This is a genomic window from Ochrobactrum sp. 19YEA23 (assembly GCF_029909865.1).
GTDB lineage: Bacteria > Pseudomonadota > Alphaproteobacteria > Rhizobiales > Rhizobiaceae > Brucella > Brucella gambitense.
Genome location: NZ_JASAMQ010000001.1, coordinates 1,261,720 through 1,375,480, shown reverse-complemented (window position 1 = coordinate 1,375,480; position 113,761 = coordinate 1,261,720). Strand labels below are relative to the sequence as shown.

Here is a 113,761-nt window from a genome sequence, read left to right as displayed (position 1 = left end):
AAGTAGTTCTTGCGATCGAAAACCGACTTCAGATTGATCTGGGCATTGAGGCCAATGCCTGTGCGGACAGCCTGCTTGACGCATTCCAGATTGATGACCGGCAGCATGCCCGGCATGGCGGCATCCACCAGAGACACATTGGCGTTCGGATCGGCGCCGAACGAAGTGGAAGCGCCCGAGAACAGCTTCGACTCGGACGTGACCTGCGCATGGACTTCCATGCCGATGACAACTTCCCAATCGCCAGTGGCGCCGGAGATGAAGCGTTTCGGTTCCGGTATGCGCGTATCAATAAGGGACATGCTGGCTCGCAAATATTCTGATTGAGCTAAAAACGGATTGATTACTGGCTAGAGCAAAGCCCCCATGGATGCAAGCTTTTCAGCCGTTTATCCGTGGGTTGAAACGGAAAAGGCCGCGCAATGCGCGGCCAGTTCCAAATTCGCTAGAGCGGTTCCGTTTAATATGGAATCGTGGAACCGCTCTATCTATTTATTGTTAAGCATTATCCTACGCAAAACCGCTACGCACTTTTGCTGGAAATGCTCTAGACAGAGAAGATTAAGCCTCTTCCGACTTGTCTTCGTCGGCCTTCTTCTTCGGAGCGGCCTTCTTCTTCGGCGCAGCCTTCTTTGCAGGCTTTGCTTCCAAACCGTCTTCGTCTTCAGCCGTCAGCTCTTCCTTCGAGACCTTCTTGTCGGTCACGTTGATGTTGGCGAGCAGATGGTCAACGACCTTTTCTTCGAAGATCGGGGCGCGGAGGTTAGCAACGGCATCCGGCGTCTTGCGCAGGAAGTCGTAGATTTCCTTTTCCTGGCCCGGATAACGGCGAACCTGGTCGTAAACAGCGCGCTGCAGTTCTTCTTCAGAAACTTCAACGCCAGCCTTCTCACCGATTTCGGAGAGAACGAGGCCGAGACGCACGCGGCGTTCTGCGAGCTTGCGATATTCTTCGCGAGCAGCTTCTTCAGTGGTTTCTTCGTCTTCGAAGGTACGGCCAGCCTGCTGCAGGTCGAAGTTGATCTGCTGCCAGATGTTGTTGAATTCAGCGTCGACCAGCTTCTGCGGGGTTTCGAACTGATAATCGCCATCCAGAGCGTCGAGAATCTGACGCTTTACCTTCTGACGGGTGATCTGGCCATACTGGCTTTCGATCTGTTCGCGAACAACCTGACGCAGACGCTCAAGCGACTCGATGCCGAGCTTCGTAGCGGTTTCGTCGTTGAGTTCCAGTTCGTTCGGCTTGGCAACTTCCTTGACCTTGATGTCGAAGGTAGCTTCCTTACCGGCGAGGTGCGCTGCGCCATATTCGGCCGGGAAGGTCACATTGATGACCTTTTCGTCGCCAGCCTTGACGCCAACGAGCTGCTCTTCAAAGCCCGGAATGAACTGGCCCGAACCGAGAACCAGCTGTGCGTCGTTGTCTGCACCGCCGTCGAACGGCTCGCCGTCGAGCTTGCCGAGATAGTCGATCGTGACGCGATCTTCGTTTTCGGCCTTGCCCTTCTTGGTTTCGAAGGTGCGGGTCGAGGAAGCGATGCGCTTGACCTGTTCGTCAACTTCTTCTTCCGAGATTTCGACGACTTCACGGGTCACGGCGATCTTGGAGAAATCCTTGACGTCGATAGCCGGCAGAACTTCGTAGTTCAGCGAGAAAACGAAATCGGCTTTGCCGTCGAGAACCTTTTCGGCCTCTTTTTCGTCTTCCGACATGATGACTTCAGGCTGGGTAGCCGACTTTTCGTTACGGTCTGCGAGAACCGAACGCGACGAATCGCTCAGGATTTCATTGACGATCTCGGCCATGAACGAACGGCCATACATCTTGCGCAGGTGACCGGCAGGCACCTTGCCCGGACGGAAACCATTGATCTTGGCGCGGCCGCGCGCGGTATCGAGCCGCTCAGCGAGCTTGGCTTCGAGATCTCCGGCCGGAACCACGACTTTAATCTCGCGCTTCAGCCCTTCATTGAGCGTTTCGGTAACCTGCATGTTCAAACCTTCACTTCTTGTCATTATCCCGCCGTTTCCGGCACCTTGCTCTAGACGCTGGGCCTCTAGACGCGGGAGAGAAATTCTTTGGCCTTATAGGCAGTTGGTGCGGATAGAGGGACTCGAACCCCCACGGTCTCCCGCCAGAACCTAAATCTGGTGCGTCTACCAATTTCGCCATATCCGCTTCTGAACCGAAGCGCATTCTTTAGAACGCACCAAATTCGTCTCAGATCTTGAACTGCCCTCGAAAGCGCGCGTCTCTATATCATCCAATTTTCCCGGTTCAAAGGAAAAAAGCCGCCTTCCCGGTATAGATTTTCCGGGTTTGGCACGACGAAACACTTCCGGCACTCTGCCCCTCTATATAGCGATCATTCCCCACATGCCAAGCCTGAGAAAAACTTCAGCTTGATGCGGCAGTATAAGATTGCCGAAACCGCCGGAAAACCGGATCAATAGAGCGGTTCTTCATAGAGTTGCCGCCCCTCGTCCCGCAAAGCCTTGATGACTGCGGTGCCGCTATCATCGACAGCAACGACAACAGAAATCCGGCTTTCACGTTGCCCGATTTCGATATCGCGACCCTGCCCCTCAGGAACATAATAGCGTTCAATGCCGAAATTGAGGCGGATGGTCTGATCCGGATCGTCTGTGACCCGATAGGTGGACTGGCCGCGAATCTGCACCTCATCCGGCGCGAGGTCGGTGAACGGGCTGAGCGCCGCCCGCGAGAAATGCCACAGCTTTTCCGCATCCGGCTTCACGGCGACATAGACAGTTCGCGCCTCGCCCGAAGGTTTGCCCTGCACGTCCTTGCCCATGACACTGGAAATCCCGTAGCCAAGGATAACGTAATCGCCGCGCATCAGATCGCGCGGATCGACAGGCTCGGTCTGCAATACGATTTCATGGCCTGAGCGCAATATGGATGCGCGCTGTTCAATCCCCGCATAAAGAATGCCGCTTTGCAGCAAAGCGGAAACGGCAGCACCTATATAAAGCCACTTTCTGGTCATGACTGGCTCCCCGCTTCGCGCTTTTTACCGAACCGTCGTTCCATCCGGCGGACGAAGGCCGCCAGAAGCAGCACAAGAACACCTGCCGTCAGGAAGAATCCCGACGTGCCGATCATCGTGCCCACGGTCGTGAATGCCAGATAAAGCACCTGAAATGAAAACGCCGCATAGGCAATGGAGCGCAATCCGCCATTGTCGCGACCGCACAATGCAATGGCGCCAATCGATAGGCCGAGGATCAGCATACTATAAAGAACGTCCTGATCGAGGGAGGCAGAGCCGCCCGAAGACGAGAACATATGATTGAGCTGCAGAATGCCGAGCGAGAGCAGCGCCAGCATCAGACCATAGGAAGCCAGCGGCTGCGCGAAGCGTGTGAGGCGTTCCATCGTGTCATGCGCAAAAGCGTCCGCCAGCATGAATGCGATGCCGACTGCGATCATCAGGCACAGGACCACATCGTTTTCATTCTTGGCATAGACCAGCAAGGCCCAGCCAATCGCGAACAGCGCCCAGAGATGAGCCGCATGACGCGAGCGCGTGAAAAGCGCAGCACCGACGCCAACCAGCAGCAACAGCGGACCAATCCAGCGATAGGCGAGATCGGCGCTATCCGCCGGTGTGCCGTCGAACACGAATGTCGAAAGATAGAAACACGCAACACCCGCGCCAAACGCCGCCAGAACCGGCGCGCGCAGCAGGAAGGCTGATGCAAGCACACCTAAGGTCCAGTAGACGGCGGCAGAATGAACATCGCCGGACACGTGATACATCTGCCCGACAAGCGCGATGCCTGCGCCGAAGGATGCAGCACCGACGACATAAAGAGCGGACGAGAACACCCTGTCGCCCTTTGCCTGTCGCCATGCACCGCCAAGATAGCCGATCCAGATGAGTGCAAGCACGAGCCCGATCCGCATCAGGCGCGGCATATCCTGCCAATTGGCGGCAACCAGCATGATGATGGCGGCACCCAGAAGCAGGCCGCCAAGCGTGGCGAGCACTGCACCAAGGCTGAAACCCGTGGCTCGCTTTTCAAGATCTGCATTCAGGCGCGAAGCGGTAACCGCATCTATCAGGCCTTCCTGCTGCCAGCGCTCAATCAGGCGCTCCACTGAGATTGAAAAAGACAAAATGACTCCCGGGTCAACGAACTGAGATGGCGGTCACAACCGCAACAGGTTGAGAACATATAAGAAACTTCGCAACCAGCAAACCATGCGATCAAATCGCATTGCGGCAATTTTGTGCCGGAACAGTCCAATCGATTTAAACCGTCTTGCAGCATCCGCAGAGCAGCTATGCAAAGTCGGCTCTGCAACTTGCAAAAACAATAGCTTATATCATGGGCAACAAAAGAGATGAATTGAACCCAAGCGATACCATCGCACACTGAAGGATTAAGACCATGAACCTGTTTCGCTCTTACAACAACTGGCGTCGTTACCGTGAAACCGTCAGCGAACTGAACCAGCTTTCGACTCGCGAACTGAACGATCTCGGCATCTCCCGCGCCGACATTCCTTACGTCGCTCGTCAGAGCAAGGCTCGCTAAGCATCAAGCTGAAGACCGAGAAGCTGTTCGCGACGATTGCATTACGCTGAACGCCTTTCGATGAAAATTTCAGATTGAAGTTTCGAGTTGTGAATACCACCAGGACTGGATCCTCCTCCCACCAGCCCTGGCTTGTCGCCAAGCCATCCTCCTCCCAGGCTTAGTGGCAACGAGACCGGTTTCCTCCCAATCCGGTCTTTCCATATGGCATCCGTTGCACCTCCTCCCGCGACGGATGCCATTTGTTTTTTGGGATACTGCTCGCCCATTGATGGCCGCCCGCAAAGGCGATATGGGAAGGGCCATGACAAACACATCCGATCTCACCCCCATTCACGTCGTTGGCGGCGGTCTCGCTGGCTCTGAAGCCGCCTGGCAGATTGCGCAGGCAGGCATTCCTGTCGTGCTGCATGAAATGCGCCCCGTGCGCGGCACCGATGCGCACAAGACCGAGCAGCTGGCAGAACTCGTCTGCTCCAATTCGTTCCGCTCCGACGATGCCGAAACCAACGCAGTTGGTGTCCTCCACGCCGAAATGCGCCTTGCGGGTTCACTCATCATGGCCTGCGCCGACGCGCATCAGGTTCCGGCCGGCGGCGCGCTTGCCGTGGACCGCGAGGGATTTGCGCAAGCCGTCACCGAAAAGCTCGAAGCTCATCCGCTGATCACCATCCAGCGTGAGGAAGTTACTGGCCTGCCGCCAGCAGAATGGGGCACGACAATCGTTGCCACCGGTCCGCTGACGGCGCCGTCGCTAGCCGAAGCCATTGCTGCGGAAACGGATGCCGATGCGCTCGCCTTCTTCGACGCGATTGCACCCATCGTGCATTTCGATTCGATCAATATGGACGTCTGCTGGTTCCAGTCGCGCTATGACAAGGTCGGTCCGGGCGGCACCGGCAAGGACTACATCAACTGCCCGATGGACAAGGAGCAGTATGAGGCGTTCGTGGCTGCACTTGTCGAAGGCGACAAGACGGAATTCAAGGAATGGGAAGGCACGCCTTATTTCGACGGCTGCCTGCCGATCGAAGTCATGGCGGAACGCGGACCCGAAACGCTGCGCCACGGCCCGATGAAGCCGATGGGCCTGACCAATGCGCATAACCCGACGGTGAAAGCCTATGCGGTTGTGCAGCTGCGTCAGGACAATGCGCTTGGCACGCTCTACAACATGGTCGGTTTCCAGACGAAGCTGAAATACGGCTCGCAGACGGGCATCTTCAAGATGATTCCCGGACTGGAAAATGCCGAATTCGCGCGCCTCGGCGGTTTGCATCGCAACACTTACCTCAATTCGCCCGTGCTGCTCGATAGCGTATTGCGCCTGAAGTCGCGTCCGACGCTGCGCTTTGCCGGTCAGGTGACAGGTTGTGAGGGCTATGTCGAATCGTCGGCCATCGGCCTTCTTGCCGGTCGCTTCACCGCAGCAGAACGACTGGGCAATCCCGCTGTGCCGCCACCGCCGACAACTGCCTTTGGCGCTTTGCTCGGCCACATTACCGGTGGCCACATCGTCGCCGACGATGCCGAACCCGGCAAACGGTCGTTCCAGCCGATGAATGTCAATTTCGGCCTGTTTCCGCCGATCGAGGTTCCGAAGGAAGAAGGCAAGCGCCTGCGCGGTAAGGAAAAGACCATCGCGAAAAAGCGTGCGCTTTCCGCCCGCGCTCTTGCAGATTTCCGCCAATGGCTGGAACAACTGGCCTGACGGTCAGAAATTGGCGCGAAACATCAGCCACTGCTTGCGGATAGCCGAGATATCGGCTGTCCGTTCTGCTGCCTTGCCGCCAAGGCGTTCAATCGCTTTCAGATAAGCGGGCACGATGGCCATCGGCAAAAAGGCCGGTGCAAGGCTTTTAGGCAAAGTCCCCTTCGCCTTATCGAAAATCGCCAGATGTTCACGCGCCAGCGCCAGCATGACGCTGACCACGCGCTCGCAGGCCGACGGATCGTCGCTGCCTAAAAATGCCTCCCGCGTCACACCTACCGAAGCCAGCATGTCAGCCGGGACATAAAGCTGGCTGCGACGGCGATGGGTCGGCAGAAGACGCAGCAGGCCGGTTATTGCCTGCGCAACGCCTGCATGACCGGCGGTTTCGCTATGCGCCTGCGCGGCATCCCGATCCAGTATGAAACCGGCTAACTGAATGATTGCCGATGCGGTTTCACCGCAATAACCCTCAAGATCGTTACGGCTCGGCATCGGATCGTCATAAAGATCGAAAATGCGTGCTTCGCAATAATTGTCGAAAGCGGTGCGCGGAAGCTCATACTTGTTGATCGTTTCGACCAGAGCAGCGGCAACGGGATGCGCCTCGGCATTGCCCCTCGCCTCGCCATTGATCAGGTCGCGCCACCATTGCAGACGCACTTCGCCCGGCAATGGCTCGTGAACGAGATCGCGAATGCGCGCCACTTCCGCATTGAAGGCATAAAGTGCCGCCAGACCGCCGCGTTTATCCTCCGGCGCATAGAGCACCGACAGGTAACGGTCCCGGTCAGCCTCACGAAGAAGGGCCAGGCAATGTGCCTCATTCTGGTTCATGATCGTTATTCTACTGCAATAAGCGCCGCCGCGACCGCACGATCTTCCGCGAGGAGCACATTATAGGTCCGCACGGCAGCACCTGTGCTCATCGGATCGGACGAAATGCGGTGTTCCCGCAATACGGCGCGCACATCTTCCGGAATACGCCGCAGATCCATACCGGTCCCAACCAGCAGAATCTCGATATCCGAAGCCTGCTCCAGAATAAGCTCCAGATCAGCACGCGACAGCACAGGCGGCGTTGCAGGCTGCCAGCCGTGAATACCGGACGGCAGACAGAGGATCGAACCGCGATGCGACATTTCGGCAAAGCGAAAACCGCCATCGCCGTAAGCATCAATCGGGGCGCGCCCCGGAAAATGCGCTTCGCGTATTTCTATTCCCTTGGCCATTCTCAGCTTTCCAGATTCAGCGACTGCGCCAGTTCGTCGCCCATTTCCTCATCCTGCTCAGGACCACGCGGCTTCAGTCCGAACTGAACCAGCAGCGGTGCGGCGATGAAGATCGACGAATAGCTCGCCACGACAATGCCCACGCTCAGCGCCAGCGCAAACATGCGGATATCGGCACCACCGAAGGCGTAAAGCGGAATATGCGCAAGGAACGTGACAAAGGACGTCAGCAAGGTACGCGACAGGGTCTGGTTGATCGAAGCATCAATGATCGCAGGCAGCGGCGCACTGCTATAGCGGCGTAGATTCTCGCGAACGCGGTCATAGATCACGACCGTATCGTTCAGCGAATAGCCGATGATCGTCAGAATGGCCGCAACGCTCCAGAGATTGAATTCCATGCGGAAGACGATGAACATGCCCGCAAGAATAACCACGTCATGCAATGTCGAAAGCACCGCGCCAAGCGCCAGCTGCCAGCGGAAGCGAACCCAAACATAGATGAAAATGCCGATCAGCGACAGGACAACGGCCAGAATTCCGGCACGCGACAGCTGTTCGGAAACGGTCGGGCCGACCACCTCGACACGCTGGAACGAATAATCCTGTTCGAACTCACCGCGCAGCTTCACAGCAACCGTCTGTTCGGCATCGTCGCCCACTTCCTGGCTGCCGATGATCACAAGCGCAGAGCGCGGCGATTTGGCAGGCAGAACACGGGCGCTATCGATATTCAGTTCGGAGAGACGGTCCTGAATGTCTTCAAGATTGGCGTCGCCACTACGTGCCTGAAGCTCGACCATCGAACCACCACGGAAGTCGATACCGTAGTTGAAGCCGATATTCACAAACAGCGCCACCACGATCGCACAGGCCAGCACCGAAATGCCGAGCGTAATGAACTGCAGGCGCATGAACGGAATATGCGTCACCGTCGGCACAAGCTTGAGACGGCGCTTCGGCACTTCCTTCGGCTTCGCCGTCCGCACCCATTGGGCGATCAGCAAACGGGTAAAGGTGAGCGTGGTGAACAGCGTCGTGCCGATACCGACCGCAACGGTCAGGGCAAAGCCATGCACCGTGCCAGAGCCCAGCAGGAAGAGAACCAGTGCGGCAATCAATGTCGTCAGATTGGCGTCAACGATGGTCGACAGCGCACGGTAGAAACCCGATTCCATCGCCTGCACGACCGAATAGCCCTTGCGGCGATCTTCACGCACGCGTTCGTAGATCAGGATATTCGCATCGACCGCCATGCCGATGATCAGCACCAGACCTGCAACGCTCGCCAGACTGATCGAAGCCCCGATCAGCGACATGACCGCAGTCAGGATGATGATGTTGACCACAAGCGCCACCATCGCGATGACGCCCAGAATACCGTAGGACAGCACCATGAACAGGCCGACGAGAAGTGCGGCCAGAAGTGCAGCCGTCACAGCGGCGCTGGCATAATCCTCGCCAAGCGCTGATGCGATAGTGCGTTCTTCCAGCACGGTCACAGCTTGCGGCAATGTGCCGGAGCGCAGAACAACGGCCATATTATTGGCGGCCTGCAAATCAAAGGCGCCAGAAATCTGCAATTCGTTTGTGTCGAGCGGCTCGCTGATGACCGGCGCAGACACGACCTGATTATCGACCACGATGGCAAAGCTCTTGCCCGTCGCATTGGCGGTCAGGGCGGCCAGACCTTTGCGGCCTGCATCGTCGAGGGTCAAGGTGATAACCGGCTCATTATCATCGGAAGAAAGCGTTGCCTTCGCGTCGGTGATATTTGCGCCGGTGAGAACTGGTTGTTTCTTGACGAGATAGCCAACTGGCGGATCGTCATAGGAATAGACGATTTCACTATCCGCGGGCGGCGTGCCACGAATGGCGTCGTCCGGCGAAACGGAATCATCCACAGCGTGGAACGAAAGATCGCCGCGAATGCTCAGAATATCTTTCAGAAGCTGCGCATCGTAAAGGCCCGGCACTTCAACGCGAATCTGGTTGCGCGCTTCGGTTTCCACAACGGGATGACCGTAACCCAGCTCTTCCAGACGCTGACGCATGATTTCGGCGGAGCGTTCCAGATCATTCTTGCCCGCATTTTGAACTTGCAGAACAAGCCGGGAGCCACCGGAAAGATCAAGGCCGAGTGCGACCTGTTTCTTCGGCAGGAAACCGGGCAGATTTGCCAGCGTTTCACGCGAGAAAAAATTAGGGGAAGCAATGACGAAGCTGACGAGTACCGCCAACCAGATCAGGGCCGATTTCCAGCGTGAAAAATAGAGCATAGAGCAGCAATTCCGTTTCAGCTTGGATAGAGCATGCCGGGGTGCGAATGCGCACCGCTCTCCGGCCTTGGGTCAAGCGCTCTTATGAAGGTCGCGCCGACCGAATATTGCACGGGCTCCGGTTAGTGAAAGCTTACCGGAGCCCGTTTCATCTCAAAAAGAGATTATTTGTTCTTATTATCGGCGACAGGTTCGCCCTTGACGCGCACATCCATCAGCGTGCTGCGCAGAACCTTGATGCGAACGCCTTCGGCGATTTCGACTTCGACTTCATTGTCGTCGACGACTTTCTGCACCTTGCCGACGATGCCCCCGCCGGTCACAACCGTATCGCCACGGCGAACTGCGGTCAGCATTTCCTGACGCTTCTTCATCTGGGTCCGCTGTGGGCGGATGATGAGGAAGTACATGATGACGAAGATCAGGATGAACGGCAGAATGCTCATCAGCATGTCTGGGCCAAAAGCGCCGCCGCCAGGTGCTTGAGCGAAAGCCGGTGTTACGAACATTAGGAACTCCTCTGAAGTCTCGAAGACAATTTGTTAAGGGCATTACAATGGTTGGCGCGCCAATTGCAACCGACGATCACCCCGCCTGCGCCAAGGTCGCACACTTTTCGCCTCCGCTGTGGCATGTTAAGCCGTTCGCCGACGACGAGTGGATTGAATCTGACCTTTGAATTCCGTTTGTCACAAACGCTTGTTCAAACGTCAAACTGGAAAAAACCACTCGTGTCTTACAGCATCTGGTGATCTTTTCGATTCTGACATTCGCTGGGACCGATTGTAACACTGGGAAGCAAATGTCGGAATAAGACCACTAGGGGCATGAAATGACGACCGAAAACATACTCAGCCAGAAACTGGACCGTTTGATCGCCGCGCTCGAACGTATCGCGCCACCAGAAGCCAAAACGCCAGACCTCGACGCCGCAGACTGTTTTGTCTGGGCGCCGGAACGACTGACGCTTGATCCGGTGAAGCGGGTGAACCGCGTGGATATCTCCCTGATCCGTGGCGTAGATTTGGTGCGTGACCAGCTCGTAGACAATACCCGTCGCTTCGCAAATGGCTATCCGGCAAACAATGTTCTGCTGTGGGGCGCTCGCGGCATGGGTAAATCCTCGCTGGTGAAGGCCGCACAGGCCAGCGTCAACGCCGAACTGGCCTCCCAGAAGCCGCTCAAACTGATCGAAATCCACCGCGAGGATATCGACAGCCTCCCGACCCTGATGAACATGATCAAGGATACGGAATACCGCTTTATCCTGTTCTGCGACGACCTTTCCTTCGACCATGACGACACGTCATATAAATCGCTGAAGGCAGCGCTTGAAGGCGGCGTCGAGGGCCGCCCCGGCAATGTGATTTTCTATGCGACGTCGAATCGCCGTCATCTCATGCCGCGCGACATGATTGATAATGAGCGCTCTACAGCGATCAACCCTTCTGAAGCCATCGAGGAAAAAGTATCGCTGTCGGACCGCTTTGGTCTGTGGCTCGGCTTCCACAAATGCAGCCAGGACGATTATCTCGCCATGGTCGACGGCTATGCGGCTCATTTCAAGCTCAGCTACGACAAGGTCAAGCTTCACGCAGAAGCTCTGGAATGGTCGACCACACGCGGCAACCGCTCCGGGCGTGTGGCGTGGCAGTATGTTCAGGATCTCGCAGGACGCCTTGGCGTGGCCATGTAAAAAACACGCATCAACAAAAAGGCGGGCTTATCAGCCCGCCTTTTTGTTTGCCTTGTCCTTTCCGGATCAGCTTTCCAGATATTTGGAAGGATTGACCGGTGAGGAATTCTTGCGCACTTCGAAATGCAGCTTCGGCGACTTCGCGTTGCCGCTCATGCCCGACTTGGCGATATCTTCGCCACGGCGAACTTTCTGGCCGCGCTGTACCAGTATCTGGCTGTTATGGCCGTAGACCGTGACAAGCCCGTTATCGTGGCGGATCAGAACCGTCTGGCCGAATTCCTTCAGGCCATCACCAGCATAGATGACGACGCCGTTTTCAGCGGCCTTAACCGACGTTCCTTCCGGAACCATGATGTCGATGCCGTCGCTGACTGCAGTGCCATCACGCTGACCGAAGCTGGCCAGAATGCGACCGCGAACCGGCCAGCGCATCTGGGAGATGCCGGTGGAGGAAGGCGCTGCGGCCTGATCCTTCTCGGCGTCTTCGATCACCTTGTTGCTTGCCTGCGGCGGCGTATAAGGCTTCACACTTCCGGCGTCCGCATCGTTTGCAGCAGCTGCGGCCTTGGCCGGGCTTACTGGCTGCGGCGTGACAGCGGCAACTTGCGTTACAGCAGCAGCACCTGCGGCAGGGATCACCAGTGTCTGACCGACGCGGATTGCGCCGTTGGAGAGGCCGTTAGCCCGCTTCAGATCTTCAACCGGGACGTTATGCTTCTGTGCGATCGAGAACAGCGAATCGCCGCTCTGAACCGTATAGCCGCCCTTCGGTGCAGGCGGTGTTGCGGTGTTCGCGCCTGCCGAAGCCATATCGGTCGTGGCGGAAGACTTCTTGCCGTTGACCGAAGGGGCTGCCGGGACAACAGCGATGTTGTTGTCCATCGGGCGGGGTGCACCCTGCCCCGGCGTAGCCGGAAGCTGACCCAGAACCTTTTCCTTGGCACCGTTGACGGTGTTGTGGGTCGTTGTCGCGGCGCTTGCCACGCGGGTCTCTGCGCCATTGACCTGATTGGCTGCCATATCGCGGGCCTGACCAACCTGATTCTGCATCTGCGTCGAGGCTGCTGCGACAGGAGCCTGAACCGACTGACGTGCTGCTGCGACCGGTGCCGCCATCGGGGCGGAAGAAACGGCAGATGGTGCTGGCAGCGAATTACGCTGTACCGTTCCGCTGGAAACCCGCGGAGCCGGCGCTATTGGGGCGGACGCATAAACATCGCCTGTGGGCTGTTGCGCAACGCGCTGATTGGACGTCGAACCGGTAAAGATGCCGTCGGTGAAACGCATCGTATCGGAACTGCACCCGGCTCCAAAGCCGGCAATCAGAACGATTGCGACATTCCGCAGGAGACGTTCGGACGTATGCTGCAAAATTGGGAAACGCATGTTCAACTCGTCCATACTCGAAACTCAGTACGACGATTAAAGCGCGTTAATGTTACTCGCTGGTTAAGAACGACCCAACTTTGAAAAAAGATTCACCAATTAAACACCATAAGCGAACATTGGCGCGCAGCCACCCTTCCGATGAAAACCGGAATGGATGGCATGGTAAGATTAGAAAATGGCAATTTAGAGCGCCGATCTGATTCAATCAGATCGGCGCTCTAGATATTTATTCTAACGCACATCTCATCCGAAAACCGTTTCACACTTTTCGGAATGCGCTCTAAAGAACCGAAGAAACGCCTTCAATGAAGGGCTGATAGCGGACAACCATGAGGTTTTCCTGCTCGAAGCGGCTACCGACCTTCGAGATACGCGTCATGATCTGTTCACCGTCACCGGGGCCGATCGGCGTAATGAGAACACCGTGCGTTGCGAGTAGCTCCACAAAATGGCGCGGCACTTCTTCGCAAGCCAGCCAGAGAATGATTCGGTCGAACGGCCCGCCCGGCATGCCATGACGACCGTCGGCATGCTTGACCATAATGTTCTCTCGCTTGAGCGAGACGAACTGCTGCAAGGCGTGGTCGCAAAGTTTGCGATAACGTTCCACCGTCGTAACACGGCCGGATAGCGACGACATGACGGCGGCGGTAAAGCCTGAACCGGTGCCGATTTCCAGCACGCGATGGCCCGGCTCCAGCTTGAGTGCAGCCAGCACACGCGCCTGATCGTCAATGCCTTCGATATATTCACCGCAATCGAGCGGCGCCGTACGGGTGCTATAGGCAAGATGTGACCACGCCGAAGCAAGAAAGCTCTGGCGTGGCGTTGCTTCAATGGCTGCAAAGAGGCGCGGATCATCAATGCCGCGCGCGCGCATGCGCAAGACGAAGGATGCAAATCCTTCCCGGTCCGAAAGCCTTGGCCGCTCAGACGTTGCCTGCCTCATGCTTTCCCCCGCTTCAAGCTTCAAGACCAAGCGCTGTGCTCAGTTCTGCACGAACCTTATGCGCGGTGAGATCGAGGTGCAACGGTGTCACCGAAATGCAATCCGAACGGATAGCTGCCAGATCACTGTCATCCGCGACCGGAGCCTTGCCGCGACCGAAACGCAGCCAGAAATACGGGAAGCCGCGACCGTCGCGGCGCTCATCGAGACGCGCATCATGGCTGAGCTTGCCCTGTGCCGTCACGCGGGTGCCCTGCACTTCATCAGCACCACAATTCGGGAAATTGAGGTTCAGCAAAACGCCTTCCGGCCAACCGGCATCGACCAGTTTACGGATAAGGTCCGGTGCATGGGTTTCAGCCGTTTCCCACGGAACGATCCGGCGGTCGCCTTCGTAATCATATTCCTGCGACAGAGCGATGGAGCGGATGCCGAGCAGCGTGCCTTCCATTGCACCGGCCACGGTGCCGGAATAGGTCACGTCGTCTGCGATATTCGCACCGGAGTTTACACCGGACAGGATGAGATCAGGCGCGCCAGGGAGAACGTGACGGACACCCATGATGACACAATCGGTCGGCGTACCGCGCAGTGCGAAATGGGTGTCATCGATCTGGCGCAGACGCAGCGGCTCCGACAGGGTCAGCGAATGCGCAAGACCGCTTTGGTCGGTTTCCGGCGCAACAACCCAGACATCGTCCGAGAGCTGTCGTGCGATTCGCTCCAGAACTGCGAGGCCTTCAGCGTGGATACCATCATCGTTCGTCAGCAAAATTCGCACGTCTTCACTCCTGTCCTAATTATTGAAATCCTGAATCACGCAGCTTTTTCAATGCGCGTGAGGCCGCCCATGTATGGCTGCAATACTTCAGGAATATGAATGCTGCCATCTTCCTGCTGGTAGTTTTCCATGACGGCGATGAGCGCGCGACCGACTGCAACGCCAGACCCGTTGAGGGTGTGAACGAAGCGCGTCGACTTCTCGCCTTCCGGACGATAGCGCGAGTTCATGCGGCGGCCCTGGAAATCACCGCAGACCGAACAGCTGGAGATTTCGCGATAGGTCTTCTGACCCGGCAGCCAGACTTCGATGTCGTAGGTCTTCTGCGCGCCGAAGCCCATATCGCCGGTGCACAGCACAACGGTACGGAACGGCAGCTCAAGACGCTTCAGCACTTCTTCGGCGCAAGCCGTCATGCGCTCATGTTCGGCAACCGAGCTTTCTGCATCGGTGATCGATACCATTTCCACTTTCAGGAACTGGTGCTGGCGCAGCATGCCGCGCGTATCGCGACCGGCAGAACCCGCTTCCGAACGGAAGCAAGGCGTCAGCGCGGTGTAGCGCTGCGGCAGGGTCTTCACATCAACGATTTCGTCCGCAACCAGATTCGTCAGTGGCACTTCCGCCGTCGGAATCAGCCAACGACCATCGGTGGTGCGGAAAAGGTCTTCCGAAAATTTCGGCAATTGGCCGGTGCCATAAACAGCCTCGTCGCGCACCATCAGCGGCGGCATGGTTTCGGTATAGCCATGCTGGGTCGTATGCAGATCGAGCATGAACTGGCCGAGCGCACGTTCCAGACGCGCCAGACCGCCCTTCAGGATCGTGAAGCGCGCACCGGCGATTTTCGCCGCACGCTCGAAATCCATCAGACCAAGCGCTTCGCCCAGCTCATAATGCTCTTTCGGCTGGAAAGAGAAATTGCGCTGATTACCAACACGACGAACCTCGACATTGTCGGCCTCGTCCTTGCCAAGCGGCACATCGCCAAGCGGAACATTCGGGATCGTTGACAGCGCGTCGTTCAATTCCTTGACCAGACGGCGCTCTTCTTCCTCCGCCTCAGCAAGAAAATTCTTGAGTTCGCTGACTTCCGCTTTCAGCTTGTCGGCAGTGGCGGCATCTTTTTCAGCCATCGCTTTGCCGATTTCCTTCGAAGCGGCATTGCGGCGCTCCTGTGCGGCCTGAACCTTACCGACATTTTCGCGACGCTTTTCGTCGAGCGCGATCAATTCGGACGAGAGCGGCCCTGCCCCGCGCTTTGCAAGCGCCTTGTCGAGGTCTTCAGGGTTTTCGCGAATCCATTTGATGTCGAGCATGGGAAAAGCCGTTTCGTGAAATTGAACAGAAGCGGGCCGCAAAGACTGCGGCCAGCGGAAATCGTAGTCTACGATCAGGAGGAAGAAGCGTCGTTTTCAGCTTCTTTTGCGTTCTCTGCTTCGTCGCGCTTCTTCTCGATCATACGAGCCACGATAATGGAAATCTCGTAGAGAAGGATCGTCGGCAAGGCAAGACCGATCTGGCTCGCCGGATCGGGCGGCGTCAGAACGGCGGCCACGATGAAGGCGATCACAATCGCATATTTACGCTTTTCCTTAAGGCCCGCCGAAGTCACGAGACCAACACGCGCCATGAGGCTTGTGATGACCGGCAACTGGAAAACCAGACCGAAAGCGAAAATGAGCGTCATGATGAGGCTCAGATATTCCGAAACCTTCGGCAAAAGCGAAATCTGCACTTCGCCAGCGCCACCCGTCTGCTGCATGGCCAGGAAGAACCACATCACCATCGGGGTGAAGAAGAAATAGACGAGCGCGCCGCCCAGCAGAAACAGTATCGGCGATGCAATGAGGAACGGCAGGAACGCCATGCGTTCATGCTTATAGAGCCCCGGCGCGACAAATTTGTAGATCTGCGCCGCGATGATCGGGAAAGCGAGTACGATACCGCCGAACATCGCCACCTTCACCTGCGTGAAGAAAAACTCCTGCGGGGCGGTATAGATCAGCTCCGCCTTGGACCGATCCATGCCTGCCCAGTCGATCGCCCACTGATAGGGCACGACAAGCAAATTAAAGAGGTGCTTTGCGAATGCGAAGCAGACTGCGAAAGCCACGAAAAATGCCAGGATTGCCCAGATGAGGCGGCGGCGCAGTTCGATCAGGTGTTCAAGCAAGGGCGCTGCGCTCTGCTCGATTTCATCCTCGTCACGGGTCACGCTTTGGTTCCTGTCTTCTTGGTGGTCTTTTTGGCAGGAGCAATCGCCTTATCGGCAACCGGCTTGACGGCTTCCGCTGTTTTGACCGGTGCAGCTTTTTTCGGTGCAGGTTTTGCTGCAGTCGATTTGGGAGCAGCCGTTTTCGCGACAGCAGGCTTGGAAGCCGCTGGCTTTGCTGGCGCAGCTTTGGCCTTTGCAGCCTTCGGCGCGGCCGGTTCAGTTTTTGCCAAAGCGGCTTTAGGCGCTGCTTTTGCAGTCGTCTTGCGTGGAGCGCGCGGCGCCTTTGCAGGCTTTTCCGCGACAGCTTCTGCCTTCGCAGGCGCTGCCACAGGAACGGGTGCTCCGCTCGCATCGACCGGCGTAGTCACTTCCGCTACCGTATCCGGTGTCGCCGGAGACATTGAGGTCGAGGATTTGATGCTCGATTTCAGGTCTTCGCCTGCACTGCGAATCGGATCGAAAACCTGCGTCAGCTTGGAGCGCGGATCAAGCTTGCGCGTTTCGTCGATGATGTTCTTGACGTCTTCCAGCTCAGCCTCTTTCAAGGCTTCGTTGAACTGGTTGCGAAACTCATTGGCTGTCGCGCGCATACGTGCGGTCGCCTTACCGAAGGCTCTAAGCATCTTCGGCAAATCTTTGGGGCCTACAACAACGATCATCACGATCGCAATGACCAGTATTTCAGACCAACCGACATCGAGCATTTTATACCCCGCGCACTGCGCGCGCGTCCCGTCTTTCGGCGGAAAACCGCACTATTACAGATGACAAACATGCTGCGTATCTATTCCGACACGCAGCATTCTTGATCCGATAGATCAGGACTTGGTGGTTTTCTTGACGTCGTTGACGGTTTCTTCCGCCTTGGCGTCGATCGTGCGACCATCGTCCCGGGCATCCTTGGCGGCGTCTTCGTCGTTCATGCCCTGCTTGAAGTTTTTGATGCCCTTGGCAACGTCGCCCATCAGCTCGGGAATCTTGCCGCGGCCAAAAAGAAGCAGCACAACCGCTAGAACGATCAGCCAGTGCCAGATGGAAAAGCTACCCATTTCATTCCTCTCATCGCCGCTTAAACGCAGCCTGTTCCTGCAATGTCGATAGTGATTTAAGCGCTTTCAAGCAATCTTTCAAACGGAAGTATAGCTGTGAAGGCAGATGTGACGATTTTATTCGTCGCATGTGTCCTCTTTATGTGCAGCGCTTGTGGATCATAAGGAAGTCAGACGCTGACCTACCCCTTGGGGGCAAGCAAACCAAGATCTTCGAGATCGATATCCTCGAGCGGCTCTTCCTCATCCGTCAGTTCATCCGGGTCGATATTCGGTACCGGAACAGCAAAGCTCGAAGGCATACGGGCAGACAGAAGCCCTGCCCCGCGCAACTCTTCCAGCCCAGGAAGATCGCGGATTTCCGGCAGTCCGAAATGGTCGAGAAACGATTCCGTCGTGCCGTATGTCACCGGACGGCCCGGTGTGCGGCGACGTCCGCGCAGCTTGATCCAGCCCGTTTCCATCAGCACGTCCAGCGTGCCTTTCGACGTTTCGACGCCACGAATATCTTCCAGTTCAGCGCGGGTGACTGGCTGGTGATAGGCAATGATCGCCAGTACTTCCATTGCGGCGCGCGACAGCTTGCGCTGCTGCACCGCCTCGCGGCTCATCAGGAAGGCCAGATCCGGCGCGGTGCGGAACGCCCAGGCCGCACCAACCTGCACAAGATGCACGCCGCGCGACTCATAGACCTTCTGGAGATGCTGCAAAATCGGGGCAAGCTCGGCATTTGGCGGCAAGCGCTCCTGAAGCGCCCGCTCCGACACCGGTTCGGCAGAAGCAAAAATGATCGCTTCGACAATGCGGGCCAGATCAGTCAGTCCACGTGCCGGAAGCTGTGCTTCCTCAAATTCATCATCCATTTCGAATTCCGCCAGCTGGCGTTCAGCCTCAGACATCCTCGTCCTCGTCAAATTCGCTTAAACCGGGCTTGGCCCGCATATAAATTGGTTCGAAGGGCGCATTCTGGCGAACTTCCAGCTTGCCCTCACGCACCAGTTCCAGACTGGCGGCAAAGGAGCTTGCCAGCGCCGACGCCCTCTCCTGCGGCGACAGCGCATAGTCGATCAGAAAACGATCAAGCGAAAACCAGTCTTCGATATCGCCGCCCATCAGACGCACCAATGCGACCCGCGCCTCCTTCAAAGACCAAACAGCACGTCTGGTAATCTGGACATGAGACACAGCCTGCCGCTGGCGCTGCGAGGCATAAGCCGTCAGCAGATCGTATAGCGTCGCGGAGAACTGGCTGGCACGATCCACCATCACCACTTCCGGCATACCGCGTGCGAAGACATCGCGCCCCAGCCGATTGCGGTTGACCAGAGCGGCAGCGGCATCACGCATTGCTTCCAGCCTTTTCAGGCGGAATTGCAGGGATGCCGCAAGCTCCTCGCCGGTCTCGCCATCGTCACCCTGCTGCTTGGGAATAAGCAGCTTGGATTTGAGATAAGCGAGCCACGCCGCCATAACCAGATAATCGGCGGCAAGCTCAAGCCGGACTGCCCGGGCTCGCTCGACAAATTCGAGATATTGCTCAGCTAGCGCCAGAACGGAAATGCGCGCCAGATCGACACGCTGGTTGCGCGCCAGATGCAGAAGAAGATCGAGCGGGCCTTCAAAGCCCTGCACGTCAATCAGCAATGACGGTTCGCTTAAAGCCCGTTCGGCATCGCTTTGCCACAGCGAATCCATCGGCACCAGCGTACCGTCTTTTCCGTCTGTGTTGGTTCCTGATGCCGCCAAGCCGCTTAGCCTCTCGATGCGCAGTCGTCACTCACGCGGCCCGGCCATGCCGGGCAACGCATAACTCTAGTTTACCAAGTTTTAACGATTACGCTATCGCTTCGAACATGCCATTGAATTCGGCGCGCAGTTCGTCCTCATCCGAAAGGTCAGGATCGCCTGCATAGACTTCGGCCAGATCGGCGCGCCGCTTCGATTTGCCTTCGAGCACCGGCACGCGAGCGGCAACCTGCACCAGTTCTTCCATCACGCCTGCACAATAAAGAACGATATCGCAGCCTGCACCGATGATGCCCTCGGCAATCTCGCCCAGTTCACCCGAAAGCGCCTTCATCGAAATATCGTCGCTCATGATCAGACCGTCGAACTGAATCACTTCGCGAATGATCGTGTTGATCACGGTCGGTGACAAAGTGGATGGACGCTTTGGGTCGAGCGCATCGAACACGACATGCGCCGTCATGGCCATAGGCAGGTCATTCAGCGCCTTGAACGGCACGAAATCATGCGCCAGCAATTCGCTCAGCGGGGCGTTCACACGGGCCAGTTCCTTATGCGTATCCGCGAAGGCACGGCCATGGCCCGGCATGTGTTTCATCACAGGCAAGACGCCGCCAGCCAGCAGGCCCTCGGCAGCGGCGCGGCCCATCTCGGCCACCGCATGCGGATTTTTGGAATAAGCGCGCGCGCCAATCACATCATGCGCGCCCTCGACGGGCACATCGAGAACCGGCAAGCAGTCGGAAGTCACGCCAACCTTCAACAAATCGAAGGCATGCAGACGCGCATGCAGCCAAGCGGCGCGCAAACCCGCTTCACGGTCGCGCGCAAAGATCGCGCCAATCTCTCCAGCGGATGGATAATTCGGCACCAGCGGTGGACGCAGGCGTTGCACGCGCCCGCCTTCCTGGTCGATGAAAACCGGCGTCTGATCGCGGCCCGTCACATCGCGCATATGCGCGGTCAGCTCGGCAACCTGTTCAAGACTTTCGACATTGCGGGCGAACAGAATGAAGCCCCACGGCCTCTCATCGCGGAAAAAGGCAACCTCATCCGGCGTAAGCTTCGTACCCGACACACCGGCAATCCATGCCTTGCACTGTTTCATGCGAATATCCCTCGTCTTTTCCGCAACTTAGATAGTTGTTCTAACTAAAATTCCATGCACTCGATAGTGCATATGAAAAGGGCGGCTCATGCCGCCCTGTTCTCATTGGTTACCGTGGCTTAGCGCGTCACGAGACAGCTGCCGCCAGCCGACTTCAAGCGACCGCAAAGCGCGTTGGCATCGTCACGCGAACCAGCCTGAACGCGGACACGGTAGTAAGTGCCCTTGCCCGGAATGTCGGCGCGCTTGATATCAACGCTGCGACCACCGATCACATTGGCGTATTTCTGCGCCATGTTGGCATAGGACTTCTGTGCCAGTTCAGCGGAAGGCTGGGATGCGATCTGGATGAAATATCCACCAGCACCTGCAGCGCCACCGGCAGCCGATGCAACCTGCTGATTAGCAACCGGAGCGGCAGCAGCAGGCGCTTGCGTCTGGGTGCGCTGCGGAACATTGCCAACGATATTGACCGGCTGTTCAGCTGGACGCGACGGGACAACCGGAGCACGCGCCGGGAGGCGTGGTGTTTCGGCAGCCGGCGCCTGAGCGACCGGTGCCTGTGCGGCTGGCTGCTGGGCCTGCGGTGCGTTTGCGGAAGGTTCCGGCAAGGCACTGCCCGAAGCGATTGCCGCGATCTCGTCACCACCAGCCGGAACGGATGGCTGTGCCGAAGGCTGCGCACCGTTGTTGGCCGTCTGCTGTGCTGCCGGTTCTGGAGCGCGTTCCGGCTGCATGATCGTGCCATCCGGGCGAACGATCATGGTTTCAACTTCGCGCGGCTGGATCAAAGGCGCATTTTCCTGCGCGTTTTGTCCATTTGGTGCACCCGCATTGGCCTGACCGTTTTCAGCCGACGAATCCGGCGTATCGGTCATGGCTTCATTATCGTCGGTGCCGGAAATATCGACTGGCTCTTCACCCGAGTTAATCAGCGACTTTTGTTCCGGATTGTTCGGCAATGTGCCGGCAACGCGATCATAGACCGCCTTGTCCTGATTCGGCACCGTCGCGCCGCCGGGGTTTTCCGGCTGCATCTTGATTGGCTGATTGTCGGCATGGATGACGACCGGCTCCTGCGAACTGCCGCCCATGAAGTGATATCCGATACCGCCGAGCAATACGGCAGCACCGGCAACACTTGCCAGAATTAGGCCGCGACGACCGCGAACCGGGCGATTGCGATAGGCTTCCGATGCTTTGCCGAGATCGTCTTCGGGCTGCATGGCAGCACGCGCGCCATAGTCACCGCCTTCGACGGTCTGCGCGCCCTGGGCTGCCCAATGATTGTAGAAGTCGTCTTCGCTGCCAGCCTGCTCGCCTGCGTTATATTCGCCAGTCTGGCGCGGCTGCGAGCGGCCATATGAGCTTGCAGCGGCGGCAACGGCGGCACCAAGGCCTGCTGCCGTGGCACCTGCAGCAACACCGGCATTCGGCAGATAGCTGGATGCGCTTTCGCGGAAAATATCCTCAAATGCCTTGTCGGCTTCGCTCTGCGCTTCGGTAGGTGTGTTCAGCTCATCAACGCCAACCGTGTTGAAGACCTCGGCAAATTCAGCTTCGAGATCGCCAAGACCGGCAGCAGTTTCCTCTTCACCGTAATTGACTTCCGGCAGATCGAGGGAATGGGTCTGTTCAACCTTGTTCTCGGCAACGCTCAGCGTTTCGACGTCCGGTGCGGGTGCACTGGCGGCCTGCTGTGCGCTGGCAAAATGCGGCATCGATGTCGTCGGACGATAATCCTCATCCGAAAGCACCGCGTGGGCATAGGCAGGCGCGGCTGCGGTCGCGCCGTTATCGTCATGCAGGTCGAGATCGTCTTCGTTGAAGAAATCATCGCCACCAAGCAATTCTTCGTCGGTCGGCTTCAGCACTTCCGATTCGGAGTAATCACCGGAAGGCTCGAAACCGAAATCGTCGTCGCTCAGGCTCAGTTCATCGAGATCCGACAGATCGTCGTCAGTGCCTTCCGCTGCAGTCGTTGCGGAGAATGCTGCGGTATCGAAGGAGAAATCATTGTCGAACGAAAAGTCATCGTCCTGCGCTGCGACTTCGTTAGAAGCCTGCTCCGGAGTGGCGAAGGCGTTGGAAGCAGCGTAAGGCGCTTCCGCCTCACCCGCATGCGCGGTTACCGTCGGCATTTGTGCGGCAACGCCCGAAGCAAAATTGCCACGGGTGTAATAGGGATAACCAGACGGCTCCGTGCGGGCGACCGCTTCCTCCGCAGGTGCGGCGGCTACCGGCTGATGCGGCTGTTCAAAAGCCTGCTCGTCCAGATGCAGTTCATCCAGCTGGAAATCGTCAAATGCAGGCTCAGCCTCTTCCTCTGCCGCATAGGCATGGTCCGATGCAGCCGCATAGGACACAGCCTGTTCGGGTTCATATGCAGCGGCCTGCGGAGCATAGGATACTGGCTCTTGCTGATAGCCATAGGCGCTGTCGTTCGCGGAGGCTGGCTGCGGCTCGTCGCCGAAAAGCAGATTTTCCAGCTCGTCCTCAAGCGACATGGACTGATGCGCAGACTCAGCGCCATAGGACGGCGTGGCAGGCTCAACGGCCTGTACATCCCAGTCACGGCTTTGCGCGGTCTGCGTCAGATAGGATTCTTCGTGGGGTTCAATAGCCGGCTGATAGATCGTCGGATCATATGCGCCATGGTCGGCTGCATGAACTCCCTGCGCATCATCCAGCGATTCGCGATTATCATAGGCCGAGCTTTGCGCCGCCGCATAAGGATCGCCAAACGAATCGCGGGCGCTCGAATAGTCGGCATAATCGAACTGCTGAACAGGTTCAGTGCGCTCGACGTCTTCGAAGTCGCCCAGCTCGGGCGCCGGAACGGATGTTCCATTGTCCAGATGCAGATCGAGTTCTTCTTCCAGCGCGGAAGCAAGATCTTCTTCATGCACCAGCGGTTCCGCGCCACGATAATACTGTTCGCTATAGCGCTGATCCTGAGCGGCTTCCGGCTCAGGTTCCACGGGCTGGTTGTGACTTGCCGGCTGCGCGTAATCGTCGAAATCGCCGAGAAGCTCGCGTTCAAGGTCAAGCGCCGGATCGAAGTCTGGCTCGGGCCGGTCATGAGATTGGCGCTCGTTCCAAGCGGAATGATCACCTTGAGGCGTGCCAAAGTCCACGATTCGCGACAGTTCCATCAGCGGATCGTCTTCGTGCAGCGGACGCTCGCCGTAATTACGGGGATTTGCACTGCTGTCCGTCATGGTGTGTTCCTAACTCAAACCCTGGACGCCGCAAGACGTCACTTTACATTGCTTATTAGCGAGGCAATGTGGGCAAAAGTTGACGGTAGTTTCCTACGCCTAAAGACCAGAACGGGATAAACCAACACCTTCAGTTCATCCCGGTCTTCTCTTTTTAGACTTGATCTACCGCATTCAAGAGCTTCGTTTGACTTAACGAGCTCCCGGTCAGTCGATCAATCCTAGCGCATTTCCGTCGGGGCGTCAGCCCCGATGATCGTCAATCCGGACGTCAGAACATCGGAAACAACCTGTACCAGCCCTAGCCTGGCTAGTGACAAGTCTGGATCGTTAACCTTAATAAAACGTAAGTCCGGGTTCTCTGTGCCCTTATTCCATTGCGAATGGAACGCGCTGGCAAGGTCAAACAGGTAAAAAGCAAGACGATGCGGCTCCTGATGGATCGCCGCTGCTTCGATCAGACGCGGATATTCTGCAAGCTTGCGAACCAGTGCAATTTCGCTCTCGTCGGTCAGCTTGTCGAACTGTGCGGCCATGGCAACACGATCCAGATCGGCAAGGCCCAGCTGGTCGGCAGCCTGACGGAAAACCGAGTGCGAGCGCGCAGAAGCATACTGCACGTAGAACACCGGATTGTCCTTGGACTGTTCGGTGACTTTCGCAAAATCGAAATCGAGCGGCGCGTCGTTTTTCCGGTAAAGCATCATGAAACGCACCGGATCGCGGCCCACTTCGTCGACCACATCACGCAAGGTGATGAATTCACCCGAGCGCTTCGACATGCGCACCGGCTCGCCGTCGCGGAAGAGCTTTACCAGCTGGCAGAGCAGTACGGTAAGCTTGGCCTTGCCATCGGAAACGCCACGCGCAACGGCTTCAAGACGCTTCACATAGCCGCCATGATCGGCGCCCAGCACGTAAATCATCTCGTTGAAGCCGCGGTCGTATTTGTCCTTGAAATAGGCAACGTCGGCCGCAAAATAGGTGAATGTGCCGTCAGACTTCATCAGCGGACGGTCGATATCGTCACCCACTTCGGTCGAGCGGAACAGGGTCTGTTCGCGATCTTCCCAATCTTCCGGCAGCTGGCCCTTCGGGGGCGGAATCTTGCCCTTATAGACATGGCCCTTCAGCGTCAGATCGTTGATTGCATTGCGAATCGCACGGGCATGGTCGGCATGCAGCTGACGTTCGGAATAGAACACATCGTGGTGGACGTTCAGCGCTTCCAGATCGGCGCGGATCATCGCCATCATGGCATTGATGGTGGTTTCCTTGACGATAGCCATCGCTTCAGCTTCCGGCATTTCCAGAAGCTTCGTGCCATATTCCTTTGCGAGCGTCTGCCCCACCGGCACGAGATAATCGCCCGGATATAGGCCAGCCGGAATTTCACCGATGATTTCGCCCAGCGCTTCACGATAACGCAGCATCACGGAGCTTGCGAGCACGTCGATCTGCGAGCCGGCATCGTTGATGTAATATTCCTTGACGACGTCATAGCCTGCGAATTTCAGCAGGTTGGCCAGCACGTCGCCGACAACGGCGCCGCGGCAGTGGCCGACATGCATCGGGCCGGTCGGGTTGGCCGAAACATATTCGACATTGACCTTGTTGCCCGCGCCCAGCTTGGAGCGACCGAAATCCGTGCCTTCATTGAGCATCGCGGCAAGCTCACGCTGCCAGTAAGTTGCCTTCAGACGCAGATTGATGAAGCCCGGACCGGCGACATCGACCGTTTCGACATCGTCGTCGTTCTTCAAGGCTTCGGCGATACGCACCGCAAGTTCGCGCGGGTTCTGGCCAACAGCCTTGGAAAGAACCATGGCCGCATTGGTCGCGATATCGCCATGGGTCGCGTCGCGCGGCGGTTCGACACCAACGCGCGAAAGATCGAGTTCACCACCATCTTTCGGTTTCAGATCAATATCTTGCAACGTCTTTTTGATACGTGCGTCGAAATCTGCGAAGATATTCATGGTCCGTCCTGTCAGGCTGTCATCTGGAATTATGACTGCGTATTCCAGAGTCGGCTCGTTCTATTAGATAGTTGTGATGCAGACGGCTTTTCGACCTCGCAATCACTTCGTTGGCCCCGATTAAGCTAAATCGGGGGTATGGTCAAACAATCGTCGGTGTTCGCGCACGGCAAAATTGTCAGTCATACCCGCCAGATAGTCGGCAACACGGCGCGCGCGCGACGGGATATCGAGCGTTTCACAGCCCGACTGCCACTCGGGCGGCATGATCATTGGGTCGGCAAAACAGGCATCGAACAGGTCTTGCACAATTTTGTCCGCCGCCTGTCGGCGCACCACGACGCTGTTATGAAAATAGAGGTTCTTGAACAGGAACCGTTTCAGCACCTTTTCCTCGTCACGCATCGTTGGTGAAAACGCCACCAGCGACTGCGACTGGTTATGGATATCGGCAATGCTCTGCGGCTGCGCCTCGGCCAGACGGCGCTGGGCTTCGGCAATCACATCCTCGACCATGATGGTGATCTGCCTGCGAACCAGTTCATGTCCCGTGCGCACGGCATCGAGATTGGGATAGCGCCCACGCACCACATCAAGCAGCCGCTTCGTCAGGGGCACTTCATCCAGCGCCTCAAGCGTCAGCAGGCCCGCACGCAGGCCGTCATCGATATCATGGGCGTTATAGGCGATGTCGTCGGCGATCGCGGCGCATTGCGCCTCCAGACTGGCGAAGCGTCCCAGTTCCAGATCGTAGCGCTCGTTGAAGTCAAGAATGGGCTGCGGCACCGGCTCATCCGAATGCACGGCATATGGACCCACCAGCGGGCCATTGTGCTTGACCAGCCCTTCCAGCGTTTCCCAGGACAGATTGAGACCGTCAAAATCTGCATAACGATGCTCGAGCTTGGTGACGATGCGAAGCGACTGGGCGTTGTGATCGAAGCCGCCGTAATCCTTCATGCGTTCGTTGAGCGCATCCTCGCCGGTATGGCCAAAAGGCGTGTGACCAAAATCATGCACCAGCGCGACGGCTTCGGCGAGATCTTCATCCAGCCGCAGCGCACGGGCCAGCGCGCGTGCAATCTGCGCCACTTCAATCGTGTGCGTCAGCCGCGTGCGGTAATGGTCGCCTTCATGCGCGATGAAAACCTGTGTCTTGTGCTTCAGGCGGCGAAAGGCTGTGGAATGGATGATACGGTCGCGATCACGCTGAAACGGGGTGCGCGTCGGGCTTTCCGGTTCCGGCACCAAACGTCCACGGCTTGAGATCGGATCGCAGGCATAGGGCGCGCGCTCACGATAACCAAAGCCTATTCCTTCCAGCGACATTGCGATGCATCCTTCACTGTAATATGATTACACTATGTTTATGCTGACATTGACTTCTATCGGTAGCGTTCATAGCTATCAGAGGAATATGAAGGCAAGTCTGCGATAACGGGCAATCGGGGAAAATCCCGCTCTGGCCCAGCAACTGCAAACGGACGAGACCGATGACAGGCATTACCGTTTCCGATTCCGCCGCAAAGCGGATCGCTAAAATTCTCAATTCCGAACCGGACAAGACCGCGCTGCGCGTTTCTGTCGAAGGTGGCGGCTGCTCCGGTTTTTCCTACAAGTACGATCTGGTCGATGAACAGACCGAGGACGACATCGTCATCGAAAAGCTCGGGGCGAAAGTTCTGATCGATTCGATTTCGGTTCCCTATATGGATGGTTCGGAAATCGATTTCGTCGACGATCTGATGGGGCAATCGTTCCAGATCCGCAACCCGAACGCGACGGCGTCTTGCGGCTGCGGCACGAGCTTCGCGATTTAAGCGCACCGAAATGCGCGACGAGGAATTAAACCGGCTGCCTCATGGCAGCCGGTTTTGTTTTGTCAGACTTTGACTGAAGCGACCGTGGTATCGATATGGTCCACCAGCGCGTCCGGCAGGCCGAGACGACCGGCCAGCATATCGAGATAACCGCGCTCCGCCCGGGTGTCAGGATCAATGGCCAAACGCGAGGCGGTATAAAGCTCGACCTTCTGCTCTTCCGTCTGCGCGGCAGCGACCAGCGCGTCGAGATCGACCGGATCTGCCAGTTCTTTCTGGAAGAAAGCTTCTGCCTCGTCATCAAGACCAGAAATCTGGAGCTTCTCCATGATGCGCGCACGTTCCGCATCGTCGATATGGCCGTCCGCCTTGGCTGCGGCGATCATCGCCTGGATCAGCGTGAGGGCGAAACTGTTACTCATAGCGGGCGACTGCGGATGAAACGGCGAATCGGCAGGTGGAGGCGGAAGAAGCTCCTGCTCCTTGGCAACAGGCTGTTCCGCCGTTTGCGGCGATTGGCCGGACTTGTAATTCTTATAGGCCAGATAGCCGAGACCGGCGATGGCTGCGATGCCGCCAACGGTGGCGACGTTACCCGCCAGCTTGCGGCCTGTCTTGGTGCCAAGAACTGCGGCAGCGATAGCGCCGCTGGCAAGCGGATTTTTCTTGGCGAGATCACCGACCTGTCCGGCTTTATCCTTCACACTCCCCGACATGCCCGGTATCTGCGAACCTAAAAACTGATCGAGAAGTTTCTTGGCGTCGAACATTGTTATCTCCTGTCTGGCTCCAATAAGTCCGAGATAGGAACGCAATGGTGACAATACAAATGCATCAGGCATTGAAAAATGCGCCAAGCTGCAATTTCTGTGATGAGGCCTGCGCCGTGCTTGCCCTCACCCGCCCAAGCGCCTAATCATTGCTCCATGAAGATCGCTACGTGGAACATCAACGGCGTCAAGGCACGCATCGAGAACCTTCAACATTGGTTGAAGGAGTCTTCGCCCGATATCGCCTGCCTGCAGGAAATCAAGTCGGTGGACGAACTGTTTCCCCGGCTTGAGATCGAAGCGCTTGGCTATCACGTCGAGACCCATGGCCAGAAAGGCTTCAACGGCGTCGCGCTTCTTTCCAAGAAGTCACCCGACGAGATCAATCGTGGCCTGCCCGGCGATGACAGCGACGAACAGGCTCGCTTCATAGAGGGCGTTTATTCGACTGATAAAGGCGTCATCCGCGTCGTGTCGCTCTATCTGCCGAACGGCAACCCGATCGATACAGAGAAATTTCCTTATAAGCTTTCCTGGATGCAGCGCCTGGAAGCCTGGGCGAAAGATCGTCTGGCGCTTGAGGAGCCCCTTGTGCTGGCTGGCGACTATAACGTCATTCCCGAGCCGCAGGACGCGAAGAACCCGCAGGCATGGCTTGGCGATGCATTGTTCCAGCCGCAATCCCGGCAGGCATTCCGCAAGCTCGAAAATCTCGGTTTCACCGACGCTATTCGCGCGGCGACCGACGATGACGGTATCTATTCATTCTGGGATTATCAGGCAGGCGCCTGGCAGAAAAACAATGGCATTCGCATCGATCATCTGATGCTGTCGCCAGAAGCGGCCAATCGTTTCGTATCGACCGATATTGAAAAGCACGTCCGCGCCTGGGAGAAGCCGTCTGACCACGTACCGGTTACGGTCACGCTGTCGGTTTAAGACACTGGAAGCTTAAAACGAGCCCTTAGTGGTCATATCGCTGGCAAGAGCCACAGCGTTACGGCGATCCGCCTCACCGACAATCGAGAAAGCCTGCTCCTGCATTTCGCGTATCCAGGTGCAATCCTCGGCTGCGCAACGTTCAGAGGCGGCCGTCATGAAGGCCAGCCCGCGCACGGTCTTGCCAGCCTGAAACAGCATATTTCCAAGCATGGCCTGAGCGCTGACATTGCCCTTGTTGGCAGCCAGCTGGAACCAGCGTGCAGCCTGAACCGAATTGCGCTCTCCGCCCTCACCGGACAGAAGCATCTTGCCCAGCTCAAACTGGGCAGCAGAATCACCGAAATTCGATGCGGCCTGCACATAAAGATCGCGGGCGACCCCCAGATCGGCGCGCACCGGCGTACCCGGAATACCGCGCTTCACATATCCAGCGAGCGCAACCAGCGCGTCAGCCACATAGGAATCGTTCTCCGAGCCGGGTTCGGAGCCTTCACGCACGATCTTTTCGAAAATCTTGTAGGCTTCGTAGTCATTTTCGGCCACGCCGTCGCCATCGGCATACATACGGGCCAGTTTCCACTTTGCACCCTGATGACCGCGCTCGGCGGCATAACGCAACGCCTTGATCGCCTCGTCCTTGTGACCGTTCTTGTAAGCGGAGAAGCCGAACTTGAAGAGTTCGAACGGGCTGCGCGACTTTTCGGAATCGTCGTTCAGATCAAAAGCAAAGGCACTGTTGCAGGCGATGGCCAAACCGACAGCCATGGCAAGAACAGGATATGAAAAACTGCGACTACGCATCACAACGCCGGTCTTTCACAATAGTTGGCACAAATCGTGGAGAAAGAATTCATTGAGGGCAGAATAGCCACGCTTTTCGTCAAGAGTGAGACCCGATCTTGGCCGAAAAAAGCCTTACCACCATTGGAAGGAATCGGAGCAGCGTCGGCAAGGTTTCCCCTGCTTGCAATCTGTTTGCTCTGCAACAACGCGCTCTTGCTCATTCCTGCCTAATCCTGCGGGAGCCATTCGCTCCTGATTGTTTGACGGCTTTTGCCTTTCCTTGACGGATGATGTCCTTTTGTGGCGGGAAATAGGCAAAAATGACCGTAGTTCTTTGTAGCCTAAAGTAACGGTAAAGACTGTTGCCGTTTGACAACAAACCGACTGTTGTTGCGCGCCGAAACGTGTACCCCCATCGAACAAAGCGATGGTGATTGTTTCCGTCTGGCGGACACATAGAATAGAACGCCTATGACACAGACGATTGGAACCAACCGGATCACATGCGTAATTACAGACGCCCTTATAGGCGCCCGCAGAGGCGATATACCTCCAGCTCCCGGCGAAGCGGAATTGGAGGAATTCGTAGCATCATACTGACTTTATTGTTCTTTTCCGCGATTGTAGTCGGTATTTCATACCTGCCGGATGAAAAGCGTCCGACCGAAACGCGGGACGGCCCCGTCTACGTGATAGATGGGGATACGGTGATCATAAACAAGGTGCATATCCGCCTGAAGGGCATCGATGCCCCAGAGATGGCGCAGACCTGCGAGCGAAACAGCATCAGTTACAATTGCGGTCAGGAGGCTCGCAATTTCTTGCGGGCAAGAATCGGAAGGACGCCGATTCGGTGCGAGACTGAAGGCTTCGACCGCTATGGCCGCGATCTGGCGCGTTGTTATCTCGGCGAAACCGATCTGAATAGCTGGATGGTCCAACAGGGTTGGGCGATTGCCTATGGCGATTATGAGCGCGAGGAAGCGGACGCCCGCAAAAATGGCCGTGGCATCTGGGCTGGCCGCTTTGAAAAGCCCTCGTCATGGCGAAAGGAAAATCCGCGCGAAGGTGAGAACGCGCAAACGAACCATGGGATCACTCAGACGATTGGGCGCAATAGCATCGGCGCGTTCACTCACTATATTAAAGAGCGTATCGCCGCCTTCATCAATTACTTCCGATGACGACATCCCAAAATCCGGAGCGAAGCTTCATGGAAGACCTGAACACGCTCAGTCAGTCGATCAAAGCGTGTCGCATCTGCCGCGATGAGCCGCTGTTTCAGCCGCCGCTGCCGCATGAGCCCAATCCCGTCTGTATTGTCTCCAATACAGCGCGCATCGCCATATGCGGACAGGCGCCCGGTATCCGCGTGCATAATACGTCCCTGCCGTTCAACGATCCCTCTGGCGACCGCCTGCGACAATGGCTTGGAACCACCCGCGAGGAGTTCTACGATCCAGCCCGGTTTGCTATCGTTCCCATGGGCTTCTGCTTTCCCGGTTATGACAAACATGGCGGCGACCTGCCCCCGCGCCGCGAATGCCGTATGACATGGCATGACCGCGTCTTTGCGGCCATGCCGCAACTGGAGTTCGTGCTGGTGGTGGGGCAATATGCGCTGGCTTACCATCTTCCCGACTATCGCGGACGCAATCTGACCGAAACGGTGAAAAACTGGCGGCACTTTATTGAAACGCCCAACAAGGCGGGCCGTATCGTGCTTCCACTCCCTCATCCTTCATGGCGCAACAGTGGTTGGCTGAAACGCAATCCATGGTTTGATGAAGAGGTTGTGCCTATTGTTCAGGCAAAAGTCCGAAGCCTCATCAACGACGATAAATAAATTTTACTAGATCGGTTCTCATAAGAATATTTTTCCTGTAACTTCTGCCGATAGCACATCATAAGGTATGACGTTTCGCACACTCGCAAAGTTCGGGAAACGATTTCTAAAACCGGGAACGGAAACGCATGGACAGGCTCGACAGAAAAATACTGCGCTTATTGCAGGAAGACGCAACATTGGCAGTGGCAGACGTTGCCAAGAAGGTTGGCCTTTCCACAACGCCTTGCTGGCGTCGTATCCAGAAGCTTGAAGAAGATGGTGTCATCAAGCGCCGCGTGGCGATCCTCGACCCGATCCGCGTTAATGCGCGTGTGACGGTGTTCGTATCGGTGCGCACCAGCTCGCACAGCCATGAATGGCTCAAGCGCTTCTCGGAAGTGGTGCAGGAATTCCCCGAAGTTATCGAATTCTACCGCATGAGCGGCGATGTCGATTATCTGCTGCGCGTCGCAGTGCCGGACATTGCAGCCTATGACGCCTTCTACAAGCGGCTGATCAGCAAGATCGAAATCCGCGACGTCTCGTCATCCTTCGCGATGGAGCAGATCAAGTACACGACTGAACTACCGCTCGACTACATGGTGCTGGACAAGGAAAATAACTGACCTCCCAGACTTTGAAAGTCATGACCTCCACCAGAGGTGGAGGTTTGGGACGCTACGCTTGAACCACTAGAAGTGGTTTTGTTATGTGCTAGTAGGAGCCTTTAAAAAGGTCGGCATGGTCTGAAGCCTTGTCGGCCTTTTCCTGATTTCGGATATAACGTCTAACGACCTGTTCATCGTAACCGATGGTCGAAACGAAGTATCCTCGCGCCCAAAAGTGATAGCCGCGATATTTGCGCTTCTTTGCATATTTGTTGGCAACGTAAAGCGCCGTCTTGCCCTTCAAAAACCCGACTATGTGCGCCACCAAATATTTCGGTGGGATCGATATCAACATATGCACATGGTCCGGCATCAGGTGTCCTTCTTCTATCCGGCACCCCTTTTGCAAGCTTAATCTGACAAACAGATCCCGTAACTCAAGGCGAAGGTCGCCATATAGCCGCTTCGTGCGGTATTTGCTGCCAAAAACCACATGATATTGGCAGACCCAAGTCGCATGTGTAAGATGGTTATCGTCCATTATAACCTCCGGTTTCGATCACTTCGTGATCCAAGCCGGAGGTTTCTTTCATACCGCGTAGAACTCTTCCAATCCTCCGCCACAGGCGAAGGTTTTCTTCTCATGAAATGAAAAAGCCCGGCAATGCCGGGCTTTTTTGTGCTTGGCTTTTTATCAGTGCTTCGCTGAAGCCACACCAGCCTGTTCAAAGGTGGCCATGCCGCTGTGGCACTGCGCGGCTGCCTTGACGATGCTGGCAGCGAGAGCAGCGCCGGTTCCTTCGCCAAGACGCATGCCGAGATCGAGAAGCGGCTCTTTGCCGAGCTTGGCCAGCAGCAGACGATGGCCCGGTTCAGCCGAGACATGGCCAAACAGGCAATGATCGATCGCTTCCGGATTTGCGGCATAGAGTATGGCCGCAGCCGAAGACGCCACAAAACCGTCGATAATCACCGGGATTTTTTCCATGCGGGCGGCCAGAATGGCGCCAGCCATGGCTGCGATTTCACGGCCACCGAGGCGGCGCAGCACTTCAAGCGGGTCTTTCAGATGCGCCTGATGCAAGGCAACCGCCTGACGGACCGCTGCAAGCTTGCGCTGCAACAGATCGCCCGTCGAGCCCGTGCCCGGTCCAACCCAGTCTTCCGCCGTACCACCAAACAATGCGAGTGCAATCGCCGCCGCAATGGTCGTGTTACCGATACCCATTTCACCAATGCAGAGAAGATCGGTGCCACCGGCAATCGCTTCCATGCCAAATGCCATAGTCGCCGCGCAGGTGCGCTCATCCATGGCCGGTTCTTCGGTGATGTCGGCTGTCGGATGTTCCAGCGCCAGATCGAAAACCTTCAGTCCCAGATCATTGGCAATGCAGATCTGGTTGATCGCCGCACCGCCTGCCGCAAAATTCTCAACCATCTGCGCCGTAACGCTGGACGGGAACGGCGTAATGTTCTTTGCCGTGACGCCGTGATTGCCTGCAAAGACTGCGACCAGCGGGCGATTGATCTGCGGCGTGCGCTTGCCCGTCCAGGCGGCAAGCCAGGCGGCGATGTCTTCAAGGCGTCCCAGCGAACCGGCAGGCTTGGTCAAAGTTACCTCGCGCTCGCGCACTGCCCTTTCCGCACCCAGATCGGGACCGGGCAGATTGCGGATCAGTTCACGAAAATCGTCAAAGGGAAGGCCACTGGCGCTCATATCGTTCAGTCCAATCGATCATGGGAGATGCAAATCTGTTTGGCACGTCCTATAAGCACTCACACAATTTTTCAAATCACCTCTTCGAGCCGATGGCCCTTGAGGCGAAATATCGCGAGCCCTAAAACAGTCCTGTGGGCGATAAAGTGTTGCGGAGCAGTCATTTGCAGCGAAATGGTTTCATAGGCGATACAATCCGGTCGCTCGGCTTTCTGAGCCGCCTTCCGCTTCCGCAAAGCTGGTTCGAGAACACGGACGATTCGCTGCTGCGCAATGCACGCGCCTTCCCGCTTGCCGGTGCTGTTCTGGGCCTGATTACAGGCATCGCGCTGATGATCGCCAATTCCCTGCATCTGCCTGCCCTCGCCTGCGGATTTATCGCAGTCGGCGCGCTGGCAGCCATGACCGGCGCATTGCATGAAGACGGGCTTGGCGACACGGCAGATGGCTTCTTCGGCGGAGCAACGCCGGAGCGTCGCCTCGACATCATGAAAGATTCCCGCATCGGCACCTTTGCCGCGCTCACACTCATCATTTGGGTCGGTATCAAGGTTTCTCTGCTGACAGCCATTATTGAGCGCGCTGGCCCCGGCTATGCGCTGCTTGCGCTGATCGCGAGCGAAGCCTCAAGCCGTTCTGCCATGCTCGCCTTCTGGCATAGCCTGCCATCCGCCCGTCCCGGCGGGCTTGCCGATAGCGTTGGTGCGCCAAATTGGGAAACCGTGGTTTGCGGCGCGGCACTCGGCTTCGTGATCATGGCGGTCGGACTGATCCCTTCAGGCGGCGTTCTGTCCGTCATCAACGCGCTTGTTCTTGTGACGCTGCTGCTCGTCGGCTTTGCCCGGCTTTGCATGTCGAAAATCGGCGGCCAGACGGGCGACACCTTGGGCGCGGCCCAACAAATCGCTTCCCTTGCGGTGTTAATCGGGCTTGTCATGGCCCTGTAATGCAACCACATTTCACTCATGAACACGGCGACAATCAAATCACCCTGCATATTGATATGCACGATGGACGCTGAAACCGGCTTTTGCCTTGGTTGCGCACGCACGCTTGATGAAATTACACGCTGGTCGCACATGACCGCCGAAGAGCAAATTACGGTACTATCGCTTCTGCCCGACCGTCATGAAATTCTCATTGAAAAGAAAGTAGGCTGATGGGGCGTTTTTTCTGGCTCGTTATTGCCGCTGTCGCAATCGTCGCTTTGTTGCTGATGTCCAACAATGACAGCGGCACCACGATGGGGCTCGACAATGATGTCTTCGCTCGCGCAGCCTATCTCGGCATATGGGGCGTGGTGCTCGCCGCGGGTTTGCTCGGCTCCGGCATCAAGCTTTCGGATTTCGCGCGCAATATGGCCGTCTGGGCGGTGATTATTCTCGGCCTCGTCGCGGGCTATCAGTATCGCTACGATCTTCAGGAGGCGGCGAGCCGCATCACTGCGGGCCTTATTCCCGGCAGTCCGATTTCCGGACGAAACGCCGAAGGCGCTGTGACGGTCACGCTTGCCAAGTCTTCCAACGGACATTTCGAAGTGAATGGCCGCGTCAACGGCGCGCGCGTGCATTTTCTGGTCGATACAGGCGCTTCTTCGGTCGTCCTTTCACAGGAGGACGCAGAGCGCGCTGGCCTCGATACGGCGTCGCTGAACTATAACGTGCCGGTGATGACAGCCAATGGCACGGCTTCTGCGGCGAGCATAACGATTGCCAACCTGCAGATCGGCGACATTGAGCGCCACGATGTTCGCGCCATGGTCACCAAGGAAGGCCTGATGACCGGTAGTCTGCTCGGCATGAATTTCCTGCAAACGCTGGGCGGCTTTACGGTGCGCGGCGACCAGTTGATCCTGATCGATTAAGCTGCTTCGGCGTTAGCTTCGGTTACTTCCGCATAGGCTTCACGCAGCACGTCGCTGGTAGCACCCGGCTTTGTCGCGTCGGTGGACAGCATCTGACGCCAGCGGCGAGCCCCCGGCAGGCCGCTGAACAGACCCACCATATGGCGGCTCACATGCGAAAGCCTGCCGCCCGACGCAATATGCCTGTCGGTATATTCGCACATGGCCTCAATAATATCCGCCATATCAACCGAAACGGGTTCATCGCCAAACAGACGGGCATCCACGTCCGCCAGCAAGGCTGGATTGTGATAGGCAGCGCGCCCGAGCATCACCCCGTCCATATGTTCCAGATGGGTTTTTGCTTCATCAAGCGTGGTAATACCGCCATTAATGCCGATGAAAACATTACCGAGACGCGCCTTCAACCGATAGGCGCGATCATAATCGAGCGGCGGGATTTCGCGGTTTTCCTTCGGCGACAGACCTTTCAGCCATGCCTTGCGCGCATGCACCCACAGGGCGTCGGCTCCGGCGGCAAGCGCCAGATCAGCGAGCGCATCCAACGCCACTTCCGGGTCCTGATCGTCGACGCCAATACGGCACTTGACCGTGACCGGGACAGAAACAACGCTTTTCATCGCTTCGACACAGCGCGCCACGATTTCGGGCGTCTGCATCAGGCAAGCGCCAAATGTACCCGACTGCACGCGGTCCGATGGGCAGCCGACATTCAGGTTGATCTCATCATAACCGAAGCCGATCCCGATTTTCGCCGCTTCCGCCAGCTTGGCTGGGTCAGACCCGCCCAACTGCAAGGCGATTGGGTGTTCTGCCGCATCGAAACCGAGCAAACGTTCGCGCGGACCATGGATCGCCGCATTCGCCACAACCATTTCCGTATAAAGCAAAGCGCGCTTCGAAAAGAGCCTGTGAAGATACCGGCAATGTCTGTCTGACCAATCGATCATCGGCGCAACGGCGAAGCGATAGTCCCGGTAGTTGCGATTTTTCGATGTTACATCAGACATTTAGACATAAATCCTAAGAAGGCGATTCATGGAGCGTTTCAGACTAATCGGCCCGATTGCAAGCAATCGGGTATCGGAACGGCGCAAAAAGCCACACTTGCGCGAAATGTTCAAGTTTTGCGGCTTGGGTTTCTCGATGCTTCTATATAGGACTTTATCGTGCTCAGCGCCAACCAGTGCCGTTATATGTCGAGAGGCTGTGACTTTCGACGCATTTGCGCATTATGATCGCGTTCTAAAGCGTTCCTTCCGATTCTTTTCTCATTCATTCAAGGAAATCCGGCGTGACCTCCCTTTCTCCCTTCGGCAAAACCTTCGATGCCTTCCTGTTCGACATGGATGGCACGATCCTCAGCTCCATCGCGGCGACAGAACGCGTCTGGGGAGAATGGGCCAAGCGTCACGGGATCGATCCGGTCACATTTTTGCCGACCATTCACGGCGTGCGCGCGGTCGACACGGTTCGTCGTCTCGATATTGGTCTCGACCCTGATCAGGAAGCTGCAATCCTGCTGGAAGCAGAAATGGCCGATCTGGATGGCATCGTCCCAATCGACGGTGTCTGCGATTTCCTGAACACGCTGCCGGAAGACCGCTGGGCGATTGTGACATCTGCTCCACTCGAGCTGGCCCGTCGTCGCATCAAGGCAGCAGGATTGCCGCTGCCGAAGACCATCGTTTCGGCGGAAGATGTTGAACGCGGCAAGCCGAGCCCTGAATGCTTCGAGCTTGGCGCGAAGAAGCTCGGCTTTGATCCGCACCGTTGTCTGGTGTTCGAAGACGCGCCAGCTGGCATCGTTGCAGGCGAATCGGCTGGCGCTTGCGTGATTGTCGTCACAGCGACCCACCCACATTCGCCAAAAACCTCGCATCGAAGCATCGACAGCTATCGCGAGCTGGAACTGAGCGTAGCCGATAACGGCAAGCTTAGCCTTGCCGTCGGTGAGACCATTTCGGTCGGATAAGCGCGACGAAATTCTGGTTATGACGAGCCGAAAATGGTGGAGTTCGAGAACCGGAGCGCAGTGTGCTTAAGCACATGAGCACTGGAAGCGCAGAACAACGCCATTTGCAGGCCGTCAGAGCCGGAATCAAATGACCCGCCGCCCCTCGCGCCAAACTGTCTTGATAATCGGCACATGTTCGGCCACCTGAACACGCACCAGATCGGCGCGCTTGCCTTCAGCTATTTCGCCACGATCATCAAAGCCCACAGCCTGCGCAGGGTTCTTCGAAACCAGACGAATAGCCTGTGGCAATGAAACCGCATTGGGAGCATGGGCCAGCACATCGGCCAGAAAAAATGCCGACTGCATCATGCTCGCCGGGATATAATCCGACGAGATAATGTCGAGATGCCCGGCCTCGACCAGCTCTCGTGCCGAAACATTGCCCGAATGCGAGCCACCGCGAACCACATTCGGCGCGCCCATCAACACCGACATGCCGGATTCCTTCGAGGCTTTGGCCGCCGTGTGCGTGGTCGGAAACTCGGCAACGCGAATGCCCTGTTCACGCGCTTCGGCAACATGATCGAGCGTCGCATCGTCGTGGCTTGCCAGGATCACGCCGCGTTCGTGGCACAGATCGGCAATCGCCTTGCGCGTCTTGGCGGAATAAATCTGCGACTGGCCAACGCGGCGCTCGCAATAAATCCGGAACTCTTCTTCCGACAGCTTGTTCTTGCCCAGAAAGTAAGCCTTGTAGGCATCTAGATTGGTGAATTGCCGCTGTCCCGGCGCATGGTCCATCAGTGAGACCAGTCTGATCAGCGGATGACTGCCGAAACGTTCAAAGGCCGAAAGACAATCCGGCGCGGAAACCTCGCAGCGCATATGCAGGAAATGGTCGGCACGCAACCGACCCGCCGCACGGCCTTCCGCTATTGCCGTGGAAAGCTTCAGCATGTCGTCGATGCCGGTCTGCGCATCGTCATCCAGACCGATGCGCAAGGCGTCGAATACGGTGGTGATGCCGGAAGCGGCAATCTGCGCATCATGCGCCTGCACGGCGGCAATCGGGTTCCAGCGCACTTTGGGACGCGGCGCATAATGCCCTTCGAGATGGTCGGTGTGCAGTTCGATCAGACCCGGCGTCAGGAAGTCGCCTTCCATGTCTTCGCCGACTGATGACGGCCCGCTGGCAATATCGGCAATCTGACCGTCAACGAGCTTGATCGAACCTTCGATGACATCGTCTGCGCGAACGATACGCGCGTTACGCAGGATAGTTTCACTGGTCATCGCTCAAGGCCTCCCCACTGCCCGCTGGGTCCGCGTCTTCGTGGCTCCACCCGTCAGCGGATGCAGCGAATGAATCTCGAAGGGCGCGCCCTTCTCAGGTTCCACGAACAAAGCGAGATTCGCAACCTCGACCGGATCGTTGAGAAGCGGCGCGAAGAATTCTTCCAGCCGACGCTCAATCCGTGCGCGGTCGCCTTCCGCAACCGGACCAGTCAGGGTCATGTGGAAGCGGAACTCTTCAAAAACATATGGATAGCCCCAGCGTTCCAGATTGTGGCGCTGTGCTTCGCTCAGGCGTTCGGGACGGCGCTTGGCAATTTCCGCTTCATTGAGCGGCGCGCGGAAACGATCCAGCGCAACGACAACATCATTGGCGAGCTGGTTCAAGGCCGTGACCGGTTCATGCGGCACCAGCGCAAAGAACGGCCCGATGGCCCGAAGCTTCAGACGTGGAATGATGACGGGTTCAACCGACGATGCGAAATGCATCAATGCCGACAGGAGTTCGCTTTCAGTCTGATTGTCATTCAGCCGAAACGGCGCTTTCATCGTGGCATGAAAACCATAACGACGCGGTTCATCGGTCAGCGATGCAATCTCTTCCGTGCCAAGCGAGCGAATCGCCGGCAGCTTGACCGGCTCACCGCTAAAGGCGTTCCGCCCCAGCCAGTTGGCCGCAACCTTCAGAAGCGCATCGCTGGAAGGCGGCGTGAAGTAGATCGCATAACGCATTTCAAATCCTTGGTCTGGAACGTGTCTCGCCGTAGCGCGGCGCGGGATCGTTACACAACGAATGTGGCAAGTCGATAAAGCCTGTATGACAATGATGGAAGACAACTGACAAAGCGATTTTACATCACAGAAAATTGGTATAGGCGTCTGTAATCGATTTGAGGAGAAAAAGATGAGCGGTTTCGCGTCTATCGGCGAGTGCATGATTGAGCTTTCGGGCGGCGAAGGCGACCAGTGGCGCATGGGTTTTGCTGGCGATACGCTGAACACCGCCTGGTATGTTCGCGCACTGACCGACAGATCGTTTCCGGTCGATTATGTGAGCGCTTTCGGCGAAGACAATTTCTCGCAGAAACAGCGCGTTTTCTTCTCATCCAATGGCATCGGCATTGCGCATAGCCCTGTGATCGCCGGTGTGCATCCGGGCCTTTATGCCATCACGCTGAACGGTGCGGAACGCTCCTTCACCTATTGGCGCAGCGATGCCGCCGCGCGCCGTCTTGCCAGTGATCGGGCTGCGCTTGAACAGAGCCTTTCCGGGCGCGACATCATCTATTTTTCGGGGATTTCCATCGCAATCGTCCTGCCGGAACATCGCGAAACATTCTTCGACGTGCTGCGGCAATGCCGCGCTGCGGGATCGCGGATCGCTTTCGATCCCAATTTCCGCTACCAGCTCTGGCCGGACCGCAAGGCCGCGCAGGACATCATCAGCGAAGCAATGCGCCTTGCCGATATCGCCCTGCCGACTTTCCCTGATGAACAGGCGCTTTTCGGCGACACCAATGCCGAGGCCTGTGCTGGACGCCTTATCGGCCTTGGTGTGAAGGAAGTTGTCGTCAAGGACGGCACGGAACCGGCCCTGGTCGCGGCCAACGGCGAACAGACGCTGGTTCCCTCCGTTTTCGCCAATGCCGTGGATACCACAGGTGCCGGTGACAGCTTCAACGGCGCTTATCTTGTTGCGCGAATGGATGGACTTTCGCCGGTCGAAGCCGCACACAAGGCCCATGCCGTTGCAGCCCGTGTCGTAGAAACACGCGGCGCGCTCACGCCCATGGAGACGGCGCGCGCCGCTTATACCGGGTGATGCTAACTAATCCCGCGTGAAGGCGAAACGACTTTCCTGCGCGTAGATTTCGCCCGGGCGCAGAATCGCCTGCGGGAAATAAGGATATTCAAGCGAACCCGGCCAGATTTGCGGCTCCAGACAGAAGCCCGCATGTTTCCCGTAAGGCTTACCCGTCAGGCCGATGCAATCATTAGCCATCGTATTGCCCGCATAGAACTGGACACCCGGCTCTGTTGTCAGCACGTCCATACGAACACCCGACTTCGCGCCCTTGACGGAAGCGCAAAGACGCAACGGCACACGTGTAGCCGAAAGACAGAAATTGCTGTCATATTCGACCTGCTTGCCGTTTTCAGCATGGCGGATCGGGCGATAATCGCGGAAGTCGAACACCGTGTCCTTGACCGGCAGAACGCGCCCGTCTGGAATCAGCGCCTCATCGACCGGCATATAGGCGTCGGCGAGAATCTTCAGCTGATGGTCGAGAATGTCACTTTCGCCGCCATCGTCGAGATTGAAATAGCTGTGATGCAGAAGGTTACACACCGTTGGCTTATCAGTCACAGCTTCCAGCCGCACGATCAAAGCACCGTTGCCATTGAGCATATAGGTGCAGCTGACCTTCAGATTGCCGGGAAAGCCCATTTCACCATCTTCGGCAACCGTGCTCAGCGTGACATAATCCGCCCCGCTGCCGGTGACTTTCCAGACACGGTTGCCGAGTCCCTTGCTGCCGCCATGAAGGTTATGGCGTCCCAGATAGTTCGCCTCGACTTCATAGGTCTTCCCGCCCAGCACAAAATGCGCGTCGCGAATGCGATTGGCCGAGCGGCCTGCAATTGCACCCAGATGCGGCGAATGGGCGGGATAATCGTCAAAATTCTGATAGCCGATCACCAGCGGCGCATCATGGCCCGCCATGCGCAAATCCTGAATTGCCGCGCCCCAAGTGATGATCTTGGCCGTCAACGGCCCGTTGGAGATGGTCAGCCGATGAACCGCCTGCCCGTCTGGCGCATGTCCGAAAACTTCCGATGTCACGTCTGCCGCCTGTAAAAGTATGATTTAAGGGAACCGCATCAAGCCGCATTGCAAGCTCTTAAGCAAGAGGGTTACCGCTTGATCACAATCGATTCCTCCGATATTTTTTACATGTCTATATGTTAGAGCATTCAGTATTACTGACCCCGTATTTAATATATTTTTCAAATATAAATTGAAAAAGGTATAGATATGCGATCCAATTTTGCGGCAGTTATGCCCTATATATTTCAGGAAGAAGGCGGATATGTCGATAATCCTGCCGATCCTGGCGGCGCAACCAATATGGGTATTACTATCGGTACTCTGGCAGGATGGGCAGGTCATTCCGAAACTGCGCAGGATGTGAAAAATCTTACAAAAGATACTGCAACAGAAATTTACAGAAAGCAGTATTGGAACAAGATCGACGGCGACAGTCTTCCCTCAGGCGTTGACTATGCAATGCTGGACTTTGCGGTCAATTCTGGCCCAAGTCATGCTATAAAGATGTTGCAGCAAATACTTGGTATTCTACAAGACGGATTTCTCGGGCCCGCAACCTTCGCGGCGCTGTCAGCCCGCCCACCACAAGATATTATCGATCGCCTATGCGATGAGCGGTCCGCATGGCTCCGGGGACTGGCCGCCGCCGCAACCTTCGGCAAAGGCTGGCAGGCTCGTGTGGAACGGGTGCGCGCGCGCGCGCTGGCGCTTGCCGAGAGGCCTGTCAGCGATATTGACGCGGCTCATTCCGCTGGAATTTCATTCCCGCACTCCTATGAACCGGCCTACAACACCAGACCAGAGGCAGCGCAGAGCAGCAATCCTGTTGTAAATACTATACAACAGCCTGGAGTGCTTGGCACATTGGCGAGTATCGTATCCGGATTGGTTGCCATTATCGTGCAGGATGGCCCACTGGAAACGGGGCTGGCTTGTGCGATGATCGCGCTATCGCTCATCGGTGTCATCTATTTCGTCAAGCGTTGAAAAAGAGGCCACAACAACGCCGCATGAAGAGATTTCAAAAAATTGAGATTGCCTTTATGTTGCGCTTCGCTCGTCTGGCATCTTATATGCGCATCGAACTCCCGGTGATCTTGAAAGTAATATGACTTTCCTCGTGACCGGAAAAACGCTAGACACGCGCATACAGAGCATTTCCAGCACATGTGCCCAACACTTTTGCTGGCCGCGAAATGCGACAAGAAAATCAGATGCCTATAATTCGCGGCATCATCAGGAATAAAGGAATCGAAACTTGTCCTCTACTTTTGACAAAGTCGCCGACATCATCGCCGAAACCAGTGAAATCGATCGTGACACCATCACGCCGGAAAGCCACACCATCGACGATCTGGGCATCGACAGCCTCGACTTCCTCGACATCGTCTTCGCTATCGACAAGGCTTTCGGCATCAAGATTCCGCTTGAGCAGTGGACGCAGGAAGTAAACGAAGGCAAGGTTCCGACCGAAGAATACTTCGTCCTGAAGAATCTCTGCGCCAAGATCGACGAGCTGGTTGCGGCCAAAAAGGCCTGAGCTCGCTGAAAAATTGACGGTATTGAAGGGTGGACAGCAATGTTCGCCCTGATTCCGTTTCTGGAGCACAAGACAGTTCCTAGGACAGCCCCTTGGCCTCATCACGGCAGAACCGGACCCATGCAGAACAATAAAGTCGTCATCACCGGCATCGGCATTATTTCATCACTCGGCGAAGGCGCCGAAGTGCATTGGAACGCTTTTTCGACAGCGGGTAGCGAACCACGCCTCGAAAGAGAAGCCTTTGCTCCTTACACCGTTCATCCACTCGGCGAAGTCGATTGGAGCCTGCAAATCCCAAAGCGCGGTGACCAGCGCCAGATGGAAACCTGGCAGCGACTCGGCACCTATGCCGCAGGCCTCGCGCTGCAAGATGCAGGCATGAAGGATGATGAAGCGCTCTGCGCGACCATGGATATGGTTGTGGGCGCAGGTGGTGGCGAACGCGACATTACCGTCGACATGCAGATTCTCGAAGAAGGCCGCACCAGCAACAATCGCGGTGTGATGCTGAATGAGAAACTCTCGACCGAACTGCGGCCGACCCTGTTTCTGGCGCAGCTTTCCAATCTGCTCGCTGGCAATATTTCTATCGTCCACAAGGTGACGGGATCTTCGCGCACTTTCATGGGCGAAGAAGGCTCCGGCATTTCGGCTATTGAAACAGCGGCAGCCCGCATCCGCACCGGGCAAAGCACGCATGCGCTGGTGGGCGGCTCCTACAATGCCGAACATTTCGACATGATTCTCGGTCACGAGCTGGGCGGACTGCTCAAGCATGACGGCTGGGCACCCCTCTGGGAGCGTGACGGCTCGGCTGGCGGCGGCATAATCTCCGGTTCCGGCGGTGTGTTCCTCGTTCTCGAAAACGCCGAACATGCCGCAAAGCGCGGCGCACGCGCCTATGCGGAAGTTGCGGGAATCGCAGCCACGCAGATCCGCCGCGAAAGCGACGATCTTGCAAAGACCGTTCGTGATCTTGTTCTTGCGGCCAATGACGGCAAGGACCCAGCTTATGTGGTTTCCGGCGCATCCGGCGCTCACGACGCGACCAAGGCCGAAAAATCCGTCCTGGACGGCTTTTCCGCAGCATATCGCGGCATATCCGGCCTGACCGGCCATTTGCGCGAGGCACAATTCCCGCTGGCGCTGGCGCTCGCCGCCATTTCCGTCTGGAAGGGTGAGGCTTTTGCGCCGCTGAACGCATCGGAAAAGGCAGCTGATGGCAAAATCAGCGAAGCCGTCGTCACCACTGTCGGAGCAACGCGCGCCGAAGGCGCCGCAAAGCTGGTGAGAGCATAAGATGACCAAATATACAGACCATCTGGGCCGCCCCATCGTTGCCATCACGGGCGCAGGCGTTGTTTCCTCGCTCGGACAGGGCAAGGAAGATAACTGGGCCGCGCTGACCGGCGGTGTTTCGGGCATTCACAGCATTACCCGTTTTCCGCTGGAAAATCTGAACACTCGTTTTGCGGGTACTGTGGATTTCCTGCCCGAAAGCGAAACCGGAGCCTCCGCCCTGTCGGAAAAGCTGGCACGTCTTGCCGGTGAGGAAGCCCTTGCACAGTCCGGCCTTTCGACGACCAATTTCGGCGGACCGCTCTTTCTGGCTGCCCCGCCGGTGGAACTCGACTGGAAAAGCCGCTTTGCACTTGATGCCAGTGTGAAGAACGAAGGCCCGGCCAGCTATCAGCTTCTGCTCGAAGCCTGCCGTCGCGTGCGTCATGAAGCACTCTTCAACACCACGCAGTTCGGTTACATCGCCGAGCGTCTCTCGGAAGCATTCGGAACGCGTGGTCTGCCGATCACGCTGTCCACCGCCTGCGCGTCGGGTGCAACGGCGATCCAGCTTGGCGTTGAAGCCATCCGTCGCGGCGAAAGCGACCATGTTCTGGCGATTGGCACCGACGGTTCCGTTTCAGCGGAAGCTCTGATCCGCTTCTCGCTGCTCTCTGCACTGTCCACGCAGAATGAAAAGCCTGAAAAAGCCTCGAAACCTTTCTCCAAGGATCGCGACGGCTTTGCCATGGCCGAAGGCTCTGGCGCACTGGTCATGGAATCGCTCGAAAGTGCAGTTGCCCGCGGCGCAAAGGTTCTCGGCATTCTGGCCGGCTGCGGCGAAAAGGCCGACGACTTCCACCGCACCCGTTCGAAGCCGGATGCTTCGCCTGCCATTGGCACGGTGCGCGCCGCCCTTGCCGATGCGGGTCTGACCGAAGACCAGATTTCCTATGTCAACGCACACGGCACCTCGACGCCGGAAAACGACAAGATGGAATATCTGGCGCTCTCGACTGTATTCGGCGATCGGATCGAATCCATTCCGGTTTCGTCAAACAAGTCGATGATCGGCCATACGCTGACCGCAGCCGGTGCGATTGAAGCTGTGTTCTCGCTGCTTACGATCCAGACCGGAACGCTGCCGCCAACCATCAATTACGACAATCCGGACCCGGCTATTCCGCTGGACGTTGTGCCGAATGTGAAGCGTCAGGCGGAAGTTTCCGCAGTGCTTTCAAACTCATTCGGCTTCGGTGGACAGAATACGAGCCTTGTTTTGGCGGCAAATCCGAATTAATCCGTCCGGCAAACGAATTTAAAATTTCCTGATGATCCCGGAAGGCGGAAGCACTCCGGGATCATGCCATGAAAGGAAGAGCCCATGCGCGCTTTGCAGCTTCTCGACGACCGTCGCCTTGAAATCACCGATATTGCACCGCCTCCGCCTCCCGGCCTTGGTGAAGTTACGGTCAAGATCAAGGCGGTCGCGCTGAACCATATCGACGTATGGGGCTGGCGCGGCATGGCTTTCGCCAAGCGCAAAATGCCGCTGGTCATCGGTGCGGAAGCATCCGGCGTTGTCGATGCTGTTGGCCCCGGCGTTTCCAATCTGCTGCCCGGCCAACTCGTTTCGATCTATGGTGCGCGCACCTGCGGCCTTTGCCGCGCCTGCCGCGAAGGCCGTGACAATCTGTGCGAACATGTCGGCGGCGTGCATGGTTTCCATCTCGACGGTTTTGCCTGCGAAGCTGTGAACCTTCCTGCGCGCCTGCTCGTGGCGGCACCTCCCGGCGTTGATGCCATCGGTGCTGCCGTTGCTCCCGTGACCTTCGGCACGGTCGAGCACATGCTGTTCGACAATGCCAAGCTGGAACCGGGCGAAACCGTTCTCGTACAGGCTGGCGGCTCGGGCATCGGTTCGGCAGCGATCCAGCTTGCCAAGAAGATGGGCTGCACGGTCATCACAACGGTCGGTTCTGACGACAAGATCGAGAAGGCCAAGGCTCTCGGCGCGGATCACGTCATCAACTATCGCGAAGACCGCTTCGAAGGCGTCGTGCGCAAGCTGACCAAGAAGAAGGGTGTCGATGTCGTCTTCGAACATGTCGGCGCAGACACCTGGGCCGGTTCGATGCTCTGCATGAAGCGCGGCGCGCGTCTTGTCACCTGCGGTTCGACTTCGGGCGTTTCGACCAACATGAACCTGATGCAGCTGTTCCAGCAGCAGCTCAAGATTCTGGGTTCCTTCGGCTGCCGCATGGAAAACATGGCAGACGCCATGCAGAAAATGGCGCGTGGTATCGTGCATCCGGTCATCGACACAGTGGTCGGCTTCAACGATATCGACACCGCCTTGAAGCGCATGGAAGGCCGCGACGTCTTCGGCAAGATCATTCTCGAGATCGACTGAAGCCTGTCCCTGTCATGATGTTCAAACTGAAGCTCCTGCTCTTTCGCTGGTCGCGCAAGCTGAAGCAGTTCAATTACTGGCTCTGGGCTCAGGCCGTTTTTGTGCTGCTTGGCCTGTTGCGCCTGTTTCCAGCGAGGGCTGCCATCAGCTTTTCGGCCAAGGTGGCCCGTCTCGTCGGGCCGCTGACGCCGCGCCACAAGATCGCAACCAACAATCTGCGCAAGGCTTATCCTGAAAAGAGCGACGCGGAGATCGAAGTGATTGCGCGCGACATGTGGGATTCCATGGCGCGCCTTCTGGCAGAGTATATTTTCCTCGATGCGATCTTCGATTTCGATCCCCATGCTGCCAAGCCGGGCCTGATCGAAGTCGATGGCATTCCGATTTTCGAACGCCTGCGCGATGAGAAGAAGCCGCATATCTTCTTCACGGCGCATACCGGCAATTTCGAGCTGCTGCCGATCTGCGCCGCCACATTCGGCCTGAATGTCACCGCGCTGTTTCGCCCGCCGAACAATCCCTATATCGCCAACAAGGTTCTGAAAGCCCGCCATACCAATATGGGCCATCTCGTGCCTTCCAAGGCAGGTGCTGCCTGGGCGCTGGCAGGTATTCTGGGCGATGGCGGCAATGTTGGCATGCTCGTCGACCAGAAGTTTTCGCGTGGCGTGCCGTCGACATTCTTCAACCGCCCGGTGAAAACCAATCCACTGCTGGCAAAGCTCGCGCGCCAGTATGATTGCGATGTCTATCCGGCGCGCTGTATCCGCCTGCCCGGCGGACGCTACCGGCTTGAACTCTATGAGCGCATGGAGCTGCCGCGCGACGACAAGGGCCAGATCGATATCGACGCCACGGCGCAATTGCTCAACGACACGGTCGAGCAATGGGTCCGCGAGTATCCGGGCCAGTGGATGTGGTTCCACAAGCGCTGGGGATAGGATTTTTGCTGTTCATATGATACGGGCAAGCCACGCTGCCAAGGAGACTATCGTCATGCGCCCCATCGCCATTGCCCCGTCCATTCTGTCCGCCGACTTTGCCCGTCTTGGCGAAGAAGTTGATGCCGTACTGGAAGCCGGTGCCGACTGGATCCACATCGATGTCATGGATGGACATTTCGTGCCGAACATCACGTTTGGCCCGCAGGTGGTAAAGGCGATCCGCCCCCGTACCAAGGCATTCTTCGACGCGCATCTGATGATCGCACCGTGCGATCTTTATCTGGAACCCTTTGCCGATGCAGGCTGTGATCTTATCACGGTTCACGCCGAAGCCGGTCCGCATACGCATCGTTCGCTGCAATCGATCCGCGCGCTCGGCAAGAAAGCCGGTATCGCGCTCAACCCGGCAACTCCGGTCGAAGCCATCACCAATATTCTGGATGATGTCGATCTGATCCTGGTCATGACCGTCAATCCGGGCTTCGGTGGCCAGAAATTCATCCACCCGATGCTCGATAAAATCAAGCGCGTCCGTGACATGGTCGGCGACCGGCCGATCGACATTGAAGTCGACGGTGGCGTGACGGCTGAAACCGCTGGCTTGGTTGTCGCCGCAGGCGCCAATGTTCTTGTTGCAGGCTCCGCCGTCTATAAGGGCAATTCGGTCGAATCCTACCGTGCCAACATTCAGGCTATCCGCGCTGCCGCCGAAGCTGCGCGCCGTTAAGGCGTTGAGCAGAGGCCTCACCTCTGCTAAACCGCGCCTATCCCAATTTCCCAAGACCTGCGGCCCGCAACCGGGCCGCCAAAACAGGATTTGCCAATGATCCCGCGCTATTCCCGGCCTGAAATGGTCGCTATCTGGTCCCCAGAGACGAAATTCCGTATCTGGTTCGAGATCGAAGCCTATGCTTGCGAAGCGCTGGCCGAACTGGGCGTCATCCCGAAGGAAGCCGCCAAGACCATCTGGGAAAAGGGTAGTGTGGCGAAATTCGACGTCGCTCGCATCGATGAAATCGAAGCTGTCACCAAGCATGACGTTATCGCCTTCCTGACCCATCTTGCTGAATTCATTGGCCCGGACAGCCGCTTCGTGCATCAGGGCATGACCTCCTCGGACGTGCTCGACACCACGCTCAACGTCCAGCTGGTGCGCGCTGCCGATCTGCTGCTCGCTGACATGGACCGCGTTCTGGCCGCACTCAAGACCCGAGCTTTCGAACACAAGGACACAGTACGCATCGGTCGCAGCCACGGTATTCATGCCGAACCGACCACGATGGGCCTCACCTTCGCGCGTTTCTATGCAGAAATGCAGCGCAACCGCACCCGTCTCGTCGCAGCCCGTGCAGAAATCGCAACCGGCGCGATTTCCGGCGCGGTCGGCACCTTTGCCAATATCGACCCGCGCGTTGAGGAATATGTCTGCGCCAAGCTTGGCCTCGAAGCCGAGCCGGTTTCCACGCAGGTTATCCCGCGCGACCGTCATGCAATGTTCTTCGCGACACTCGGCGTCATCGCCTCGTCCATCGAAAATGTCGCTATCGAAATCCGCCACATGCAGCGCACTGAAGTTCTGGAAGCCGAAGAGTTCTTCTCTCCGGGCCAGAAGGGTTCATCGGCCATGCCGCATAAGCGCAACCCGGTTCTGACCGAAAACCTGACCGGCCTCGCCCGTCTTGTGCGCATGTCGGTCACGCCTGCCATGGAAAACGTCGCTCTCTGGCACGAACGCGATATTTCGCATTCGAGTGTCGAGCGCGCCATTGGCCCGGATACAACCATCACGCTCGACTTCGCGCTCAATCGTTTGGCTGGCGTTGTTGAAAAGCTGGTGATCTATCCGGATAACATGCTGAAAAACATGAATAAGTTCCGCGGCCTGGTGCATTCGCAGCGCGTTCTGCTGGCATTGACGCAGGCTGGCGTGTCGCGCGAAGACGCTTATCGTCTGGTGCAGCGCAATGCCATGAAGGTCTGGGAACAGGGTGCAGACTTCCTTGAAGAACTGCTCGGCGATGCGGAAGTGCGCGCAGCCCTCTCCGAAGAGCAAATCCGCGAGAAGTTCGATCTCGGCTATCACACTAAGCATGTAGACACGATTTTCAAGCGCGTCTTCGGTTAAGAAGATTTCGGCTCTGGCGGGCTGCAAATGGCGTCTTTCTGCGCTTCCGGTGCTCACGTACCTTTAGTACGCTTCGCTCCGGTTCTCGAAATCCACCATTTTCGCCACGCCATAACCAAAATCTAGGTCGCGCCCTTTGACGGCCTCATAAATTGAATCCGAAAAAAACCCCATGTATTTGAAAACATGGGCTTTTTCTATTGTGGGATATTGGCTGTATCAGGCCTTAGTCTTGATGGTGTTGACCACATTCCCCCAGGGATCGACGAAGGAACTATTGTCCCCGCCACGCGTATCCTCCAGCTCGACCCACGCAAGGCCTGTCCGATCCGTATCACGCTTGCCGGCACCGGCGCTCTGCCAGGCATTGGCCGCAATATGGTGGTGGTAACGTCCCGTGGACATGAACACAGCCCGGTCGCCATAGGTCTGCACCGTTTCCAGCCCAAGTTCATTGTGCCAGAAGGTTTCGGCCTCATGGGCGTTACCGACGCGCAGGTGCACGTGGCCGACGACCGTATTCTGCGGTGCGCCGGTCCATTCGCCGCCTTCCGTCTTGATGACATCAAGCAAGCCGCGCACATCAAGCGCTTCCGTGCCCATGTTCACGCGGTCACCGTTCCACTGCCACTTTTCATGCGGGCGGTCGGAATAAATCTCGATGCCGTTCCCTTCCGGGTCGGTCAGGTAAAGGGCTTCGCTGACATCGTGGTCCGAGGCGCCGACAACCGGCAATTGCTTGTCGATAGCCCGGCGTGACCAGCGCGCCAGATCGCCACGCGTCGGCAGCAAGAATGCGGTGTGGTAAAGACCAGCGCTGCGCGGATCATCCGGACGAGCAGCAGAGAATTGTTCGATTTCCATCAATTCGCGATCACCGGCCCCAAGCACGATGGATGCGCCACGACGGCTCATTTCGCGCAGGCCAACGACATCGCGGTAATATTCAGCCAGCGTTTCCGCGTCACGTGCCTTGAGACCAATGCGCGCCACGCGCATCGGTGCGGTCATCGCAAATGGAAGCGGTGCAACAGGACGGGTCGTTTCGGTGACCGGCGTCTTCAATTGCTGTGTCATATCATTCTCCTTCGACGGCATGTCTGCACGCGCGGGCAATATACCGGCCATCACAGCAGCTCCCGTAGCGCCAAGCACCGAACGTCTGCTGATTGTCATGACCTATGCTCTCCTTCGCGTTCTGTTGCCCTAAACATCGCTGTTTGCTGCATCGTTCACAAGATCGCGATCAGCGAACAGGCTGTTCATCATTCGCATTCGCTTTGCGGCACGTCGAGGAGCTTGAAGAACTGATGAAGGCGATCTAAATGGGGGTTATGAAAGTCAAAGACGCAGATATCCTCATTATTCCCGGCTATACCAATTCCGGCCCGGACCACTGGCAGACCCGCTGGGAGAGCAAGCTCTCGACCGCGCGCCGCGTTCAGCAGGCCGAATGGTCAAAGCCAGTGCGCGACGACTGGGTCGGCGAAGTGGTCAAGGCTGCGAATGCTGCAACGAAGCCCATCGTGCTGGTTGCGCATTCTCTGGGTGTAGCGGCAGCCTTGCACGCTATGCCACTGATCCAGCACAAGATCGCAGGCGCATTTTTCGTCGCGCCGCCGGATGTCTCGAACGAGAGCATTCGTCCGAAGCATCTGATGACCTTTGGTCCCTATCCACGCGAGCGACTGCCCTTCCCGACGATTACAGTCGTAAGCCGCAACGATCCTTTCTCAAGCTTCGAAGCTGCCGAAGAGGTCGTGAAGGACTGGGGCGCGATGCTGATCGATGCAGGCGAGTCCGGTCATATCAACTCGGATTCAGGCCACGGCCCTTGGCCGGAAGGCTCGATGGTGTTTGCGGAGTTCATGACGCAACTCCAGGCGCCAAAACAACACTGAAACAAAAGGCGGGTTTCAAACCCGCCTTTTCTCTATTCAACGATCTGGACCGAAGTCAGGCGCGAACAGCGTCCACCAGCTTCTGCGCGGCAAGGCGCAGATAGCCGCCTTCATTGCTGACGGTCACAAAGCGGAAGCCCAGTGGAATATAGCGTCGCGCAAATTCTGGCGACGGCGAGTAGATGCCCGCGATCTTGCCCGCAGCAGCAGCCTTGCGCGCAATATTGCTGATCGGCTCGACGATAGCATCAGAATTCGGATTGGCTTCGCGTCCGTTGCTCCAGGCAATCGAGAAATCCGCCGGGCCGACAAATACGCCGTCAATGCCGCGCACGTCGAGAATGGCGTCCAGCGCATCATAGGCGTCGCGTGTTTCAATCATCGCGAAAGCCAGCGTATCCTGATTTGCCGTGGTCAGATAATCATTGGAACCAGGCGTGCCATAATCGGCATTGGCGCGGAAAACGCCCCACGAACGTTCGCCCACCGGCGGATATTTCATGGAGGCTGCGAACTTGCGCGCATCTTCGGCCGAATTGATCATCGGAGCAATCACAGCCTGCGCACCGAAATCCAGTGCGCGGCTCGCCATGTCGAAGCGACCAACCGGAATACGCACCACCGGCGGCTTTCCCGCATTCAGAACAAGACCCACGCTGCGCAACACGCTTGCCTCGTCATGACCGCCATGTTGCATGTCCAGCGTGACAGCGTCGAAGGCCGTATGGGCAAGGATTTCAACCGTCAGCGGCTCAGGAAGCGACGACCACGCCGAGAGAACGGTTTCACCGGCGCGCAAACGCGAAGACAACGACATAGGGATTTCCTTTATTTCATAACTGGCATTTCACATCTGGTATTTCATAAATGACATTTCGTCGTGGCAGGCAAACAAAAAGAAAGGGTGGAAGCACCATCAGCACATCCACCCCATGATCTTAATCCTGCTGTATCTGGCGGATCGCTTCCTCCAGGAATAGCAGCATCTTCCCGCGGATCGTTTCATCACTTTCGGTGAGGCCTGCCTCATCGAAATCGGCGCGGATCTTGCGAAACACATCATCGTCACCGGCCTCGATAAAATCGGCTGCTACGACATCGCGGGCATAGGCTTCAGCCTCGCTATCCTTCTTGCCAAGGCGTTCGGCAGCCCACAATCCGAGAAGCTTGTTGCGGCGCGCTTCGGCCTTGAAGCGTAAATCAGCATCATGTGCGAATTTCTTTTCGAAAGCATCGCGGCGATCATCCATACCTGTCGTCATTCACAAAACTCCCAAAAACTCCCAGTAGGAAGAGATCGTGACCGATCCCTTGCCTAAAGCTGGCAAGGGGCGCAAGATTATACAAGAGCAGCAAATCAATTTCTTGCGGCTCGTCTATAATCTTGCACTAAAACGCATCCCGAAAAGTGGGAAACAGTTTTCGGAAAGGATGCGCGCCAAAACCAAGGATTGAGCGCCTATCTGATGCAATCAGATCGAAAGGCGCTCTGGAAACACCGAAAACGGGGGAACGGGCACGAAGCAGGATTGTTAAAACCCCTTATTTGCTATAGGTAGCCCGCGAGAATAGCGGCTTAGAGCCGATCACCATAGATATGGAAATCCGAGAAAAGCCATGAACCGTCGCCGCCGTATTTACGAGGGCAAGGCCAAGATTCTTTACGAAGGCCCCGAGCCAGGAACGCTGGTCCAGTTCTTCAAGGACGATGCAACCGCGTTCAACAAGAAAAAGCACGAAGTCGTGGACGGAAAGGGTGTCATCAACAACCGCATTTCCGAATATATTTTTACCCAGCTGAACCGCATCGGAATTCCAACCCACTTCATCCGCCGTCTCAACATGCGTGAGCAGCTGATCAAGGAAGTGGAAATCATTCCGCTGGAAGTCGTGATCCGCAATGTTGCAGCCGGTTCGCTGTCCAAGCGCCTCGGGATCGAAGAAGGCACGGTTTTGCCGCGCTCGATCATCGAGTTTTATTACAAGGCCGACGCGCTCGAAGATCCGTTGGTCACGGAAGAACACATCACTGCATTCGGCTGGGCCAGCCCGCAGGAAATCGATGACATCATGGCGCTTGCCATCCGCGTCAACGACTTCCTCTCCGGCCTGTTCCTTGGCGTCGGCATTCAGCTTGTCGATTTCAAGATCGAATGCGGCCGTCTGTGGGAAGGCGACATGATGCGTATCGTCGTCGCCGACGAAATCTCCCCGGACTCGGCTCGTCTTTGGGATATCAACACCAATGACAAGCTCGACAAGGACCGTTTCCGCCGCGATATGGGCGGACTGGTCGAGGCCTATCAGGAAGTGGCGCGCCGTCTCGGCATCATGAACGAGAACGACTCGCCCCGTCCTTCCGGCCCCGTGCTTGTGAAATAATCTGACCGGCCCGGGAACCTCTGAGACAAAACCTTCCGGGCCGTTTCATTCCCGACCAGCAGTTCCAGATGTTCCGTCTGAAGCTGTGAGAACTAAATCTAGAGCTACAGGAACCACAGAGTGATCAAGGCACGCGTCACCGTTACACTGAAAAACGGCGTTCTGGACCCGCAGGGCAAAGCAATCGTCGGCGCACTCGGCAGCCTCGGCTTCGCTGGCGTCAACTCGGCACGTCAGGGCAAGGTGTTCGACCTCGAACTCGAAGGCGCCGACAAGGCCAAGGCCGAAGCAGACCTGAAGGCCATGTGCGACAAGCTCCTCGCCAATACGGTGATCGAAGATTATTCCATCGCCATCGGCTGAGCCAAACAAAGGAAGCAGACGCTCATGAAATCCGCTGTCATTCTCCTTCCCGGCCTCAATCGTGACCGCGACATGATCGCAGCGCTCACCAAGATCACCGGTCAGGCTCCTGTCACGGTCTGGCAGACCGATACCAGCATTCCGGACGATGTCGACCTGATCCTCATCCCCGGCGGCTTCTCTTACGGTGACTATCTGCGCTGCGGCGCGATTGCGGCCCGTATGCCGGTTCTTCAGGCCGTGCGCGAGAAGGCCGACAAGGGTGTGATGGTCATGGGCGTGTGCAATGGTTTCCAGATTCTCGTTGAAGCCGGCCTGTTGCCGGGCGCGCTGATGCGCAACGCCTCGCTGAAGTTCGTCTGCCGCGAAGTGAAGCTCGAAGTCAGCAATGCCAACACCGCTTTCACCCGCGGTTACCAGCAGAACCAGATCATCCGCTGCCCGGTCGCGCATCATGACGGCAATTATTTTGCCGATGCCGAAACGCTGAAGCGCATCGAAGGCGAAGGTCAGGTCGTGTTCCGTTATGCGGAAGGCACCAACCCGAACGGTTCTGTCAATGATATTGCCGGTATCGTCAATGCGCGCGGCAACGTGCTTGGCATGATGCCGCATCCGGAAAACCTGATCGAAGGCGCCCATGGCGGTGACGATGGGCGAGCGCTATTTGCAGGCGCTCTGGGCATCGCAGCCTGATAGGTTTACCCAAAAAGGGCGTCTCTTGATGAGACCGCCCTTTTTCATTTCCTTCACCGAATTGCATCTTCGGTAAAATAACGTTCCTGCAACCCGCTTTCCAGCCAATCAAAACCAGTCTAGCTTGAAGCCTGTTTTCATGGCAGTTTTGCCTTGGGAGAATTCCTTGGCAACCGAATCGGGGGGACCGCGCAATGCAACTCTATTCAAGACCACTTTCCCCGTACTCAGCTTTCGTGCGCAGCGTTCTCTATCTGAAGGACCTGTCCTTCAAGCCAATCACCCTGCCCTATCCCTTCCCGGCTGATTTTGGTGAAATCACGCCTCTGCGCCGCGTTCCGGTGCTGATTACCAGTTCCGGCGAAACGCTTTTTGAAGCCGTTGTGATCGCCGAATATCTCGAAGATCATTTTCCTGAAAAGCCGCTCTTGCCCGGCACGCCGCGCCAGCGTGCGCTGATCCGGCTTCTGGCCCGCGTGATCGAGCTGGAAGTGCTCGGACCGGCAATGAAACTGTTCATCCTGTTGAGCAAACCGGAGCGCGACAGCGCAACCATCGATCGCCTGTTTGAAAAGCTGAACACCGGCCTGTCGGTAATCGAACATCGCCTTCCAGATACGTTCTACGCCGTCAGCGAAGAACCGACACTGGCTGATGCCTGGTTGCTGCCGGTGCGTTTTCTCATGGAACCATTGAAGAAACTGTCGGGCAAGCCGGATCTGCTGGACGCGTTTCCGAAATTCGATGCATATGCCGCGAAGGCAAAGCAGCACCCGGCCTTTGAGCGCATCTGGAACGAGATGAGCGACGGTCTGAAGGCCTTCATGCCGCAGCTGGCGTAACGGCCAGCAGTATCCTCCGTTTCCTATGATTATTCTTGTCTGCGCGCCTCATAGCCCTCCCCGGCGGCGCGCCCTTTTGGAGTTCGTTTCTTGACGAAAAAGACCATCGCTCTTATCGCCTTGCCTGCGATTGCGCTTCTTGCGGCCTGTACGCCGCGCCCGGCCAGTGGGCCCGTCACGCAAAATGTCAGCAAAGCTGCACTGCCGACAATGGAACGCATCGCGCTGGCCGCCAATAGCTGCTGGTTCAAATCCAAGGATAAGGATTTCCGCAGCTATACACTTGCGCCGGAATTGAACTCCTATAGCGGTCGTCCGCGTATTCTGGTTGTGCCGGGCCACAACCCCGCCGCGCGCCCGCTGCTGGTCGTGCAGGCGGAAGGCAATCCGGCCCGCGTCGAAACCTTCGGTCCTATGCTCCAAGAAAGCCACGGCAACCGCATTCTCAGCGACGTCAACCGCTGGGCATCCGGCCAGAAGGGCTGCTGAAATCAAGAACCCCTCCCGCGATCTCACGGGAGGGGTTCATTCGAACGCATCGCTATTCAACGATAAAGCGACGCGTATAAGTCGTTTAGAATACCGGTCCACTTCCATCAGGTTGGGTTTTTCCCATTCACTTTGTGCCTAGCTTCCGCAAGACCGGCTCTTTCTTCCGGACGGTAGGCTTCAAATTTCGTCCCGCCTGATGCCGATATCCTTAAGCTGTCGATCATCCAGTTCCCTGAGCATCCGCCTTGTCCGCTGCCTGTTCAGAGAAAATCGAACTGCATCGACAATCCATGTCCATACGCTGCGTGTACGGTGCGGCTCATCCGAAGGCGGCTGAGCCCGTAATCTTGCGTTCAAATCACTCTCAAGATCGACGTTCGGAAGAATGGTAATGACGTCAATTACTTCATTGGTTGGTCTGATGTAGTTCATTACAGCAGCCTCCTTATTATAACATTAGCTTTATGCAAATGTTTCAATAATTAGTATGCTAACAACTTCATCAAACTTAACAATTACAACTAGTTAGGCCGAAGTTCTGCCTCACTATTTTGTTGTATTCATTGTAACGATGTTTCTAATGCGTGGCACATATTTTGCGGGTGCAGAATTACTAACCAGCGACCGCGATGCCGGACTTCGCCTTGTGTTATCTCTAGCGGAGATGAAAGCGTACTTTACGCGCTTCGCGTTCCGCTTCGCTTCTCTTGAGGCCAATGTCGCGCAATTGTTCATCTGTCATCTCGTACAAAGCCAAGCGGCTGCGACGCATCATGCTGATGTATGAAAGCCAGCTCAGGAACCGACGCAGCAGGCTCACATCCGCACCCTCTCCCGTCGCAGCTGCCAGCTGGGCATGCAAGCCTTGAGGCAGGTCACTTATGCGATCAGCATCGGGTATCGGTAGAATTGTATCTATTGTCTCGGTCTGCGGTCTGAAGTAAAACATTGTTCGGTCCATTCTTCTGCTCTTTGGATGTTCAACGGGCCAGATTTGAAGTTCTCTAACCGCAAATCTAGATATGATAGCATCGCTCAGCGTAGGAATGACTCTATAATTGACTCCGCAATCGATACAATTTATAAGTTGTCACCATGACAAATTGGATTCCCGACTTATCGAGCAAAACCGGCCCGCTTTACCTGCAGTTGGCGGATGCCATTGAGGAAGCGATTGGCAATGGCGGGCTGCCTGCGGGCGTAAAACTGCCACCGCAACGCAATCTGGCCTTCGACTTGAAGGTGACAATCGGTACAATCGGGCGCGCCTATGCGCTTGCCCATGAGCGCGGGCTTGTGACCGGCGAGGTTGGGCGTGGCACCTATGTGTTGAGCGAGGAGCCATCAGAATCAGGGCTTGTTCCAACGACACTGATTGGCACGAAGCCCGCTGATGTACCGACGGGTAAAATCCGGCTTGATTCCACTTCTGCACCAGAGGTCGGCCAGCATGAAGTGCTCGCCAGGATCAGCAGCGACATTCACCGCGATTTTCAGCAGGAGATTGCCAACTATTCGCGTCAGTTTCCGCAGCACTGGCTGGAAGCAGGTCAGAAGTGGCTCGGCAGGGCTGACTGGCAGCCGGATCTCGACAATATCGTCATCACCAATGGCGCCCAGGCCGCAAGCATTGCCATCATCACGGCTTTCACCAATCCGGGCGACCGAATTCTGTTCGAAAACCTGACCTATGCCCAGATCAGCCGCTCGGTGCGACTTCTCGGACGCCGCACTATTCAGGCTGCGCATGATGAATATGGCCTCATTCCCGAAGAGTTCGAGCGCGCCTGCCGCCAGCAGCACCCTACCCTGGCATTTCTCATGCCGACCCTGCACAATCCAACACTTGCTACCATGACGGAAGAGCGGCGGCGCGCCATAGCCGATATTGCGCGTCGCTATAATGTCTGGCTCATCGAGGACGATATCTACGGCAGCATGTGCGAAAGCGACATTCCGTTGCTGGCGAGTTTCGCACCAGAGCGCACATTCGTCGTGTCGAGCCTCTCCAAAGCCGTGGCCGCTGGTATACGCAGCGGATGGGTTTCCTGCCCGCCGCATTGCGCGCAGCGCGTCAAGGTCACACACAAGATGATGACGGGCGGCGTGGCTTTTCTTCTCGCCGAAACCGGCGCGCAACTCGTGCTTTCCGGTGCAGCCGATGCCATCCGCGAGAAAAGCCGCATAGAAACCAAAGCGCGTGAGGAAATCGCGCGTCGCGTTTTCTCCGGCTTCGATTTTGTGTCCCGCCCCAACATTCCTTTCCTCTGGATGGGCCTGCCCGAACCGTGGCTATCCGGCACATTCAAGGCCGCAGCCTATGAAAGCGGCATTCTGATCGACGATGAGGACGAATTCAAAGCCGGCCGCGTAGATCAGATTTACCATCGGGTGCGCATCGCCTTCTCCTCGCCGATCGACCGAAGCATTGTCGAGAGCAGTTTCCTCACATTGCGCCAACTGCTTGAAAACGAGCAGGCAGGCTATGAGGGCAGCGTGTAAACGCTGCCCGTCACAGGACTGTTGGAGCCTTGATGCGACCATATGCTGAATCAGGCCGGGAAAGCGGCATTTTCCTGTCGCGCTTCCAACAGAGTTAGGTTAAAGAGACCCCTTGAAACCTTAGATGCCCAGCCTTCGGCGGAAGGTTTTCGGGTGCCACAGCCTGCGACGGGGTTGCCCATTCCCATGACTATCTCCAATTCCAATAATCGCGAAATAACGCCGGAACTCATTGAATCCCACGGCCTCAAGCCGGACGAGTATCAGCGTATTCTCGAATTGATCGGACGTGAGCCGAGCTTTACCGAACTCGGTATCTTCTCGGCTATGTGGAACGAGCATTGCTCCTACAAGTCCTCGAAGAAATGGCTGCGCACGCTGCCGACCACAGGTCCGCGCGTTATTCAGGGCCCCGGCGAAAATGCGGGCGTCGTGGACATCGGTGACGGCGATTGCGTCGTCTTCAAAATGGAAAGCCACAACCACCCGTCCTACATCGAGCCCTATCAGGGTGCAGCGACCGGCGTTGGCGGCATTCTGCGCGACGTGTTCACCATGGGCGCACGTCCCGTTGCGGCAATGAACGCACTGCGCTTCGGCGAGCCTGACCATCCGAAGACCCGCCATCTGGTATCGGGCGTCGTGTCCGGTGTCGGCGGCTATGGTAATGCCTTCGGCGTGCCGACCGTTGGCGGCGAAGTGAACTTCGACAAGCGCTATAACGGCAATATCCTCGTCAATGCATTTGCTGCCGGTCTTGCCAAGCATGACGGCATCTTCCTGTCGGAAGCCAAGGGCGTCGGCCTGCCGGTCGTCTATCTGGGTGCCAAGACAGGCCGCGACGGCGTCGGCGGCGCGACCATGGCGTCTGCTGAGTTCGACGAATCGATTGAAGAAAAGCGCCCCACCGTTCAGGTCGGCGATCCGTTTACTGAAAAATGCCTGCTCGAAGCCTGCCTTGAGCTAATGGCCTCCGGCGCGGTTATCGCCATTCAGGACATGGGTGCGGCTGGCCTCACCTGCTCGGCTGTGGAGATGGGCGCCAAGGGCGACCTCGGCATTGAACTCATTCTCGACCATGTTCCGGTTCGCGAAGAGAACATGACGGCCTATGAAATGATGCTTTCGGAAAGCCAGGAGCGCATGCTCATGGTTCTGAAGCCGGAAAAGGAAGCCGAAGCCCAGGCGATCTTCCGCAAATGGGGTCTCGACTTCGCCATTGTCGGCAAGACCACCGACGATCTGCGCTTCCGCATCATTCATCAGGGCGTGGAAGTCGCCAATCTGCCGATCAAGGATCTGGGCGACCAGGCACCGGAATATGATCGTCCGTGGATGGAGCCGGGCAAGCATGCACCGCTCCCGGCCAGCAATGTGCCGCAGGTGGAAGACTATTCGGCAGCACTTCTCAAGCTCATCGGCTCGCCGGATCTTTCGTCGCGCCGTTGGGTCTACGAACAGTATGACACGCTCATTCAGGGCAATTCGCTGCAGGTTCCCGGCGGCGATGCCGGTGTGATCCGCGTTGAAGGCCATGACACCAAAGCGCTTGCCTTCTCGTCGGACGTGACACCGCGTTATTGCGAAGCGGACCCATTCGAAGGCGGCAAGCAGGCTGTTGCCGAATGCTGGCGCAACATCACGGCGACCGGCGCAGAGCCGCTGGCTTCGACCGACAATCTGAACTTCGGCAATCCTGAAAAGCCGGAAATCATGGGCCAGCTCGTCAAGGCCATCGAAGGTATTGGCGAAGCCTGCCGTGCCCTCGATTTCCCGATCGTTTCGGGCAATGTCTCGCTTTACAACGAAACCAACGGTCGGGCCATTCTGCCAACCCCGACCATTGCCGGTGTCGGCCTTATTCCGGATTGGTCGCAGACGGCCAAGATCGGCGGCATGCAGGACGGCGACACGCTGGTTCTGCTTGGCGGCGACGGCTCGCATCTCGGCCAGTCGATCTATCTGCGCGATCTGTTCGATCGTGCAGACGGCCCTGCCCCGACTGTCGACCTTTCGATGGAAAAGCGTAACGGCGAGTTCGTCCGTTCGGCGATCCGTAATGGTCAGGTCACGGCCTGCCACGATCTTTCCGACGGCGGACTGGCGATTGCTGTCTCCGAAATGGCGATCAAGTCCGGCAAGGGCGCGACCCTCAATGCAGGTGACGGCCAGCCGCATGCGGTTCTGTTCGGTGAAGATCAGGCGCGTTATGTGATTGCCGCCACGTCGGAAATGGCCAAGCTCATCGCGCTCAATGCCGAGGGTGCAGGCGTTCCGTTCCGCATTCTGGGACAGGTTGGTGGTGACCGTCTGACTTTTGGCGATACCGTTGATGTCAGCGTCGCAGAACTAACGCAGGCTTTTGAAGGCTGGTTCCCGGGCTTTATGAGCGGCGAGCCGGTCAGCGATAACTGATCGTAGCAAAGCGAACACGACTTCAACGCCCGGATGAATATCTCGTCCGGGCGTTTTGCTTGTATGGATCGCTTGTGTGGCATTTAAACATTAGACAGATACTCATTGACGTTCCACGATGGTGCGGTACGATTCGATGACTAACAACGATAAGAAGCTGGAAACGGCGGGAGTTTTTGCATGGCTATGGACGCTCATGAGATCGAAAAGCTGATACGCGAAGGGATTCCCGGCGCAAAGGTGACGATCCGCGACCTTGCCGGAGACGGGGATCATTATGCAGCCGAAGTGGTCGCGGAGAGTTTCCGCGGCAAGTCGCGCGTGCAGCAACATCAGATGGTCTATGACGCATTGAAGGGCAATATGGGCGGCGTGCTTCACGCGCTCGCCCTGCAGACCAGCGTGCCGGAATAAGGCAAACGCTTTATTGAGCGGATTGCATCTGCTGCGGCAAGATGCTGCCCCTTAAATCCGGCGCTTCGCGCGTATTTGACTTGCTTTCGCCCAAACGGGGTGGTTACGAGCATGTAAATGATTATATTGGGAGAGACCTCCCAATTGTGCCGGAAAACGACCCGGCAAGTTTGTTTGACGCGTGATGACGCCCCATATGTTCTGACGACATTGGGCGCACGCTCTGAAAGGAAACGAGATGACCGGTATTAACGATTTCATCGACAATGAAGTGAAGACCAACGACGTCGTGCTTTTCATGAAGGGCACGCCCGGCTTTCCGCAGTGCGGCTTTTCCGGTCAGGTCGTTCAGATCCTCGACTATCTTGGCGTCGACTATAAGGGCGTGAACGTGCTCGCCTCCGACGAGATTCGTCAGGGCATCAAGGAATATTCCAGCTGGCCGACCATCCCGCAGCTTTATGTGAAGGGTGAATTCGTTGGCGGCTGCGACATCGTGCGCGAAATGTTCCAGTCCAACGAACTACAAGCACTTTTTACCGATAAAGGTATTGCCACCAAGGCTGCTTGAGGATTAATAGCCGGTCATACGGCTTTAGTCTTAGCTTTTTATAAAGGCGCCGTTCATCGGCGCCTTTTCGTTTTTATCCGACGGCAGCTTCTGCCGGGTGCCCCATTTTCGAGATTTCGACGTTCGCACCGCCCTTTTCAGGCGCGGCGCGTCATTATGCCAAGGAATGTCAGTCATGCCGATCGACATAAAGAACGCCTCGCCGGATCAAAAGACCTCCATACACGGGCGCGGCGAATTCATTGCACTGATCGCAGCTGTTATGGCCATCAATGCGCTGGCGGTTGATATCATGCTGCCCGGCCTGCCGCAGATTGGCGCGAGCCTCGGTGTGCAGTCGGAAAACCACGTTCAATTCGTGATCACTGCCTACCTGCTCGGCTTTGGTGTCTCGCAGCTCTTCTACGGACCGCTCAGCGACCGTTTTGGCCGTCGCGCGCCACTGTTCGGCGGACTGGTGATCTATGTTCTGGCAGCGCTGGGCGCCGCCATGGTCAAGGATTTCACCACGCTCATCATTCTGCGTGTGCTTCAGGGGCTCGGTGCAGCCGGAACGCGCGTCATTGCCGTTTCAGTGGTCCGCGACCGCTTTGCCGGCCGCCAGATGGCGGAAGTCATGTCACTGGTGATGATGATCTTCATGATCTTGCCGGTCGTCGCCCCCGCCACCGGACAGCTGATCATGCTGTTCGGCGAATGGCACCTCATCTTCCTTTCAATGGCCATCATGGCGATCATTATCGGCATCTGGGCCTTCATCCGACTGCCTGAAACGCTTCCGACCGACCAGCGCCGTCCGCTGACCGTCAAGAGCGTAGTCGGCGGCTTCGGCATCGTGCTGTCCAACCGCGTCGCGCTGTTCTACATGCTTGGCACATCATTCATCCTCGGCGCGCTGTTCGGCTATATCAACTCGGCCCAGCAGATATTCGTGGAAATCTACAAGCTCGGGTCTTTGTTTCCGCTGGCCTTTGCAGCGGTTGCCATGACGCTGGCGCTGGCTTCATTCCTCAACTCCCGACTGGTTGGGCGTTACGGTATGCGCCGCATTTCCCAGACGATGCTGCTGGTCTTTACCAGTTTCAGCCTGCTCTGGATGGTGCTGTCGATTGTGCTTGTCGATCCTGTGCCGTTCCCGCTGCTGATGGCGATCTACATGACCATTATGTTCTCGTTCAGCCTCGTGACCGCCAATTTCAACGCACTCGCCATGGAGCCGCTGGGCGAAGTGGCAGGCACGGCCTCGTCTGTGCTGGGCTTTGCCCAAACGGTCATTGGTGCCGCACTTGGCGCGATCATCGGTCAGGCCTTTGACGGCACCACCACACCTGTCGCGATGGGTTACGGCGTACTCGGCTTCGTCGCACTGATCTGTGTACTGATTGCCGAACGCGGCAAACTGTTCCGGGTGCAAAACCCGCCTGCCGAACATGTCGTCGGATAAGGCACAAAAAAGCCCGCCAATTGGCGGGCTTTTTTCATTCCTACTCTTCCCAGAGCGCGGCCTGAATGGCCTGCCAGCTCTCCTTGCTCGGCGCAGCCAATATGCCCCCACCGATATGCGACGGGTGATATTCGCTGCCGTCCCAGCGTGCGAGATGGCCGCCAGCTTCCTGATGGATCAGCGCGCCGGGCAAATGATCCCACGGCATGAGCTTGTTGTAGACGGCGAAATGCGCGCCACCGGTCGCGAGAATGCGATATTCATGCGCCGCGCAGCGATAACCGATCTGCGACAGAAATTTCGTGTGATTGCGCGCGAGACGTGAGCGCATCGGCTCAGCCGTATATTGCCATGAAATCGAGCCTGTCATCTGGTTGATACCAGCAGGTTCGGCAACGCGCACCTTTCGCGTGCTGCCGCTGGCATGGCGAACATAGCTACCGCTACCCTTTGCGGCCATGATCCAGTCATTGCCAACCGGATCATGAATGATACCCGCTACGGTCTCGCCCTTCGACACAACGGCCAGCATCACACCAAAGAGCGGCACACCGGATGCGAAATTGAATGTGCCGTCTACCGGATCGATGGTGAAGGCAAAATCGGCATCGCCGAGCCCATCGAGCACGGCTGGATTGTCGGAACAAGCTTCCTCACCCACGATCATCGCATCGGGATAACGCTCTTTGAGCTTCGCGGTGATAAAGCGCTCTGCATTGACGTCGGCTTCCGTTACCAGATCGGCCGGCGACGTCTTCTGCCGGATGCCGTCCGCATCAAGCGTGCGGAAACGCGGCATGATTTCCTGTTGGGCGGCCTCCGCCAAAAGATCGGCAAGCCAGTCAATCTGGCCTTCATCAAAGCGCACTGTCATTCCCCTCATTCTTCCCGTCTCGTTGGCCAGCCATCAGGCCTGCGAAATCAAACAGCTTACGGTCCAGAAGGTGGCTCGGGCGCACATTGGTCATGGCGCGGATCATCGTATCCTTACGGCCCGGCATGCGCTTTTCGATATCCGTCAGCATGGCCTTCATGGCGTTGCGCTGGAGCCCTTCCTGGCTGCCGCACAGATCGCATGGAATGATCGGAAACTGCATGGCCGTCGCAAACTTTTCCAGATCGTCTTCCGCAGCATAGGCCAGCGGGCGGAACACCATCAGGTCGCCTTCGTCGTTCAGAAGTTTTGGAGGCATGGCGGCGAGACGCCCGCCATGGAACAGGTTCATGAAGAAGGTTTCGAGGATATCCTCGCGATGATGGCCGAGAACAATCGCCGAGCAGCCTTCCTCACGCGCGATACGATAAAGGTTGCCACGACGCAGGCGCGAACAGAGCGAGCAATAGGTGCTGGTCTCTGGCAGCTTTTCCGTCACGATCGAATAGGTGTCCTGATATTCGATGCGGTGCTCGATGCCATAGCGATTCAGGAAGTCGGGCAGGATGTGCTTTGGAAAATTCGGCTGCCCCTGATCCAGATTGACGGCCAGCAGTTCCACCGGCAGCAGTCCGCGCCATTTGAGGTCGAGCAGCAGCGCCAGCAGGCCATAGGAATCCTTGCCGCCGGACAGACAGATCATCCAGCGCTCGCCGGGCTTCACCATAGCAAAGTCTTCGATAGCCTGACGCGTCAGACGCAGAAGGCGCTTGCGCAGCTTGTTGAATTCGACCGAAGCGGGCACTTCGCGAAACAGCGCATGGCAACCGTCTCCGCTGGTGTCTTCCGATATACCGGGCGAATTATCGGGCGCAATGTTCAGATCGAAAGCGTTCATGGTTCTTCTCGGATGCTGTCTCGTACTGCGCTTTACATACAGAAAAGCCGCCCATGGGGAAACCATGGGCGGCCATTTCTTTGCGATAAGTGGTGCCCGAAGGCGACCAGATTAACGCGAATAGAATTCGACGACGAGGTTCGGTTCCATCTGGACAGCGTAAGGCACATCCGTCAGGGTCGGAACGCGGGCGTAGGTCGCAACCATCTTGTTGTGATCTGCTTCGATGTAGTCAGGTACATCTCGTTCTGCGAGCTGAACAGCTTCGAGAACAACAACCAGCTGCTTCGACTTTTCACGAACTTCAACAACGTCACCGGCCTTCAGGCGGAAGGACTGGATGTTGACGCGACGGCCGTTCACGTTCACGTGACCGTGGTTGATGAACTGGCGTGCAGCGAAGATCGTCGGAACGAACTTTGCGCGGTACACAACAGCATCCAGACGCGATTCGAGAAGACCGATCAGGTTTTCACCCGTGTCGCCCTTACGGCGAGCGGCTTCGTCATAGGTCTTGCGGAACTGCTTTTCCGAGATATCGCCGTAGAAGCCCTTGAGCTTCTGCTTGGCGCGCAGCTGCACACCGAAGTCCGAGAGCTTGCCCTTACGGCGCTGGCCGTGCTGGCCCGGGCCATATTCACGACGGTTAACCGGGGACTTCGGACGACCCCAGATGTTTTCGCCAAGACGGCGGTCAATCTTATACTTTGCGGATTCGCGCTTGCTCATCGCATTTCCTTCAAAAAGTTAGTGCGCCATACGGCGCAGACAGGAAACGCGCCCTCCTCTGCCCTCCGTTTTCGAGGACTGACAGGATGAAGCGCGCAGCAGCGATCTTCATCCACGGGACACGTCAAATGAAACGCCAGCGCGTTAAAGCGCCAGCGATGCCGGGCTTTTAGTCATGTGCATGTCATCTTGTCAAGTTCGAACGCTTGCCAAAGCCCTGATAACCGGGCGTTTAAAGCGTTTTTCGTCCTCTTTTGCAACATATTGCCATCAAGCGTGAAGGAACGCGGCCTCTGTTTCCCGCATTATGCAGTCGGGGCTGTAGAAGATGAGGTGTTCATCGGTGTTGCTGGTCCTGCCCCGTTTCCTATCCCGCAAAGGTTCGATTGCCGCAGTTCTCACCATCAGTTTGTTCGCTCCCGCTGGAGCGGCGGTCCTTTATCCTCAGCCCGCCCAGGGGCAGACATTCATCGAAAAAATCCTGAAACGCGATGCGCAAAAGGCCAAGCAGCAGCGCAAGCGTCCGTCAGCGAAGTCGCAAAAGAAGCGGCAAAGCAAGCAGCCTGCCCCCCGACAGGAACAGAAAGCGCCCGAAAAACCGACATCCCAGTCGGCATTGCCTGTGGTTGTTCCCGTTCCGACACCTGCTCGCCGACCAGAAACGGTCCCGGAGGCAGCGCCAGTGCCTACTCCGACGCCAGCCCCAGCATCCGCACCGGAATCAAAACCGGATGAGAAACCCGAACCGAAAAACGAGGCGCAGCCTGCTGTCATCGTTCCGTCTGAGAAACCAACTCCGCCCGAACAAGCCGAGCCGAAACAGCCTGAACCCGCAAAACCTGCACCTGACGAGCGCGTTTATCAGGTCGCCTGCCCTGCGCTTATTTCCGGCGACGTCGAAGGCAAGCTCCTGTCGCCCATTGAGGATGGCGCACAATGCGGCGTTCATTCGCCGCTATCACTGACGGCAATCGGTAAGGATGAACCGCTCAAGCTCGCAAACCCCGTCAAGACAAATTGCGCCATGGCGGTGACACTCGCCCAATGGAGTAACGACGTGAAAAATGCCGCGCAGGATATCTACGGCAAGGACATCAAGATTACGCAAATCGGCACCGGCTCTGATTATCAATGCCGCAAGGTGAATGGCGCGTCGACAGGCCGCGTCTCCGAACATGCGTTTGGCAATGCGCTCGACATCATGTCCTTCACGTTCTCTGACGGCAGCAAGACGGAGCTGGAAAGCGGCTGGAACGGAGCCGACAAGGAAAAGGCCTTTTGGCGTGCGGTGCATGGCGCAAGCTGCAAGCTATTCATGACCGTTATCGGCCCCGATGGCGATGCCGCCCACCGCACCAACATGCACCTTGATCAGGGCTGCCACGGCAAAAGCTGCACGGCCCGGATATGCCAGTGAGCCAGGCTCAAGATCTAGTCACGAGAGTTTTACTCTAACCGCCCGGAATTCATAAAAAAATCCAAATCCGGTTTCTACTCTGATGCCGTATTATCGATTCCAGAACGGTTCTGATTAGGATAGAATCGTTGGGACCGCTCTTGTTGCTTATTTTGCACGGTTTCCGAAAAGGATGTGGGGCATGCAATTGACCAAAATTATACTTTCCACCATTTGCGCAATCGGCTTTGCGGGCGCTGCCCACGCAGACGCCGTTCCGAAACGCTCGAAAGATTTCACCGGGAACTACCAGACTTTGGTCAAGGACCAGCATGCCTCGCCGCAGGTCGCCGATTGCGTGGCCAGCGGCTATGATCTGGTGAAGAAGGACAAGAAATACGACCGTCTGGGCTTTACCAAGGATGATATTTCGTCGGCAACGACCAATGATACGTCGTCGAAGTTCAGCACAAAGGACCCGCGCAAGGTATCTGCCGTGATCTCGGTGCCGGGCGAAGCGCGCATCAAGAGCACTGGCTATAAATGGGATGGCGTCAACCTGCGTTGCGGCATCACCAATGGCAAACTGACCGCCATCGAGCTGGTTCAAACCAAAGCCGCTGAGTAAGCCCAGCGGCAACTGCCAGACCAAACGGAGCACCTGATCACAAGTCAGGTGCTCTTTTTGTCTTCGACGTGCTCAGGCAGGCCTTTGCGCTTGGTCTCGGCAAATTCTTCCAGTTCCTTCTCGGTCATCGATTGATACATTTCCTCCGATGCGCCGAAAAGCTCGCCGACCCTGATCTCGCCGCGCTTGGCCGCAAGTGCAGCGCCGGCGGCTTTCTGCTGGGCTTGAGATTTTGCAGGCATGGCATCTCCTCCTGTTACGCCGCCCCAAGGCCAACGTGCTGGACAGGAATCAGTTCCAGCCTGCTATTCCTGTTCGCTATCGAAACGGGAGCGAGCGCTGCGCAACGCCGTCCGGTTTGCGACCGCCCATTGACCCAGACTGTCGATAGGCCCCGCCAGCGAATGCCCCAGTTCGGTCAGCGAATATTCCACCTCCGGCGGTGATGTCGGGCGCACATGCCGCGACACCAGCCCGTCACGTTCAAGCGAACGCAGCGTGACGGTCAGCATACGCTGCGAGATTCCTTCAATTTCCCGCCGTAAGGCGTTGAAACGCATGGAGCCGCTCTGCAAACTGAAGACGACGAGAATGCTCCACGTGTCACCCACGCGGTCGAGCACATCACGGATCGGGCAAGAACCCTTGCCGTCCGTCTCAAAGGCCGGTGTTGAAGACAGGAGCGGCGTCTTGGCGTCTGGTCGTGTCGGTATCGTCATAGTCATTCTTATCACATACTCGCTTCATCGGATCAAACCGGATGCTTCAATCTTGCCTCCCGGCTTCAAGGTTCAGACCTTGGATCAAACCTCGCGCTGGCGAACTTCTACCATGATCCTGATTGTTCCAACGCTGATCGTCTTGCCTTTTGGGCGGTTACTTCCATGTTTCCTGCCCATGTAGAAGTGCGTTCTTCACAAGCCCTCAAGCCTGACATATGTGGTTACCAGAAATAACCTGATTATGAAACATACCTTATAACACAACGCTACGAAAGCGTAAGGAAGGAACTGGAATGGCTAAAATCGCACTCATCGGCGCGACGGGTTTTGTTGGCGCTGCAATCCTCAAGGAAGCAGCATCGCGCGGTCATCAAGTTACAGCGCTGGTTCGCCACCCGGAAAAGGTAGAAAAGCTTGCCAATGTGACCGCAGTCAAGACGGACGTGTACGACACGGACGCGCTGGCCAAGCAGCTTTCCGGACAGGACATCATCATTTCCGCTTTCAATCCGGGCTGGGGCGACACGAATATTCGTGAAAACCACATCAAGGGCAGTCGCTCAATCAACGAAGCTGCCAAGAAGGCAGGCGTCAAGCGCCTCATCGCTGTCGGGGGCGCGGGCAGCCTGTCGATCAACGGTCAGCAGCTTGTCGATTCTGCTGAGTTCCCTGCAGAATGGAAAGAAGGTGCTCTGGGCGCTCGCGAAGCCCTGAACGAACTGCGCGCAGAAAGCAGTCTCGACTGGACCTTCGTATCCCCTGCAATCATGCTTCAGCCGGGCGAACGCACAGGCAAGTATCGTCTTGGCGGCGACGAGCCGGTTTTCAACGACAAGGGCGAAAGCGTCATTTCGGTCGCCGATCTGGCTGTCGCCATTGTGGATGAAGCCGAACAGGGCAAGCATATCGGCAAGCGCTTCACCGCTGCCTATTGATTACAGCCTCGCGATCGCGTTCGATCCTGTCGAAGTAGATCGATACCTGCTTTAGCATCAAAGCCGGGTGGCTAATGTCATCCGGCTTTATTGATTGAGACACAACAGGCGGAGACCTCATGGAACTGGGAATCTACACCTTTGGCGATCTTGGCCCCGACCTGGAAACCGGCAAGCCGATCTCCCCGCAACAGCGCATCAGCAATCTGATCGAAGAGATCGAACTGGCCGATCAGGTGCGGCTTGACGTTTTCGGCCTTGGCGAACACCATCGGCCCGACTATTCCGTATCCGCACCCGCCGTTGTTCTGGCTGCCGCCGCCTCGCGAACGAAAAACATCCGGCTGACGAGTGCGGTCACTGTTCTTTCGTCCGACGATCCCGTGCGCGTTTATCAGCAATTCGCCACGCTCGACCTGATTTCGAACGGGCGCGCTGAAATCATGGCGGGACGCGGCTCCTTCATCGAATCCTTCCCGCTATTCGGGTATAATCTCGACGATTACGACACGCTTTTTGCCGAGAAGCTCGATCTGCTTCTGACCATTCGCGACAATGAACGCGTGAGCTGGACCGGGACAACGCGTGCGGCCATCGACGGGCGTGGCGTCTATCCTCGTGCTGTCCAGCAAACACTCCCCATATGGCTTGCAGTCGGCGGCACGCCAGCTTCGGTTGGTCGCGCCGCCCTGCTTGGGCTGCCATTGGCGCTCGCCATCATCGGCGGTTATCCGGAGAGGTTTGCACAACTGACCGATTTCTATCGCGAAGCTGGCGCAAAAGCCGGTCATGCGCCTGAGAAGCTCAAAGTTGGAATCAACTCGCACGGCTATGTCGCTGAAAACGCACAACAAGCGGCGGATGAGTTTTTTCCATCTTATTCCCATGTCATGGCGAATCTTGGCCGCGAGCGCGGCTGGCCACCGACCACACGCGAGCAATTCGACGCCATGCGCGAACCGCGTGGATCGCTTCTGGTTGGCAGTCCACAACAGGTTATCGACAAGATCCTGACCCAACACAGCTACTTCAAGCACGACCGCTTTCTGCTCCAGACCGCGCTCGGCAATCTGCCACATAAATATACGATGAAATCGATAGAGCTGTTCGGCACCAAAGTTGCGCCAGAAGTGCGCAAGGCGCTTGGCGTACCATCCGTGGCATAAGGAAAAGCCCGGTCTCACAACCGGGCTTTTTAAAACGCATTCTCCTGCGCAAACCGCTTCACACTTTTGCTGGAAATACTTTAAACCAGTTCCACGTCCACGACGCCCTGAATGGCTTTCATGGCACTCGCGATCTGCGGACTGACGCGATAGCGATGCGGCAATTCGATTTCAACTTCGCGCTGGCCATTATCCTTGATGACGATGAGGCTGACCTGTCCATCGCCACGCGTGTTGAAATGTGGTGCGATATGGCGAACCGCTTCCGCAGAGCGCAGATAAAGCCGCATGGCCTTCTGCATACGGCAGGCCTCGTCTTCAAGCGATTGCACGGTCTGTATGCGCAAACCGATGCCTTCCGGGCGGTCTTCAGCCTGCACTGTGATCACCACCGATTTGCCACTTTCCAGAAGATCGCGGTATTGCGCGAGTCCTTCCGAGAACAGAACAGCTTCAAACTGGCCGCTGGCATCCGACAATTGCACAATGCCCATCTTGTTGCCGGTACGGGTCTTGCGCTCCTGACGTGCCGTCACCGTGCCTGCCAGACGCCCGGCATTGGCGCCGCGCTTCACCGCAGCCGAGAAATCGGCCCAGCTTTGCACGCGCATGCGGTCGAGAACGGTGCGATATTCATCCAGCGGATGCGCCGACAGATAGAAGCCGACCGCCTGAAATTCGCGATGCAGCATTTCCGACGGTAGCCATGGCGCTGCCTGCGGCAGGATGAGCTGTTCTTTCGGCGCGCCAGACAGACCGAAAATATCGGACTGGCCGCTGGCGGCATTTTCTTGCGTGCGCTGGGCAAAGCCCATGATACGGTCCATGCCCGCACTCATTGCCGGGCGTTCACGCTTGAAGCAATCCATCGCACCTGCATTGATCAGGCTTTCCAGCACACGGCGATTGACGATCCTCGGATCGATCCGCTCGCAGAAATCCTCAAGGCTTTCAAACGGCTTCTGGGCGCGCACATCCACGATATGATCGACAGCGGCTTCACCAACGCCCTTAATGGCAGCCAACGAATAAAAAATCTGCTTCTCACCGACTTCAAACGGACGGAACGAGGTCATAACCGATGGCGGCACAACCTCAATCCCCAGACGATTCGCTTCACGGCGGAAATCGTTGAGCTTGTCGGTGTTCGACATATCATAGGTCATCGACGCGGCCAGAAACTCGACCGGGTAATGCGCCTTCATATAGGCGGTCTGGTAGGAGACAATGGCGTAGGCCGCCGCGTGCGACTTGTTGAAGCCGTAATCGGCAAACTTGGCGAGTAGATCGAAGATCATATTCGCCTGCGCCTTGTCGACACCGCCGTCGATAGCGCCGGTGACGAAACGGACGCGCTGCTTGTCCATTTCCTCGCGGATCTTCTTACCCATGGCGCGGCGCAGAAGGTCAGCTTCACCGAGCGAATAGCCGGACAGCACCTGCGCGATCTGCATCACCTGTTCCTGATAAACGATAACGCCTTGCGTTTCCTTGATCAGGTGGTCGATCTTCGGGTGAATGGAAGCGATTTCCTCTTCACCATTCTTACGCGCATTATAGGTCGGGATGTTCTCCATCGGCCCCGGACGATAGAGCGCGACGAGCGCAATAATGTCTTCGATACGGTCAGGCCGCATGCCGAGCAGCGCCTTACGCATGCCCGCACTTTCAACCTGGAACACGCCGACGGTCTCACCACGCGACAGCATTTCGTAGGTCAGCTCGTCGTCAAACGGCAGCCGGGTCAGATCGATCTCGATCCCCTTGCGCGCAACGAGTTTTACCGCCGTTTCCAGAACCGTCAGCGTCTTCAGTCCGAGAAAGTCGAACTTGACCAGTCCGGCCTGCTCCACCCATTTCATATTGAACTGGGTGACCGGCATATCGGATCGCGGATCGCGATACATCGGCACCAATTCCGACAACGGACGGTCGCCAATCACGATACCGGCGGCGTGGGTCGAAGCGTGGCGGTAGAGCCCTTCGAGCTTGAGCGCCATATCGAGAAGCCGCCCGACGACCGGTTCTTTCTCACGCTCTTCGGTGATCTTCGGTTCGGTTTCGATGGCCTGCGCCAGGGACACCGGATTGGCCGGGTTTTGCGGCACCAGTTTGCAGAGCCGATCCACCTGACCATAGGGCATTTCGAGCACACGGCCGACGTCGCGCAGCACAGCGCGCGCCTGAAGCGTACCGAAGGTGATGATCTGGGCAACCTGATCGCGCCCGTACTTCTCCTGCACATAGCGGATCACCTCTTCACGGCGATCCTGACAGAAGTCGATATCGAAGTCGGGCATCGATACGCGGTCGGGATTGAGGAAGCGCTCGAACAGCAGCGAGAAGCGCAGCGGATCAACGTCCGTAATCGTCAGCGCGTAAGCGACAAGCGAACCCGCACCCGAACCACGGCCCGGCCCGACCGGGATGCCATGGGCCTTGGCCCATTTGATGAAGTCCGCAACGATCAGGAAGTAACCGGGGAACTTCATTCGGGTGATGATGCCGATCTCATATTCGAGACGTTCGGCATATTGTTCCTGCGTATAGCCTTCAGCGAGGCCCACGCTTTCCAGCCGCATCTGCAAGCCCTCGCGGGCCTGCCGTGCCAGTTCGCCCGCTTCTTCGGCCACAGCGGCTTCCGGATCGTCGGATTCACCGGTAAAGCGTGGCAGAATCGGAGCGCGCGTTTGCGTGTACCAGCTGCAACGCTCAGCAATCTCGATCGTGTTGTCCAGCGCCTCAGGCAAGTCGGCAAACAGCGCCGCCATCTCGGCGCGGCTCTTTAGATAATGATCCGGCGTCAGGCGGCGGCGGTCGTCATTGGAAAGGATCTGGCCTTCCGCGATGGCCAGCAGCGCATCGTGAGCTTCGTAATCCTCCGCCTTGAGGAAGAACGCCTCATTGGTGGCAACCAGAGGCAATTCCATCTCATAGGCAAGCGCAACAGTCTTTGCTTCCAGAGCGCGGTCATAGCCAGCATAGCGCTGCAATTCGACATAAAGCCGATTGCCAAATGTCTCATGCAGGAATGCCAGACGCGATTGCGCCCTGTCTGGCCGGTCTGCCGCAAAGGAACGACCGATTGGCCCGAGCGGCCCGCCCGACAGAACAATGACGTCCTTGGCAAGTGCTGGCAGCCAGCTCGCATCTATGTGGACCGGATCGCCCGCAGGCGTGTCCAGAAACGAGCGGCTGACCAGCCGCACGATATTTGCGTAGCCCTCTTCCGTCGAGGCGAGCAGGACGAGAGGAGCCAGATCAAGCGCGAGCCTGCGATTGACGCTGCGCCCATTGTCATTGTGATCGCCGAAGGCAACATCGACCTGACAGCCAATAATCGGCTGCACGCCATCTTTCGATGCCTTCTGCGCAAACTCCAGTGCACCAAACAGATTGTTGGTGTCAGTTACCGCGATGGCCGGCGCCTGGTCGGCAATCGCCTGTTTGATAACCTTACCAAGCGGCAATGCGCCCTCAAGCAAGGAATAGGCCGAGTGAACGCGCAGATGCACAAAACGCGGCGTGGAAACGCTTCCACCGGCTGCATTGTCTGCTGCTGCATCACTCATTCTATCTACCCCGATCAAACTGAACCGTGCGGGTGGACATACACCCGTTTCATGGGACCGCCTACTGAAATGCGACTGGTCGCCAGCGACTCTGTCGCCTTAAGCTTTCAGTTTCAGGGAATGTCCCGGCGATGTCCAGAGAGACAGCCGCCGGTATCGAAAGGGTACACAAGAGAACCCTCAAAAGCGCATTCCATTCGACCCGTTTCTACGGCGAAATTCAGCGAACGCGCTCTAAGCTTGGTTGCGCATATCAGTGCCCATAACCGGCTTTCGGCTATGGAAGATATGCGCCAGTCACTTCAGATCGCGCTGACCCAGATGGCGAAGGTTGCAATAAACAGGCTGACGGAGACGAATGACAAAACGTCGTGGACGAGATCGGTCATGTGGGAAACTCCTCTGTGTTCACGTATGTTTATTTTTTGTTCTATTTTTGTTCCAAAGTCAACACCCTGTTCGAGTCGCCAGTTACTTTAGGGTTTACGAATAATAAACGTGCAACCGCAGGCGGTATCACGCGCCTGCGGTTTCAATGGCTTAGCAATGGAGAAGATAACGGCGCTTTGGTCGCGCCTTTTACAGATCGACGACCTTGCCGTCTTGCAAGGTCACACGGCGGTCCATGCGGCGGGCCAGCTCGTGATTATGCGTGGCGATCAGCGCCGCCAGACCGGACTGGCGCACGAGGGCTTCCAGCGCGCCAAACACATAGGACGAGGTCGTCGGGTCGAGATTGCCCGTCGGCTCGTCGGCCAGCAGAACAAGCGGGGCATTGGCAACGGCGCGCGCAATGGCGACACGCTGCTGTTCACCACCGGACAGCTCGGCAGGACGGTGCGAAGCACGCTTGCCGATCTTCATATATTCGAGCAATTGCTGCGCACGTTCCGCCGAGGACTTCTTGGTCAGGCCACGGATCATCTGCGGCATCATCACATTTTCCAGCGCGGAAAACTCTGGCAGCAGATGGTGAAACTGATAGACGAAGCCGATATCGTTGCGGCGCACCGCTGTGCGGTCGTCGTCCGAGAGAGCGCTGCAGGAGCGACCGTCGAGAAAGACATCGCCATGGTCAGGACGCTCCAGAAGGCCCGCTGTATGCAACAGCGTGGACTTGCCTGCGCCGGATGGCGCAACGAGCGCCACCATCTCGCCGCGACGCAGCGTGAAATCGGCATCTTTCAGGATGACCAGTTCCCGGTCGACTTCCTTATAGGCGCGACTGACCTTCTCCAGCCGCAGAATAATTTCAGCCGCCATTATTCGTACCTCAATGCTTCGACCGGATCGAGCTTGGCAGCGCGCCAGGCCGGGAAAATGGTGGCGATGAAGGAAAGAACCAGTGCCATGACGATGACGGAAATCGTCTCGCCCGGGTCCATCTTGGCTGGCAACTGGCTCAGGAAATAGAGTTCCGGATTGAACAGCGTCGTGCCTGACAGCCACGAGAAGAACTCACGCAGCCGCTCGACATTCAGGCATACGACCACGCCGAGCACCACACCGGCGACCGTGCCGGTCACGCCGATGGCGGCGCCCGTCATCAGGAATATGCGCATCACCGCGCCGCGTGTCGCACCCATGGTGCGCAGAATGGCGATGTCGTGCCCCTTGTCCTTCACCAGCATGATGAGACCGGAAATGATATTAAGCGCAGCCACAAGCACGATCAGCGTCAGGATCATGAACATGACATTGCGCTCAACTTCCAGAGCCGAGAAGAAGGTCTGGTTGCGCTGACGCCAGTCAACAAGTGTCAACTGACGACCTGCCGCCTCTTCCACCGGTGCGCGCATCGCATCCACCTTGTCGGGATTATCGACAAAGATTTCCAGCGACTGCACCTTTCCTTCCTGATTGAAGAAAAGCTGCGCTTCGGAAAGCGGCATCATCACGATGGAATTATCGTATTCCGACATGCCGATCTCGAAGATCGCGACAATCGGATAGGCCTTCACACGCGGATTAACGCCAAATGGCGTGACATCGCCATCGGGCGAAATCACCCGGAGCGTATCCCCGATCGACAGGCCGAGATTTTCGGCCATGCGCGTGCCAATGGCGACACCACCGCTTTGGTCGAAGCCCTGCAGCGTACCCTGGCGAATATTCCCAGACACGAGCTTCAGCTTTTCAAGGTCTTCTTCACGAAGGCCACGAACCAACGCGCCATTACCTGCGCCGATGGTGCCCTGCACCAGAGCTTGCCCCTCCACAACGGGAATAGCGAACTTGATGCCGGAAATGCCGTCGATACGCTTGATCAGATCGGCGTAATCATCCAGCGGACGATCAATCGGCTGCATGATCAGATGGCCGTTAATGCCAAGAATACGGGACAGAAGCTCCGCGCGGAAACCGTTCATCACCGCCATAACGATGATGAGTGTCGCCACGCCCAGCATGATGCCGGTGAAAGAAAATCCGGCAATAACCGAAATGAATGTCTCACGGCGACGCGCACGCAGATATCGCCACGCGATCATCCGTTCGAAGGCCGAGAATGGGCCGGACTTCGGCGGCTTTACAGCTGCCTTGGCCGGCCCTTCGGACTTTGCTGCCGCCGCGCCGCTCATGCTTCAGCCGTCAGCATGTTGATGGCGGCTTCCACCGTCAGGTTCTGGCGTTCGCCGGTCTTGCGATCCTTGACTTCAACCTCGCCAGCGGCCACGCCGCGCGGACCGACGATCACCTGCGTCGGCAGGCCAATCAGGTCCATCGTGGCGAACTTGGCGCCGGGACGGTCGTCCCTATCGTCCAGAAGCGGATCGATACCGGCATTGGTCAGAGCTTCGTAGAGCTTCTCGCTCACGGCATCACAACCTTCGTCGCCCGGCTTCATGTTCACGATGCCTGCACCGAACGGTGCAATCGCCTTCGGCCAGATAATGCCCGCATCGTCGTGGAATGCTTCGATAGCGGCGGCCACCAGACGCGAAGGGCCGATGCCGTAAGAACCCATCGACACCAGATGTTCCTTGCCATCCGGGCCCTGCACTTTCGCACCCATCGGCTCGGAATATTTCGTGCCAAAATGGAAGATGTGACCAACTTCGATGCCGCGCGCCGAAACCTGATCGTCAGCCTTGACCTTGGCCCAATCGGCCTCGTCATGCATTTCGTCGGTTGCCGCATAAGGCGTCGTCCAGCGAGTGACGATGTCGGTGAGCTGCGCATCGTTGCGGAAATCCGTATCCGCGCCCGGCACGGCCAGATCCAGATAGGCCTTGTCGCAATAGACCTGGCTTTCGCCGGTTTCGGCCAGAATAATGAATTCGTGGGACAGATCACCGCCAATCGGGCCGGTATCGGCACGCATCGGGATTGCCTGCAGACCGACGCGAGCAAAAGTGCGCAGGTAAGAGACGAACATGCGGTAATAGGCCATCTTCGCGCCCTCATAATCGAGGTCGAACGAATAGGCGTCCTTCATCAGAAACTCGCGCGACCGCATCACGCCGAAACGCGGGCGGACTTCGTCGCGGAACTTCCACTGGATATGGTAGAGATTGAGCGGCAGATCCTTGTAGGAGCGCACATAGGAACGGAAAATATCCGTGACCATCTCTTCATTGGTCGGACCAAAGAGCATTTCGCGCTCCTGACGGTCCTGAATGCGCAGCATTTCCTTGCCGTAGGCGTCATAACGCCCGCTTTCACGCCAAAGATCGGCGGACTGGATCGTCGGCATCAGGATTTCGTTGGCGCCAGCGCGGTTCTGCTCTTCACGGATGATATCGCAGACCTTGTTCAGCACTTTCAGGCCAATCGGAAGCCACGAATAGATGCCTGCCGACTGCTGGCGGATCATACCCGAACGCAGCATAAGCCTATGAGAGACGATTTCCGCCTCTTTAGGATTTTCCTTCAGAATGGGCAAAAAATACCGCGACAAACGCATCGTAACCACCGATCCAGAGAGAATGCCTGCTTGCTTCAAGAATCAGGCAAAAATTAAGCATATTTGAAGGTTTCTTATCGGGTTATGCTTGTGTTGAAAACCCGCTTGAAAAAGCTTTGCGCGGAGCGGTTTTCACCATCCACAGGCATGAGAGGCAGGTAAATGGCCCAAGGGTGCAAAACTCCGCCTCCGAATTCACATTCAATTTCAATATATTACAGATATATCATCAGCATTTGGAAAATTTCACGAAAGAATTATGACGCTGAAGAAGATTTTTGGTGACAAAAGCTGTGCAGTTCGCTATTTTTTTCATCATAAGAGCAACAACGGAATAAAACCGTTGTTTTCACGCGGTCAAAGTCTTGGGAGGATGGATCCAGGCGCGAGCTACGCAGCCGCCAGTAACATGGAAACGGATCGAACGCGTATTTTATTAGCAAGGCGAAAGCCTTGCTTTTTTTTTGCATTTGCATGTGCCGCACCCATCACCGACGGTATTAAAAAAAGTCGCGCAATAACCCATTGAATTTGTAGGATTTATCGAGCTGCTTTTGCAGGCGGATATTTTCAATAAGTTGCCAAAGTAAAAGTAGTTTTATTCTTGACACCCCACCACCGCCGAACGGAATATAGCGCAGTGCGCGAAACTCCTTTAGCTCCATATAATTCAGTGAGTTACGCTAAGATCGTAAGTTTTTGATTCAGGTCTCGGCTGCACACAACCCTTTCTCTGCATAAAAGAAAGGCTGCCTAATTTATAGGCAGCCTTTCTTTTTTCATTCGATTTCGAGAATGCGTTTATGTCAAATCGGGGAAGAAATGCGGAATGTCGTCGAGACCGTAACCGCTGACCTGCGTCACATAATAATAGACGGCGAAGATCAGCGTGGCGACGATCGTGGTGCGCAAAAATGCACGGCCGATGCGCGGCGTTGCCGGAGCGCTGGCCACAGTGCCGAGCGTGACATTGTTTTCTTCAGCCTGCGTCCGCAGACCGACGGGCAGCAGTGCGAAAAGCGCCGTCCACCAGATAATGAAATAGATCGCTATGCCGGACATGATGGACATGATTACACTTCCTCAAGTTCGATCAGTGTGCCGTTGAAGTCCTTTGGGTGCAGGAAAAGGACCGGTTTGCCGTGCGCACCGGTCTTCGGTTCTCCATCGCCGAGAATACGTGCACCTTCAGCCTTGAGCTTATCCCGCGCGGCAATGATGTCTTCCACCTCATAGCAGAGATGATGCACGCCGCCCGAAGGGTTCTTTTCGAGGAAGGCCGCAATGGGCGATCCCTCGCCCAAAGGTTCCAGCAGCTCGATCTTCGTATTGCCGACGTCGATGAAAACCACGGTCACACCGTGTTCCGGCAAGGCCTGCGGCGCACCGACATTTGCAGCCAGTTTGCCACGATAAAGCGCGGACGCAGCCTCGATATCCGGAACGGCAATCGCGACATGGTTCAAACGTTCGAGCATCAGCACCTCCCTTGCTGCTATTCCTGACGAGTGATGGTTCAGCGTATCCTATTCACGAATACGGTCACCACCGGCTTTTTGCCCCACGTCTGATTTGCCGCAGCACGCACGGCGCGGCGTGCAGATTCACGCACCAGCTCGACGTCCTTGCGGCGGACACGCGGAATGCTCTCGACTGCCTCAACGACCGCATCGAGGAGAGTATCTTCCATCAGTTCGCCCTGACCGTCTTCTTCCGGCAGGCCGAACGTCACAAGATCAGGCTCATCGAGCAACTTGTGCTCACGGTCGAGCAAAATCGAAACGGCGACATGGCCGACATAAGCGAGCTTGCGACGCTCGACCATGCCGATCTCTTCCTCATCGCCAATCAGCTTGCCGTCCTTATAGATACGGCCAATCGGCGCTTCGTCGACGATTTCGGCCTTGCCGGGGGCAAGTCGCAGCACATCACCATTGCGGATCTGCGCAACCTGTCCGATCCCTTCCATCGCGCCAAGCGAACCCTGCGCCACCAGATGCGCAGCTTCGCCATGCACCGGAACGAGTATCTGCGGGCGAACCCAGGAATACATGCGCTTCAACTCGCTGCGACGCGGATGGCCAGAGACATGCACCAGTGCATCGTCGTCGCCAATGATCTTGACGCCGCGGTCGATCAAGCGGTTCTTGATATCGAGAATGGCCTTTTCATTGCCCGGAATGGCGCGCGACGAGTAAATGACCGTATCGCCGGGCGACAGCGCCAGACTGCGCATTTCATCGCGGGCCAGTTTGGCAAGCGCTGCACGCGGCTCGCCCTGACTGCCGGTCAGGATCATCACTACGTTTTCACGCGGAATATATCCGTAATCCTCTTCGCTCAGATATTCCGGCAGGCCTTCCATATAGCCCAGCTCGGTTGCAACCGAGATCGCGCGCTTCATCGAACGCCCGACGACCAGAACCTGACGGCCCGCATCGCGCGCCGCTTCCGTAATCGAACGAATACGGCCCACATTGGAAGAAAAGGTGGTGATCGCGACACGACCACGCGCATTTTCGATCAGCTCGCGCAGGCTTTCGCCTACCTGACGTTCCGACGGGGATTCACCCTCACGCATGGCATTGGTGGAATCACAGATCAGCGCCAGAACGCCCGCATCACCAATGGCGCGGAAGCGCGCTTCATCGATGACCGGACCAAGCGACGGTTCCGGGTCCATCTTCCAGTCGCCCGTATGCACAACCGTGCCGAGCGGCGTGGTAATCGCAAGCGATACCGGTTCCGGGATGGAGTGCGTGACGGCAACCGCTTCAACCTTGAACGGGCCAACCTCGAACTTCTCACCGGCCTTGTAGATGGTGATCGGAATTTCCGGCGCGCTAAACTCTGCCTGACGCTTGGCTTCAAGCAGACCGGCGGTGAACGGCGTCGCATAGACCGGAACCTTCAGGCGCGGCCACAGATCGAGCAGCGCGCCGAAATGGTCTTCATGCGCGTGGGTAATGATGATACCGCGCACATTGTTCTTTTCCGCTTCAAGATAGCGGATATCCGGCAGAATAAGGTCGGCGCCCGGCTGTTCCGGCCCGGCAAAGCTCACGCCCATGTCGACGACCAGCCATTCGCGATTATCAGCAGGTCCAAAGCCGTACATAGCGAGATTCATGCCGATTTCGCCCACGCCGCCGAGCGGCAGGAAGACGAGTTCCGGAGTATTGGATCGGGCCATGCAATTTCCTTTGTAATTATACCTGCTTGCAAAGTGTATCTGGATCAGTTCGCGCTTGGAGCGTTCTTTAGGTCTCCGAAATGAGGCACAAAGAACGCTCCAAGACTTTCCATCTGCGCATCGAGCTTTCCAAAAATCGATTCCGATTTTCGGGCCGATGCGTCAAAACTTGATCCCACTTCGGGGAGACATGCTTTCGCCGCATCCACTGGACCTAAATGGCTTTAGTTGCAACCCCGGCAAGATAAAAGAAAGCTGTTATTTCCGCAGTGTTGCAGCAGTTCCAAAATAAACATCGCCCGCTGTGACCGTAACGCGCCCGCCATCATTGTCACGGATCACGAAACGGCATGCTTCATCTATTGTCTCGAAGCGGCCTTCGATGATGTTGCCTTCAACCTGCATGGTGACATTTCCGCCCAAACCATGTGCCCGCTCCAGCCAGCGTTTGCGAATGGCGTCGAGTCCGCGCCCCTCGTCCCACACACGATAATTGACCGACCATGCGTCGGAAAGAGCCGCAAACAATGTCTCGGCGTCGCACTTGCTGCCAAGCGCATTCAGCGAGGTCGCGGCATAGGGCAGATCATCGGGGAAAGCCACGATATTGGTGCCGATACCGATGGCGACCGCAAAGCGATCCTTCGCAAGAATCGACGATTCCAGCAGAATGCCCGACAGCTTAGCGCCGTCCAGCAGCACATCATTCGGCCATTTCAGACCGATCTTCGGCGGTACGGCTGGTCCGGTTGCTGCAAAAGCCGCTTCCAGCGCATCGGCGAGCGACAGGCCTGCAACAAAACCGAGCGTTGCCGCCGTTTTCAACTCGTAGGATTCAATCAGAAGAAGTGTGGAGGCCAGATTGCCTTCCGGTGTAGACCAGGCGCGCCCGCGTCTTCCACGCCCGCTTTCCTGTCTTTTCGAGACAAGCCATAGCTTGCCCGGATCACCGCTAGCTGCCCGTTCCAGAGCCACTGCATTGGTGGAGCCTACCGTCTCGAAAACCTCGAGACGATAGCCAGCATTTTCGGCGACAGGCGAAAGCGCAAAATGCATTCGATCACCTGCTGCCGTTTACTTAGAAGAACGTCTTTGCTGCGGCTTCGGCAAATCCGCCGATTGGGCCAGCAAGGAACACGTAGAAGAGCACGAAGGCACCCGCGACGCCGAGAACGAGACGCAGCTCGCCCGCGACCGGCACGAAACCACCGACCGGTTCATCGAACCACATGATCTTGATCATGCGCAGATAGTAGAACGCACCCACGACCGACGCAACGATACCGATGATCGCCAGCGGATAAAGACCAGCCTGAACAGCAGCGAGGAAGGTGTACCACTTGCCGAAGAAGCCAGCCATCGGCGGGATGCCAGCGAGCGAGAACAGGAAGATCGTCATGATCGTTGCCAGCACCGGATTGGTGCGCGACAGACCGGCCAGATCACCAATGTTTTCGACATTGCCGTCCTTGGTGCGCATGGCGAGAATGAAGGCAAAGGTGCCGAGCGTCATGGCGAGATAGATCGCCATGTAGATCGCCACACCCTTCACGCCCACAGCCGTACCGGCAGCGAGACCGACAAGGGCATAGCCCATGTGGCTGATGGAGGAATAAGCCATCAGACGCTTGATGTTGCGCTGGCCGATAGCGGCGAAGGCTCCCAGAACCATCGATGCGATTGCGATGAAGATCACAACCTGCTGCCAGTCATGGGTGACCGGAGCAAAGGCTTCCGAGACGACGCGGATGATGAGCGCCATGGCGGCCATCTTCGGAGCGGCTGCAAAGAAGGCCGTTACCGGGGTCGGCGCGCCTTCATAGACATCCGGCGTCCACATATGGAACGGAACGGCGGAAATCTTGAATGCCAGACCGGCCAGAATGAAGACCAGACCAAACACCAAACCAAGCTCACGCTGGCCGCCCGAAACAGCCTGTGCGATTTCGGTAAAGCCGATATGGCCGGTATAGCCGTAAACAAGCGAGATGCCGTAGAGCAGCATGCCCGAGGACAGCGAGCCGAGAACGAAATACTTCAGACCGGCTTCCGTCGAACGAACGCTGTCACGGTTGAACGCTGCGAGCACGTAAAGCGCCAGTGACTGCAGTTCGAGACCGAGATAGAGCGACAGCATGTTGGATGCCGACACCATCAGCAGCATGCCGAGCGTCGAGATGACGATCAGAACGGGGAACTCGAACTTGTCGAACTTTTCCGCCTTGGCGAAACCGACCGACATGACGAGCGTGACGATGGAGCCGATCAGGGTCAGCACCTTCATGAAACGGCCGAAGCCGTCATTGACGATGGCGCCACCGAAAGCGGAACCATTCGCCGGGAATAGAACAACCAGTGCCAGCGCTGCAATCAGCACTGCAACGGACAGTCCGTTGACGAGCGTGGTTGCACGCTCGCCAGAGAACACGCCGATCATAAGCAGTGCCAAGGCGCCTACAGCCAGGAGAACCTCCGGTGCTGCAAGGGTCAGATGAGCTATCAGATCAGTCTGCATGACCTTACGCCTTTATTTTCTTACTGTGCCAGCATTGCATTGGCGGCTCCGCCAACTGCAGCGTCGTAATGTTGAACCAGAGCGGTCACAGCACTTGCAGTCGCATTGAAGACCGGTGCCGGATACACGCCGAAGAAGATGGTGAGTACCACGAGCGGGTAGAGAATGATCTTCTCACGCGGGCTCAGATCAAGGAGCGCCTTGAGGCTTTCCTTGTCGAGTGCGCCGAAGATCACCTTGCGGTAGAGCCAGAGCGCATAGGCCGCCGAGAGAATGACACCCGTCGTTGCGAACAGCGCCACCCAGGTATTGACCCGGAACACACCGAACAGCGTCAGGAATTCACCGATGAAGCCCGAAGTACCCGGCAGACCCACATTCGCCATCGTGAAGATGAGGAAGGCCACCGCATATTTCGGCATGTTGTTCACCAGACCGCCGAACGCCGCGATCTCACGGGTATGCATACGGTCATAGATCACGCCGACGCAAAGGAAGAGCGCGCCCGACACGATACCGTGCGACAACATCTGGAAGATTGCGCCCTGAATGCCCTGCTCGTTAGCCGCGAAGATACCCATGGTCACATAGGCCATGTGTGCAACGGACGAGTAAGCGATCAGCTTCTTGATGTCTTCCTGAACCAGAGCCACCAGAGACGTGTAGATGATGGCGATCACCGACAGCGTGAAGATAAGCGGCGCAAAATCGGCGGAAGCCAGCGGGAACATCGGCAGCGAGAAGCGCAGGAAACCGTAGCCGCCGAGCTTCAGAAGGATACCGGCCAGAATGACCGAGCCTGCCGTCGGCGCTTCAACGTGCGCATCCGGAAGCCAGGTGTGGACCGGCCACATCGGCATCTTGACGGCGAACGATGCGAAGAAGGCGAGCCATAGCCATGTTTGCATGCCAGCCGGGAAGCTGAACTTCTGCAACTCGACGATGTTCATCGTACCAGCCTGCCAGTACATGGCCATGATGGCGATGAGCATCAGCACCGAGCCGAGCAGCGTATAAAGGAAGAACTTCAAGCTTGCATAGACGCGGCGCTTGCCGCCCCACACACCGATGATGATGAACATCGGAATAAGGCTTGCTTCGAAGAACACGTAGAACAGGAACAGGTCGAGCGCGCAGAACACGCCGATCATGAGCGTTTCCAGAATGAGGAACGCGATCATGTATTCCTTGACGCGCTTTTCGACCGATATCCAGCTTGCAAGAATGCAGAACGGCATCAGGAAAGCGGACAGCACCACGAACAGGACGGAAATGCCGTCCACGCCCATGTGGTAGCTGATGCCACCACCCATCCAGCCAGCCTGCTCGACCATCTGGAAACCGGGGTTCGAATTATCGAACCCGGCCCAGACAACGAGCGACAGGATGAAGACGAACACCGTCGTCAGCAAAGCGACGTTGCGGATGTTGCGACGCGAAGCCTCGCTGTCGTCCTTGATCAGAAGGATCAGTAACGCGCCGACGAGCGGCAGAAACGTGACCGTTGAGAGAATTGGCCAGTCGGTCATCAGAAAGAGCTCCCGAGCATCATCCAGGTGACGAGCGCGGCGACGCCGATCAGCATCGCGAATGCGTAATGATAAAGATATCCGGACTGCATCTTGACGACGCGGTTGGTGACATCGAGCACACGGGCCGAGATACCATCCGGACCGAAGCCGTCAATGAGCCAGCCGTCGCCACCCTTCCAGAACAGACGACCGAGCCACTTGGCCGGACGAACGAAGAGGAAGTCGTAGAGTTCGTCGAAATACCACTTGTTCAGCAGGAACTGGTACAGACCGCGATGGCGCTCTGCCAGTGCCTTCGGCGTTTCCGGCGACCGGATATAGAAGATCCAAGCGACGATGAAGCCGATAACCATAGCCGTGAAAGGCGACAGCTTAACCCAGGTCGGAACGTGGTGGTAATGATCCAGGATCTCGTTGGTCGGCGACGTGAACAACGCACCCTTCCAGAACTCGGCATATTCATGGCCGAAGAAGAATTCCTTGAACACAACACCGGCGAGGATCGCGCCGACAGCGAGTACAAGCAGCGGAACCAGCATCACGGGCGGCGATTCATGGACGTGATGCATGACTTCCGCCGAAGCGCGCGGCTTGCCGAAGAAAGTCATGAAAATCAGACGCCAGGAATAGAAGCTCGTGAACAGAGCCGAGACGACGAGCAGCGTGAAGGCGTAGCCGGCAGCCGGGCTGTGCGAAGCGAACGTCGATTCGATGATCGCATCCTTCGAGAAGAAGCCAGCCGTACCGATGATCGTGCCCGGAATACCGAGACCCGTAATAGCGACCGTACCGATGAGCATCATCCAGTAGGTAACCGGGATCAGCTTACGCAGACCGCCCATGCGACGCATGTCCTGCTCTTCAGACACGGAATGGATAACCGAACCGGCGCAAAGGAACAGGAGAGCCTTGAAGAAGGCGTGCGTAAACAGGTGGAACACGGCAGCGCCGTAAGCGCCGACGCCCAGAGCCACGAACATATAGCCAAGCTGCGAACAGGTCGAATAAGCGATAACGCGCTTGATATCGTTCTGCACCAGGGCAACCGTTGCCGCGAAGAATGCAGTGGTTGCGCCGATGATGGTGACAACCAGAAGAGCCGTATGGGAGAGTTCGAAGATCGGCGACATGCGCGCGACCATGAACACGCCCGCGGTCACCATGGTTGCGGCGTGAATGAGAGCCGAAACAGGCGTCGGGCCTTCCATAGCGTCCGGAAGCCAGGTGTGCAGCAGGAACTGCGCCGACTTACCCATGGCGCCCATGAACAGAAGCAGGCAGACAACGGTCAGCGCCGTTTCCTTGTGTAGTTCATAGCCGAGGAAGTTCAGCACGACCTGACCTGCATCCGCAGCGCCTTCTGCCGGCAGATAATTGGCGGCGGCAGCAAAGATCGTGTTGTAGTCGACCGACTGGAACAGAGCGAACAGACCGAAGATACCGAGCAGGAAGCCGAAGTCACCAACGCGGTTGACGACGAAGGCCTTCATGGCGGCGGCATTGGCCGAAGGCTTCTTGAACCAGAAACCGATCAGAAGATAGGACGCCAGACCAACGCCTTCCCAGCCGAAGAACATCTGGACCAGATTGTCCGACGTAACCAGCATGAGCATCGCGAAGGTGAACAGCGACAAATAAGCGAAGAAGCGCGGACGATGCGGGTCATGGTGCATATATCCAATCGAATAGATATGCACGAGAGCCGAAACCGAGTTCACAACAACGAGCATGACGCCGGTCAGCGTGTCGACACGCAGCGCCCAATCGAAGGACAGCGAACCGGATGTGACCCAATGCAGCACCGGAATGCGCACAGTTTCACCATGGCCCATCGGAATCTGGAAGAACACAATCCACGAGCAGATCGCGACGATAACCATGAGGCCGGAAGTGATGTATTCACTCGCTTTCGCACCGATCTTATTGCCGAACAAGCCAGCAATAAGAAAGCCGATAAGCGGAAGGAAGACGATCGCGTAGTAGAGCATTTGCCCGTCAACCTTTCATAACATTGACGTCTTCCACCGCGATGGAACCGCGATTACGGAAGAAAACAACGAGAATTGCCAGACCGATGGCCGCTTCAGCAGCCGCAACAGTCAGAACGAAAAGGGCGAAGACCTGCCCGACCATATCGCCGAGCTGGCTGGAGAACGCCACGAAGTTGAGATTGACCGAAAGCAGGATCAATTCGATCGACATCAGGATAACGATGACATTCTTGCGGTTCAAAAAGATGCCGAAGACGCCAAGCGTGAACAGGATGGCCGAAACGGTCAGATAATGAGCGATACCGATTTCCATATGCTTATCCTTAGATGCCTTTGCCCGTTTCGACCTGCTTGACCTCGATCGCCGTTTCTGGCGTGCGAGCAACCTGGGTCGGAATGGACTGGCGCTTGACATTCGGCTTGTGCCGCAGCGTCAGAACGATGGCGCCGATCATCGCGACCAGAAGGACGAGACCTGCAACCTGGAAGTAGAAGACGAAGTCGGTGTAGAGAATGTCGCCCAGAGCAGCGGTGTTGGACCGCTCGGCGATATTCGGGATCGGCACAGAGCCCTGCCCCAGCTTCGGTGCAAACATGTTGCTTGCGAATACGAAGATCAGTTCGCCCAGCAGGATCAACCCGACCAGAGCGCCGACCGGCGCATATTGCAGCGCACCGCGCTTCAGTTCCGAGAAATCCACATCCAACATCATGACGACGAAGAGGAAGAGAACCGCCACAGCGCCGACATAAACGACGAGCAGGATCATGGCGAGGAACTCAGCCCCTGTCAGCAGGAACAGAGCTGCCGCATTGAAGAATGTGAGGATCAGAAACAGCACCGAATGCACGGGGTTGCGTGCCGCAATCACCATGAACGCGCTTGCGATCATGATGAAAGCGAACAGATAGAAAAACGCTGCCGCAATACCTGTCAGCATGGGGATCCCCCAACACCTTTCCGTGAGCAAAGCCCTATTGCTTTGCCCGCTTTATTCATAAACTCTTGTTCGAGCATCGCACTGACCGAAAACCCGATCTGACACTCGAACTGATCGGGAACCCGATCAGCGATAAGGCGCATCCATCGCGATATTGCGCGCGATTTCGCGTTCCCAACGGTCACCGTTGGCAAGGAGCTTGTCCTTGTCGTAGTACAGCTCTTCGCGCGTCTCGGTCGCGAACTCGAAGTTCGGACCTTCGACGATGGCATCCACCGGACATGCTTCCTGGCAGAAGCCGCAATAAATGCACTTCACCATGTCGATGTCGTAACGCACCGTGCGGCGGGTGCCGTCGTTGCGGCGCGGACCGGCCTCGATGGTGATGGCCTGCGCCGGGCAGATTGCTTCGCAAAGCTTGCAGGCGATGCAGCGTTCTTCACCGTTGGGATAACGGCGCAGCGCGTGTTCGCCACGGAAGCGCGGAGAAACCGGGCCCTTTTCATGCGGGTAGTTCAACGTTGCCTTGGGCGCGAAGAACTGGCGCATGGAAAGAAAGAACGCGCCGACGAATTCCTTGAGAAGGAGCGATTTGGCTGCTTGAGCGATTGAAGCCATTGTTATTACTCCTTACGCCAGACCGAAGACTTTGAGGAAGGTCGCGGTTGCGACAACCATGAAGAGCGAGATCGGCAGGAAAACCTTCCAACCCAGACGCATCAGCTGGTCATAGCGGTAACGCGGTACGAAAGCCTTCACCATGGCGAACATGAAGAAGCAGAAGCAGAGCTTGAGCATGAACCAGATGACGCCCGGAACCCAGTTGAGGAACCATACGTCAACCGGAGGCAGCCAGCCGCCGAGGAAGAGCGTGGTCATCAGGGCGCACATCAGCGTGATCGCCACATACTCGCCGAGGAAGAACAGAAGGAACGGCGTGGACGAATATTCGATCATATGACCGGCCACGAGTTCGGATTCAGCTTCGACAAGATCGAAAGGCGGACGGTTCGTTTCAGCAAGCGCCGAAATGAAGAAGATCACGAACATCGGGAACAGGCAGAGCCAGTTCCAGTCGAGGAACGATGCAGGCAGGCCAAGCATGGTGCCGAGGCCGGTATTCTGCGAAAGCACGATATCGGTCAGGTTGAGCGAGCCAACCGTCAGCAGAACCGTAACAATCACGAAGCCGATGGAAACTTCGTAGGAAACCATCTGCGCCGCCGAGCGAAGAGCGCCGAGGAACGGGTACTTCGAGTTGGAGGCCCAGCCGCCCATGATCACGCCATAAACTTCAAGCGAAGAAATGGCGAAGATATAGAGAATGCCGACATTGATGTTTGCGATGGCCCAGCCTTCATTGACCGGGATAACCGCCCAGGTTGCCATTGCGAGAACGGCGGAGACGAAGGGCGCAAGGAGGAAGACACCCTTGTTTGCGCCCGACGGAATAATTGGTTCCTTGAAGACGAACTTCAACAAGTCGGCGAAAGCCTGGAACAAACCCCAGGGACCGACAACGTTAGGGCCGCGACGAAGCTGTACTGCTGCCCAGATCTTGCGATCCGCGTAAAGCAGGTAAGCGACGACGATCAGCAATACGACGAGCAGAACGACCGACTTCAGCGCCATAATCAGCGCGGGTAAGACGTAAGCTGCAAAAATTCCTTCCATTGTTCCGTCTCTCTCTCGCTTACTCGGCAGCCTGCTGGAAGCCGCCAGCCGCGAGCGCCGAGCATTCGGCCATGACGGCGGAAGCGCGCGCAATTGGGTTCGTCAGGTAGAAGTCCTTGACCGGGGAAACGAACGCAGCGCCGCCGCCCAGGTTGGAGGCCTTAGCTGCCAGCGCGACGAGATCGTCGGCGGAAGCAGGAGTGATGGTGTCGATGGCCAGCATGTGCGGGTAGTCCGCATAGAGCTTGGCGCGAAGCTGGGCGAGCGAGTCGAACGGCAGGCGCTTGCCCAGCGTATCGGAAAGAGCGCGCAGGATTGCCCAGTCTTCCTTCGCTTCGCCCGGTGCGAAACCGGCGCGGCTGCCAAGCTGCACGCGACCTTCGGTGTTGAGCCAGGTGCCCGACTTTTCCGTATAGGCTGCGCCCGGTAGGATCACGTCGGCGGCATGCGCACCGGCATCGCCGTGCGTACCGATGTAAACGACGAAGCTCGAACCCTTTCTGGTCATGTCGAGTTCGTCTGCACCGAGCAGGAACACCACATCCAGATTGCCCAGCATGTCGCCAGCTGCCTTACCGCCCTCACCCGGGACAAAGCCGAGATCCAGAGCGCCAACGCGCGAAGCGGCAGTGTGCAGAACGGAGAAGCCGTTCCACTCATCCTTGATCGCGCCGACATCCTGAGCAAGCTTGGCGGCGGTCGACAGAACCGCAGCACCATTCTCGCCGATGAGCGCGCCCTGACCGATGATGATCAGCGGACGTTCAGCCTTGGCGAGTACATCGCGGAAGGCGTTCTTGCCAGCGACGAGCGAGCCAAGCGTATCTGCGCCAGCGCCCAGATATTCGTATTCGTAGCGCAGTTCAGTCTGTTCGCCGATCAGAGCGACCGGGAAATGACCCATGCGCTGACGCTTGCGAATACGTGCGTTCAGAACGGCAGCTTCAACGCGCGGATTGGAACCGATGATGAGCAGAGCATCAGCGTTTTCAATGCCTTCGATCGTCGCGTTAAAGAGATAGCTTGCACGACCCAGTGCCGGATCGAGGGCTGCGCCATCCTGACGGCTATCGATATTGGCAGAGCCGAGCGAACCCATCAGGTTCTTCAGTGCGTAGATTTCTTCAACCGAAGCCAGATCGCCTGCAACAGCGCCAATCTTATCGGCAGAGGTTGCGGAAACCTTGGCAGCGATAGCGGAGAAAGCTTCCGGCCAGCTTGCGGCGACCAGACGGCCATCCTTACGAACATAAGGGCGGTCGAGGCGCTGGGTGCGCAGGCCGTCCCAGATGAAGCGGGTCTTGTCGGAAATCCACTCTTCGTTCACCGCTTCGTTGACGCGCGGCATAACGCGCATCACTTCACGGCCACGGGTGTCGACGCGGATGTTGGAACCGACCGCATCCATCACATCGATGGTTTCAGTCTTGTTCAGTTCCCACGGACGAGCCTGGAATGCATAAGGACGCGAGGTCAAAGCGCCAACCGGGCAAAGATCGATGACATTGCCCTGCAGTTCCGACGTCATGGCGCGCTCGAGATAGGTGGTGATCTCGGCGTCCTCACCACGGCCAATGAGGCCGAGTTCGGAAATGCCAGCAACTTCGGTCGTGAAGCGGACGCAGCGCGTGCAGTGAATGCAGCGCGTCATCACCGTCTTGACGAGCGGGCCGATATATTTGTTTTCGACAGCACGCTTGTTCTCGCGATAGCGCGAACCGTCGGTGCCGAAAGCCATTGCCTGATCCTGCAGATCGCACTCGCCGCCCTGATCGCAGATCGGGCAATCCAGCGGGTGGTTGATGAGCAGGAATTCCATCACGCCTTCGCGGGCCTTCTTGACCATCGGCGTGTTGGTGAAGATTTCAGGTGCTTCGCCATTCGGGCCCGGACGCAGATCGCGCACGCCCATAGCGCAGGATGCAGCCGGCTTCGGCGGTCCACCCTTCACTTCAACCAGGCACATACGGCAATTTCCAGCGATGGAAAGCCGTTCGTGGAAACAAAAACGCGGCACTTCCGCGCCTGCGGCTTCGGCAGCCTGAAGGAGCGTATAGTGATCGGGTACTTCGATCTCTGTGCCGTCAACCTTGATCTTTGCCATCGCTTTTCCAAACCTGCGGCTCGTGCCGCAATCTAGACGTCAAACTTTTCCGCCTTCCCTACCCGGGCAGGCTCAACGCAACTCGTTTAAGCCTTATTCCGCTGCTTCCAGACGGATATTGCGGCTCTGCACGGCGTTGCGTGTGTAATCATCAATGCGCTTTTCAATTTCCGGACGGAAATTGCGGATCAGGCCCTGAATTGGCCATGCAGCCGCATCGCCAAGCGCACAAATCGTGTGACCTTCAATCTGCTTGGTCACGTCGAACAGCATGTCGATTTCACGCTTCTGCGCGTTGCCCTTGACCATGCGTTCCATAACGCGCCACATCCAGCCGGTGCCTTCACGGCACGGCGTGCACTGGCCGCAGCTTTCATGCTTGAAGAACGCCGACAGACGGGCAATCGCCTTGATGATGTCAGTGGACTTGTCCATGACGATCAGGCCGCCGGTGCCGAACGACGATTTCTTGTCGCGCATGCCGTCGAAATCCATGATGGCGTCCATCATGTCTTCGCCCTTGATGACCGGGCACGATGCGCCGCCGGGAATAACCGCCAGCAGATTGTCCCAGCCGCCGCGAATGCCGCCAGCGTGCTTTTCAATCAGTTCGCGGAACGGAATGCCGAGGCCTTCTTCCACCACGCAAGGCGTGTTCACATGGCCAGAAACCTGGAACAGCTTGGTGCCGACATTGTTCGGGCGACCGATGGACGAGAACCATGCACCGCCGCGACGCAGGATCGTCGGCGCAACCGCAATCGATTCTACGTTGTTCACGGTGGTCGGGCAGCCATAGAGACCCATATTGGCCGGGAATGGCGGCTTCAGGCGCGGCTGGCCCTTCTTGCCTTCAAGGCTTTCGAGCAGCGCGGTTTCTTCGCCGCAGATATAAGCGCCAGCGCCGTGGGAGACAAAAATGTCCATATCCCAGCCGCACTTGTTATCCTTGCCAAGCAAACCGGCATCGTAACATTCGTCGATCGCTGCCTGCAGGGCTTCACGCTCACGCATGAACTCGCCGCGGATATAGATATAAGCGGTGTGTGCACCCATGGCGCAACCTGCGATCACGCAGCCTTCGATCAGCGTATGCGGATCATGGCGCAGAATTTCGCGGTCCTTACAGGTGCCCGGCTCGGATTCGTCGGCATTGACGACGAGATAATGCGGGCGACCATCGCTCTGCTTGGGCATGAACGACCACTTGAGACCCGTCGGGAAGCCAGCGCCGCCACGGCCACGCAGGCCCGACGCTTTCATCTCGTCGATGATCCAGTCACGGCCCTTTTCAATGAAGCCCTTGGTGTTGTCCCAATGGCCGCGAGCCATGGCACCCTTGAGGGAGCGATCCTTGAAGCCGTAAATATTGGTGAAGATGCGATCTTTATCAGCCAGCATGTCTCACCTGTTTCCGTTCGTGTTTGCGAATATCGAAGTCATCATACCGGCTTCTTTCCGAATACCTTGATGTATTCCTCGACGCCGCCCTTGGCCAAAGCCTTGGCTTGCTTCACCCATTCTTCACGCTCGATGCGACCGTGGAAGCTGAGATAACCGTCAACCCATTCGCGCTCTGCCTTCTTCCAGGCAGCAACCTGCTTGAAGGTGAAGATGCCCAGCTCATGCAGGGTTTCTTCAATCTTCGGGCCAACGCCGGAGATCAGCTTCAGATCGTCAACGGCTTCCGGGCGCTCCATGGCAACCGGGCGATTGGTATCGTCGAGCTTGAAGGACTGCTTCGTATCGACCGAAGCGGCCCTCTCGGCGGCCTTCGACACCTTGACGTCTGAAGGCGTCTTCAGAGCCGGATCGGTTTCAGGCGCATTGGTAACCGGCTTAGCAGAGTTCGACGGCGCGACATTCTTCGCTTCTTCGGCAGCCTTGGCTTCAGCTTCCGCCTTGGCCTTTGCTTCCGCTTCGGCCTTCGCCTTGGCAGTCGCGGCATCCGATGCCTTGCGGGTTTCGAGACCGATCTTCTTGTAATCCAGATCTTCGGTCAGCGAGGTCAGGCCGTTGATCGGCTCAGACGTCACGCGGTCTTCCTGCGGGCCCGGCTTGACGGTGTCGCCCTTGCCAGCTTCGAAAGCGTCGATGATTTCAGCCAGGCGCTCCGGCGTCAGATCTTCATAGGCGTCCTTGAAGATCATGACCATCGGCGCATTGGCGCAAGCGCCCTGGCATTCGACTTCTTCCCACGACAGCGTACCGTCGGCATTGGTCTCGAACGGGTCGTGGTTGATCTTGTGACGGCAAACATCCATCAGCGCTTCCGAACCGCGCAGCATGCACGGGGTCGTACCGCAAACCTGAATGTGAGCGCGCGTACCAACCGGCTTCAGCTGGAACTGCGTATAGAACGTGGCTACTTCCAGAACGCGGATCAGCGGCATGTCGAGCATGGCTGCGACATGTTCAATGGCAGCTTTCGTGACCCAGCCGTCCTGCTCCTGCGCACGCATGAGCAACGGAATAACAGCCGACTGCTGACGGCTTTCTGGGAATTTTGCGATCGTCTTGTGCGCCCAGTCCTGATTTTCCGCGTTGAACGCGAAAGCGGCTGGCTGGACGGCATCATCTGCGAGACGGCGAACGGACATCAGCGGTCAACCTCACCAAACACGATATCGAGCGAGCCAAGAATTGCCGACACGTCAGCCAGCATATGGCCGCGGCACAGGAAATCCATGGCTTGAAGATGGGCAAAGCCCGGAGCGCGCAGCTTGCAGCGATAAGGCTTGTTGGAGCCGTCCGAGACGAGGAAGACGCCAAATTCGCCCTTCGGGGCTTCAACTGCTGCGTAAACTTCACCGGCAGGCACATGGTAGCCTTCCGTGTAAAGCTTGAAGTGGTGAATGAGCGCTTCCATCGAACGCTTCATCTCGCCGCGCTTCGGCGGCACGATCTTGTTGTCGGTGTTGGAAACCGGACCGACGCGTTCCTTGCCGAGAAGCAGGTCAACGCACTGGCGCATGATACGCGCCGACTGGCGCATTTCTTCCATGCGGATCAGGTAGCGGTCGTAGCAGTCGCCGTTCTTGCCGATCGGAATATCGAATTCCATCTCGTTGTAGCACTCATAAGGCTGCGACTTGCGCAGATCCCATGCAGCGCCCGAACCGCGAACCATGACGCCCGAGAAGCCCCATGCCCAAGCATCTTCCAGCTTCACAACGCCGATATCGACGTTACGCTGCTTGAAAATACGGTTTGGCGTGATGAGGTCATCGAGATTGTTGAGCGTCGTGAAGAACGGATCGATCCATTTGCCGATGTCTTCAACGAGCTGATCTGGCAGGTCCTGATGGACGCCGCCCGGACGGAAATAAGCAGCGTGCATACGTGCGCCACAGGCGCGTTCGTAGAACACCATCAGCTTTTCGCGCTCTTCGAAGCCCCAGAGCGGCGGCGTCAATGCGCCAACGTCCATGGCCTGCGTGGTCACGTTCAAAAGGTGGTTCAGAATGCGACCGATTTCCGAATAGAGAACGCGGATCAGCTGGCCGCGCTTCGGCACATCGATGCCCATAAGGCGTTCGACGGCAAGCGCATAGGCGTGTTCCTGATTCATCGGCGCCACATAGTCGAGGCGGTCGAGATAAGGCACGGCCTGAAGATAGGTCTTGGCTTCCATCAGCTTCTCGGTGCCGCGATGCAGCAGACCGATATGCGGATCGACGCGGTCGACGACTTCGCCGTCGAGCTCAAGCACCAGACGCAGCACACCGTGCGCGGCAGGATGCTGCGGACCAAAATTGATATTGAAATTGCGGACCTGAGTCTCAGCCATGTTCAGCTTCCCGTCGCTCAGTTCGTCTTTGCCTTCTCATCGCCCGGCAGGACGTAATCCGTCCCTTCCCATGGCGAGAGAAAATCGAAATTGCGGAATTCCTGACGCAGTTCGACAGGTTCGTAGATCACGCGCTTCAGCTCGTCGCTGTAACGCACTTCCACAAAGCCGGTCAGCGGGAAATCCTTGCGCAGCGGATGGCCTTCGAAACCGTAGTCAGTCAGAAGACGACGCAGATCCGGATGGCCGGAGAACAGCACGCCATACATGTCGTAGGCCTCGCGTTCGTACCATTCGGCACCCACGAAAACCGAGACCGCCGACGGAACCAGCGTATCTTCATCAGCCTGAACCTTGACGCGGATGCGCTGGTTCTGACGCGGAGACATCAGCTGATAGACCACATCGAAGCGATTGACGCGCTGTGGATAGTCAACGCCGGAAATGTCCGTCAGATTGACGAACTGGCACTGCACATCGTCACGCAGGAAGGTCAGAACGCTGATAAGGCTCGTCACCGGTACGCAAAGCGTCAGCTCGCCATAAGCCAGCTTCGCCTCTTCGATTGCATCGCCGAGGCGTTCTTTGATGTAGCCGGAAAGTTCACCGAGAGCTTCTTCGCTCATTTCCCTAACTTCCTTATTTAGAACTCACACTGCACTTGCCTTGGGAGACTTTTGGGAGAAATCCCACGCGGCGGTGTCAGTCGAACCCTAACAAAACCTGTATGGCGCAAACCGGTCCGGGGACCGGATTAACGCTCGATCGTACCCGTGCGGCGGATCTTCTTCTGCAGCATGAGAATGCCGTAAAGCAGCGCTTCCGCAGTGGGCGGGCAGCCCGGTACGTAGATGTCGACCGGAACCACGCGATCGCAGCCACGAACCACCGAATAGGAATAGTGGTAGTAGCCGCCGCCATTGGCGCAGGAACCCATCGAGATCACATAGCGCGGCTCGGGCATCTGGTCGTAGACCTTGCGCAGAGCGGGCGCCATCTTGTTGGTCAGCGTGCCTGCAACGATCATCACGTCGGACTGACGCGGAGACGCACGTGGTGCGATACCGAAGCGTTCGGCGTCGTAGCGCGGCATGGAGATGTGCATCATTTCCACGGCGCAGCATGCGAGACCGAAGGTCATCCACATCAGCGAACCGGTACGCGCCCAGGTGATCAGAGCGTCAGCAGATGTGACGATGAAGCCCTTGTCGGACAGTTCGCTGTTCAGATCGTTGAAGAAAGCATCGTCGGAGCCGACAGGCTTGCCCGTACGCGGGTCAAGAATGCCCTTCGGCTGCGGAGCCACGAGTGTGGTGTTGGCTGTGGTCAATCCCATTCCAGCGCTCCCTTCTTCCATTCATAGATGAAGCCGATGGTGAGGACGCCAAGGAACACCATCATCGACGCAAAGCCGAACCAGCCAATGGAACCGAAGGACACAGCCCACGGAAACAGGAAGGCGACTTCAAGATCGAAGATGATGAAGAGAATCGACACGAGATAGAAACGAATGTCGAATTTCATACGGGCGTCATCGAAGGCATTGAAGCCGCACTCGTAAGCTGAAAGCTTTTCCGGGTCTGGCTGTCTATATGCGACGAGGAACGGCGCAACCAGAAGGGCTACACCGATTACCATTGCGATGCCGAGAAAGATGACAATCGGCAAGTAGGAACTTAAAAGCTCGTTCATGATCCTTTATCCGGCTTGAATACGAGGCTGCGCCGCCTGTCATAAGCTTTTTGAAGCCCACGACCATGCGACACATTGCATCTGTTGCAACCTCGTCGCCCCAAGCAGCTTCAAAAGGCATGCCGTGCGAACTAAGCGCTTTCGCGGGGACGGTTAGCGCAGCCCGCGTTGAAGCGCAACCCCTCCAGCGCCTTCAGGTGGGCATAGTCGGGTCGAGATGCTTAATAAGGCGTGGCCTTACCCCCGAATAACCCGGCTGAACCCGTTCAGCCCCATCTTGGCGCTCGTAAGATCATAATTTTGTGAGGCACTGTCTCATGATGCATTCTCGCTGACAACAGCAAAGAGAATCATCGCCTATATAAATAAAGTACGTCTGCTTGCAGTGTTCCGCACCGCGACCCAAGCGATAAATATAAGCGTGCCGCGACATTCCATCTCCCTCCTCCCCCGACATCGCAGATGCGTTTTCCAAAAACGACACACGGCGACACGCGCAAAATTTCTTTCGCGCAGGCAGCAATATGGAGAATGGAAATAGCCCGGGACCGTCGAAGTGCGCCAAGCCATGCCTTCAGATCGGCAGGACAGACTTTATCATAAAGACATTGTTTGGAACCGGAATCGAAGGGAGGTCACATATGCAGCATTTTCTGCTCGCCGGCGGCGACCTTCTCGTGATCGGCGCGATCGTTCTTTCGGTCGCCTATCTCTCCTGGAAACAATTCTCCCGATAACAGATCGCTTGCGCACGCACGTACGCAAACAGGCCAGCGGATGAAATCCGTCTGCGCAAGGTTGGCAGTTTCTTTTGGCGATCTTTGGAAAGACGTTTTGCAAGATGGCGTGGAGCGCCACTTTCAGTTCAACAGTACATTTGATTGTGTTGAAGGAAAATGGCGCGAGTGACGGGGCTCGAACCCGCGACCTCCGGCGTGACAGGCCGGCACTCTAACCAACTGAGCTACACCCGCGCATTTTTTCAGCCCGTAGGCTTCAGTCACCACCGGCGTTTCCGTCGGTGTGAGCGGTCGTTTAAGGCGTTCGCGAACAAGTGTCAAGCGCATGTTTGGAGAAGAATTGCGATATTCTGTAATTCATACACAAGCTGTGCAAAACACCATGGAAACTGGTCGCGAGAACAGGCCCATGGCGCAACAGCACGCAAATGTCTGCACGATATGAAGTACGAAAAGGGAAACAAATGAAGAGGCGTGGAGCGCCACTTTCAGTTCAACAGTACATTTGATTGTGTTGAAGGAAAGTGGCGCGAGTGACGGGGCTCGAACCCGCGACCTCCGGCGTGACAGGCCGGCACTCTAACCAACTGAGCTACACCCGCGCATTTTTTTAGCCCGTAGGCTTCAGTCACCACCGGCGTTTCCGTCGGTGTGAGCGGTCGTTTAAGGGGTTCGCGAACAAGTGTCAAGCAAGTGCTGGAAAGAAAGCAAAAGAATTTTCGCCTTTCTTTCAAAACGCCGGTTTTCCCGGCCTTTTCAAAGACATCCTGTTATCCACATTCGCCGTCCGGCCACAGAGAAGAGGCAGTCTGGCCAGTGAATCACGTAGTGCTTCGTCCGGTTTGCCTGTTCACCGTGTCTTGCGATTCAAAATCCCAGTAAAAGCACGGACTCAGGCGACAATTCCCTCCATTCCATGTATCCATGCTGCACTGATCCTTTTAGCCGCGCCTGCGTGCAGAAAAACGGATCGGGATAATATGAAGATCGCATCGCGATAGGCTGACTTGCTGCAATAGCAAGCGGAAAGGAATTGAGATGAGCTGGACACCCCATGGACAACACCTGATAGCTGGCGAGTGGGTTGCGGGGGAGACGACGTTCGCTTCAACACCGGCGACAGGCCCATCGCATGAATTTGCCGTCGGTACGCCCGCACTGGTGGCGCGCGCCTGCGAAGCAGCGGAAGACGCCTTCTGGACCTATGGTTATACAAGCCGTGAAGAACGCGCGCTCTTCCTTGAAGCCATTGCCGACGAAATCGAAGCCCGTGCTGCTGCCATCACCGAAATCGGCACGCAGGAAACCGGCCTGCCGACCGGCCGTCTTGAAGGCGAGCGCGGACGCACCACCGGCCAGCTGCGTCTTTTTGCCAACCATATTCGCAAAGCCGATTATCTCGACCGTCGCGTCGATGAGGCCCTGCCCGACCGCAAGCCTGCTGCACGTCCGGAAATCCGCCTGATGCAGCGTCCTATCGGCCCGGTTGCCGTTTTCGGCGCTTCCAACTTTCCGCTCGCTTTCTCGACCGCTGGTGGCGACACCGCAGCCGCCCTTGCCGCTGGCTGCCCGGTGGTTGTGAAGGGCCATTCCGCCCATCCCGGCACAGGCGAAATCGTCGCTGACGCCATTCAAGCCGCCATCGCCAAGACCGGGATGCCGAAGGGCGTGTTCAGTCTCATTCAGGGCGGTGACCGCAAGGTCGGCGAAGCACTCGTCACACATCCGCTCATCAAGGCAGTCGGCTTTACCGGTTCGCTTGGCGGTGGCCGCGCCCTTTTCAACCTGTGCGCACAGCGTCCGGAACCGATTCCTTTCTTCGGCGAGCTTGGCTCGGTCAATCCGATGTTCCTGCTGCCGGAAGCCATGAAGGCACGCGCCTCGTCGCTCGGCGAAGGCTGGGCTGGATCGTTGACGATGGGTGCCGGTCAGTTCTGCACCAATCCGGGCATTGCCGTGGTTATCGACGGTTCGGAAGCCGACAGCTTTGTGCAGTCGACCCGCAGCGCTCTGGAAAAGGTTGCACCGCAGGTCATGCTGACCGATGGCATTGCCAAGGCCTATCAGGACGGCAAGGCGCATTTCGACAGCCGCAATTCCGTCAAGCCGGTGTTGACGACCGAAAGCAAGGGCCGCGAAGCTTCGCCCAATCTCTATGAGACGACTGGTGAAGCTTTCCTCGGCGACCACACCATTGGTGAGGAAGTGTTCGGTCCGCTCGGCGTTGTCGTTCGCGTCAAGTCGGTCGATGACATGGTGCATCTGGCCAAGGGCTTTGAAGGCCAGCTGACGGCGACCTTGCATATGGACAAGGACGATGCCGCAGACGCCCGCAAGCTTCTACCAGTTCTGGAGCGCAAGGCCGGACGCGTTCTGGCCAACGGTTTCCCGACCGGCGTGGAAGTGGTCGATTCGATGGTTCATGGTGGCCCCTACCCGGCCAGCACCAATTTCGGTGCGACCAGCGTCGGAACCATGTCCATCCGCCGCTTCCTGCGCCCTGTCAGCTATCAGAACATCCCGGCGGATGTGCTGCCCGCTGACCTCGTCTAAATAAAAGATAAGACGCAGATCAAAGCCTCAAAGACCTTTGATCTGCGTCTCACGCTCCAATGGGCTGCCGGATTTCATAATAAGCGGCAGCGTAGTGCCTGATTTCAAAAATCAAATTTGACTACCACCTTCGTTGGAGCAAAACTGCATTTGCTAATTCATAAGCAGTAGGCTCATCCCCTTTCGGCGGTGAATATGATGCCGGGGCATATAAAAGTATAACGCAGCTCCCTTGAGCATCTAACGCGGTTTCGGGTTGGGCGGGGGACAGGCCATGCTAAAAACCGACGTGCCTGACGGTGCAGGCTCTTACCGGATTCACATAAAGGCGGATTTTGCAAACAGCGTATCGCTGGACTGGGCCTATCGATGTGGCATGGGCCTGCTCAAATATCCGCTCAATGAAGCTATTTCTGACCAGCTCGCGCTGATGGGCGCTGCGTCGCACGCGGATCGGGCCTGGCTGATCGAATATCGGTCAGATTTGCTCCGCTTCCGCAACACGCATGAGTGGTGTCGCGGCCAGACCAGAGCCTATGTTTCGGAACTTCAGGAAGCGCCGACAACCCTTATCGCCTGGCTGCACAAATATATGGTCAAGGGTCAAGCGGTCGCCGTCCATGACGTCACCGACCTGCCCCGAACCGCGCGAGCCATTCAGGTGGAGTTTCTACGGCAGAGCAATAAGAGCGTCCTCAGCGTGCCGATGTTTCATGATGACAGGCTGCGCGGTATCATCGGCTTTGATACGACAGCCGCCAGCAAGATCTGGTCGACCAGCGAAGTGAGCGCGCTGTTCCAATGCGCTGATCTCATCGGACAAGCGAAATATGGCACAGGCCGACGCGCTGAGCCGACAACCGTGCCCGTAAGCTCCACATCTTTGGTTTATCTCAGCAATCGCGGTGTGGTGCGCGGTGTCCAGCCGGACATCATCGTCGGCGTGCGCTCTGCTGGAAACTACAGCGAAATCTGGCTGGAAGACGGGTCTATGCTGCTCGATTCGCGTTCGCTCGGCATGTGGTCGACCCTGTTGCCATCCAAGATTTTCCTTCAGATCCACCGAACGGCTTTCGTGAATACACTGCACGTCATCGACGTGGACCGCAGAAAGATCGATAAATGGCAGGTCAAAATGCGGTCGATTGACAGTTCATGGCCGGTATCGCGGTCCTACAGAAAGCAGCTCCGCGAACGGATGGGCATATGAAGGCTGCGAAGGTCTCAACACCGAAAGCTGTCTCAAAAGTCCAAGTCAGTCGGCATGAACTGTTTCCGCAAGCCGCGCACGTTCGCGCAAACGGAAGCTGCGGGGTGTCTCCCCGGTGAAGTTCTGGAAGAAGCGCGAGAAATAAGCGGGATCTGAAAAGCCCAGCGAATAAGCGATGTGCTGAACCGAAGACGGCATTGCGATGAGGTCGCGCTTGGCCGTATCGATCAGCTTATGTGCAATCATGTGTTGTGTCGTTTCTCCCGTCAGCCTTCGCACCAGCCGGTTGAGGTGGGTCGGTGATAGACCAAGCATATCGGCATAAAAAGCCACCGGACGATGTTCCCGAAAATGCCGGTCGATGAGTTCGAGAAACTTTTCAACGCGTGCATCGCTATAGGCCGGGCGTCCGTCTTCAGCTTGTAATTCGTTCAATGCCGGTCGCGAGATGAGAACGATCATCGTCTTCAACATGGATTCCAATATGCTGTTTTTATATGGCTTTCTGGAATGGAATTCCGTCTGTATCCGATTGACCGTTAAAGCCGCCAGCGCGCAATCTTCCGCTGAAGCGTTCTCCATCGCGACAAGGCGCGGCCCATTCAGCCAGGCAGCAAAGGCGCTTCCCGGACGGTCGCTGACAAAGGGCATTTGCGGGCGCAGAATCGTGATGATATGGCCGGTAATATCGCGCGAAAATGAAAACCCGTGATTGAATCCGGGCGGAACCAGAATAGCGCACGGCGTGCGAAAACTATGGATCACGCCATTGAAACTGGTATTGCCCGCGCCACTCTGAATGTACAGGAATTGAAAGAAATTCTCGTGACGATGCAGCTCGATTTCAAACTGATGCAGGCTGGATCGCGAGTAAAGCGTTTCGCAATGCAGCCAGAAATCCGGCTTTTTATCGGTTCCCTCCCCATAGAGTTCGTAGGTAGGAACTTCAACACGCATCATTCTGCCTCCACAATCGTGTTCGATTTGTACAATTTATTGCTGCAATAATCCATTGCCAGTTTGCGGTGGTTTCAAAGAATAAAGGGCATTCGTTGCGTTGGGAGGAAATCATGCGCACCAAAGTCGCCATTATTGGTTCCGGTCCGTCAGGTCTTCTGCTCGGACAGCTCCTGACGCGCGCCGGTATCGACAATGTCATTCTCGACCGCGCCAGCGAAAGCTATATTCTTGGCCGCGTGCGCGCCGGTGTGCTGGAAGAAGGCACCGTTCGTTTGATGGAAGAAGCAGGCGCTGCTGAACGCCTGCATCGCGAAGGCCTGCCACATGACGGTTTCTCGCTCGCCTTCGATGGACGCGATCACCGCATTAATCTTCATGCCCTGACCGGCAAACGCGTGACCGTTTATGGCCAGACGGAACTGACGCAGGACCTGATGGACGAGCGGCACAAATCCGGCACTGTCGGCATTTATGAAGCCGCGAATGTCACACCGCATGATTTCGACGGCGCTTCGCCCTACGTCACCTATGAAAAGGATGGCGTCACGCACCGCATCGATTGCGATTTCATCGCCGGATGCGACGGTTATCACGGCGTCAGCCGCAAATCGGTGCCGGAAAAAGCCATCACCAATTTCGAAAAGGTTTATCCGTTCGGATGGCTTGGCATTCTGGCGGATATCCCGCCAGTCGATCATGAACTGATCTATGCCAATCACGAACGCGGCTTTGCCCTGTGTTCGATGCGGTCGGAAACCCGCAGCCGCTACTATCTCCAATGCTCCTTGGACGAAAAGATCGAGGACTGGAGCGACGACCGGTTCTACGACGAATTGCGCCGTCGCCTCCCCGAAAACCATGCCGAAGCTTTGGTGACGGGTCCTTCGTTCGAGAAGTCCATCGCCCCGCTCCGTTCCTTTGTTGCCGAACCGATGCGTTTCGGAAAGCTGTTCCTCGTGGGCGACGCTGCGCATATTGTGCCGCCGACGGGCGCCAAGGGTCTCAACCTGGCGGCGAGCGATGTTCACTACCTGTTTGAAGGCCTGCGCGAGTTTTATCTCGATGAATCAGCGGCAGGCATTGACACCTATTCGGCCAAGGCGCTGGCGCGCATCTGGAAAGCAGAACGCTTTTCGTGGTCCATGACGAAGATGCTGCATCGCTTCCCCGACATGGAAACCTTCGACCAGAAGGTGCAGGAAGCGGAACTGGACTATATTAGCCATTCTCATGCGGCATCGACTGCATTGGCTGAAAACTACGTAGGATTACCATTCTAAATATAAGCAACCTAATATCCGGCGTGCTATTTTGTTCTTAATTGACGCGCCATCGTGCTTATCAATGCGCATCAGGCTTGAACGTGAGGATATATCCGACTTAAATCCTCCCAAGAAAGTCTGTGCGCAACGGCGTTGATTCATTTCTTATTTGGACATTCCCATAACCAATCAGTTATGATTTCGACCAACAATATCATTTTACATAAACAATCAGATCGACATTCTATTGCGCATCCCGAAAGGCGTAAAACGGTTTTCGGAAAAGATGCGCGTTAGAGCGAAAGCTGAGACGCACCGAGCTGATATCATCAGATCGGAACGCGCTCTGGAGAAAGGTCATTCCCTGTGGCGCTGCGACGGTCAGGCGCGGGAATGGTGGGCAACTGGGAGGAGAATATGAAGAAATTAGCACTCACCGCATTGGCGGTTTTGTCGCTCACCGCATCGGCGGCTTATGCCGATGTGGTTAAGGTTGGCGTTATCGGCCCGTTTTCGGGACCATTCGCCATTCAGGGCAAGAATTTCAAGGCCGGTATCGATGCCTATATGGCAGAGCACGGTAACAAGATCGGCGATGATACGGTGGAAGTCGTCTATCGCGACGTGCCGCAGGCCGATCCGGCTCAATCGAAGGCGCTGGCACAGGAACTCGTCGTCAAGGAAGGCGTTCAGTATCTGGCAGGCTTCTACTTCACGCCGGATGCCATGGCTGTCACGCCCATCCTGAAGCAGGGTAATGTGCCGATGGTGGTGATGAATGCGGCCACGTCTGCAATCGTGACCAAGAGCCCTTATGTGGTTCGCACGTCGTTCACGACCTGGCAGACCTCCACGCCTATTGCCAAGGTGGCAATCGACAAGGGTGTGAAGAAGGTCATCACCGTGGTGAGCGATTACGGCCCGGGCGTTGATGCTGAAAATGCATTCAAGGCCGCGTTCACTGACGCTGGCGGCGAAGTGGTGGAAGCCATTCGCATGCCGCTTGCCACCAATGATTTCAGTCCGATCATGCAGCGCATCAAGGATTCCGGTGCGCAGGGCGTTTTCGCCTTTCTACCGTCTGGTCCCACCACGCTCGGCTTCATGAAAGCCTATGTCGATAACGGCTTGAAAAATGGCGGCGTACAGCTTTTTGCGCCGGGCGACCTCACGCAGGAATCCGACCTTCCCGCTCTCGGCGAAACGGCGCTGGGCGTATTGACCACCTTCCACTATGCGATTTCGCACGACTCTCCTGAAAACAAGAAGTTCGTCGAAGAAGCCCAAAAGGCAATCGGCAATCCTGCCGAACTGTCCTTCCCATCAGTCGGCGCTTACGACGGCATGCACGTCATCTACAAGATGATCGAAGCGACCGGCGGCAAGAAGGATGCGGAAAAGGCAGTGGAAGCCGTCAAAGGCATGGAATGGGTCAGCCCGCGTGGCCCGGTTTCCATCGATCCGGAAAGCCGTCACCTGACGCAGAATATCTATCTGCGTGAAGTCGCCAAGGCGGAAGACGGCAGCTACTACAACAAGGAAATCCAGACCTTCGAGAAGCAGGGCGACCCGGGCCTCAAGGCCAAGTAATCCGTCTGTTTCATGGTTCAGCCCGCCTCTTATTCCATCGAATATGAGGCACTTGCGCTCCCGGATCTTTCCGGGAGCGACTTTTTCTCAGCCTCCGGCCAGAGAATCAATCGAGAGCGGCTCCGGTTAAAACGGAATCGTGGAACCGCTCTATCTAGTTGTTTTACGCATTATCCTACGCAAAACCGCTACGCACTTTTGCTGGAAATGCTCCAATAGGATTACTCAATGCAGACTGTGCTCAGCATTGCCATCGATGCCCTTGCCTATGGCATGGTGCTCTTCGTCATCTCTATCGGCCTTTCCGTCACCATGGGTCTGATGCGCGTTGTCAATCTGGCGCATGGCGCCTTTGCGATGATCGGCGGCTATTTCGCCTCTTATGCCGCGCACCAGCTTGGCCTCAATTACGGTTTCGCTATCATCATCGCCGTTATCGGCACCATGATCATCGCGGTTCCCGTGGAAAGGCTGCTCTATCGCCGCATTTATGGCGCGCCGGAGCTGACGCAGGTTCTGATGACCATCGGCATCACATTCTGCATCATCGGCCTGACCAACTATATTTTCGGCCCGACGCTGAAGACCATTCCGCTGCCGGAAATGCTGCGCGGCTCGATTGATCTCGGCTTCCGTTCTATCGCCAAGCACCGTGTTTTCGCCATTGGCTGCGGTCTCGCCGTTGCAATCGGCCTCTGGTATATCGTCGAGCGCACTGCCTTCGGCGTGAAACTGCGCGCCGCCGTCGATAACGCCAATATGGCCTCAGCTCTCGGTGTTCGAACCGAAATCGTCTACGCAGTCAGCTTTGCACTCGCTATCGGTCTTGCTGCATTTGGCGGTGTCGTCGGCGCAGAACTGCTGCCGGTCGAGCCCTATTACGCGCTGCGCTATATGGTGACGTTCCTCGTGGTCGTATCGGTCGGCGGCGCTGGTTCCATTCCTGGCGCCCTCATCGCCTGTCTCCTGCTTGGAGCCATCGACACAACGGGACGCTATCTTGCGCCTGAATATGGCGAATTCTTCTTCTATTTGGCGGTGATCGTGATCGTTACCCTGTTTCCACGCGGCCTTGCCGGAAGGTTGGCCAAGAAGTGACCGACATGTCGCAAACCCTCCCCCAAAACCGTAAATCCTATGCAGGAATGATCGGCGTCATCGCCATCATTGTGGCCAGCGTCATCGGCTGGTTTCTGTTTCCTGACAATCTGGCGCTGCTGACCCGCATCATCGCGATTGCCCTTCTCGTGCTCTCGCTCGATCTCGTCACCGGCTATTGCGGCATCGCAACGCTTGGCCATGCCGCATTGTTCGGCGCGGGCGCTTATGGTGCAGGCATAGCCGCAGCGCATTTCGGCGTGACCGATCCGCTCCTCATGACGCTGGTCGGCCTTGTTGCCGGCGCTGTTACGGGGCTTGTTTCCGGCGTCGTCATTTTGCGCGCGCATGGATTGGCGCAGCTCGTTCTGTCGATTGCCGTAGTGCACCTTTTCCATGAAGCCGCCAACAAGGCGTCTGAGTGGACAGGCGGCAGCGACGGCCTGAGCGGCATTTCGCCCGATCCGATTTTCGGCACCTTCGAATTCGATCTCTATGGGCACACCGTCTATATTTATGGCGTTATCCTGCTCCTCGTGTCCTTCATTTTCCTGCGCTATGTCGTGCGTTCGCCTTTCGGCATGCTGTGCCGCGGCGTGAAAGAAGACCCGATCCGCATCCATGCCATGGGCGCATCGGTTCATTCGGCACAGCTTCGCATGTATGTCATTTCCGGCGCTATTGCCGGCATCGGCGGCGCGCTGAACGCCATTTCCACGCAGGTTGTGGGACTGGATAGCCTCAGCTTCACCATGTCGGCTGAAGCCCTCGTCATGCTGGTTCTGGGCGGCACGGGCACCCTGTTCGGCGGGCTGATCGGCACTGTCGTCTTCATGTGGTTTGAAGATCTGGTCTCTGCGGCCAATCCGTTCCACTGGCTTACCATGGTTGGCGCATTGCTGATCCTCGTGGTGCTGTTTGCCCCGCGCGGTCTTTACGGCACCGCCGTCCATTATTTCGAGAAGCGGAAGGCGCGCAACGCATGAGCACCGTGTTTGAAGTTTCAAAACTGCGCAAGAATTTCGGCGGACTGGCGGTCACTAACGACGTTTCGCTCAGCATGGCCGAGGGCGACCGCGTCGCCCTCATCGGACCGAACGGCGCAGGCAAGACCACCTTCGTCAACCTCGTGACAGGCAACCTTCCGGCCACCTCCGGTACAGTGACGCTCGGCGGCGAGAATGTCTCGAAGCTCAACGCCATGCAGCGTGTCCGGCGCGGTCTGGTGCGCTCGTTTCAGGTCACCCGCCTCTTCTTCGACATGACGCCCGAGGAACATGTCGCGCTCGCGGTTTTGCAGCGCGAAGGCAAGACAGGCCGCATTCTCGGCGACTACCATAAAATGCCGGGCGTGATGGATGAGGTGCGCGATATTCTCGACACGCTCGGCCTTCTGTCACTCAGCCAGTTGCGTGTCAGCCAGATCGCTTATGGCCAGCAACGACTGCTGGAAATCGCGCTGGCATTGGCGCTGCGTCCGAAAGTGCTCCTGCTGGACGAACCCGCCGCCGGTGTTCCGCAAAGCGATACAGGCCGCATCGAAGAAGCGCTCGACCGCCTGCCCGCCGATCTCGCCGTTCTCATGATCGAACACGACATGGATCTGGTTTTCCGCTTTGCCAAACGCGTGGTCGTTCTGGCCGCAGGCACCGTGATTTTCGACGGACTGCCGCAAGATGTCGTGCAGGATACCCGCGTCCGCGAAGCCTATCTGGGGAGCTATGCGCAATGAGTGCAGCCTCGCTTGAAATCCACAACCTCTCCTCCGGCTACGGGCCGACGCGGGTCATTGAAGATGTGTCGTTCAAAGCAGAACCCGGCTCGAGACTGGCCATCTTGGGGCGCAATGGCGTCGGCAAGACCAGCCTCTTCGCAACCATCGCCGGACAGACCCGTCGCTATGGCGGCGAAATCCTGCTCGGCGGTCAGAATATCGCGACACTGCCGTCGGCAGCCCGCGCGCTTGCCGGTCTTGGTTATGTACCCCAAACCCGCGACGTCTTCCCTACTCTTACCGTGGAAGAGAATCTGTTCGTTGGCTTGAAGAAACGCCCCAAGGATGCGCTTGAGGAAGCCTATGCGATGTTCCCGCGTTTGAAGGAACGCCGCCGCAATCTCGGTTCGCAGCTTTCCGGCGGCGAGCAGCAAATGCTGTCAACGGCGCGCAGTATTCTCGGCAAGCCGACGGTACTGCTGCTGGACGAGCCGCTCGAGGGCCTTGCACCGGTTATTTGCGAAGAACTGATGGCAGCCTTCTCGGCCTTGGCGCAGAAGGGCGACATGACGATCCTGCTTGTCGAACAACGCATCCAAAGCGCGCTCGATTTCGCTGATCACGTCATCATTCTGGAACGTGGCCGCATTGCCTGGTCAGGGACGTCCAAGGAACTCTCCGACGACCATCATGCGGTAGAAGAGCACCTCGGCGTTGGCGGACTTCATTAGCCATTTCGATACAAAGGGGCGACCGATCGACTTTGGTCGGGCGCCCCGACAATGTGCTGTATTCTGGCTTCACGCCCTTGTTCTGGAAAATCTCCGACTGGACCGTGGCGTTCCTTTTCTCACTGGTCCTTGTCACGACCAGCGCTAGCGCTATTTGCCATGCAGGTTAGCCTCCCAAATCATTGGTACTCTCAAGGAGAAACCGCGATGGCATTTGTTCAGACACAAGACGGCACTGAAATCTATTACAAGGATTGGGGTCCGAAGGACGCACAGCCCATCCATTTCCATCATGGCTGGCCGCTCAGTGCGGACGACTGGGACAATCAGATGCTGTTCTTCATCAAGGAAGGCTTTCGTGTTGTCGCGCATGATCGGCGGGGACATGGCCGTTCGAGCCAGGTCAGCGATGGTCATGATATGGATCATTACGCTGCTGACGCGTCAGCAGTTGCGGAACATCTCGATCTTCGCAACGCCGTTCATATTGGTCACTCGACAGGCGGCGGACAGGTCGCACGCTATGTGGCAAAGTTTGGTCAACCGCAGGGTCGCGTCGCCAAGGCAGTTCTGGTCAGCTCTGTCCCTCCTCTGATGGTTAAGACGGCCAACAACCCTGATGGCACACCTATCGAAGTATTCGATGGTTTTCGTTCAGCGCTTGCCGCCAATCGCGCACAGTTTTTCATCGATGTGCCCTCTGGTCCTTTTTATGGATTTAATCGTCCGGGCGCGAAGCCATTGCAAGGCGTTATCGATAACTGGTGGCGACAGGGCATGATGGGAAGCGCCAAGGCACATTATGAAGGGATCAAAGCGTTTTCAGAAACGGATCAGACAGAGGATCTGAAGGCGATAACGGTTCCAACACTCGTCTTGCAAGGCGACGATGATCAGGTCGTTCCTTATAAATGCGCTTCTATTCTGCAGGACAAGCTGCTGCAAAACAGCAAATTGATTATCTATCCCGGCTTTTCGCACGGCATGCTTACCGTCAATGCAGATGTGATCAACGCTGATCTGCTTGCTTTCATTCGCGGATAATCACAATGCTCGCCGGAGATTCTCCGGCGAGCATCCTTCACTAAATTTTGGAACATGGCAGGTCGACAATCATCATGCGGTCGGAGAGCACCTCGGTGTCGGCGGGCTTCAATAAGGCCAATCCAGCTTAGTGTTCGTCATCAATAAAACCGTCTGGATGCCGTCCGTTGATGAGCTGCAATTTTAAGTGAATTCCAACTAATTGAGAGCTAATCGTTAAGCATAGAATTTAGTCATAGCTCATTTACCATTGGCTTTAAGGCGGTTGCAACGAATGCGAGGATAAGTTGTGTCCAGTTCAGCAACGAACGGGCCAACTTGAAGGGGTATGGACATGATGAAATTTTTCTCGCGTTTTCGTAAGGATGAAAAAGGCGCAACGGCAATCGAATACGGCCTGATCGCCGCTCTGATTGCAGTCGGTATCATTACCGCAACGGCAACTTTGGGCACCAGCATTTCCTCAACGTTTAAAACGGTTTCGGATAAGCTCGACAGCGCAAAAGCCAATTAATCAGCTTCAAAGCTGAGACGGAAATACCGGTACTTCAGGATTTCCCGAAAAAAGCCGCCCGTAGCGATGGGCGGCTTTTTTGTTATTCATTGTCTGTATCGGCAGGCGATATAGACACTCGGTTATAAACTTGACCAAGCCAAACTTACTCGAGAAAAACCATCGCCTACCAAGTAGATTTCTCATAATAAGCACAATCGCTATCGATAGCCGCGAATGCGAGGAAATAGGCAGATATCAATCGTGGCGCTTTAAACCGGGCATACCAGCCTACGTCATTGCTCGCTTAAAAGGGAAGCCGTCCTAATTATTGCCCTCATGGACCGGCAAAGCCGTCCAACAAGCAAACTCTGATACCGAATTGAATTATTAGGGAAAAAATGGTGGGCGATGAGAGACTCGAAAAGTCAATTCTCTCATCGACACCAATGCTACCGAATTGATTTTATTATATTATTAGAATTAGCTAATAAGAAACTTTGTAACATTGTACCATCCGATAATTTGTACCCTTTTGGCCTGTGGATAACCCTCGCTGTGGAGGAATCACTTTCGATCCTGTTATAGAAGGTAAAACTATACCCTACACGACGTTCCAGTCGGGAGCCTATACATGAGCGAAAACAACACAAGTACCCCCCGTTACCTTCAATGGGGCTATTTGATTATTATACCTATCTTAACCGTGCTCCTCTCATCTGGTGTCAATTATTATCAAAATAAAAAAAGAGACGATTTCGAGAAATTTAAATTTGCTCAACAAATAATGGAAAATAAAGATTTGCCCGACGAGCAAAAAGAATGGGCCCTGAAACAAATGGCTATATATTTTGCAGACTCTGACCTCGATATGGGAAATAATTTAAAATACACTCAATATTACGCCGCCATCGTTAACTCACTTAAAGGCGGAGATTTTAAATATTGCTTTAAGCCATCTCAAGAATTTTTTGATAACAATGATAAAATATTTAAAAATCACTTGGAATCTTTAAACTTAAAAACCGATTACACCACTCTTTCAAAAGATGAATTGATTGTGGCATTGCATAAAAATGAAGATCGAGAAAGAAAGCTTTTTTCAGGGTTCATGAGGGCAACTTACGGGATAATAGCTAATTGTGATGGACTTCAACAGTCTGTAGAAAAAGAGATACAAGCTAACAAATAATGGAAAAGCCCGCCAATTGGCGGGCCTTTGCTCTCTGTCAACGTAGTCAATCAACGCGCAATGGTATTTCAGATTTCAATATGCGCAAATGCGGCTCCCTTACGCCTTGTAGTCTCAATAGATCAATCATTTCAGTTATGTTTTCGTCAGCGCGTTTTGAAGGTCCAAAAATAACGTTAGCGAGAATTGCATCGGGCGTTAAACCAACCAGACCCTTTTCCGGGCAGTCCTCCAAAGGAATTTCAAACACA

113 protein-coding genes and 3 tRNA genes (2 of these 116 running past the window's edge) are annotated in these 113,761 nt (G+C 56.7%); 49 read left to right on the top strand and 67 right to left on the bottom strand.

Translation table 11 applies throughout. The annotated features are described in order from the left end of the window. The 5 genes from gatB to QBD01_RS06435 form a co-directional block, all read right to left on the bottom strand. A protein-coding gene (gene gatB / locus QBD01_RS06455) for an Asp-tRNA(Asn)/Glu-tRNA(Gln) amidotransferase subunit GatB (RefSeq protein ID WP_280992046.1) crosses the window boundary here: on the bottom strand, positions 1-302 show its 5' portion. The gene continues 1,201 nt to the left of window position 1, outside the view; only the first 302 of its 1,503 coding nucleotides appear in the window; the start codon lies at positions 300-302; its stop codon lies off the left edge, out of view. A gap of 259 nt (positions 303-561) precedes the next feature. Then, positions 562-1,992, bottom strand: a complete 1,431-nt coding sequence (gene tig / locus QBD01_RS06450) for a trigger factor (RefSeq protein WP_280992126.1) — start codon at positions 1,990-1,992, stop codon at positions 562-564. A gap of 104 nt (positions 1,993-2,096) precedes the next feature. Beyond that, positions 2,097-2,179: transfer RNA gene (locus QBD01_RS06445), tRNA-Leu, on the bottom strand. A gap of 268 nt (positions 2,180-2,447) precedes the next feature. Next, a complete protein-coding gene (locus tag QBD01_RS06440) occupies positions 2,448-3,011 on the bottom strand; it encodes a GDYXXLXY domain-containing protein (protein WP_280992045.1) in 564 nt (187 codons plus the stop codon). After that, the gene (locus tag QBD01_RS06435) at positions 3,008-4,144 is read right to left on the bottom strand and encodes a DUF2157 domain-containing protein (RefSeq protein WP_280992044.1); all 1,137 of its coding nucleotides are present in this window, start codon (positions 4,142-4,144) and stop codon (positions 3,008-3,010) included. Before QBD01_RS06435 ends, QBD01_RS06440 begins: the two co-directional genes overlap by 4 nt. Positions 4,145-4,419: 275 nt before the next feature. On the opposite strand from QBD01_RS06435, the gene QBD01_RS06430 reads away from it, so the two are divergent. Both QBD01_RS06430 and trmFO read left to right on the top strand, forming a co-directional pair. Continuing rightward, the gene (locus QBD01_RS06430) at positions 4,420-4,566 is read left to right on the top strand and encodes a DUF1127 domain-containing protein (protein WP_078338506.1); all 147 of its coding nucleotides are present in this window, start codon (positions 4,420-4,422) and stop codon (positions 4,564-4,566) included. Positions 4,567-4,870: 304 nt separating this feature from the next. After that, a complete protein-coding gene (trmFO, locus tag QBD01_RS06425; protein ID WP_280992043.1) occupies positions 4,871-6,277 on the top strand; it encodes a methylenetetrahydrofolate--tRNA-(uracil(54)-C(5))-methyltransferase (FADH(2)-oxidizing) TrmFO in 1,407 nt (468 codons plus the stop codon). A gap of 3 nt (positions 6,278-6,280) precedes the next feature. Here the strand turns inward: trmFO and QBD01_RS06420 are convergent, their stop codons facing one another. The 4 genes from QBD01_RS06420 to yajC form a co-directional block, all read right to left on the bottom strand. After that, positions 6,281-7,114 carry a phytoene/squalene synthase family protein gene (locus QBD01_RS06420; RefSeq protein ID WP_280992042.1) on the bottom strand — a complete coding sequence of 278 codons (834 nt, stop codon included), beginning with the start codon at positions 7,112-7,114 and terminating at the stop codon, positions 6,281-6,283. 5 nt (positions 7,115-7,119) lie between these two features. Continuing rightward, positions 7,120-7,509, bottom strand: coding sequence for an Mth938-like domain-containing protein (locus QBD01_RS06415; RefSeq protein WP_280992041.1), 390 nt, complete (start codon positions 7,507-7,509; stop codon positions 7,120-7,122). Positions 7,510-7,511: 2 nt separating this feature from the next. Next, positions 7,512-9,788: a protein translocase subunit SecDF gene (gene secDF, locus QBD01_RS06410; protein ID WP_280992040.1), complete on the bottom strand. Its 2,277-nt coding sequence runs from the start codon at positions 9,786-9,788 to the stop codon at positions 7,512-7,514. A gap of 164 nt (positions 9,789-9,952) precedes the next feature. After that, the gene (yajC, locus tag QBD01_RS06405; protein ID WP_078338501.1) at positions 9,953-10,297 is read right to left on the bottom strand and encodes a preprotein translocase subunit YajC; all 345 of its coding nucleotides are present in this window, start codon (positions 10,295-10,297) and stop codon (positions 9,953-9,955) included. Positions 10,298-10,620: 323 nt separating this feature from the next. Between yajC and QBD01_RS06400 the strand changes: the two genes are divergently transcribed. Beyond that, positions 10,621-11,484: an ATP-binding protein gene (locus tag QBD01_RS06400; protein ID WP_280992039.1), complete on the top strand. Its 864-nt coding sequence runs from the start codon at positions 10,621-10,623 to the stop codon at positions 11,482-11,484. Positions 11,485-11,550: 66 nt separating this feature from the next. On the opposite strand, the gene dipM is transcribed toward QBD01_RS06400, so the two are convergent. From dipM to QBD01_RS06335, 13 genes are all read right to left on the bottom strand, one after another. Then, positions 11,551-12,888, bottom strand: coding sequence for a cell division endopeptidase DipM (gene dipM, locus QBD01_RS06395; protein WP_280992038.1), 1,338 nt, complete (start codon positions 12,886-12,888; stop codon positions 11,551-11,553). Between the two features lie 268 nt (positions 12,889-13,156). After that, positions 13,157-13,825 (bottom strand): protein-L-isoaspartate(D-aspartate) O-methyltransferase, encoded by a 669-nt coding sequence (locus tag QBD01_RS06390; protein ID WP_182520333.1) that lies wholly within the window; start codon positions 13,823-13,825, stop codon positions 13,157-13,159. Between the two features lie 13 nt (positions 13,826-13,838). Further along, the gene (surE, locus tag QBD01_RS06385) at positions 13,839-14,606 is read right to left on the bottom strand and encodes a 5'/3'-nucleotidase SurE (protein WP_182520332.1); all 768 of its coding nucleotides are present in this window, start codon (positions 14,604-14,606) and stop codon (positions 13,839-13,841) included. A 35-nt stretch (positions 14,607-14,641) separates the two neighbouring features. Next, positions 14,642-15,925 (bottom strand): serine--tRNA ligase, encoded by a 1,284-nt coding sequence (gene serS, locus QBD01_RS06380; RefSeq protein WP_280992037.1) that lies wholly within the window; start codon positions 15,923-15,925, stop codon positions 14,642-14,644. 74 nt (positions 15,926-15,999) lie between these two features. Beyond that, complete coding sequence (gene tatC / locus QBD01_RS06375) at positions 16,000-16,824, bottom strand: twin-arginine translocase subunit TatC (protein WP_280992036.1); 825 nt, start codon at positions 16,822-16,824, stop codon at positions 16,000-16,002. Beyond that, positions 16,821-17,528 carry a Sec-independent protein translocase protein TatB gene (gene tatB, locus QBD01_RS06370; RefSeq protein WP_280992035.1) on the bottom strand — a complete coding sequence of 236 codons (708 nt, stop codon included), beginning with the start codon at positions 17,526-17,528 and terminating at the stop codon, positions 16,821-16,823. Before tatB ends, tatC begins: the two co-directional genes overlap by 4 nt. 114 nt (positions 17,529-17,642) lie before the next feature. Continuing rightward, positions 17,643-17,873, bottom strand: a complete 231-nt coding sequence (locus QBD01_RS06365) for a twin-arginine translocase TatA/TatE family subunit (protein ID WP_078338493.1) — start codon at positions 17,871-17,873, stop codon at positions 17,643-17,645. A 182-nt stretch (positions 17,874-18,055) separates the two neighbouring features. Further along, on the bottom strand, positions 18,056-18,772 hold the full coding sequence (gene scpB, locus QBD01_RS06360; protein WP_280992034.1) for an SMC-Scp complex subunit ScpB: 717 nt from the start codon (positions 18,770-18,772) through the stop codon (positions 18,056-18,058). Next, on the bottom strand, positions 18,765-19,619 hold the full coding sequence (locus QBD01_RS06355) for a ScpA family protein (protein WP_280992033.1): 855 nt from the start codon (positions 19,617-19,619) through the stop codon (positions 18,765-18,767). The genes scpB and QBD01_RS06355 overlap by 8 nt, the downstream gene beginning before the upstream one ends. Before the next feature lie 88 nt (positions 19,620-19,707). After that, complete coding sequence (nagZ, locus tag QBD01_RS06350; RefSeq protein ID WP_280992032.1) at positions 19,708-20,727, bottom strand: beta-N-acetylhexosaminidase; 1,020 nt, start codon at positions 20,725-20,727, stop codon at positions 19,708-19,710. A gap of 119 nt (positions 20,728-20,846) precedes the next feature. Then, the gene (locus QBD01_RS06345; RefSeq protein WP_280992031.1) at positions 20,847-23,948 is read right to left on the bottom strand and encodes an SPOR domain-containing protein; all 3,102 of its coding nucleotides are present in this window, start codon (positions 23,946-23,948) and stop codon (positions 20,847-20,849) included. 221 nt (positions 23,949-24,169) lie between these two features. Continuing rightward, positions 24,170-25,927 carry an arginine--tRNA ligase gene (gene argS / locus QBD01_RS06340; protein WP_280992030.1) on the bottom strand — a complete coding sequence of 586 codons (1,758 nt, stop codon included), beginning with the start codon at positions 25,925-25,927 and terminating at the stop codon, positions 24,170-24,172. A gap of 120 nt (positions 25,928-26,047) precedes the next feature. Continuing rightward, a complete protein-coding gene (locus QBD01_RS06335; RefSeq protein WP_280992029.1) occupies positions 26,048-27,256 on the bottom strand; it encodes a deoxyguanosinetriphosphate triphosphohydrolase in 1,209 nt (402 codons plus the stop codon). A gap of 164 nt (positions 27,257-27,420) precedes the next feature. On the opposite strand from QBD01_RS06335, the gene erpA reads away from it, so the two are divergent. Then, complete coding sequence (erpA, locus tag QBD01_RS06330) at positions 27,421-27,747, top strand: iron-sulfur cluster insertion protein ErpA (RefSeq protein WP_182520321.1); 327 nt, start codon at positions 27,421-27,423, stop codon at positions 27,745-27,747. Positions 27,748-27,809: 62 nt separating this feature from the next. Here erpA and QBD01_RS06325 read toward each other — a convergent pair whose 3' ends face one another. Beyond that, a complete protein-coding gene (locus QBD01_RS06325; RefSeq protein WP_182520320.1) occupies positions 27,810-28,517 on the bottom strand; it encodes a tellurite resistance TerB family protein in 708 nt (235 codons plus the stop codon). A 156-nt stretch (positions 28,518-28,673) separates the two neighbouring features. Between QBD01_RS06325 and xth the strand changes: the two genes are divergently transcribed. Continuing rightward, positions 28,674-29,456: an exodeoxyribonuclease III gene (xth, locus tag QBD01_RS06320; RefSeq protein ID WP_280992028.1), complete on the top strand. Its 783-nt coding sequence runs from the start codon at positions 28,674-28,676 to the stop codon at positions 29,454-29,456. Between the two features lie 12 nt (positions 29,457-29,468). On the opposite strand, the gene QBD01_RS06315 is transcribed toward xth, so the two are convergent. Next, positions 29,469-30,260 carry a tetratricopeptide repeat protein gene (locus tag QBD01_RS06315; RefSeq protein ID WP_280992027.1) on the bottom strand — a complete coding sequence of 264 codons (792 nt, stop codon included), beginning with the start codon at positions 30,258-30,260 and terminating at the stop codon, positions 29,469-29,471. Positions 30,261-30,847: 587 nt separating this feature from the next. Here QBD01_RS06315 and QBD01_RS06310 point away from each other — a divergent pair. The 3 genes from QBD01_RS06310 to QBD01_RS06300 all read left to right on the top strand — a co-directional run bounded on the left by QBD01_RS06310 (position 30,848) and on the right by QBD01_RS06300 (position 32,696). Continuing rightward, a complete protein-coding gene (locus tag QBD01_RS06310) occupies positions 30,848-31,426 on the top strand; it encodes a thermonuclease family protein (RefSeq protein WP_280992026.1) in 579 nt (192 codons plus the stop codon). 29 nt (positions 31,427-31,455) lie between these two features. Next, on the top strand, positions 31,456-32,088 hold the full coding sequence (locus QBD01_RS06305) for a uracil-DNA glycosylase family protein (protein ID WP_392391313.1): 633 nt from the start codon (positions 31,456-31,458) through the stop codon (positions 32,086-32,088). Between the two features lie 128 nt (positions 32,089-32,216). Continuing rightward, entirely contained in the window at positions 32,217-32,696 is a 480-nt protein-coding gene (locus QBD01_RS06300; protein ID WP_078338480.1) for an Lrp/AsnC family transcriptional regulator, read from the top strand. Positions 32,697-32,784: 88 nt separating this feature from the next. Here QBD01_RS06300 and tnpA read toward each other — a convergent pair whose 3' ends face one another. Both tnpA and cobT read right to left on the bottom strand, forming a co-directional pair. After that, positions 32,785-33,219, bottom strand: coding sequence for an IS200/IS605 family transposase (gene tnpA / locus QBD01_RS06295; protein ID WP_280992024.1), 435 nt, complete (start codon positions 33,217-33,219; stop codon positions 32,785-32,787). A 153-nt stretch (positions 33,220-33,372) separates the two neighbouring features. Next, the gene (gene cobT / locus QBD01_RS06290) at positions 33,373-34,395 is read right to left on the bottom strand and encodes a nicotinate-nucleotide--dimethylbenzimidazole phosphoribosyltransferase (RefSeq protein WP_078338479.1); all 1,023 of its coding nucleotides are present in this window, start codon (positions 34,393-34,395) and stop codon (positions 33,373-33,375) included. A gap of 164 nt (positions 34,396-34,559) precedes the next feature. On the opposite strand from cobT, the gene QBD01_RS06285 reads away from it, so the two are divergent. Genes QBD01_RS06285 through QBD01_RS06275 form a run of 3 tightly spaced genes read left to right on the top strand, consistent with a single transcriptional unit; the run spans position 34,560 to position 36,259 of the window. After that, positions 34,560-35,342, top strand: coding sequence for an adenosylcobinamide-GDP ribazoletransferase (locus QBD01_RS06285; protein WP_280992023.1), 783 nt, complete (start codon positions 34,560-34,562; stop codon positions 35,340-35,342). An 18-nt stretch (positions 35,343-35,360) separates the two neighbouring features. After that, on the top strand, positions 35,361-35,555 hold the full coding sequence (locus QBD01_RS06280) for a DUF1289 domain-containing protein (protein ID WP_392391312.1): 195 nt from the start codon (positions 35,361-35,363) through the stop codon (positions 35,553-35,555). Beyond that, entirely contained in the window at positions 35,555-36,259 is a 705-nt protein-coding gene (locus QBD01_RS06275) for a TIGR02281 family clan AA aspartic protease (protein ID WP_280992021.1), read from the top strand. The genes QBD01_RS06280 and QBD01_RS06275 overlap by 1 nt, the downstream gene beginning before the upstream one ends. Here QBD01_RS06275 and dusA read toward each other — a convergent pair. After that, the gene (gene dusA / locus QBD01_RS06270) at positions 36,256-37,269 is read right to left on the bottom strand and encodes a tRNA dihydrouridine(20/20a) synthase DusA (protein ID WP_280992020.1); all 1,014 of its coding nucleotides are present in this window, start codon (positions 37,267-37,269) and stop codon (positions 36,256-36,258) included. The genes QBD01_RS06275 and dusA overlap by 4 nt on opposite strands. Before the next feature lie 284 nt (positions 37,270-37,553). Here dusA and QBD01_RS06265 point away from each other — a divergent pair, with 284 nt between their 5' ends. Further along, positions 37,554-38,234, top strand: coding sequence for an HAD family hydrolase (locus QBD01_RS06265; protein WP_280992019.1), 681 nt, complete (start codon positions 37,554-37,556; stop codon positions 38,232-38,234). Between the two features lie 126 nt (positions 38,235-38,360). Here QBD01_RS06265 and QBD01_RS06260 read toward each other — a convergent pair whose 3' ends face one another. Next, positions 38,361-39,512 carry an alpha-D-ribose 1-methylphosphonate 5-triphosphate diphosphatase gene (locus QBD01_RS06260; protein WP_280992018.1) on the bottom strand — a complete coding sequence of 384 codons (1,152 nt, stop codon included), beginning with the start codon at positions 39,510-39,512 and terminating at the stop codon, positions 38,361-38,363. Between the two features lie 3 nt (positions 39,513-39,515). Beyond that, positions 39,516-40,244 carry a DUF1045 domain-containing protein gene (locus tag QBD01_RS06255; protein WP_280992017.1) on the bottom strand — a complete coding sequence of 243 codons (729 nt, stop codon included), beginning with the start codon at positions 40,242-40,244 and terminating at the stop codon, positions 39,516-39,518. Positions 40,245-40,416: 172 nt separating this feature from the next. On the opposite strand from QBD01_RS06255, the gene QBD01_RS06250 reads away from it, so the two are divergent. Continuing rightward, entirely contained in the window at positions 40,417-41,334 is a 918-nt protein-coding gene (locus tag QBD01_RS06250; protein ID WP_280992016.1) for a sugar kinase, read from the top strand. 6 nt (positions 41,335-41,340) lie between these two features. Here the strand turns inward: QBD01_RS06250 and QBD01_RS06245 are convergent, their stop codons facing one another. Further along, positions 41,341-42,357, bottom strand: coding sequence for an aldose epimerase family protein (locus QBD01_RS06245; protein ID WP_280992015.1), 1,017 nt, complete (start codon positions 42,355-42,357; stop codon positions 41,341-41,343). A 192-nt stretch (positions 42,358-42,549) separates the two neighbouring features. Here QBD01_RS06245 and QBD01_RS06240 point away from each other — a divergent pair, with 192 nt between their 5' ends. The 8 genes from QBD01_RS06240 (at position 42,550) to purB (ending at position 50,645) form a co-directional block, all read left to right on the top strand. Next, the gene (locus tag QBD01_RS06240; RefSeq protein WP_280992014.1) at positions 42,550-43,329 is read left to right on the top strand and encodes a glycoside hydrolase family 108 protein; all 780 of its coding nucleotides are present in this window, start codon (positions 42,550-42,552) and stop codon (positions 43,327-43,329) included. Between the two features lie 271 nt (positions 43,330-43,600). Further along, positions 43,601-43,882, top strand: a complete 282-nt coding sequence (locus QBD01_RS06235) for an acyl carrier protein (protein WP_078338469.1) — start codon at positions 43,601-43,603, stop codon at positions 43,880-43,882. Between the two features lie 120 nt (positions 43,883-44,002). Continuing rightward, positions 44,003-45,184: a beta-ketoacyl-ACP synthase gene (locus QBD01_RS06230; protein ID WP_280992013.1), complete on the top strand. Its 1,182-nt coding sequence runs from the start codon at positions 44,003-44,005 to the stop codon at positions 45,182-45,184. A 1-nt stretch (position 45,185) separates the two neighbouring features. Beyond that, on the top strand, positions 45,186-46,463 hold the full coding sequence (locus tag QBD01_RS06225; protein WP_138785036.1) for a beta-ketoacyl-ACP synthase: 1,278 nt from the start codon (positions 45,186-45,188) through the stop codon (positions 46,461-46,463). Positions 46,464-46,547: 84 nt separating this feature from the next. Next, positions 46,548-47,576, top strand: a complete 1,029-nt coding sequence (locus tag QBD01_RS06220; protein ID WP_280992012.1) for a zinc-binding dehydrogenase — start codon at positions 46,548-46,550, stop codon at positions 47,574-47,576. Positions 47,577-47,590: 14 nt separating this feature from the next. After that, positions 47,591-48,517 carry a lipid A biosynthesis lauroyl acyltransferase gene (locus QBD01_RS06215; RefSeq protein ID WP_182520302.1) on the top strand — a complete coding sequence of 309 codons (927 nt, stop codon included), beginning with the start codon at positions 47,591-47,593 and terminating at the stop codon, positions 48,515-48,517. Between the two features lie 55 nt (positions 48,518-48,572). Next, on the top strand, positions 48,573-49,247 hold the full coding sequence (gene rpe, locus QBD01_RS06210) for a ribulose-phosphate 3-epimerase (protein ID WP_280992011.1): 675 nt from the start codon (positions 48,573-48,575) through the stop codon (positions 49,245-49,247). Between the two features lie 96 nt (positions 49,248-49,343). Then, positions 49,344-50,645, top strand: a complete 1,302-nt coding sequence (gene purB, locus QBD01_RS06205; protein ID WP_280992010.1) for an adenylosuccinate lyase — start codon at positions 49,344-49,346, stop codon at positions 50,643-50,645. Positions 50,646-50,864: 219 nt separating this feature from the next. Here purB and QBD01_RS06200 read toward each other — a convergent pair whose 3' ends face one another. After that, positions 50,865-51,821, bottom strand: a complete 957-nt coding sequence (locus tag QBD01_RS06200; RefSeq protein WP_392391311.1) for a VOC family protein — start codon at positions 51,819-51,821, stop codon at positions 50,865-50,867. A gap of 158 nt (positions 51,822-51,979) precedes the next feature. Here QBD01_RS06200 and QBD01_RS06195 point away from each other — a divergent pair, with 158 nt between their 5' ends. Then, positions 51,980-52,546: an alpha/beta hydrolase gene (locus QBD01_RS06195; RefSeq protein ID WP_182520479.1), complete on the top strand. Its 567-nt coding sequence runs from the start codon at positions 51,980-51,982 to the stop codon at positions 52,544-52,546. Between the two features lie 55 nt (positions 52,547-52,601). Here QBD01_RS06195 and QBD01_RS06190 read toward each other — a convergent pair whose 3' ends face one another. Both QBD01_RS06190 and QBD01_RS06185 read right to left on the bottom strand, forming a co-directional pair. After that, on the bottom strand, positions 52,602-53,369 hold the full coding sequence (locus tag QBD01_RS06190; RefSeq protein ID WP_280992124.1) for an HpcH/HpaI aldolase/citrate lyase family protein: 768 nt from the start codon (positions 53,367-53,369) through the stop codon (positions 52,602-52,604). Positions 53,370-53,484: 115 nt separating this feature from the next. Continuing rightward, a complete protein-coding gene (locus QBD01_RS06185) occupies positions 53,485-53,808 on the bottom strand; it encodes a DUF1476 domain-containing protein (RefSeq protein WP_280992009.1) in 324 nt (107 codons plus the stop codon). Between the two features lie 37 nt (positions 53,809-53,845). Between QBD01_RS06185 and QBD01_RS06180 the strand changes: the two genes are divergently transcribed. From QBD01_RS06180 to QBD01_RS06155, 6 genes are all read left to right on the top strand, one after another. Then, positions 53,846-54,001, top strand: coding sequence for a hypothetical protein (locus QBD01_RS06180; protein ID WP_280992008.1), 156 nt, complete (start codon positions 53,846-53,848; stop codon positions 53,999-54,001). A 162-nt stretch (positions 54,002-54,163) separates the two neighbouring features. Then, the gene (purC, locus tag QBD01_RS06175; RefSeq protein ID WP_113533538.1) at positions 54,164-54,928 is read left to right on the top strand and encodes a phosphoribosylaminoimidazolesuccinocarboxamide synthase; all 765 of its coding nucleotides are present in this window, start codon (positions 54,164-54,166) and stop codon (positions 54,926-54,928) included. Between the two features lie 120 nt (positions 54,929-55,048). Then, a complete protein-coding gene (gene purS / locus QBD01_RS06170; RefSeq protein WP_182520300.1) occupies positions 55,049-55,291 on the top strand; it encodes a phosphoribosylformylglycinamidine synthase subunit PurS in 243 nt (80 codons plus the stop codon). A gap of 24 nt (positions 55,292-55,315) precedes the next feature. Continuing rightward, a complete protein-coding gene (gene purQ / locus QBD01_RS06165) occupies positions 55,316-55,987 on the top strand; it encodes a phosphoribosylformylglycinamidine synthase subunit PurQ (RefSeq protein ID WP_280992007.1) in 672 nt (223 codons plus the stop codon). A 194-nt stretch (positions 55,988-56,181) separates the two neighbouring features. Next, positions 56,182-56,829 carry a glutathione S-transferase family protein gene (locus QBD01_RS06160; protein WP_280992006.1) on the top strand — a complete coding sequence of 216 codons (648 nt, stop codon included), beginning with the start codon at positions 56,182-56,184 and terminating at the stop codon, positions 56,827-56,829. Between the two features lie 90 nt (positions 56,830-56,919). Next, positions 56,920-57,318 (top strand): hypothetical protein, encoded by a 399-nt coding sequence (locus tag QBD01_RS06155; RefSeq protein ID WP_113533537.1) that lies wholly within the window; start codon positions 56,920-56,922, stop codon positions 57,316-57,318. A 180-nt stretch (positions 57,319-57,498) separates the two neighbouring features. Here QBD01_RS06155 and QBD01_RS06150 read toward each other — a convergent pair whose 3' ends face one another. Then, on the bottom strand, positions 57,499-57,753 hold the full coding sequence (locus tag QBD01_RS06150) for a DUF1127 domain-containing protein (RefSeq protein WP_280992005.1): 255 nt from the start codon (positions 57,751-57,753) through the stop codon (positions 57,499-57,501). A gap of 223 nt (positions 57,754-57,976) precedes the next feature. Then, entirely contained in the window at positions 57,977-58,282 is a 306-nt protein-coding gene (locus QBD01_RS06145) for a DUF1127 domain-containing protein (RefSeq protein ID WP_280992004.1), read from the bottom strand. Between the two features lie 134 nt (positions 58,283-58,416). Between QBD01_RS06145 and QBD01_RS06140 the strand changes: the two genes are divergently transcribed. The 4 genes from QBD01_RS06140 (at position 58,417) to grxD (ending at position 63,223) form a co-directional block, all read left to right on the top strand. Then, positions 58,417-59,823, top strand: a complete 1,407-nt coding sequence (locus tag QBD01_RS06140; RefSeq protein ID WP_280992003.1) for a PLP-dependent aminotransferase family protein — start codon at positions 58,417-58,419, stop codon at positions 59,821-59,823. Between the two features lie 186 nt (positions 59,824-60,009). Then, positions 60,010-62,238: a phosphoribosylformylglycinamidine synthase subunit PurL gene (gene purL, locus QBD01_RS06135; protein ID WP_280992002.1), complete on the top strand. Its 2,229-nt coding sequence runs from the start codon at positions 60,010-60,012 to the stop codon at positions 62,236-62,238. A 180-nt stretch (positions 62,239-62,418) separates the two neighbouring features. Further along, positions 62,419-62,652, top strand: a complete 234-nt coding sequence (locus tag QBD01_RS06130; protein ID WP_007874594.1) for a BolA/IbaG family iron-sulfur metabolism protein — start codon at positions 62,419-62,421, stop codon at positions 62,650-62,652. 238 nt (positions 62,653-62,890) lie between these two features. Beyond that, a complete protein-coding gene (gene grxD, locus QBD01_RS06125) occupies positions 62,891-63,223 on the top strand; it encodes a Grx4 family monothiol glutaredoxin (protein WP_078338449.1) in 333 nt (110 codons plus the stop codon). A gap of 30 nt (positions 63,224-63,253) precedes the next feature. On the opposite strand, the gene QBD01_RS06120 is transcribed toward grxD, so the two are convergent. Next, positions 63,254-63,412 carry a hypothetical protein gene (locus QBD01_RS06120; protein WP_280992001.1) on the bottom strand — a complete coding sequence of 53 codons (159 nt, stop codon included), beginning with the start codon at positions 63,410-63,412 and terminating at the stop codon, positions 63,254-63,256. Here QBD01_RS06120 and QBD01_RS06115 point away from each other — a divergent pair. Next, the gene (locus QBD01_RS06115) at positions 63,399-64,667 is read left to right on the top strand and encodes a multidrug effflux MFS transporter (RefSeq protein WP_280992000.1); all 1,269 of its coding nucleotides are present in this window, start codon (positions 63,399-63,401) and stop codon (positions 64,665-64,667) included. The genes QBD01_RS06120 and QBD01_RS06115 overlap by 14 nt on opposite strands. A 40-nt stretch (positions 64,668-64,707) precedes the next feature. Here the strand turns inward: QBD01_RS06115 and QBD01_RS06110 are convergent, their stop codons facing one another. From QBD01_RS06110 to rpsD, 3 genes are all read right to left on the bottom strand, one after another. Then, positions 64,708-65,535, bottom strand: a complete 828-nt coding sequence (locus QBD01_RS06110; protein ID WP_280992123.1) for an inositol monophosphatase family protein — start codon at positions 65,533-65,535, stop codon at positions 64,708-64,710. Continuing rightward, positions 65,525-66,439, bottom strand: coding sequence for a tRNA 2-thiocytidine(32) synthetase TtcA (gene ttcA, locus QBD01_RS06105; protein ID WP_392391310.1), 915 nt, complete (start codon positions 66,437-66,439; stop codon positions 65,525-65,527). Before ttcA ends, QBD01_RS06110 begins: the two co-directional genes overlap by 11 nt. 111 nt (positions 66,440-66,550) lie before the next feature. Continuing rightward, a complete protein-coding gene (gene rpsD / locus QBD01_RS06100) occupies positions 66,551-67,168 on the bottom strand; it encodes a 30S ribosomal protein S4 (RefSeq protein ID WP_078338446.1) in 618 nt (205 codons plus the stop codon). Between the two features lie 328 nt (positions 67,169-67,496). Between rpsD and QBD01_RS06095 the strand changes: the two genes are divergently transcribed. Both QBD01_RS06095 and bspC read left to right on the top strand, forming a co-directional pair. Continuing rightward, the gene (locus QBD01_RS06095; RefSeq protein ID WP_280991999.1) at positions 67,497-68,585 is read left to right on the top strand and encodes an extensin family protein; all 1,089 of its coding nucleotides are present in this window, start codon (positions 67,497-67,499) and stop codon (positions 68,583-68,585) included. A 181-nt stretch (positions 68,586-68,766) separates the two neighbouring features. After that, a complete protein-coding gene (gene bspC, locus QBD01_RS06090) occupies positions 68,767-69,192 on the top strand; it encodes a type IV secretion system effector BspC (RefSeq protein WP_280991998.1) in 426 nt (141 codons plus the stop codon). Positions 69,193-69,236: 44 nt separating this feature from the next. On the opposite strand, the gene QBD01_RS06085 is transcribed toward bspC, so the two are convergent. Both QBD01_RS06085 and QBD01_RS06080 read right to left on the bottom strand, forming a co-directional pair. After that, positions 69,237-69,434 (bottom strand): DUF3008 family protein, encoded by a 198-nt coding sequence (locus tag QBD01_RS06085; RefSeq protein ID WP_280991997.1) that lies wholly within the window; start codon positions 69,432-69,434, stop codon positions 69,237-69,239. Between the two features lie 63 nt (positions 69,435-69,497). Then, a complete protein-coding gene (locus tag QBD01_RS06080; RefSeq protein WP_078338443.1) occupies positions 69,498-69,911 on the bottom strand; it encodes a helix-turn-helix domain-containing protein in 414 nt (137 codons plus the stop codon). Between the two features lie 296 nt (positions 69,912-70,207). Between QBD01_RS06080 and QBD01_RS06075 the strand changes: the two genes are divergently transcribed. Further along, complete coding sequence (locus QBD01_RS06075) at positions 70,208-70,849, top strand: NAD(P)-dependent oxidoreductase (RefSeq protein WP_280991996.1); 642 nt, start codon at positions 70,208-70,210, stop codon at positions 70,847-70,849. A 119-nt stretch (positions 70,850-70,968) separates the two neighbouring features. Further along, positions 70,969-72,015, top strand: a complete 1,047-nt coding sequence (locus QBD01_RS06070) for an LLM class flavin-dependent oxidoreductase (RefSeq protein WP_280991995.1) — start codon at positions 70,969-70,971, stop codon at positions 72,013-72,015. An 80-nt stretch (positions 72,016-72,095) separates the two neighbouring features. Here the strand turns inward: QBD01_RS06070 and dnaE are convergent, their stop codons facing one another. The 4 genes from dnaE to proS all read right to left on the bottom strand — a co-directional run bounded on the left by dnaE (position 72,096) and on the right by proS (position 79,491). Beyond that, entirely contained in the window at positions 72,096-75,587 is a 3,492-nt protein-coding gene (gene dnaE / locus QBD01_RS06065) for a DNA polymerase III subunit alpha (protein WP_280991994.1), read from the bottom strand. A gap of 579 nt (positions 75,588-76,166) precedes the next feature. After that, positions 76,167-76,850, bottom strand: a complete 684-nt coding sequence (locus QBD01_RS06060) for an ABC transporter ATP-binding protein (protein ID WP_078338440.1) — start codon at positions 76,848-76,850, stop codon at positions 76,167-76,169. Beyond that, positions 76,850-78,166 carry a lipoprotein-releasing ABC transporter permease subunit gene (locus QBD01_RS06055; RefSeq protein ID WP_280991993.1) on the bottom strand — a complete coding sequence of 439 codons (1,317 nt, stop codon included), beginning with the start codon at positions 78,164-78,166 and terminating at the stop codon, positions 76,850-76,852. Before QBD01_RS06055 ends, QBD01_RS06060 begins: the two co-directional genes overlap by 1 nt. Further along, a complete protein-coding gene (gene proS, locus QBD01_RS06050) occupies positions 78,163-79,491 on the bottom strand; it encodes a proline--tRNA ligase (RefSeq protein ID WP_280991992.1) in 1,329 nt (442 codons plus the stop codon). Before proS ends, QBD01_RS06055 begins: the two co-directional genes overlap by 4 nt. Before the next feature lie 259 nt (positions 79,492-79,750). On the opposite strand from proS, the gene QBD01_RS06045 reads away from it, so the two are divergent. Beyond that, positions 79,751-80,020 carry a hypothetical protein gene (locus QBD01_RS06045; RefSeq protein ID WP_280991991.1) on the top strand — a complete coding sequence of 90 codons (270 nt, stop codon included), beginning with the start codon at positions 79,751-79,753 and terminating at the stop codon, positions 80,018-80,020. A gap of 272 nt (positions 80,021-80,292) precedes the next feature. On the opposite strand, the gene QBD01_RS06040 is transcribed toward QBD01_RS06045, so the two are convergent. The 20 genes from QBD01_RS06040 to QBD01_RS05945 form a co-directional block, all read right to left on the bottom strand. After that, positions 80,293-80,562 carry a DUF1467 family protein gene (locus QBD01_RS06040; protein WP_280991990.1) on the bottom strand — a complete coding sequence of 90 codons (270 nt, stop codon included), beginning with the start codon at positions 80,560-80,562 and terminating at the stop codon, positions 80,293-80,295. Positions 80,563-80,564: 2 nt separating this feature from the next. Continuing rightward, complete coding sequence (gene mce / locus QBD01_RS06035) at positions 80,565-80,969, bottom strand: methylmalonyl-CoA epimerase (protein WP_121535839.1); 405 nt, start codon at positions 80,967-80,969, stop codon at positions 80,565-80,567. Positions 80,970-81,007: 38 nt separating this feature from the next. After that, positions 81,008-82,684 (bottom strand): ribonuclease J, encoded by a 1,677-nt coding sequence (locus tag QBD01_RS06030; RefSeq protein WP_280991989.1) that lies wholly within the window; start codon positions 82,682-82,684, stop codon positions 81,008-81,010. 258 nt (positions 82,685-82,942) lie between these two features. Continuing rightward, entirely contained in the window at positions 82,943-83,740 is a 798-nt protein-coding gene (locus QBD01_RS06025; protein WP_280991988.1) for a biotin--[acetyl-CoA-carboxylase] ligase, read from the bottom strand. Positions 83,741-83,762: 22 nt separating this feature from the next. Beyond that, complete coding sequence (gene nuoN, locus QBD01_RS06020) at positions 83,763-85,199, bottom strand: NADH-quinone oxidoreductase subunit NuoN (protein WP_280991987.1); 1,437 nt, start codon at positions 85,197-85,199, stop codon at positions 83,763-83,765. 20 nt (positions 85,200-85,219) lie between these two features. Beyond that, positions 85,220-86,728 (bottom strand): NADH-quinone oxidoreductase subunit M, encoded by a 1,509-nt coding sequence (locus QBD01_RS06015; protein ID WP_280991986.1) that lies wholly within the window; start codon positions 86,726-86,728, stop codon positions 85,220-85,222. Next, complete coding sequence (gene nuoL / locus QBD01_RS06010) at positions 86,728-88,719, bottom strand: NADH-quinone oxidoreductase subunit L (RefSeq protein WP_182520280.1); 1,992 nt, start codon at positions 88,717-88,719, stop codon at positions 86,728-86,730. Before nuoL ends, QBD01_RS06015 begins: the two co-directional genes overlap by 1 nt. A gap of 7 nt (positions 88,720-88,726) precedes the next feature. After that, the gene (gene nuoK, locus QBD01_RS06005; protein WP_006466598.1) at positions 88,727-89,035 is read right to left on the bottom strand and encodes an NADH-quinone oxidoreductase subunit NuoK; all 309 of its coding nucleotides are present in this window, start codon (positions 89,033-89,035) and stop codon (positions 88,727-88,729) included. A 10-nt stretch (positions 89,036-89,045) separates the two neighbouring features. Then, complete coding sequence (locus QBD01_RS06000; protein WP_280991985.1) at positions 89,046-89,663, bottom strand: NADH-quinone oxidoreductase subunit J; 618 nt, start codon at positions 89,661-89,663, stop codon at positions 89,046-89,048. Positions 89,664-89,789: 126 nt separating this feature from the next. Further along, the gene (gene nuoI / locus QBD01_RS05995) at positions 89,790-90,281 is read right to left on the bottom strand and encodes an NADH-quinone oxidoreductase subunit NuoI (RefSeq protein WP_078338429.1); all 492 of its coding nucleotides are present in this window, start codon (positions 90,279-90,281) and stop codon (positions 89,790-89,792) included. Positions 90,282-90,293: 12 nt separating this feature from the next. Next, entirely contained in the window at positions 90,294-91,337 is a 1,044-nt protein-coding gene (gene nuoH / locus QBD01_RS05990) for an NADH-quinone oxidoreductase subunit NuoH (RefSeq protein ID WP_078338428.1), read from the bottom strand. A 19-nt stretch (positions 91,338-91,356) separates the two neighbouring features. Further along, a complete protein-coding gene (gene nuoG / locus QBD01_RS05985; RefSeq protein WP_280991984.1) occupies positions 91,357-93,441 on the bottom strand; it encodes an NADH-quinone oxidoreductase subunit NuoG in 2,085 nt (694 codons plus the stop codon). A 93-nt stretch (positions 93,442-93,534) separates the two neighbouring features. Continuing rightward, entirely contained in the window at positions 93,535-94,842 is a 1,308-nt protein-coding gene (gene nuoF / locus QBD01_RS05980) for an NADH-quinone oxidoreductase subunit NuoF (RefSeq protein WP_078338427.1), read from the bottom strand. Between the two features lie 41 nt (positions 94,843-94,883). Then, the gene (locus tag QBD01_RS05975; RefSeq protein ID WP_280991983.1) at positions 94,884-96,041 is read right to left on the bottom strand and encodes an NADH-quinone oxidoreductase subunit E; all 1,158 of its coding nucleotides are present in this window, start codon (positions 96,039-96,041) and stop codon (positions 94,884-94,886) included. Then, positions 96,041-97,231 (bottom strand): NADH-quinone oxidoreductase subunit D, encoded by a 1,191-nt coding sequence (locus QBD01_RS05970; protein WP_280991982.1) that lies wholly within the window; start codon positions 97,229-97,231, stop codon positions 96,041-96,043. Before QBD01_RS05970 ends, QBD01_RS05975 begins: the two co-directional genes overlap by 1 nt. 17 nt (positions 97,232-97,248) lie before the next feature. Further along, complete coding sequence (locus QBD01_RS05965; RefSeq protein ID WP_280991981.1) at positions 97,249-97,857, bottom strand: NADH-quinone oxidoreductase subunit C; 609 nt, start codon at positions 97,855-97,857, stop codon at positions 97,249-97,251. Between the two features lie 128 nt (positions 97,858-97,985). Beyond that, positions 97,986-98,567: an NADH-quinone oxidoreductase subunit B family protein gene (locus QBD01_RS05960; RefSeq protein ID WP_010661172.1), complete on the bottom strand. Its 582-nt coding sequence runs from the start codon at positions 98,565-98,567 to the stop codon at positions 97,986-97,988. Continuing rightward, on the bottom strand, positions 98,558-98,923 hold the full coding sequence (locus tag QBD01_RS05955; RefSeq protein ID WP_182520273.1) for an NADH-quinone oxidoreductase subunit A: 366 nt from the start codon (positions 98,921-98,923) through the stop codon (positions 98,558-98,560). Before QBD01_RS05955 ends, QBD01_RS05960 begins: the two co-directional genes overlap by 10 nt. An 897-nt stretch (positions 98,924-99,820) precedes the next feature. Further along, positions 99,821-99,897 (bottom strand) — tRNA-Asp (locus tag QBD01_RS05950). A gap of 291 nt (positions 99,898-100,188) precedes the next feature. Beyond that, positions 100,189-100,265 (bottom strand) — tRNA-Asp (locus tag QBD01_RS05945). Between the two features lie 436 nt (positions 100,266-100,701). On the opposite strand from QBD01_RS05945, the gene QBD01_RS05940 reads away from it, so the two are divergent. Further along, positions 100,702-102,216: an aldehyde dehydrogenase (NADP(+)) gene (locus QBD01_RS05940; RefSeq protein WP_182520272.1), complete on the top strand. Its 1,515-nt coding sequence runs from the start codon at positions 100,702-100,704 to the stop codon at positions 102,214-102,216. Between the two features lie 274 nt (positions 102,217-102,490). Further along, positions 102,491-103,426 carry a LytTR family transcriptional regulator DNA-binding domain-containing protein gene (locus tag QBD01_RS05935; protein WP_280991980.1) on the top strand — a complete coding sequence of 312 codons (936 nt, stop codon included), beginning with the start codon at positions 102,491-102,493 and terminating at the stop codon, positions 103,424-103,426. A 45-nt stretch (positions 103,427-103,471) separates the two neighbouring features. On the opposite strand, the gene QBD01_RS05930 is transcribed toward QBD01_RS05935, so the two are convergent. Continuing rightward, positions 103,472-104,383, bottom strand: a complete 912-nt coding sequence (locus tag QBD01_RS05930) for a helix-turn-helix domain-containing protein (protein WP_280992121.1) — start codon at positions 104,381-104,383, stop codon at positions 103,472-103,474. 113 nt (positions 104,384-104,496) lie between these two features. Between QBD01_RS05930 and pobA the strand changes: the two genes are divergently transcribed. The 9 genes from pobA to QBD01_RS05885 all read left to right on the top strand — a co-directional run bounded on the left by pobA (position 104,497) and on the right by QBD01_RS05885 (position 113,510). Continuing rightward, entirely contained in the window at positions 104,497-105,666 is a 1,170-nt protein-coding gene (pobA, locus tag QBD01_RS05925) for a 4-hydroxybenzoate 3-monooxygenase (protein ID WP_280991979.1), read from the top strand. A gap of 399 nt (positions 105,667-106,065) precedes the next feature. Then, positions 106,066-107,238, top strand: coding sequence for an ABC transporter substrate-binding protein (locus QBD01_RS05920; RefSeq protein WP_182520268.1), 1,173 nt, complete (start codon positions 106,066-106,068; stop codon positions 107,236-107,238). Between the two features lie 228 nt (positions 107,239-107,466). After that, positions 107,467-108,336: a branched-chain amino acid ABC transporter permease gene (locus QBD01_RS05915; RefSeq protein WP_280991978.1), complete on the top strand. Its 870-nt coding sequence runs from the start codon at positions 107,467-107,469 to the stop codon at positions 108,334-108,336. Positions 108,337-108,341: 5 nt separating this feature from the next. Further along, positions 108,342-109,322 carry a branched-chain amino acid ABC transporter permease gene (locus QBD01_RS05910; RefSeq protein ID WP_392391309.1) on the top strand — a complete coding sequence of 327 codons (981 nt, stop codon included), beginning with the start codon at positions 108,342-108,344 and terminating at the stop codon, positions 109,320-109,322. Continuing rightward, entirely contained in the window at positions 109,319-110,068 is a 750-nt protein-coding gene (locus tag QBD01_RS05905) for an ABC transporter ATP-binding protein (protein ID WP_280991976.1), read from the top strand. The genes QBD01_RS05910 and QBD01_RS05905 overlap by 4 nt, the downstream gene beginning before the upstream one ends. Further along, positions 110,065-110,781: an ABC transporter ATP-binding protein gene (locus QBD01_RS05900; protein WP_280991975.1), complete on the top strand. Its 717-nt coding sequence runs from the start codon at positions 110,065-110,067 to the stop codon at positions 110,779-110,781. The genes QBD01_RS05905 and QBD01_RS05900 overlap by 4 nt, the downstream gene beginning before the upstream one ends. Positions 110,782-110,940: 159 nt before the next feature. Beyond that, positions 110,941-111,825, top strand: coding sequence for an alpha/beta hydrolase (locus tag QBD01_RS05895; protein WP_280992120.1), 885 nt, complete (start codon positions 110,941-110,943; stop codon positions 111,823-111,825). Between the two features lie 334 nt (positions 111,826-112,159). Then, positions 112,160-112,339 carry a Flp family type IVb pilin gene (locus QBD01_RS05890; protein WP_280991974.1) on the top strand — a complete coding sequence of 60 codons (180 nt, stop codon included), beginning with the start codon at positions 112,160-112,162 and terminating at the stop codon, positions 112,337-112,339. Between the two features lie 613 nt (positions 112,340-112,952). Continuing rightward, the gene (locus QBD01_RS05885; RefSeq protein ID WP_280991973.1) at positions 112,953-113,510 is read left to right on the top strand and encodes a hypothetical protein; all 558 of its coding nucleotides are present in this window, start codon (positions 112,953-112,955) and stop codon (positions 113,508-113,510) included. Between the two features lie 46 nt (positions 113,511-113,556). On the opposite strand, the gene QBD01_RS05880 is transcribed toward QBD01_RS05885, so the two are convergent. Next, a protein-coding gene (locus QBD01_RS05880; protein ID WP_280992119.1) for a DUF2971 domain-containing protein crosses the window boundary here: on the bottom strand, positions 113,557-113,761 show its end. It continues 758 nt past the right edge of the window; the window shows 205 of its 963 coding nt (coding positions 759-963); its start codon lies beyond the right edge, outside the window; it ends in the stop codon at positions 113,557-113,559.

Excerpts from the sequence above, each read along its gene's own strand:
- tig (WP_280992126.1), bottom strand. The coding sequence starts at position 1,992 with ATGCAGGTTACCGAAACGCTCAATGAAGGGCTGAAGCGCGAGATTAAA.
- QBD01_RS06440 (WP_280992045.1), bottom strand. The coding sequence starts at position 3,011 with ATGACCAGAAAGTGGCTTTATATAGGTGCTGCCGTTTCCGCTTTGCTG.
- QBD01_RS06430 (WP_078338506.1), top strand. The coding sequence starts at position 4,420 with ATGAACCTGTTTCGCTCTTACAACAACTGGCGTCGTTACCGTGAAACC.
- trmFO (WP_280992043.1), top strand. The coding sequence starts at position 4,871 with ATGACAAACACATCCGATCTCACCCCCATTCACGTCGTTGGCGGCGGT.
- QBD01_RS06420 (WP_280992042.1), bottom strand. The coding sequence starts at position 7,114 with ATGAACCAGAATGAGGCACATTGCCTGGCCCTTCTTCGTGAGGCTGAC.
- QBD01_RS06415 (WP_280992041.1), bottom strand. The coding sequence starts at position 7,509 with ATGGCCAAGGGAATAGAAATACGCGAAGCGCATTTTCCGGGGCGCGCC.
- secDF (WP_280992040.1), bottom strand. The coding sequence starts at position 9,788 with ATGCTCTATTTTTCACGCTGGAAATCGGCCCTGATCTGGTTGGCGGTA.
- yajC (WP_078338501.1), bottom strand. The coding sequence starts at position 10,297 with ATGTTCGTAACACCGGCTTTCGCTCAAGCACCTGGCGGCGGCGCTTTT.
- QBD01_RS06400 (WP_280992039.1), top strand. The coding sequence starts at position 10,621 with ATGACGACCGAAAACATACTCAGCCAGAAACTGGACCGTTTGATCGCC.
- dipM (WP_280992038.1), bottom strand. The coding sequence starts at position 12,888 with ATGGACGAGTTGAACATGCGTTTCCCAATTTTGCAGCATACGTCCGAA.
- QBD01_RS06390 (WP_182520333.1), bottom strand. The coding sequence starts at position 13,825 with ATGAGGCAGGCAACGTCTGAGCGGCCAAGGCTTTCGGACCGGGAAGGA.
- serS (WP_280992037.1), bottom strand. The coding sequence starts at position 15,925 with ATGCTCGACATCAAATGGATTCGCGAAAACCCTGAAGACCTCGACAAG.
- tatB (WP_280992035.1), bottom strand. The coding sequence starts at position 17,528 with ATGCTCGATGTCGGTTGGTCTGAAATACTGGTCATTGCGATCGTGATG.
- QBD01_RS06365 (WP_078338493.1), bottom strand. The coding sequence starts at position 17,873 with ATGGGTAGCTTTTCCATCTGGCACTGGCTGATCGTTCTAGCGGTTGTG.
- scpB (WP_280992034.1), bottom strand. The coding sequence starts at position 18,772 with ATGTCTGAGGCTGAACGCCAGCTGGCGGAATTCGAAATGGATGATGAA.
- nagZ (WP_280992032.1), bottom strand. The coding sequence starts at position 20,727 with ATGAAACAGTGCAAGGCATGGATTGCCGGTGTGTCGGGTACGAAGCTT.
- QBD01_RS06345 (WP_280992031.1), bottom strand. The coding sequence starts at position 23,948 with ATGACGGACAGCAGTGCAAATCCCCGTAATTACGGCGAGCGTCCGCTG.
- argS (WP_280992030.1), bottom strand. The coding sequence starts at position 25,927 with ATGAATATCTTCGCAGATTTCGACGCACGTATCAAAAAGACGTTGCAA.
- QBD01_RS06335 (WP_280992029.1), bottom strand. The coding sequence starts at position 27,256 with ATGTCGCTGGAAGGAATAGGCTTTGGTTATCGTGAGCGCGCGCCCTAT.
- erpA (WP_182520321.1), top strand. The coding sequence starts at position 27,421 with ATGACAGGCATTACCGTTTCCGATTCCGCCGCAAAGCGGATCGCTAAA.
- QBD01_RS06325 (WP_182520320.1), bottom strand. The coding sequence starts at position 28,517 with ATGTTCGACGCCAAGAAACTTCTCGATCAGTTTTTAGGTTCGCAGATA.
- xth (WP_280992028.1), top strand. The coding sequence starts at position 28,674 with ATGAAGATCGCTACGTGGAACATCAACGGCGTCAAGGCACGCATCGAG.
- QBD01_RS06315 (WP_280992027.1), bottom strand. The coding sequence starts at position 30,260 with ATGCGTAGTCGCAGTTTTTCATATCCTGTTCTTGCCATGGCTGTCGGT.
- QBD01_RS06305 (WP_392391313.1), top strand. The coding sequence starts at position 31,456 with ATGGAAGACCTGAACACGCTCAGTCAGTCGATCAAAGCGTGTCGCATC.
- QBD01_RS06300 (WP_078338480.1), top strand. The coding sequence starts at position 32,217 with ATGGACAGGCTCGACAGAAAAATACTGCGCTTATTGCAGGAAGACGCA.
- tnpA (WP_280992024.1), bottom strand. The coding sequence starts at position 33,219 with ATGGACGATAACCATCTTACACATGCGACTTGGGTCTGCCAATATCAT.
- cobT (WP_078338479.1), bottom strand. The coding sequence starts at position 34,395 with ATGAGCGCCAGTGGCCTTCCCTTTGACGATTTTCGTGAACTGATCCGC.
- QBD01_RS06280 (WP_392391312.1), top strand. The coding sequence starts at position 35,361 with ATGAACACGGCGACAATCAAATCACCCTGCATATTGATATGCACGATG.
- QBD01_RS06275 (WP_280992021.1), top strand. The coding sequence starts at position 35,555 with ATGGGGCGTTTTTTCTGGCTCGTTATTGCCGCTGTCGCAATCGTCGCT.
- dusA (WP_280992020.1), bottom strand. The coding sequence starts at position 37,269 with ATGTCTGATGTAACATCGAAAAATCGCAACTACCGGGACTATCGCTTC.
- QBD01_RS06260 (WP_280992018.1), bottom strand. The coding sequence starts at position 39,512 with ATGACCAGTGAAACTATCCTGCGTAACGCGCGTATCGTTCGCGCAGAC.
- QBD01_RS06255 (WP_280992017.1), bottom strand. The coding sequence starts at position 40,244 with ATGCGTTATGCGATCTACTTCACGCCGCCTTCCAGCGATGCGCTTCTG.
- QBD01_RS06250 (WP_280992016.1), top strand. The coding sequence starts at position 40,417 with ATGAGCGGTTTCGCGTCTATCGGCGAGTGCATGATTGAGCTTTCGGGC.
- QBD01_RS06240 (WP_280992014.1), top strand. The coding sequence starts at position 42,550 with ATGCGATCCAATTTTGCGGCAGTTATGCCCTATATATTTCAGGAAGAA.
- QBD01_RS06230 (WP_280992013.1), top strand. The coding sequence starts at position 44,003 with ATGCAGAACAATAAAGTCGTCATCACCGGCATCGGCATTATTTCATCA.
- QBD01_RS06225 (WP_138785036.1), top strand. The coding sequence starts at position 45,186 with ATGACCAAATATACAGACCATCTGGGCCGCCCCATCGTTGCCATCACG.
- QBD01_RS06220 (WP_280992012.1), top strand. The coding sequence starts at position 46,548 with ATGCGCGCTTTGCAGCTTCTCGACGACCGTCGCCTTGAAATCACCGAT.
- QBD01_RS06215 (WP_182520302.1), top strand. The coding sequence starts at position 47,591 with ATGATGTTCAAACTGAAGCTCCTGCTCTTTCGCTGGTCGCGCAAGCTG.
- rpe (WP_280992011.1), top strand. The coding sequence starts at position 48,573 with ATGCGCCCCATCGCCATTGCCCCGTCCATTCTGTCCGCCGACTTTGCC.
- purB (WP_280992010.1), top strand. The coding sequence starts at position 49,344 with ATGATCCCGCGCTATTCCCGGCCTGAAATGGTCGCTATCTGGTCCCCA.
- QBD01_RS06200 (WP_392391311.1), bottom strand. The coding sequence starts at position 51,821 with ATGACAATCAGCAGACGTTCGGTGCTTGGCGCTACGGGAGCTGCTGTG.
- QBD01_RS06195 (WP_182520479.1), top strand. The coding sequence starts at position 51,980 with ATGAAAGTCAAAGACGCAGATATCCTCATTATTCCCGGCTATACCAAT.
- QBD01_RS06185 (WP_280992009.1), bottom strand. The coding sequence starts at position 53,808 with ATGACGACAGGTATGGATGATCGCCGCGATGCTTTCGAAAAGAAATTC.
- purC (WP_113533538.1), top strand. The coding sequence starts at position 54,164 with ATGAACCGTCGCCGCCGTATTTACGAGGGCAAGGCCAAGATTCTTTAC.
- purQ (WP_280992007.1), top strand. The coding sequence starts at position 55,316 with ATGAAATCCGCTGTCATTCTCCTTCCCGGCCTCAATCGTGACCGCGAC.
- QBD01_RS06160 (WP_280992006.1), top strand. The coding sequence starts at position 56,182 with ATGCAACTCTATTCAAGACCACTTTCCCCGTACTCAGCTTTCGTGCGC.
- QBD01_RS06150 (WP_280992005.1), bottom strand. The coding sequence starts at position 57,753 with ATGAACTACATCAGACCAACCAATGAAGTAATTGACGTCATTACCATT.
- QBD01_RS06145 (WP_280992004.1), bottom strand. The coding sequence starts at position 58,282 with ATGGACCGAACAATGTTTTACTTCAGACCGCAGACCGAGACAATAGAT.
- QBD01_RS06140 (WP_280992003.1), top strand. The coding sequence starts at position 58,417 with ATGACAAATTGGATTCCCGACTTATCGAGCAAAACCGGCCCGCTTTAC.
- purL (WP_280992002.1), top strand. The coding sequence starts at position 60,010 with ATGACTATCTCCAATTCCAATAATCGCGAAATAACGCCGGAACTCATT.
- QBD01_RS06130 (WP_007874594.1), top strand. The coding sequence starts at position 62,419 with ATGGCTATGGACGCTCATGAGATCGAAAAGCTGATACGCGAAGGGATT.
- grxD (WP_078338449.1), top strand. The coding sequence starts at position 62,891 with ATGACCGGTATTAACGATTTCATCGACAATGAAGTGAAGACCAACGAC.
- QBD01_RS06115 (WP_280992000.1), top strand. The coding sequence starts at position 63,399 with ATGCCGATCGACATAAAGAACGCCTCGCCGGATCAAAAGACCTCCATA.
- QBD01_RS06120 (WP_280992001.1), bottom strand. The coding sequence starts at position 63,412 with ATGTCGATCGGCATGACTGACATTCCTTGGCATAATGACGCGCCGCGC.
- ttcA (WP_392391310.1), bottom strand. The coding sequence starts at position 66,439 with ATGAACGCTTTCGATCTGAACATTGCGCCCGATAATTCGCCCGGTATA.
- rpsD (WP_078338446.1), bottom strand. The coding sequence starts at position 67,168 with ATGAGCAAGCGCGAATCCGCAAAGTATAAGATTGACCGCCGTCTTGGC.
- QBD01_RS06095 (WP_280991999.1), top strand. The coding sequence starts at position 67,497 with ATGAGGTGTTCATCGGTGTTGCTGGTCCTGCCCCGTTTCCTATCCCGC.
- bspC (WP_280991998.1), top strand. The coding sequence starts at position 68,767 with ATGCAATTGACCAAAATTATACTTTCCACCATTTGCGCAATCGGCTTT.
- QBD01_RS06085 (WP_280991997.1), bottom strand. The coding sequence starts at position 69,434 with ATGCCTGCAAAATCTCAAGCCCAGCAGAAAGCCGCCGGCGCTGCACTT.
- QBD01_RS06080 (WP_078338443.1), bottom strand. The coding sequence starts at position 69,911 with ATGACGATACCGACACGACCAGACGCCAAGACGCCGCTCCTGTCTTCA.
- QBD01_RS06075 (WP_280991996.1), top strand. The coding sequence starts at position 70,208 with ATGGCTAAAATCGCACTCATCGGCGCGACGGGTTTTGTTGGCGCTGCA.
- QBD01_RS06070 (WP_280991995.1), top strand. The coding sequence starts at position 70,969 with ATGGAACTGGGAATCTACACCTTTGGCGATCTTGGCCCCGACCTGGAA.
- dnaE (WP_280991994.1), bottom strand. The coding sequence starts at position 75,587 with ATGAGTGATGCAGCAGCAGACAATGCAGCCGGTGGAAGCGTTTCCACG.
- QBD01_RS06060 (WP_078338440.1), bottom strand. The coding sequence starts at position 76,850 with ATGGCGGCTGAAATTATTCTGCGGCTGGAGAAGGTCAGTCGCGCCTAT.
- QBD01_RS06055 (WP_280991993.1), bottom strand. The coding sequence starts at position 78,166 with ATGAGCGGCGCGGCGGCAGCAAAGTCCGAAGGGCCGGCCAAGGCAGCT.
- proS (WP_280991992.1), bottom strand. The coding sequence starts at position 79,491 with ATGCGTTTGTCGCGGTATTTTTTGCCCATTCTGAAGGAAAATCCTAAA.
- QBD01_RS06045 (WP_280991991.1), top strand. The coding sequence starts at position 79,751 with ATGACGCTGAAGAAGATTTTTGGTGACAAAAGCTGTGCAGTTCGCTAT.
- QBD01_RS06040 (WP_280991990.1), bottom strand. The coding sequence starts at position 80,562 with ATGTCCATCATGTCCGGCATAGCGATCTATTTCATTATCTGGTGGACG.
- mce (WP_121535839.1), bottom strand. The coding sequence starts at position 80,969 with ATGCTCGAACGTTTGAACCATGTCGCGATTGCCGTTCCGGATATCGAG.
- QBD01_RS06030 (WP_280991989.1), bottom strand. The coding sequence starts at position 82,684 with ATGGCCCGATCCAATACTCCGGAACTCGTCTTCCTGCCGCTCGGCGGC.
- QBD01_RS06025 (WP_280991988.1), bottom strand. The coding sequence starts at position 83,740 with ATGCATTTTGCGCTTTCGCCTGTCGCCGAAAATGCTGGCTATCGTCTC.
- nuoN (WP_280991987.1), bottom strand. The coding sequence starts at position 85,199 with ATGCAGACTGATCTGATAGCTCATCTGACCCTTGCAGCACCGGAGGTT.
- QBD01_RS06015 (WP_280991986.1), bottom strand. The coding sequence starts at position 86,728 with ATGACCGACTGGCCAATTCTCTCAACGGTCACGTTTCTGCCGCTCGTC.
- nuoL (WP_182520280.1), bottom strand. The coding sequence starts at position 88,719 with ATGCTCTACTACGCGATCGTCTTCCTTCCGCTTATCGGCTTTCTTATT.
- nuoK (WP_006466598.1), bottom strand. The coding sequence starts at position 89,035 with ATGGAAATCGGTATCGCTCATTATCTGACCGTTTCGGCCATCCTGTTC.
- QBD01_RS06000 (WP_280991985.1), bottom strand. The coding sequence starts at position 89,663 with ATGCTGACAGGTATTGCGGCAGCGTTTTTCTATCTGTTCGCTTTCATC.
- nuoI (WP_078338429.1), bottom strand. The coding sequence starts at position 90,281 with ATGGCTTCAATCGCTCAAGCAGCCAAATCGCTCCTTCTCAAGGAATTC.
- nuoH (WP_078338428.1), bottom strand. The coding sequence starts at position 91,337 with ATGGAAGGAATTTTTGCAGCTTACGTCTTACCCGCGCTGATTATGGCG.
- nuoG (WP_280991984.1), bottom strand. The coding sequence starts at position 93,441 with ATGGCAAAGATCAAGGTTGACGGCACAGAGATCGAAGTACCCGATCAC.
- nuoF (WP_078338427.1), bottom strand. The coding sequence starts at position 94,842 with ATGCTGGCTGATAAAGATCGCATCTTCACCAATATTTACGGCTTCAAG.
- QBD01_RS05975 (WP_280991983.1), bottom strand. The coding sequence starts at position 96,041 with ATGTCCGTTCGCCGTCTCGCAGATGATGCCGTCCAGCCAGCCGCTTTC.
- QBD01_RS05970 (WP_280991982.1), bottom strand. The coding sequence starts at position 97,231 with ATGGCTGAGACTCAGGTCCGCAATTTCAATATCAATTTTGGTCCGCAG.
- QBD01_RS05965 (WP_280991981.1), bottom strand. The coding sequence starts at position 97,857 with ATGAGCGAAGAAGCTCTCGGTGAACTTTCCGGCTACATCAAAGAACGC.
- QBD01_RS05960 (WP_010661172.1), bottom strand. The coding sequence starts at position 98,567 with ATGGGATTGACCACAGCCAACACCACACTCGTGGCTCCGCAGCCGAAG.
- QBD01_RS05955 (WP_182520273.1), bottom strand. The coding sequence starts at position 98,923 with ATGAACGAGCTTTTAAGTTCCTACTTGCCGATTGTCATCTTTCTCGGC.
- QBD01_RS05940 (WP_182520272.1), top strand. The coding sequence starts at position 100,702 with ATGAGCTGGACACCCCATGGACAACACCTGATAGCTGGCGAGTGGGTT.
- QBD01_RS05935 (WP_280991980.1), top strand. The coding sequence starts at position 102,491 with ATGCTAAAAACCGACGTGCCTGACGGTGCAGGCTCTTACCGGATTCAC.
- QBD01_RS05930 (WP_280992121.1), bottom strand. The coding sequence starts at position 104,383 with ATGCGTGTTGAAGTTCCTACCTACGAACTCTATGGGGAGGGAACCGAT.
- pobA (WP_280991979.1), top strand. The coding sequence starts at position 104,497 with ATGCGCACCAAAGTCGCCATTATTGGTTCCGGTCCGTCAGGTCTTCTG.
- QBD01_RS05920 (WP_182520268.1), top strand. The coding sequence starts at position 106,066 with ATGAAGAAATTAGCACTCACCGCATTGGCGGTTTTGTCGCTCACCGCA.
- QBD01_RS05915 (WP_280991978.1), top strand. The coding sequence starts at position 107,467 with ATGCAGACTGTGCTCAGCATTGCCATCGATGCCCTTGCCTATGGCATG.
- QBD01_RS05910 (WP_392391309.1), top strand. The coding sequence starts at position 108,342 with ATGTCGCAAACCCTCCCCCAAAACCGTAAATCCTATGCAGGAATGATC.
- QBD01_RS05905 (WP_280991976.1), top strand. The coding sequence starts at position 109,319 with ATGAGCACCGTGTTTGAAGTTTCAAAACTGCGCAAGAATTTCGGCGGA.
- QBD01_RS05900 (WP_280991975.1), top strand. The coding sequence starts at position 110,065 with ATGAGTGCAGCCTCGCTTGAAATCCACAACCTCTCCTCCGGCTACGGG.
- QBD01_RS05895 (WP_280992120.1), top strand. The coding sequence starts at position 110,941 with ATGCAGGTTAGCCTCCCAAATCATTGGTACTCTCAAGGAGAAACCGCG.
- QBD01_RS05890 (WP_280991974.1), top strand. The coding sequence starts at position 112,160 with ATGATGAAATTTTTCTCGCGTTTTCGTAAGGATGAAAAAGGCGCAACG.
- QBD01_RS05885 (WP_280991973.1), top strand. The coding sequence starts at position 112,953 with ATGAGCGAAAACAACACAAGTACCCCCCGTTACCTTCAATGGGGCTAT.